The organism is Armatimonadota bacterium, from assembly GCA_031459765.1.
GTDB lineage: Bacteria > Sysuimicrobiota > Sysuimicrobiia > Sysuimicrobiales > Kaftiobacteriaceae > Kaftiobacterium > Kaftiobacterium secundum.
Genome location: JAVKHY010000001.1, coordinates 1 through 115,343, shown reverse-complemented (window position 1 = coordinate 115,343; position 115,343 = coordinate 1). Strand labels below are relative to the sequence as shown.

102 protein-coding genes, 1 tRNA gene and 1 riboswitch (1 of these 104 running past the window's edge) are annotated in these 115,343 nt (G+C 69.5%); of the genes, 65 read left to right on the top strand and 38 right to left on the bottom strand.

Annotation, left to right across the window (positions count from 1 at the left end):
• The 3 genes in view from QN141_00515 to QN141_00505 are tightly spaced (at most 37 nt apart) and all read right to left on the bottom strand, a layout consistent with a single transcriptional unit that may run on beyond the window.
• Positions 1-778 carry the 5' portion of an ABC transporter substrate-binding protein gene (locus QN141_00515; protein ID MDR7556954.1) on the bottom strand. The gene continues 404 nt to the left of window position 1, outside the view, so 778 of the gene's 1,182 nt are visible here — the first part of the coding sequence; it begins with the start codon at positions 776-778; its stop codon lies off the left edge, out of view.
• Between the two features lie 37 nt (positions 779-815).
• Positions 816-1,694 (bottom strand): branched-chain amino acid ABC transporter permease, encoded by an 879-nt coding sequence (locus QN141_00510; GenBank protein MDR7556953.1) that lies wholly within the window; start codon positions 1,692-1,694, stop codon positions 816-818.
• Positions 1,682-2,662 carry a branched-chain amino acid ABC transporter permease gene (locus tag QN141_00505; protein ID MDR7556952.1) on the bottom strand — a complete coding sequence of 327 codons (981 nt, stop codon included), beginning with the start codon at positions 2,660-2,662 and terminating at the stop codon, positions 1,682-1,684. Before QN141_00505 ends, QN141_00510 begins: the two co-directional genes overlap by 13 nt.
• Before the next feature lie 163 nt (positions 2,663-2,825).
• On the opposite strand from QN141_00505, the gene QN141_00500 reads away from it, so the two are divergent.
• From QN141_00500 to QN141_00490, 3 genes are all read left to right on the top strand, one after another.
• Positions 2,826-4,703 (top strand): 2-oxoacid:acceptor oxidoreductase subunit alpha, encoded by a 1,878-nt coding sequence (locus QN141_00500; protein MDR7556951.1) that lies wholly within the window; start codon positions 2,826-2,828, stop codon positions 4,701-4,703.
• A gap of 15 nt (positions 4,704-4,718) precedes the next feature.
• On the top strand, positions 4,719-5,594 hold the full coding sequence (locus QN141_00495; GenBank protein MDR7556950.1) for a thiamine pyrophosphate-dependent enzyme: 876 nt from the start codon (positions 4,719-4,721) through the stop codon (positions 5,592-5,594).
• Between the two features lie 110 nt (positions 5,595-5,704).
• Positions 5,705-7,144: a 4-hydroxyphenylacetate 3-hydroxylase N-terminal domain-containing protein gene (locus QN141_00490; protein MDR7556949.1), complete on the top strand. Its 1,440-nt coding sequence runs from the start codon at positions 5,705-5,707 to the stop codon at positions 7,142-7,144.
• A 53-nt stretch (positions 7,145-7,197) separates the two neighbouring features.
• Here the strand turns inward: QN141_00490 and QN141_00485 are convergent, their stop codons facing one another.
• The 5 genes from QN141_00485 to QN141_00465 form a co-directional block, all read right to left on the bottom strand.
• The gene (locus QN141_00485; GenBank protein ID MDR7556948.1) at positions 7,198-8,889 is read right to left on the bottom strand and encodes a long-chain fatty acid--CoA ligase; all 1,692 of its coding nucleotides are present in this window, start codon (positions 8,887-8,889) and stop codon (positions 7,198-7,200) included.
• Positions 8,890-8,891: 2 nt separating this feature from the next.
• Positions 8,892-10,664, bottom strand: a complete 1,773-nt coding sequence (locus QN141_00480; protein ID MDR7556947.1) for an acyl-CoA dehydrogenase family protein — start codon at positions 10,662-10,664, stop codon at positions 8,892-8,894.
• A gap of 25 nt (positions 10,665-10,689) precedes the next feature.
• On the bottom strand, positions 10,690-11,874 hold the full coding sequence (locus QN141_00475; GenBank protein MDR7556946.1) for an acetyl-CoA C-acyltransferase: 1,185 nt from the start codon (positions 11,872-11,874) through the stop codon (positions 10,690-10,692).
• 218 nt (positions 11,875-12,092) lie between these two features.
• Positions 12,093-14,483: a 3-hydroxyacyl-CoA dehydrogenase/enoyl-CoA hydratase family protein gene (locus tag QN141_00470; GenBank protein ID MDR7556945.1), complete on the bottom strand. Its 2,391-nt coding sequence runs from the start codon at positions 14,481-14,483 to the stop codon at positions 12,093-12,095.
• 123 nt (positions 14,484-14,606) lie between these two features.
• Positions 14,607-16,946: a penicillin acylase family protein gene (locus QN141_00465; GenBank protein ID MDR7556944.1), complete on the bottom strand. Its 2,340-nt coding sequence runs from the start codon at positions 16,944-16,946 to the stop codon at positions 14,607-14,609.
• Between the two features lie 137 nt (positions 16,947-17,083).
• On the opposite strand from QN141_00465, the gene QN141_00460 reads away from it, so the two are divergent.
• From QN141_00460 to QN141_00430, 7 genes are all read left to right on the top strand, one after another.
• On the top strand, positions 17,084-18,067 hold the full coding sequence (locus QN141_00460) for a cation diffusion facilitator family transporter (GenBank protein MDR7556943.1): 984 nt from the start codon (positions 17,084-17,086) through the stop codon (positions 18,065-18,067).
• Between the two features lie 169 nt (positions 18,068-18,236).
• Positions 18,237-19,157, top strand: a complete 921-nt coding sequence (locus QN141_00455) for a multicopper oxidase domain-containing protein (protein MDR7556942.1) — start codon at positions 18,237-18,239, stop codon at positions 19,155-19,157.
• Complete coding sequence (locus QN141_00450; protein MDR7556941.1) at positions 19,144-20,310, top strand: metal transporter; 1,167 nt, start codon at positions 19,144-19,146, stop codon at positions 20,308-20,310. Before QN141_00455 ends, QN141_00450 begins: the two co-directional genes overlap by 14 nt.
• A gap of 2 nt (positions 20,311-20,312) precedes the next feature.
• Positions 20,313-20,993: a metal-dependent transcriptional regulator gene (locus QN141_00445; protein ID MDR7556940.1), complete on the top strand. Its 681-nt coding sequence runs from the start codon at positions 20,313-20,315 to the stop codon at positions 20,991-20,993.
• Positions 20,994-21,337: 344 nt separating this feature from the next.
• Entirely contained in the window at positions 21,338-22,993 is a 1,656-nt protein-coding gene (locus QN141_00440; protein ID MDR7556939.1) for a hypothetical protein, read from the top strand.
• Positions 22,994-22,995: 2 nt separating this feature from the next.
• Positions 22,996-24,162 carry a DUF444 family protein gene (locus tag QN141_00435; GenBank protein ID MDR7556938.1) on the top strand — a complete coding sequence of 389 codons (1,167 nt, stop codon included), beginning with the start codon at positions 22,996-22,998 and terminating at the stop codon, positions 24,160-24,162.
• Positions 24,137-25,291 carry a SpoVR family protein gene (locus tag QN141_00430; GenBank protein ID MDR7556937.1) on the top strand — a complete coding sequence of 385 codons (1,155 nt, stop codon included), beginning with the start codon at positions 24,137-24,139 and terminating at the stop codon, positions 25,289-25,291. Before QN141_00435 ends, QN141_00430 begins: the two co-directional genes overlap by 26 nt.
• A gap of 2 nt (positions 25,292-25,293) precedes the next feature.
• Here the strand turns inward: QN141_00430 and QN141_00425 are convergent, their stop codons facing one another.
• Together QN141_00425 and QN141_00420 are read right to left on the bottom strand one after the other, a co-directional pair.
• Complete coding sequence (locus tag QN141_00425) at positions 25,294-26,034, bottom strand: 3-oxoacyl-ACP reductase family protein (GenBank protein ID MDR7556936.1); 741 nt, start codon at positions 26,032-26,034, stop codon at positions 25,294-25,296.
• Between the two features lie 108 nt (positions 26,035-26,142).
• Positions 26,143-26,625 carry a bifunctional nuclease family protein gene (locus QN141_00420; GenBank protein ID MDR7556935.1) on the bottom strand — a complete coding sequence of 161 codons (483 nt, stop codon included), beginning with the start codon at positions 26,623-26,625 and terminating at the stop codon, positions 26,143-26,145.
• Positions 26,626-26,868: 243 nt separating this feature from the next.
• Here QN141_00420 and QN141_00415 point away from each other — a divergent pair, with 243 nt between their 5' ends.
• From QN141_00415 to QN141_00400, 4 genes are read left to right on the top strand one after another with little or no spacing between them, the layout of a single operon-like run.
• Positions 26,869-27,483 carry a LysM peptidoglycan-binding domain-containing C40 family peptidase gene (locus QN141_00415; protein ID MDR7556934.1) on the top strand — a complete coding sequence of 205 codons (615 nt, stop codon included), beginning with the start codon at positions 26,869-26,871 and terminating at the stop codon, positions 27,481-27,483.
• A 17-nt stretch (positions 27,484-27,500) separates the two neighbouring features.
• Entirely contained in the window at positions 27,501-28,886 is a 1,386-nt protein-coding gene (locus QN141_00410) for a Mur ligase family protein (protein ID MDR7556933.1), read from the top strand.
• 1 nt (position 28,887) lies between these two features.
• Positions 28,888-29,625 (top strand): glutamine amidotransferase, encoded by a 738-nt coding sequence (locus QN141_00405; protein MDR7556932.1) that lies wholly within the window; start codon positions 28,888-28,890, stop codon positions 29,623-29,625.
• The gene (locus tag QN141_00400) at positions 29,622-30,923 is read left to right on the top strand and encodes an MFS transporter (GenBank protein ID MDR7556931.1); all 1,302 of its coding nucleotides are present in this window, start codon (positions 29,622-29,624) and stop codon (positions 30,921-30,923) included. Before QN141_00405 ends, QN141_00400 begins: the two co-directional genes overlap by 4 nt.
• Here the strand turns inward: QN141_00400 and QN141_00395 are convergent.
• The 4 genes from QN141_00395 to QN141_00380 form a co-directional block, all read right to left on the bottom strand.
• The gene (locus tag QN141_00395) at positions 30,850-31,761 is read right to left on the bottom strand and encodes an EamA family transporter (GenBank protein ID MDR7556930.1); all 912 of its coding nucleotides are present in this window, start codon (positions 31,759-31,761) and stop codon (positions 30,850-30,852) included. The two genes, QN141_00400 and QN141_00395, sit on opposite strands and share 74 nt — an antisense overlap.
• Positions 31,758-31,919 (bottom strand): hypothetical protein, encoded by a 162-nt coding sequence (locus QN141_00390; protein MDR7556929.1) that lies wholly within the window; start codon positions 31,917-31,919, stop codon positions 31,758-31,760. Before QN141_00390 ends, QN141_00395 begins: the two co-directional genes overlap by 4 nt.
• A 111-nt stretch (positions 31,920-32,030) precedes the next feature.
• Positions 32,031-32,108 (bottom strand) — tRNA-Glu (locus tag QN141_00385).
• Positions 32,109-32,199: 91 nt separating this feature from the next.
• Complete coding sequence (locus tag QN141_00380) at positions 32,200-32,760, bottom strand: thioredoxin family protein (protein ID MDR7556928.1); 561 nt, start codon at positions 32,758-32,760, stop codon at positions 32,200-32,202.
• 56 nt (positions 32,761-32,816) lie between these two features.
• Here QN141_00380 and QN141_00375 point away from each other — a divergent pair, with 56 nt between their 5' ends.
• The 7 genes from QN141_00375 to QN141_00345 are packed head-to-tail and all read left to right on the top strand — an operon-like array spanning position 32,817 to position 39,345.
• On the top strand, positions 32,817-33,152 hold the full coding sequence (locus QN141_00375; protein MDR7556927.1) for a hypothetical protein: 336 nt from the start codon (positions 32,817-32,819) through the stop codon (positions 33,150-33,152).
• 2 nt (positions 33,153-33,154) lie between these two features.
• Entirely contained in the window at positions 33,155-33,868 is a 714-nt protein-coding gene (locus QN141_00370; GenBank protein MDR7556926.1) for an alpha/beta hydrolase, read from the top strand.
• The gene (gene pxpA / locus QN141_00365) at positions 33,865-34,623 is read left to right on the top strand and encodes a 5-oxoprolinase subunit PxpA (GenBank protein MDR7556925.1); all 759 of its coding nucleotides are present in this window, start codon (positions 33,865-33,867) and stop codon (positions 34,621-34,623) included. Before QN141_00370 ends, pxpA begins: the two co-directional genes overlap by 4 nt.
• Complete coding sequence (locus QN141_00360; protein MDR7556924.1) at positions 34,620-35,438, top strand: terpene cyclase/mutase family protein; 819 nt, start codon at positions 34,620-34,622, stop codon at positions 35,436-35,438. Before pxpA ends, QN141_00360 begins: the two co-directional genes overlap by 4 nt.
• Positions 35,439-35,441: 3 nt before the next feature.
• The gene (locus QN141_00355; protein ID MDR7556923.1) at positions 35,442-37,172 is read left to right on the top strand and encodes an ABC transporter ATP-binding protein; all 1,731 of its coding nucleotides are present in this window, start codon (positions 35,442-35,444) and stop codon (positions 37,170-37,172) included.
• Positions 37,169-38,998 (top strand): ABC transporter ATP-binding protein, encoded by a 1,830-nt coding sequence (locus tag QN141_00350; GenBank protein MDR7556922.1) that lies wholly within the window; start codon positions 37,169-37,171, stop codon positions 38,996-38,998. Before QN141_00355 ends, QN141_00350 begins: the two co-directional genes overlap by 4 nt.
• A 23-nt stretch (positions 38,999-39,021) precedes the next feature.
• Positions 39,022-39,345, top strand: a complete 324-nt coding sequence (locus QN141_00345; GenBank protein ID MDR7556921.1) for a hypothetical protein — start codon at positions 39,022-39,024, stop codon at positions 39,343-39,345.
• A 43-nt stretch (positions 39,346-39,388) separates the two neighbouring features.
• Here the strand turns inward: QN141_00345 and QN141_00340 are convergent, their stop codons facing one another.
• The 12 genes from QN141_00340 to QN141_00285 form a co-directional block, all read right to left on the bottom strand.
• Positions 39,389-39,766, bottom strand: a complete 378-nt coding sequence (locus QN141_00340; GenBank protein MDR7556920.1) for a S1 RNA-binding domain-containing protein — start codon at positions 39,764-39,766, stop codon at positions 39,389-39,391.
• Positions 39,767-39,840: 74 nt separating this feature from the next.
• Positions 39,841-40,275, bottom strand: coding sequence for a septum formation initiator family protein (locus tag QN141_00335; GenBank protein MDR7556919.1), 435 nt, complete (start codon positions 40,273-40,275; stop codon positions 39,841-39,843).
• A gap of 57 nt (positions 40,276-40,332) precedes the next feature.
• Positions 40,333-41,634 (bottom strand): phosphopyruvate hydratase, encoded by a 1,302-nt coding sequence (eno, locus tag QN141_00330; GenBank protein MDR7556918.1) that lies wholly within the window; start codon positions 41,632-41,634, stop codon positions 40,333-40,335.
• Positions 41,627-41,866, bottom strand: coding sequence for a S4 domain-containing protein (locus tag QN141_00325; protein MDR7556917.1), 240 nt, complete (start codon positions 41,864-41,866; stop codon positions 41,627-41,629). Before QN141_00325 ends, eno begins: the two co-directional genes overlap by 8 nt.
• Positions 41,867-41,871: 5 nt before the next feature.
• The gene (locus tag QN141_00320) at positions 41,872-42,825 is read right to left on the bottom strand and encodes a peptidylprolyl isomerase (GenBank protein MDR7556916.1); all 954 of its coding nucleotides are present in this window, start codon (positions 42,823-42,825) and stop codon (positions 41,872-41,874) included.
• Between the two features lie 75 nt (positions 42,826-42,900).
• Positions 42,901-46,194, bottom strand: a complete 3,294-nt coding sequence (gene mfd / locus QN141_00315) for a transcription-repair coupling factor (protein MDR7556915.1) — start codon at positions 46,192-46,194, stop codon at positions 42,901-42,903.
• 96 nt (positions 46,195-46,290) lie between these two features.
• Entirely contained in the window at positions 46,291-47,472 is a 1,182-nt protein-coding gene (locus QN141_00310; GenBank protein ID MDR7556914.1) for an MFS transporter, read from the bottom strand.
• A gap of 93 nt (positions 47,473-47,565) precedes the next feature.
• Positions 47,566-50,223, bottom strand: coding sequence for a glutamate synthase (locus tag QN141_00305; GenBank protein ID MDR7556913.1), 2,658 nt, complete (start codon positions 50,221-50,223; stop codon positions 47,566-47,568).
• A complete protein-coding gene (locus tag QN141_00300; protein MDR7556912.1) occupies positions 50,220-52,700 on the bottom strand; it encodes a glutamate synthase-related protein in 2,481 nt (826 codons plus the stop codon). Before QN141_00300 ends, QN141_00305 begins: the two co-directional genes overlap by 4 nt.
• Positions 52,700-54,460 carry an NAD+ synthase gene (locus QN141_00295; protein MDR7556911.1) on the bottom strand — a complete coding sequence of 587 codons (1,761 nt, stop codon included), beginning with the start codon at positions 54,458-54,460 and terminating at the stop codon, positions 52,700-52,702. The genes QN141_00300 and QN141_00295 overlap by 1 nt, the downstream gene beginning before the upstream one ends.
• A 284-nt stretch (positions 54,461-54,744) precedes the next feature.
• A complete protein-coding gene (locus QN141_00290) occupies positions 54,745-55,323 on the bottom strand; it encodes a response regulator (GenBank protein MDR7556910.1) in 579 nt (192 codons plus the stop codon).
• On the bottom strand, positions 55,320-56,939 hold the full coding sequence (locus tag QN141_00285) for a GAF domain-containing protein (protein MDR7556909.1): 1,620 nt from the start codon (positions 56,937-56,939) through the stop codon (positions 55,320-55,322). The genes QN141_00290 and QN141_00285 overlap by 4 nt, the downstream gene beginning before the upstream one ends.
• Positions 56,940-57,010: 71 nt before the next feature.
• Here QN141_00285 and QN141_00280 point away from each other — a divergent pair, with 71 nt between their 5' ends.
• Positions 57,011-58,201: a class I SAM-dependent methyltransferase gene (locus QN141_00280; protein ID MDR7556908.1), complete on the top strand. Its 1,191-nt coding sequence runs from the start codon at positions 57,011-57,013 to the stop codon at positions 58,199-58,201.
• Positions 58,202-58,277: 76 nt separating this feature from the next.
• Here QN141_00280 and QN141_00275 read toward each other — a convergent pair whose 3' ends face one another.
• Positions 58,278-58,820, bottom strand: a complete 543-nt coding sequence (locus QN141_00275) for a DUF192 domain-containing protein (protein MDR7556907.1) — start codon at positions 58,818-58,820, stop codon at positions 58,278-58,280.
• Positions 58,821-58,918: 98 nt separating this feature from the next.
• Between QN141_00275 and QN141_00270 the strand changes: the two genes are divergently transcribed.
• The 7 genes from QN141_00270 (at position 58,919) to holB (ending at position 66,614) form a co-directional block, all read left to right on the top strand.
• The gene (locus QN141_00270; protein MDR7556906.1) at positions 58,919-60,199 is read left to right on the top strand and encodes an NAD(P)/FAD-dependent oxidoreductase; all 1,281 of its coding nucleotides are present in this window, start codon (positions 58,919-58,921) and stop codon (positions 60,197-60,199) included.
• Between the two features lie 94 nt (positions 60,200-60,293).
• Positions 60,294-61,556, top strand: coding sequence for an endonuclease Q family protein (locus QN141_00265; protein MDR7556905.1), 1,263 nt, complete (start codon positions 60,294-60,296; stop codon positions 61,554-61,556).
• A gap of 31 nt (positions 61,557-61,587) precedes the next feature.
• On the top strand, positions 61,588-62,760 hold the full coding sequence (locus QN141_00260) for a class I SAM-dependent rRNA methyltransferase (protein ID MDR7556904.1): 1,173 nt from the start codon (positions 61,588-61,590) through the stop codon (positions 62,758-62,760).
• 215 nt (positions 62,761-62,975) lie between these two features.
• A complete protein-coding gene (locus QN141_00255; protein ID MDR7556903.1) occupies positions 62,976-64,526 on the top strand; it encodes a R3H domain-containing nucleic acid-binding protein in 1,551 nt (516 codons plus the stop codon).
• Positions 64,523-65,203 (top strand): dTMP kinase, encoded by a 681-nt coding sequence (tmk, locus tag QN141_00250; GenBank protein ID MDR7556902.1) that lies wholly within the window; start codon positions 64,523-64,525, stop codon positions 65,201-65,203. Before QN141_00255 ends, tmk begins: the two co-directional genes overlap by 4 nt.
• On the top strand, positions 65,188-65,517 hold the full coding sequence (locus QN141_00245; protein ID MDR7556901.1) for a cyclic-di-AMP receptor: 330 nt from the start codon (positions 65,188-65,190) through the stop codon (positions 65,515-65,517). Before tmk ends, QN141_00245 begins: the two co-directional genes overlap by 16 nt.
• 50 nt (positions 65,518-65,567) lie before the next feature.
• The gene (gene holB / locus QN141_00240; protein MDR7556900.1) at positions 65,568-66,614 is read left to right on the top strand and encodes a DNA polymerase III subunit delta'; all 1,047 of its coding nucleotides are present in this window, start codon (positions 65,568-65,570) and stop codon (positions 66,612-66,614) included.
• Here holB and QN141_00235 read toward each other — a convergent pair.
• Positions 66,545-67,462: a deoxyribonuclease IV gene (locus QN141_00235; protein MDR7556899.1), complete on the bottom strand. Its 918-nt coding sequence runs from the start codon at positions 67,460-67,462 to the stop codon at positions 66,545-66,547. The genes holB and QN141_00235 overlap by 70 nt on opposite strands.
• A 61-nt stretch (positions 67,463-67,523) precedes the next feature.
• Here QN141_00235 and QN141_00230 point away from each other — a divergent pair, with 61 nt between their 5' ends.
• Both QN141_00230 and QN141_00225 read left to right on the top strand, forming a co-directional pair.
• Positions 67,524-68,699 carry an aminotransferase class I/II-fold pyridoxal phosphate-dependent enzyme gene (locus QN141_00230; GenBank protein MDR7556898.1) on the top strand — a complete coding sequence of 392 codons (1,176 nt, stop codon included), beginning with the start codon at positions 67,524-67,526 and terminating at the stop codon, positions 68,697-68,699.
• 56 nt (positions 68,700-68,755) lie between these two features.
• Positions 68,756-69,145 carry a hypothetical protein gene (locus tag QN141_00225; protein MDR7556897.1) on the top strand — a complete coding sequence of 130 codons (390 nt, stop codon included), beginning with the start codon at positions 68,756-68,758 and terminating at the stop codon, positions 69,143-69,145.
• Between the two features lie 31 nt (positions 69,146-69,176).
• On the opposite strand, the gene QN141_00220 is transcribed toward QN141_00225, so the two are convergent.
• The 4 genes from QN141_00220 to QN141_00205 are packed head-to-tail and all read right to left on the bottom strand — an operon-like array spanning position 69,177 to position 72,380.
• Positions 69,177-69,914, bottom strand: a complete 738-nt coding sequence (locus tag QN141_00220; GenBank protein MDR7556896.1) for an HAD family hydrolase — start codon at positions 69,912-69,914, stop codon at positions 69,177-69,179.
• Entirely contained in the window at positions 69,911-71,143 is a 1,233-nt protein-coding gene (locus QN141_00215) for an MFS transporter (GenBank protein ID MDR7556895.1), read from the bottom strand. The genes QN141_00220 and QN141_00215 overlap by 4 nt, the downstream gene beginning before the upstream one ends.
• Positions 71,140-71,988 carry an MBL fold metallo-hydrolase gene (locus QN141_00210; GenBank protein MDR7556894.1) on the bottom strand — a complete coding sequence of 283 codons (849 nt, stop codon included), beginning with the start codon at positions 71,986-71,988 and terminating at the stop codon, positions 71,140-71,142. Before QN141_00210 ends, QN141_00215 begins: the two co-directional genes overlap by 4 nt.
• The gene (locus tag QN141_00205; GenBank protein ID MDR7556893.1) at positions 71,985-72,380 is read right to left on the bottom strand and encodes a hypothetical protein; all 396 of its coding nucleotides are present in this window, start codon (positions 72,378-72,380) and stop codon (positions 71,985-71,987) included. The genes QN141_00210 and QN141_00205 overlap by 4 nt, the downstream gene beginning before the upstream one ends.
• Positions 72,381-72,561: 181 nt before the next feature.
• Here QN141_00205 and QN141_00200 point away from each other — a divergent pair, with 181 nt between their 5' ends.
• From QN141_00200 to QN141_00180, 5 genes are read left to right on the top strand one after another with little or no spacing between them, the layout of a single operon-like run.
• Positions 72,562-73,512, top strand: coding sequence for a GntR family transcriptional regulator (locus tag QN141_00200; GenBank protein ID MDR7556892.1), 951 nt, complete (start codon positions 72,562-72,564; stop codon positions 73,510-73,512).
• Positions 73,509-74,567 carry a D-alanine--D-alanine ligase gene (locus tag QN141_00195; protein MDR7556891.1) on the top strand — a complete coding sequence of 353 codons (1,059 nt, stop codon included), beginning with the start codon at positions 73,509-73,511 and terminating at the stop codon, positions 74,565-74,567. The genes QN141_00200 and QN141_00195 overlap by 4 nt, the downstream gene beginning before the upstream one ends.
• Positions 74,568-74,575: 8 nt before the next feature.
• Positions 74,576-75,106 (top strand): NUDIX hydrolase, encoded by a 531-nt coding sequence (locus QN141_00190; protein MDR7556890.1) that lies wholly within the window; start codon positions 74,576-74,578, stop codon positions 75,104-75,106.
• A 28-nt stretch (positions 75,107-75,134) separates the two neighbouring features.
• Complete coding sequence (gene dapF, locus QN141_00185; GenBank protein ID MDR7556889.1) at positions 75,135-76,004, top strand: diaminopimelate epimerase; 870 nt, start codon at positions 75,135-75,137, stop codon at positions 76,002-76,004.
• Positions 76,001-77,278 carry an alkaline phosphatase family protein gene (locus tag QN141_00180; protein ID MDR7556888.1) on the top strand — a complete coding sequence of 426 codons (1,278 nt, stop codon included), beginning with the start codon at positions 76,001-76,003 and terminating at the stop codon, positions 77,276-77,278. The genes dapF and QN141_00180 overlap by 4 nt, the downstream gene beginning before the upstream one ends.
• Positions 77,279-77,341: 63 nt before the next feature.
• Here the strand turns inward: QN141_00180 and QN141_00175 are convergent, their stop codons facing one another.
• Positions 77,342-77,524, bottom strand: a complete 183-nt coding sequence (locus QN141_00175) for a DNA alkylation repair protein (GenBank protein ID MDR7556887.1) — start codon at positions 77,522-77,524, stop codon at positions 77,342-77,344.
• A gap of 361 nt (positions 77,525-77,885) precedes the next feature.
• Between QN141_00175 and QN141_00170 the strand changes: the two genes are divergently transcribed.
• On the top strand, positions 77,886-79,376 hold the full coding sequence (locus QN141_00170; protein ID MDR7556886.1) for a 5'-nucleotidase C-terminal domain-containing protein: 1,491 nt from the start codon (positions 77,886-77,888) through the stop codon (positions 79,374-79,376).
• Between the two features lie 41 nt (positions 79,377-79,417).
• Complete coding sequence (locus tag QN141_00165; protein ID MDR7556885.1) at positions 79,418-79,768, top strand: nucleotide pyrophosphohydrolase; 351 nt, start codon at positions 79,418-79,420, stop codon at positions 79,766-79,768.
• On the opposite strand, the gene QN141_00160 is transcribed toward QN141_00165, so the two are convergent.
• A complete protein-coding gene (locus QN141_00160) occupies positions 79,759-80,871 on the bottom strand; it encodes an FAD/NAD(P)-binding oxidoreductase (GenBank protein ID MDR7556884.1) in 1,113 nt (370 codons plus the stop codon). The genes QN141_00165 and QN141_00160 overlap by 10 nt on opposite strands.
• Before the next feature lie 1,120 nt (positions 80,872-81,991).
• Positions 81,992-82,831: a M55 family metallopeptidase gene (locus QN141_00155; protein MDR7556883.1), complete on the bottom strand. Its 840-nt coding sequence runs from the start codon at positions 82,829-82,831 to the stop codon at positions 81,992-81,994.
• Between the two features lie 166 nt (positions 82,832-82,997).
• Here QN141_00155 and QN141_00150 point away from each other — a divergent pair, with 166 nt between their 5' ends.
• The 14 genes from QN141_00150 to QN141_00085 all read left to right on the top strand — a co-directional run bounded on the left by QN141_00150 (position 82,998) and on the right by QN141_00085 (position 101,475).
• Positions 82,998-84,215 carry a DUF1343 domain-containing protein gene (locus QN141_00150; GenBank protein MDR7556882.1) on the top strand — a complete coding sequence of 406 codons (1,218 nt, stop codon included), beginning with the start codon at positions 82,998-83,000 and terminating at the stop codon, positions 84,213-84,215.
• A 148-nt stretch (positions 84,216-84,363) separates the two neighbouring features.
• On the top strand, positions 84,364-85,500 hold the full coding sequence (locus QN141_00145; GenBank protein ID MDR7556881.1) for an NEW3 domain-containing protein: 1,137 nt from the start codon (positions 84,364-84,366) through the stop codon (positions 85,498-85,500).
• A complete protein-coding gene (locus QN141_00140; GenBank protein ID MDR7556880.1) occupies positions 85,497-86,435 on the top strand; it encodes an ABC transporter ATP-binding protein in 939 nt (312 codons plus the stop codon). Before QN141_00145 ends, QN141_00140 begins: the two co-directional genes overlap by 4 nt.
• Entirely contained in the window at positions 86,425-87,378 is a 954-nt protein-coding gene (locus QN141_00135) for an ABC transporter permease (protein ID MDR7556879.1), read from the top strand. Before QN141_00140 ends, QN141_00135 begins: the two co-directional genes overlap by 11 nt.
• A 191-nt stretch (positions 87,379-87,569) precedes the next feature.
• Positions 87,570-88,193 (top strand): cupin domain-containing protein, encoded by a 624-nt coding sequence (locus tag QN141_00130; GenBank protein MDR7556878.1) that lies wholly within the window; start codon positions 87,570-87,572, stop codon positions 88,191-88,193.
• 170 nt (positions 88,194-88,363) lie between these two features.
• A complete protein-coding gene (locus QN141_00125) occupies positions 88,364-91,315 on the top strand; it encodes an AAA family ATPase (protein MDR7556877.1) in 2,952 nt (983 codons plus the stop codon).
• A gap of 197 nt (positions 91,316-91,512) precedes the next feature.
• Positions 91,513-93,033: a DUF3604 domain-containing protein gene (locus tag QN141_00120; protein MDR7556876.1), complete on the top strand. Its 1,521-nt coding sequence runs from the start codon at positions 91,513-91,515 to the stop codon at positions 93,031-93,033.
• A 279-nt stretch (positions 93,034-93,312) separates the two neighbouring features.
• Positions 93,313-95,049: an ABC transporter ATP-binding protein gene (locus QN141_00115; GenBank protein ID MDR7556875.1), complete on the top strand. Its 1,737-nt coding sequence runs from the start codon at positions 93,313-93,315 to the stop codon at positions 95,047-95,049.
• Positions 95,046-96,836, top strand: coding sequence for an ABC transporter ATP-binding protein (locus QN141_00110; GenBank protein ID MDR7556874.1), 1,791 nt, complete (start codon positions 95,046-95,048; stop codon positions 96,834-96,836). Before QN141_00115 ends, QN141_00110 begins: the two co-directional genes overlap by 4 nt.
• Positions 96,837-97,421, top strand: a complete 585-nt coding sequence (locus QN141_00105; protein MDR7556873.1) for an isoprenylcysteine carboxylmethyltransferase family protein — start codon at positions 96,837-96,839, stop codon at positions 97,419-97,421.
• 110 nt (positions 97,422-97,531) lie between these two features.
• The gene (locus QN141_00100) at positions 97,532-99,112 is read left to right on the top strand and encodes an ABC transporter substrate-binding protein (protein ID MDR7556872.1); all 1,581 of its coding nucleotides are present in this window, start codon (positions 97,532-97,534) and stop codon (positions 99,110-99,112) included.
• A gap of 65 nt (positions 99,113-99,177) precedes the next feature.
• Positions 99,178-100,098, top strand: a complete 921-nt coding sequence (locus QN141_00095) for an ABC transporter permease (GenBank protein MDR7556871.1) — start codon at positions 99,178-99,180, stop codon at positions 100,096-100,098.
• Positions 100,095-100,994: an ABC transporter permease gene (locus tag QN141_00090; GenBank protein ID MDR7556870.1), complete on the top strand. Its 900-nt coding sequence runs from the start codon at positions 100,095-100,097 to the stop codon at positions 100,992-100,994. Before QN141_00095 ends, QN141_00090 begins: the two co-directional genes overlap by 4 nt.
• Before the next feature lie 40 nt (positions 100,995-101,034).
• The gene (locus tag QN141_00085; protein ID MDR7556869.1) at positions 101,035-101,475 is read left to right on the top strand and encodes a chromate resistance protein; all 441 of its coding nucleotides are present in this window, start codon (positions 101,035-101,037) and stop codon (positions 101,473-101,475) included.
• A gap of 19 nt (positions 101,476-101,494) precedes the next feature.
• Here QN141_00085 and QN141_00080 read toward each other — a convergent pair whose 3' ends face one another.
• A complete protein-coding gene (locus QN141_00080; protein MDR7556868.1) occupies positions 101,495-101,767 on the bottom strand; it encodes a hypothetical protein in 273 nt (90 codons plus the stop codon).
• 313 nt (positions 101,768-102,080) lie between these two features.
• Here QN141_00080 and QN141_00075 point away from each other — a divergent pair, with 313 nt between their 5' ends.
• The 12 genes from QN141_00075 (at position 102,081) to QN141_00020 (ending at position 112,565) form a co-directional block, all read left to right on the top strand.
• Positions 102,081-102,998: an EamA family transporter gene (locus tag QN141_00075; GenBank protein ID MDR7556867.1), complete on the top strand. Its 918-nt coding sequence runs from the start codon at positions 102,081-102,083 to the stop codon at positions 102,996-102,998.
• Between the two features lie 83 nt (positions 102,999-103,081).
• On the top strand, positions 103,082-104,131 hold the full coding sequence (locus QN141_00070; protein ID MDR7556866.1) for a radical SAM protein: 1,050 nt from the start codon (positions 103,082-103,084) through the stop codon (positions 104,129-104,131).
• Positions 104,044-104,526, top strand: coding sequence for a DinB family protein (locus QN141_00065; GenBank protein MDR7556865.1), 483 nt, complete (start codon positions 104,044-104,046; stop codon positions 104,524-104,526). The genes QN141_00070 and QN141_00065 overlap by 88 nt, the downstream gene beginning before the upstream one ends.
• 38 nt (positions 104,527-104,564) lie before the next feature.
• Complete coding sequence (locus tag QN141_00060) at positions 104,565-105,518, top strand: tellurium resistance protein TerC (protein MDR7556864.1); 954 nt, start codon at positions 104,565-104,567, stop codon at positions 105,516-105,518.
• Between the two features lie 248 nt (positions 105,519-105,766).
• Positions 105,767-106,609, top strand: a complete 843-nt coding sequence (locus QN141_00055) for a sulfurtransferase (GenBank protein MDR7556863.1) — start codon at positions 105,767-105,769, stop codon at positions 106,607-106,609.
• Between the two features lie 48 nt (positions 106,610-106,657).
• On the top strand, positions 106,658-107,632 hold the full coding sequence (locus QN141_00050) for a ferritin-like domain-containing protein (protein ID MDR7556862.1): 975 nt from the start codon (positions 106,658-106,660) through the stop codon (positions 107,630-107,632).
• A 283-nt stretch (positions 107,633-107,915) separates the two neighbouring features.
• The gene (locus QN141_00045; protein ID MDR7556861.1) at positions 107,916-108,356 is read left to right on the top strand and encodes a DUF4395 domain-containing protein; all 441 of its coding nucleotides are present in this window, start codon (positions 107,916-107,918) and stop codon (positions 108,354-108,356) included.
• 3 nt (positions 108,357-108,359) lie between these two features.
• Complete coding sequence (locus QN141_00040; GenBank protein MDR7556860.1) at positions 108,360-108,797, top strand: thioredoxin family protein; 438 nt, start codon at positions 108,360-108,362, stop codon at positions 108,795-108,797.
• 50 nt (positions 108,798-108,847) lie between these two features.
• Positions 108,848-108,912: riboswitch (Fluoride riboswitch) on the top strand.
• Positions 108,913-109,002: 90 nt separating this feature from the next.
• Positions 109,003-110,172, top strand: a complete 1,170-nt coding sequence (locus QN141_00035) for a cation:proton antiporter (GenBank protein ID MDR7556859.1) — start codon at positions 109,003-109,005, stop codon at positions 110,170-110,172.
• The gene (locus QN141_00030) at positions 110,169-110,606 is read left to right on the top strand and encodes a universal stress protein (protein MDR7556858.1); all 438 of its coding nucleotides are present in this window, start codon (positions 110,169-110,171) and stop codon (positions 110,604-110,606) included. Before QN141_00035 ends, QN141_00030 begins: the two co-directional genes overlap by 4 nt.
• A 1-nt stretch (position 110,607) precedes the next feature.
• Positions 110,608-111,813 (top strand): MFS transporter, encoded by a 1,206-nt coding sequence (locus QN141_00025; GenBank protein ID MDR7556857.1) that lies wholly within the window; start codon positions 110,608-110,610, stop codon positions 111,811-111,813.
• Entirely contained in the window at positions 111,810-112,565 is a 756-nt protein-coding gene (locus QN141_00020) for a DUF6062 family protein (GenBank protein MDR7556856.1), read from the top strand. Before QN141_00025 ends, QN141_00020 begins: the two co-directional genes overlap by 4 nt.
• A gap of 27 nt (positions 112,566-112,592) precedes the next feature.
• Here QN141_00020 and QN141_00015 read toward each other — a convergent pair whose 3' ends face one another.
• Both QN141_00015 and QN141_00010 read right to left on the bottom strand, forming a co-directional pair.
• The gene (locus tag QN141_00015; GenBank protein MDR7556855.1) at positions 112,593-113,078 is read right to left on the bottom strand and encodes a hypothetical protein; all 486 of its coding nucleotides are present in this window, start codon (positions 113,076-113,078) and stop codon (positions 112,593-112,595) included.
• Entirely contained in the window at positions 113,071-113,559 is a 489-nt protein-coding gene (locus tag QN141_00010; GenBank protein ID MDR7556854.1) for a hypothetical protein, read from the bottom strand. The genes QN141_00015 and QN141_00010 overlap by 8 nt, the downstream gene beginning before the upstream one ends.
• 420 nt (positions 113,560-113,979) lie before the next feature.
• On the opposite strand from QN141_00010, the gene proS reads away from it, so the two are divergent.
• The coding region (gene proS, locus QN141_00005; protein ID MDR7556853.1) for a proline--tRNA ligase at positions 113,980-115,343 on the top strand (1,364 nt) is incomplete at its 3' end.

Here is a 115,343-nt window from a genome sequence, read left to right as displayed (position 1 = left end):
TGAAGGAGGCGAAGAGCCGTGGCGTGTAACCGATCTTGGCCATCTCGCGGACGATGAGCGCGCCTTGGGTGGGCGTGGCGTAGAGGATCACGGCGTCCGCAGCGGACTGGCGGAGCTTGAGGGCGTGGCCGCTGAGGTCGCGGTCCGTGACCTCGTAGGGCACGGCGACGGCCAGCTTCGTCTTCGTTTCCGCAATCCCCCGCTTGACGCCCAGGAGGCCCTTCTGTCCGTACAGGTCGTTCTGGTAGAAGACGGCGAAGGACTTTGCGCCCTCGTTCTTCGCCGCGTAGGTGGTGAGGATGCGGCCCTCGTCCACGTAGCCCGGGTAGGTGACGAAGAGGTACTTCTTGTTCTTGAAGCCGGCCCACATGTTGGCGTCCGCCGTGGGGGTGATCCACAGCACCTGGTTTTCGATGATGTAGTCGCGCACGGCGAAGGCGTTGGCCGAGCCGATGAGGCTGACGATGGCGAAGACCCGCTCCCGCTCCACCAGTTCGCGCACGTTGGCCACGGCGCGCGGCGGCAGGTAGCCGTCGTCCCGCAGGACCAGACGGATCTTCCGCCCGTGGATGCCGCCCTGATCGTTGATCCACTGCAGGTAGGCGGCCATCCCGCCGCCCACGCCCTGTCCCCAGAAGGCGGCCGGGCCGGACAGCGGCTGGGAACTGCCGATCACGATCTCGGTGTCGGTGACCCCGCGCTCCTGGGTCTGCGCCACGGTGGCCGTCGCCGCCAGCAGGAGCACGGTCGCGAAGACGCCTAGCCTCGCCCCTTTCATCTCCTCACCCCTCCGCCGAAGATGGTATCGAAACTAGTTACACGCGACGCTTGTACTCCCTGCCGAGCAACCCTTCCGGCCGGACGATGAGGACGGCGATGATGATGAGGAAGGCCAGGGTGGTCTTGAACTTGACGGAGACGTAGGCGCCGAAGAGGGTTTCCACGACCCCCAGCAGCAGGCCGCCCAGGGCCGCCCCGGGCATGCTGTCGATCCCGCCCAGGACGGCCGCGGCGAACCCCTTCAGGAAGGGATCGAGCATCATGTAGGGATCGAGGAGCGTCACCGGGGCCAGCAGGATCCCTGCGGCGGCGCCCAGCGCCGAGGCCAGCCCCCAGGTCAGGGTGAAGATCCGGCGGACGGGGATCCCCAGCACCTGGGCGGCCACGGTGTTCTGCGAGACGGCGCGCATGGCCAGGCCGACCCGAGTCCGCTGCACCAGGACGTACATCCCGGCCAGGAGGATGAGGCCCACCGCGACACTGCCGAGGCTCAGCTGGCTCACCACCACCTCGCCCAGGCGATAGACTTTCACGTCCGACAGCGGGAAGGGCATCGTTTTCGTGTCCGTCCCCCAGAGCACGGCAACTCCTCCCTGCAGGAAGAGCGCCAGGCCGAGGGTGATGACGATCTTTCCGAGCAGCGTGGCTTCTCTGGCCGGCCGGAGGATCAGAAAGAAGAACGCCGCGCCCACGACGGCCGTGACAACCAAACTGCCCCCGGCCGCCGCGCCAAAGGGCCAGCGCAGGGCGGTGAGCATGGCGTAGGCGACGAAGGTGCCGAATGTGGCCAGGTCGCCGTGGGCGAAGTTGAGGATGCGCGAGGTGCGGTACAGCAGGACGATCCCCAGGGCCACCAGCGCGTAGAGGCTCCCCACGGCCAGCCCGCCGACGAGGTACTGGGCTAGAAGGGCCATGTCTTGAACCAGAGCTTGATCTTCAGCCAGCGGCCGTACAGCCCCCACGGCTCCACGGCCATGACGAAGACGATGGTCGCCCCGTAGATGAGCGGAAGGTACTGTTTGAACCCGGCCAGCTGCTGGGGGAGGAGGGTCAGGAGGACCGCTCCCAGGATCGAGCCGGGGATCGTACCCAGGCCGCCGACGACGATCATGCTGAAGTAGTAGATGGACTCGAAGAGCGTGAACATCTGCGGCTCGAGGAATCCCAGCAGGTAGGCCAGCATGGCCCCGCCGATCCCGGCGTAGAAGGCGCTCACGGCAAAGGCCAGGGTCTTGTACACGGTGAGGTTGACGCCCATCACCTCCGCGGCGATGTCGCTGTCGCGGATGGCCACGAAGGCGCGCCCGATGTGGGAGCGGACGAGGTTGAAGGCCACCCAGACCAGCAGCGCGGCGAGCGCCGTAAACAGGTAGTAGACCTGGGCATCCGTCAGGCGCAGGCCGGCCACACTCAACTTGGGCAGGAAGAGCCCGCCGCGGCCGCCGGAGAGGGCGTCCCAGTTGGTCAGCACCTGGTTCACGGCGATGCCGAAGCCCAGCGTGGCAATGGTCAGGTAGGGCCCGGTCAGGCGCAGGGCCGGGATGCCCACCAGGAAGCCGAAGAGCGCGGCGACGATCCCCGCCGCGGCGAAGGCCGGCAGCCAGGGGAGGTGGTGGCGGGCGGCCAGGATCCCGGCGGTGTAGGCGCCCAGGGCCACGAACCCGGCATGGCCGAGGGAGATCTGCCCGGTGTAGCCCACGAGCAGGTTGAGGCCGACGGCGATCACGACGTGGGCGGCGATCAGGGCGGCGGTGTAGAGGAAGTACCGTGGGGCCAGGATGGGAACCAGGAGGAGCAGCAGGGCGAAGGCCAGCAACGCCGCCCAGCCCAGGGCGCCGCGGACGAGGTAGAGGTCCTCCTCATAGCGCTGGCGGAGTTCCACGCCGGCCGACTTCTCTCCGGCCGGAGGTCATCCCTGCGGTGCTGCCCGGTGTTGCGGGGAAAGGCCCTGTGGTATGATAGCGGCGGATTGAAACGACCGCTGGCCGGGCCTCTGGGAGTGGACCACCAGGGGCTTGCTTTGTCCTGAGGAGGACGACGGCACCGTGATCGTCAACAATCTGAAGCTTCTGGTCGGTGGGGTGCAGCTTCGCGACGGCGTCGTGACCATGACCGACGTGCTCGGGCGCATCATGACCCGCGCCGGGCTGTACGTGCTGGCCATGGAACGTGGCTATGCCTCGACGATCTACGGCGCGCATCAGTTCGACCCCATGCGGATCACGGAGACGCCGCCCCTGTCCTGGGGGGACCGCGAGGTCGATGTCCTGATCGCCCTGGACTACGACAGCAACCCCGACGCCGCCCCGCAGCCCAACCGCGACACCGTGCTCCGCCACGGCCGGGAACTGCGGGACGGCGGAGTCCTGATCTACGACAGCAGCACGGGCGAGATCGACGCCGGCGAGCTGGAGCGGCGCGGGATCAAGGTCTTCCCGGTCCCCGCCCGCACCGTGGCCCGCGACGAACTGAAGCGGGACGTGGTCAAGAACATTGTCATGGTCGGCGCCCTCTTTCGGGTGCTGGACTTCGACCCGGCGGGGACCTACTTCCGGACGCTGATCGAGGAACGGTTCCTGCGCAAGGGGCAGCAGACCGTGGACATCAACATCAGGGCGGCGCAGCGCGGCCGGGAGCTCGTCGAGTCGATTTTGCAGGCCAAGGGCTGGACCGATGTCGGCTACCGCCTGGAGCCGCGGCCCCTGCGCGAGCCGCTGCTGCTGATCAGCGGAAACGAGGCCCTCAGTATCGGCGCCATCAAGGCCGGCTGCCGCTTCTACGCCGGTTACCCCATCACGCCCGCTTCGGCCATCCTCGAGTTCATGGAAGAGCACCTGCCCAAGTACGGCGGGCGTGCCCTGCAGGGCCAGAACGAACGCGAGTCCATCCGCGCCGCGATCGGGGCGGCCCTGGCCGGGGTGCGCAGCATGGTGGGGACGTCCGGGCCGGGGTTGTCCTTGAAGTCGGAGGAGTTCGGGGTCTCCGGGATGACCGAGACCCCGGTGGTCATTGTGGATACGCAGCGCGCCGGGCCGAGCACGGGGATGCCGACGAAGAGCGAGCAGGGCGACCTGTACCTCTCCGTCTTCGGCGGCCACAGCGAGGTCCCGCGCATCGTGCTGGCGCCGGCCACCCAGGAAGAGTGCTACACGTTGATGATGGAAGCCCACGAACTGGCCGACAAGTACCAGTGTCCGGTCTTCTTCCTCACCGACCTGAACCTCTCCGAGGGCCGCAAGGCCGTCCCGGAGTCCTTCTTCCTGAGCCAGAAGGCACGGATCGATCGCTCCACGCTGGTGACCGAGGAAGACCTGCGCCGCGACGGGGCCTACCGGCGCTTCGCCGTCACCCCCAGCGGCATCTCCCCGCGGCTGCTCCCGGGCACCCCGGGCGCGGTCTTCAAGGCCAGCGGCTCAGAACACGACGAGCGCGGCTTCGTCAGCACCGATCCCCTGGTGCGCAAGGCGCAGGTGGACAAGCGCCTGCGCAAATTGCAGACCTATCTCAAGGAAGACGGCCGGCCGCCGCAGGTGTTCGGGAAGGTCGAAGGCCGTCCGGTGCTGATCGGCTGGGGGAGTACCCGGCCGGTCATCCTGGAGGCGCAGCAGCGTCTCCAGGCCCGCGGCATCGAGGCGGCGGTGGTCCACTTCACGCACCTCTGGCCCTTCCCGACCGAGGCCGCCAAGCCCCTGTTGGAACAGGCCAACACCGTGATCTGCATTGAGCAGAACTTCACCGGTCAGTTCGCCGAGGTCGTCCAGGCGCACTGTCTGGTCCCGGTGCGGCGCATCCTGAAGTACAACGGGGTGCCGCTGTATCCGTCGGAGATCGCCGAAGGCGTGGAGGCGATTCTCCGCCAGGGCGTGAGCACCGTGCGCATCACGGATGGACCGGTGCCGGTGAAGGTGTCGGAAGGCGACTAGCGAGGATCGAGAATCATGGCGGAGACCAAAGCGCAGAAGATCTCGGCGAAGGTCTGGGAGGAGAACGCCGTCCCGCGGCATCGCATCCAGTGGTGCCCCGGGTGCGGGGACTTCGGCGTGCTGGCCGCGCTGAAGATGGCGCTGACCAAACTGGAGATCACCCCCTACGAACTCCTCATCGTCACGGGGATCGGGTGTTCGGGCCAGATCCGCAACTACCTCAACGGCAACGGCTTCCACGGCACGCACGGCGGTCCGCTGGCCTACGCCCTCGGCGCCAAGATGGTCAACCCCGAGTTGAAGGTCATCTCCATGGGCGGCGACGGCGACACCTTTGCCATCGGCGTGGAAAACTTCGTCCACGTCTGCCGGCGCGATCCGGAGATCATGCACGTGGTCATGGATAACGGGGTCTACGGCCTGACCAAGGGGCAGCACTCTCCCACCCACGGCCGCGGCATGGGCCTGGAGGTGTTCTCCGAGGAAGCGCCGCCGCCGTTCTCGCCGCTGCGTCTGGCCCTCACCGCGGGGGCCACCTTCGTCGCCCAGTCCTTCTCCGGGGACCCCAAGCACGCCGCGGAGATCTACGTCCAGGCGCTGCAGCACAAAGGCTTCGCCATGGTCAACGACTTTTCGCCCTGCGTCACCTACAACAAGTTCAACACCTACGACTGGTACCGCGAGCACGTCGAGGAAATTCCGGCCGATCACGACCCCTCCGACCTCAACGCCGCCTGGGACCTGCTGAACGACTTCGACCGGCGGGGTCGGTTGCCGCTCGGCATCATCTACCGGAACCCCCGGAACAAGAAGGCCTTCAGGCGCGCGCCGATCTGGCCCCAGGAGCTGGCCGACGCCGACGTGCGCCCGCTGCTGCGCCTGTTCGCCTGACCGGCCGCACACGGAGCCGGCCGCGCACGCTGTCCTCTGTCCGCGCCGCGGGAGCCCGGCACCGGGGAGCCGAAGTCTGCTCCTACATGCCGGAGGGAGGAGGCGGGGCGATGCTGCGCACCCCTGAAGCCTACCGCGCAGGTCTGCGGGATCACCGGGAAGTCTACTACCGGGGACGGAAGGTGGACGACGTCACGACCCATCCGGCGCTGAGCCGCGGCGCCGCTCACACCGCGCTGGACTATCACCTGGCCGAGGATCCGGCCTACCGCCCGCTCGTCGTGGTTGAAGAGGGAGCGGGCGCTCCCTACAGCCGCTACTTCCATATCCCGCGCACCGCCGAGGATCTCCGCCGGCGCAATGAGCTCATCGAGACTGTGACGCGGGTCGGCAACTCCTTCGTGCCCCTGGTGAAGGAAATCGGCACCGACGCGCTCTTTGCCCTGATGATCGTGGCGGCGCAGGTCGACCGCCGGGCCGGGACCGGCTACCTGCAGCGTGTCCAGGAGTTCTACCGCTACTGCCGGGACCACGATCTGGCCATGGCCGTGGCCCAGACCGATGTCAAGGGCGACCGGAGCCTGCGGCCGCACGAGCAGCGCCAGCCCGACACCTACGTGCACGTCGTAGAGCGCCGCCCCGACGGCATCGTCGTCCGCGGAGCCAAGGCCCACACCACGAACGCCGTCTACGCCGACGAGATCATCGTCCTGCCGACGCGGGCCCTGACGGAGGACGACACCCCCTGGGCGGTGGCCTTCGCCGTGCCGGCCGCCACCCGTGGGGTGAGGATGCTGGCCAGTCCGCGCGGGTTCGCGGCGACCAGCCGGTTCGACCACCCGCTCAGCGCGCGTTACAAGACGGTGGAGTCGCTGACCGTGTTCGAGGACGTCTTCGTCCCGATGGAGCGGGTCTTCTTGCTCGGCGAATGGCAGGCGGCGGGTCTGTTGGCCCGGACCTTCGTCGAGTTCCACCGCTTCACCGCGGTGAGCTACAAACCGCCGCTGCTGGAGCTTTTGATCGGCGTCTCCGCCCTGCTCGCCGACTACAACGGCATCGCCGGGGCCGGACACGTGCGGGACAAACTCGTGTCGCTCGTCATGTACCTGGAGACGGTTCGGGGGCTGACCCGCGCCGCCGCCGCGGAGTGCCAGGTCAAGGAAGGGATCGCCGTGCCCCACGTCGCCTATACGAACGCCGCCAAGCACCACTTCGCCGTGCACTACCACGATGCGGTGCGCGCGGTGCAGGATATCGCCGGCGGGCTGGTCGTCACGGCGCCGGTGGAGGAGGATTGGAACGCGCCGGAGACGCGCGCGGTCATGGAGCGTTACCTGGTGGGGACGGTCGGCGCGGAGGAGCGGCTGCGGGCGATGAACCTGGTCCGCGACCTGACGGCCTCCGACCTGGGCGGCTACCTCGAGGTGCTGGCCATCCACGCCGAGGGGTCGCTGGAGGCCCAGAAGCTGACCATCCTGGGGGACGCGGATCTGGAGCGGTACAAGCGGTTTGCCCGGCAGGTGGCCGGCATCGGGACCCCCTCCGGCTGACCCCCGCGCCCCGCCGGGCGAGCCCGGCGGGGCGCGGCCGGGGTTTTCCGGCGTCACCTGCCCGCTTTGGCGCGTTCCTCCTCCAGGAGCACGCGGCGGAGGATCTTCCCGACCATCGACTTGGGCAGCGCCTCCCGGAACTCCACCACCTTGGGCACCTTAAAGGGCGCCAGAAGCTTCTTGCAGTGCTCGACGATCTCGTCTGCGGTGACCTGGACGCCGGGCTTGCGTACCACGTAGGCCTTCACCACTTCGCCCCGATAGGGCTCGGGAATACCGACCGCGGCCGCCTCCAGGACCGCGGGATGCGCGTACAGTGCCTCTTCCACCTCGCGGGGGAAGACGTTGAGCCCGCCGGTGATGATCATCTCCTTCTTGCGGTCCACGATGTAGAAGAACCCGTCCTCGTCCATCCGGGCCATATCGCCGGTGTACAGCCAGCCCCCGCGCAGGACGAGGGCGGTTTCATCGGGTCGGTTCCAGTACTCCCGCATCACCTGGGGTCCGCTGACGACCAGTTCGCCCACCTCCCCCGGGTCCAGCGTGCGGGTCCCGGTCTCCAGGTCGACGATGCGGGCGTCCGTGTCCGGGAAGGGGATCCCGATGCTGCCGGTCTTCCGCGTCCCCTGGATCGGGTTGGCGTGCGTGACGGGCGACGCCTCGGTCAACCCGTAGCCCTCGACCAGCCGGCCGCCGGTCAGGGCCTCAAAGCGCGACTGGACCTCCAGGGGAAGCGCGGCCGCGCCGGAGATGCAGGCCCGGATGGAGCGCAGGTCGTGGCGGCCGATCTCGGGCGCGTTGATGATGGCCGTGTACAGCGTGGGCACGCCCGGGAAGATCTGGGGGCGGTAGCGGTCGATGGCCTCCAGCGCCAGCTCCAGCTGGAATCGCGGCAGGGGGACCAGACGGGACCCTGTGGCCACGGAGAAGTTCATCGCCGAGGTCATCCCATAGGAGTGGAAGAAGGGGATGATCGCCACGACGGTATCCTGGCCGGGACGCAGCCCCGTGAACCAGGCCCGACACTGCAGGACGTTACACACCAGGTTCCGGTGGGTGAGCACGGCGCCCTTGGGGATGCCGGTCGTCCCGCCGGTATACAGCAGCACCGCCGTCGATCCCGGATCGACGGCGGGGAATCGGGGCGTCGTCTCCGCATCCGACGCGAGCAGGTCGGTCAGGCGGTGGATGTCTTTCGCCCTGGGAACGGGCACCAGCTGCCCCTCGCGCCGCGCCTTGAGCGGATACAGCAGGCGGAGGTGCAGGGGGAAGAAGTCGTTGATCGCGGTGACGACAATCTCGCGCACCCGGGTCCGCTGACGGACGGCGGCAATCCGCGGGTAGAAGAGGTCCAAGGTCACGGAGACCTCCGCCCCGCTGTCGGACAGTTGATGTTCGATCTCCCGCTCCACGTAGAGCGGGTTGAAGGGGACGACCACGGCCCCGGCCCGCAGCGCGCCGTAGTATGCGATCAGGAACTGGGGGCTGTTGGGCAGGTGCAGCGCCACCCGGTCGCCGGGGGCCACTCCCAGCCGCCCCAGGGCCGCGGCGAACCGCCGGGTGAGGCGGTCCAGCGTGCGGTAGGACAGGCGCGCGCCGAAAAAGACCACCGCGCTGTGGTCGGGGAAGCGCGCCGCCGACTCGTCCAGCAGGGCAGGCACCGGGAGGGACGGGTACTGCAGCGTGTGGGGTACGCCCGGTTCGTAGAAGCGCAGCCAGGGCCGGTGCTCGATCAGGGTGGCCATGGTCAGCTCACGTACTGCCCCGCGCTGATCTGACGGTCGGCGATCTGCCGGCGCAGGGTCACGGTGTTCACCGGCGTGTGGCGCAGGAACCGCCGCAGGCCGGCCAGGGCGGTGCGCAGGGTGTCCCCTTCCTCGACCGCGGCCAGGACCGTCTTCGCCCAGGCGTCCACCCGCGGGATCGCATCGTTGATGTAGGTTTGGATCATGGCCATCTTGGTGGCCGCCGCCGCCTCGCCGTCCCGCTGCACCGCCTTCAGGGCGCGCAGCAGCCCGCTCTCCATGGCGAAGGTTTCGATGACCATGTCGGCGATCGCCGCCAGCACTTCCTGTTGCTCCTCGATCGCCTCCAGGTACTTCTGCACCGCCGCCCCGGCGGCGAACAGCGCGGCCTTTTTCACCATGGCCACCAGACGCCGTTCCTCCGCCAGCAGTCCCGTCTCCAAAGACTCGCCCAGGGCCGGGGCCGTGAGTTCCTGGGCCACGGCCATCGCCGCCGGGATCAGCCCCAGCCGGCCGCGCTGCGCCCGGCGCAGCAGCATGCCGGTGGTGAGCAGGCGGTTGATCTCGCTGGTTCCTTCGAAGAGGCGGTTGATGCGGGCGTCGCGATAGGCCCGGGCCGCCGGGTACTCCTCGATGAAGCCGTAGCCGCCGAAGATCTGGACGGTCTCGTCGGTGACGAAGTCCAAGACCTCCGAGGCGAACACCTTGTTGACGGCGCACTCCACGGCGTACTCTTCCAGGGCGCGCATCGCTTCCTGAGGATCGCCGTGGACACCGCCCAGGGCGTTGTTGATCAGCCCCGCGGTGCGGTAGACCATGGACTCGGCGACGTAGGTGCGGATGGCCATCTCCGCGATCTTGGCCTTGATCAGCCCGAAGGAACTCAGCGATCGGCCGAACTGCTGCCGCTCCACGGCGTAGGCCACGGCCTGGGGCAGGATATGGCGGCAGGCCCCGACCAGCGCCGCGGCCAGCTTGAAGCGGCCCATGTTCAGGATGTTCATCGCGATCTTGAAGCCCTGCCCCACCTCGCCCAGGAGGTGGTCGGGGGGTAGGTGCACGTTCTCCAGGAAGAGCGAGGCCGTGGAGGAGCCGCGGATGCCCATCTTGTGCTCCTCCTCGCCGACCGTGAAGCCGGGGGAGCCGCGCTCCACCAGGAAGGCGGTGTGGTGCTCGCCGTCCACCTTGGCGAAGACGGTGAAGATGTCGGCAAACGCGGCGTTGGTGATGAACTGCTTCGTGCCGTTTAGGATCCAGCCGCCGTCCGGCGCCCGGACGGCTCTGGTGCGGATGGACATGGCGTCCGAACCGGCGGTGGGCTCGGTGAGGGCGTAGGCGCCGATCAGCTCGGCGCGGATCATCTTCGGCAGGTAGCGCTGACGCTGCAGGTCGGTGCCAAAGAAGATGATGGGCTCCATGCCGATCCCGGTGTGTGCGCCGTAGCTGACGCCGAAGGAGCCGTAGGAAAGTTCTTCCGCCACGACGGTGGCGGTGATCTTGTCCAGTTCCGAGCCGCCGTAGGCCGCGGGCACCTCGATGCCGAGGATGCCCATCTCGCCCAGGGTGCGGAACAGGCGGCGCGTCAGGTCCCAGTCCTTCTCCTCGAGGCGGTTGAGGTTGGGCACCAGCTCCCGCTCGGCGAACTCCCGGACGCTCTGGCGGACCATCCGCTGCTCTTCGTTCAGATCCTCCGGCGTGAACACCTCGGCCGGAGCCGTCTCCCCGATCAGGAACCCTCCGCCCGCGACGGGGGCGGTGACTGCCTTCGCGTCCATCTCGCGCCTCCTCCGGATGTCAGAGTCAGTGGGGCCGTTCGAAGACGCCCGCGGCGCCCATCCCGCCACCGATGCACATCGTGACCAGGCCGTAGCGGCTGCGGCGGCGGGCCATCTCGTAGAGCAGGGTTGCCGTCAGCTTCGCCCCCGTGCATCCCAGGGGATGGCCGAGGGCGATCGCCCCGCCGTTGACGTTGACCTTTTCCTCGTCGAGACCCAGCTGTCGGATCACGGCGAGGGTCTGCGCGGCGAAGGCCTCGTTCAGCTCGATCAGATCGACGTCGTCCAGTTTCAGACCGGCCAGCCTGAGGGCCTTGGGCACCGCTTCCACCGGGCCGATGCCCATGATCTCCGGCGGCACACCGGCGACGGCGAAGGAGCGGAAGACTCCCAGCGGCTCGAGTCCTAGCCGGCTGGCCCGTTCGTCCGACATGACGACCACCGCCGCCGCCCCGTCGCTGGTCTGCGAGGAGTTGCCGGCCGTGACCGTGCCCTCCCTGGCGAAGACCGGTTTGAGCTTGGCCAGCGCCTCGAGGGAGGTGTCGAAGCGCACGCCTTCGTCGGTCTGGAAGACGATCTCCTGGGCCCTGGGGCGTCCTTCGCCGTCGGACTCCCACCGCTTCACCACCAGGGGCACGATCTCGTCGGCGAACCGCGCGCCGCGGATGGCTTCCGCCGCGCGGAGGTGGCTGCGCAGGGCGTAGGCGTCCTGGTCCTCGCGGCTGATGCCGAACTGCCGCGCCACGTTCTCCGCCGTCAGCCCCATAGAGGTGAACACTTCGGGCCAATGCTCCACCAGGTGCGGGTTCGGGGCGAAGGTGTGGCCGGTCTGCCCCGGCATCAGGCTCATGCTCTCCGTCCCGCCGGCGACGACGACGTCGGCGAAGCCGGCCATGATGTGTTCGGCCGCAATGGCGATGGCCTGCAATCCCGAGGAGCAGAACCGGTTCACGGTCTGCCCGGGCACGGTGTGGGGAAGGCCGGCGCGCAGCGCCGCGATGCGCGCCACATTCAGTCCCTGCTCCGCCTCCGGCAGGGCGCAGCCCAGGATGACGTCGTCCACCTGGGCCGGCTCCAGCCCCCGGACGCGGCGGACCGCCTCGGCGACGGCCGCCGCGGCCATTTCGTCGGGGCGGGTGTCCTTGAGCGTGCCCCGCGGCGCTTTCCCCACGGCCGTTCGCACCGCGGATACGATGACCGCCTGTCGCATGAGGGCACCTCCTGCGGGGTGTGGCTGAGACGAAGGATGGCTGGAACGGGATTCGCCGTGTCGGCCTCCTGGATCCGAGACTTCCTGCCGTTATTCTAACCCCTCCGCTATCGCCCCAGAGCGAAGGCGACGGCCTTGAAGAACAACGTCACGGCGCCGGTGCGATGCCCGCTCATCGTGGTCGCCGCCTCGGCCCGCGCGAGGGCCGGGGAGAGGGTTCAGTTGCGAAGGGGGCGGCCCGTCTGCAGGAAGTGACGGATCCGCTCCTGGGTGCGGGGATGCCCCAGCAGGCCGATGAACGCCTCACGCTCCAGATCGTGCATGTACGCTTCCGACACCTCGGTACCGTAGGGGACGCGGCCCCCACAGACCACGTAGGCCAATCGCCGCCCGACGTGGGCGTCGTGGTCGCTGATCTGGCCGGCGGTGCGCATCAGGTACAGGTAGGTTTCGATGGCCGCCAGGCCGCGTTCCCCGACGACCCTGAAGGTCTGGCGCAGCGGCGGCCGGTATCCCGTGCGAACCAGGGACAGGCACACCTCTTTGGCGTCGTGAAGGAGGTGGTCGCCGTTCATGGTGATCCCGTCACCCTCGCGCAGATAGCCCAGGGCGAAGGCTTCCTCCGCGGAGGTGGAGACCTTGGCCAGGGCGATGGTCTCAAAGGCGAAGCGGACCATCGGGAACAGGTCGGCGTCGACGCCGGCGGGCAGACGGGAGACCGCCCGGCGCACCATCTCCGTGGTGCCGCCCCAGGCGGGAATGAGGCCCATGGCGGTCTCCACCAGGCCCATGTAGGTTTCCGCCGCGGCCTGGACCCGGGCGCAGTGCAGGCAGATCTCACATCCGCCGGCCAGCGCCCGGTTGAAGGGCGCCGCCACCACCGGCTTTTCGAAGTAGCGGATGGCCTCATGCAACCGCTGGCCGATGCGGATCGCAGCGGCGATGTCGTCCCAGTTCCCCTCCTGCGCCTCGAGCAGCATGAGCATCAGGTTGGCGCCGGCGGAGAACTCCTGGCCCTGGTTGCCGATGACCAGACCGTCGAAGTTGCGCCGCACCTCGTCCAGGGCCGTCTGCAACATCCGCAGCGTGTCTTCGCCGATGACGTTGACCTTGGAGTGGAACTCCAGGCAGGCGATGCCGTCGCCGAGATCGATCAGGCTGGCCCCGGGGTTTCTGTGGACGGTGCGCCCGCCGGCCACGAGTGTGGAGAGCGAGAGGACGTGGGCCCGTTCGGGGACCGGTCGATAGGACTGCAGGGCGAGGTCGTAGTACTCCCGGGTCCCGTTCCGTGTGCGGTAGAAGACGCCGTCGCCCTGCGACAGCACCTCCTGGACGAGCGGCGGGAGGTCGCGGCCCTCGTCCCGCAGCCGCGTGGCGATCTCGCCGACGCCGAGCAGGTCCCACGTCTCGAAGGGCCCCAGATCCCAGGCAAAGCCCCAGCGCATCGCCCGGTCCACGTTGACGATGTCGTCGGCGATCTCGGGGACGCGTCGCGCCGCGTAGGCCAGGATGCTGCTGGTAAGCTTCCAGAGGAACTGCCCCGCCTTATCCGGCAGGGAAAGGAGCTGGCGCAGCCGCCTGGCGGGATCCTCGATCATCCGCGCGCTCTCCACGCCGGCCAGCTGAGGCTTCCGGCGGGGCCGGTACTCCATCGTGGTGTAGTCGAGGGCGTAGATCTCGCCGTCCACCCGTCGGTAGAAGCCGCCGCCGCTCTTCTCGCCCAGCCAGCCGCGTCGGGCCATCTCGTGGAACAGCGGCGGCACGAGGAAGATATCGCGCTCCGGGTCGTCGGGCAGGTTGCGGTAGGCGTTCTCCGAGACGTGGATGACGGTGTCCAGCCCGACCAGATCGGTGGTGCGGAAGGTGGCGCTGCGCGGCCGGCCGATCAGCGGGCCGGTGAGTTCGTCCACCTCTTCGACGGTCAGGCCGAGTTCGAGCATGAGCTGCACGGCCTTGCGGAAGCCGTAGGTCCCGATCCGGTTGGCGATGAAGTTGGGGCGGTCGTGGGCGTAGACCACGCCCTTCCCCAGCTGGCGCTCTCCCCACGCCGTGACGGTGGCCGCCAGCGCCGGGTCGGTCTGGGGCAGCGGGATGACCTCGAGCAGTTTCAGGTACCGCGGGGGGTTGAAGAAATGCGTGCCCAGGAAGTGCCGCTGAAAGGCCGCCGAGCGTCCCGCGGCGATCTGGGCCACGGGCAGACCCGAGGTGTTCGTGCTGACCACGGTCCCCTCCCGCCAGTGCCGCTCGACGCGCTCCAGCAGCTGCTGCTTGATTGCCAGATCCTCGACCACCGCTTCGATCACCCAGTCGCAGCCGGCGATGTCCCGGAGGTGGTCTTCGAAGTTGCCCACCGTGACCAGGCTGGCCCGGGCCGGGGTGAAGAACGCGGCGGGGGAACTCCGCAGCGCGCGCTCCTTGCCCGCGGCGGCGAGGCGGTTGCGGACCCCGGGATCGTCCAGGCTCAGCCCGCGTCGGCGCTCCTCCTCCGTCAGCTCTGTGGGGACGATGTCCAGCAGGAGGACGGACACGCCGGCGTTGGCCAGGTGCGCGGCGATCGCCGCGCCCATGACGCCCGAACCGAGAACGGCCGCGCTGCGCAACCGGCGCATGGACGGGTCCCCCTTCTCCGCGGTCGGGTACAACTCCTGGACGCCGCGGGACGTTGCCGATGGCCCCAGCGTAGCGCGGTGCCGGCCCGGAGGGGAATCGGGCCGCGCCGGTATTCCGGTCGATCAGGGAGGACGGAGGGTGAGTCGACCCGCCACTTCGGCCTCGATCCGCGTCCGCGAGAACACCAGGGGATGGTACTGTCCCCGGGCCCACAGGGGGACGAAGTCTTTGTAGTGCCTGTGGAAGGGGAGCCCGCTCTGTCCCGTGGTGTGAATGGCGACGGAGCGGTCGAAGTCGGCGAGGTCGACGATCTGTCGGTACGAGGCGACCACCACCTGCCGGAAGGTCGTGGCGTCGAACCCGCCGTTGTTCACGGTGTAGAGGTCGCCCCCCGTGGGGGGCGCTGTGGCGTTGAAGATCCAGGACAGCGCCCGCACCCGGCCCATGGGATGCTCGAAGCGCATCACGTGCAGGCGCCCCCACGTCCAGGTCGTCCGATCGCTGCCCAGCCGGTGGCGCAGGATGTCGTACGCTTCCTCCAACGCCTGCACCACGACGGCGTCCCGACCCCGCGGCGCCCACCACGGCGAGGCGGGATCGTTGAGCAGGCGGGTCACCGCCAGCATCCAGGCATCCGACCGGTCCAGGTACCGTTTGAAGAGGTCGGGGCCGAGCACATCGGCGAACAGCAGGCGGGGCAGCGTCACCCGCACCGCCTCGTAGATCGCCGCCGCCCGGCTGTCCGGGCTGAGCACGCCGTCCCATCCCCGCAGTTCCGCCAGCATCCAGGCCCCCGGTTCCGTCGTCACACGCACCGTGCCCAGCGCGCGGACCATGGCCTGGCCCGGAAGCGAGAGGAGGTCGTTCTGGATGCGCTGGAAATCCGGCAGGCCGAGCCTGGGTTTCTCCCGCAGCATCGCTTCGATGCGCTGCGCGCGGAATCCGGGATCCCACTCCAATCCCAGGAGATACCGGTACGACGGCGGTACGATCCGGTTGTTGGCCGTGACGAGGTATCCGCGTTCGGGATTGAACCACGACGGCAGCCGGTCGAAGGGGATCTCGCCGACCCACTCGTACTCGCCGGTCCATCCGGGGACGGGCAGCAGGCCGTCGCCCCGGGCCCGGAGGGGGATGCGGCCGGGCAGCTGGTAGCCGATGTTGCCCTCCCGGTCCGCGTAGACGAAGTTCTGCGCGGGGACCGTCCAGTCGCGCAGGGCCTCCCGGAACTCCCGCCAGTTGCGGGCCCGGTTCAGCCTGCCCAGGGAGGAGAGGATCTTCCCCGGCGTCAGCGCCGTCCAGCGCAGGGCCAGAAACGACGGCAATCCTTCCACGACGGCGTTGAGGACGGGACCGTGGCGGGTGATGCGGACGGTCAACACCTCCGGTTCCCGCCGGCCCCGGACCACGATGCGCTCCTCGACCACCGCGGCCCGTTCCCACCGGCCGCGAAACAGGTACCGCGTCGGATCGGCAGGATGGAAGCGCTCGATGTAGAGATCCTGGACGTCCGGCCCCGCGTTGGTGACGCCCCAGGCGATGTGCTCGTTGTGGCCGATGACGACGCCCGGCGTGCCGGGGAAGGTGGCGCCGATGACATTGAACCCGCCGCCCTGCAGGTGCATCTCGTACCAGATGGAGGGCATCCCCGCTTCCAGGTGCGGATCGTTGGCCAGCAGGGGGGCCCCGGTGTCGGTGCGGGCGGAGGAGACGACCCAGTTGTTGCTCCCCACGCCGCGGCGCGACGGGGCGGCCTCAAGCAGGCGCAGGACGGCCGGCGAGCGGAAGTCGGCGAAGTCGGTGCGGGGGACAATGACGGGATGATTCGCAGGGTACGGCGGCATCAGCGCCCGCATGCCGTCGGGACCGAAGCGGGCCGCGAGGTGGGCGCGGAGGATCTCGGACTCCCAGTTCCCCGACAGGACCCAGGCCATCAGCTTTGCGAAGGCCAGCGAATCGACCGGCGTCCAGGGGTCCGGCCGGAAACGCAGCAGCGTGAACTCCACCGGAAGCCGGGAGCCGGCCAGCCTGAGGAAGGCGTTGACGCCGTCGGCGTAGGCCCGGGCGGCGGCCCTGGCCTCCTCGTCCTGGATCGGCCACTCCGCCTCCGCCGCGCGGCGCAGCCCGACGGTGCGGAGGAAGCGGTCGGTGGACAGCGTCGTGGCCCCGAAGATCTCCGAGAGCCGACCGGAGGCGACGCGCCGGTTGAACTCCATCTGCCAGAGCCGGTCCTGCGCGTGCACGAACCCCTGGGCGAAGAACAGGTCGTAGGCATTGCGGGCAACAAGGTGCGGAACACCCCAGCGGTCCCGGAGGACTTCCACCGGCTCCTCCAGGCCGGGGACGGCCAGGAGACCCTCCGTGCGCGGGAAGGCGCGGATGATCAGATAGGTGCCCGCTCCGCCGGCGACGACCACAGCCAGCAGGACAACGGCCAGCAGCCAGGCCAGCAGGCGTCGCATGCTGGGGTGCTCGTTCGCGCCCGCGGGGGGAATTCCTCGCGGCGGTCCGGCAGGGACGGCCGCACCCCCCTCCCGGTGGTAGACTCGTACCGATGCGCGTTCGGGAGGAGCCCGTCACCAACCCAGCGGCCGGGCCCATGGGTGTGCCGCAAGTCAGGGCGGCGCTGGTCTCGGTGAGCGCCGGCGTCGCCATCCTGCTGTTCAAGTTCGGCGCCTACCTGCTGACCGGATCCATGGCCATTCTGTCCGATGCGGCCGAATCCGTCGTCAATGTGGTGGCGGCCAACGTCGCCCTGCTCAGCCTCATCGTGGCCGCCCGGCCGCCCGATGCGGCCCATCAATACGGCCACGGGAAAGCCGAGTATCTCAGCGGGGCCACGGAAGGAGCGATGATCATCCTGGCCGGGGGCTGGGTCCTGGTGACGGCCGTCCTCCGCCTTCTGAGCCCCCTGCCGCTGCGCCACCTCGACTGGGGACTGGCCGTGCTGGCCGCCGCGACGACGGCCAACTACCTGACCGCGCGCTTCCTGCTGAAGGTCTCAAGGGTGGTCGAATCCGCCGCCCTGGAGGCGGACGCCCGACACCTGCTGGCCGACGTGCTGACATCGATCGGCGTCTTCGTCGGGCTCGGCCTCAGCTGGTTCTTCCGGCAGCCGCGGGTCGACGCCGCGGTCGCCGTGGCGGTCTCCCTGCACGTGCTGCGGATGGGCGGTACGGTCTTCCTGCAGGCGGTCGGCGGGTTGATGGACACCAGCCTTCCTCCGGGCGAAGAGGCGGCCGTCCGACGCATCCTGGACGAGCACCGCGGAGAGATCGTCGAATACCACGCCCTGCGCGCCCGGAAAGTGGGCCCGCGGCGCTTCCTGGACCTGCACCTGGTGCTGCACCGCGTCCTCCGCGTGGGGGAAGCCCACGCCCTCTGCGACGACCTCGAGCGCCACGTCGAGGAGGCTTTGCCAGCGACGGACATCACGATCCATGTCGAGCCCTGCGAACGTCCCTGTCCGGTCTGTGACCGGCCGGATCTCAGCCCGCCCGACCCCGGCCGACCTGACCCCGGCCGGCTGGGACCCGACCGACCGCCCCCGACCGCCGAAAGCTCTCGGATCCTCCCCGCCTAAACCCCGTCCTACGGCCTTGACTGCCGCCTAAAGCCTGGAGTAGATTTTAGCCAAGGCTAATTTAGACGGGGCTAAAGTGGCGCTGACCAGACGAGGCTTTCTGCTGAGGGGTACGGCCGGACTGCTGGGTGTCCTTGCCGCCGGCCGGATGGGAAGGTCTCCCGCGGCGGTGGCCGCTCCACCCCACCTGTCGGTCCACGGCGGCAACGCCACGGTGGGCGAGGTGGACCTCAGGCGGCTGGGCTTCGACCCGATGCAGTACCTGACCCGGTTCGACTGGGGCAAGGTCACTACGTTGCCCGACGGCCGCACCCTCCGCGAGTACACCATCGTCGCCTCGGAGCGGGAGATCGAGATCGCCCCCGGGATCTTCTTCCCCGCCTGGGTGTTCAACGGCGCGGTCCCCGGCCCGACCCTCCGGGCCAGGGAGGGGGATCTGATGCGCGTCAAGCTGATCAACGCCAGCCGGCATCCCCACACGCTGCACTTTCACGGGTTCCACAAGGCGGAGATGGACGGGGTGCCGGGCATCGGGAAGGGCGACGTCCTTCCGGGGGAGACCTTCACCTACGAGTTCGAGGCCTCCCCCTTCGGCCTCCATCTGTACCACTGCCATTCCCTGCCCCTCAAGCGCCACATCCACAAGGGCCTCTACGGCACGTTCATCGTCGATCCCAAGCGGGGCCGACCGCCGGCGCGGGAGCTGGTCATGATGATGAACGCCTTCGACACCAACTTTGACGACGAGAACGAGGTCTATGCGGTCAACACCGCAGCCTTCTACTACGCCAGACACCCCATCCCGGTGAAGCGCAACGAACTGGTGCGCATCTACCTGGTCAACGTCACAGAGTTCGACCCCGTCAACTCCATCCATATCCACGGCAACTTCTTCCACGTCTACCGCACCGGCACGCAGCTGCGGCCCACGGAGTTCACGGACACCATCATGCTGTGCCAGGCCGAACGCGCCATCCTCGAGATGCGCTTCCCCTTCGCCGGCCGGTTCATGTTCCACGCCCACCAGACGGAGTTCACCGAGCTCGGCTGGATGGGGATGTTCGAGGTGACCGACGATGGCGTCGTCTAGACGGCAGGCGACCCTGATCTGGGCGGTCCTGCCGCTGATCCTCCTCGCCGTCCTGGTCATCGTGCTGTTGCGGGTCGGGCCGCTGGGAGTGTTCCAGGCCGCTTTCCCGCCCGTCGAAGAACTGACCGTCGCTCGGGTCGCGCTCAGCCCGGGGCAGATGGTGGTCCATGTGACCAACGGCGGGCCGCAGCCGGTCACCATCGCCCAGGTCCTCGTGGACGGGGCGTACTGGCAGTTCACCATCGTCCCCGGAGCCACGGTGCCGCGGCTGGGCAGGGCCACCATCACCCTGGCCTATCCCTGGGTGGAAGGAGAAGCCCACCATCTGAAGCTGCTCACCTCCACCGGCGTGGCGTTCGAGCACACTGTGGAAGTGGCGACGGCCAGTCCGCGCGTGGACCCCCGCTACCTGCTCACCTTCACGCTCCTCGGCGTCTATGTGGGGGTTATCCCGGTCTTCCTCGGCCTGCTGTGGCTGCCCTTCATCCGGGACCTGGACCAGCGGTGGGTGTCCTTCTTCCTGGCGCTGACCGCCGGGTTGCTGCTGTTTCTTGGCGTGGACGCGCTGGAGGATGCGCTCGAGGCCGCGGGCGGCCTCCCGCCGGCCTTCCAGGGGCCGGCCCTCGTCCTGCTGGGGATCCTCGCCGCGGCGCTGTTCCTGGTCTGGGTCAGCCGGCGCCTGGTGCAGGCCGAGGGCGTCCGTCGGCGCTTCGCCCTGGCCCTCCTCGTCGCCCTGGGGATCGGCCTGCACAACCTCGGGGAGGGGCTGGCCATCGGCGCGGCCTACAGTCTGGGCAAGGTGGCGCTGGGCACCTTCCTCGTCATCGGGTTCGCCGTCCACAATACCACCGAAGGGCTGGCCATCGTCGCGCCCATCGCCCGCGACCACGTGACGCTGGGACGGCTGACCGGGCTGGGCGCGCTGGCCGGCCTGCCCACGATCCTGGGGACCTGGGTCGGCGGCCTGAGCTATTCGCCGGTGCTGGCCGTGCTGTTCCTGGCCCTCGGCGCGGGCGCGATCTTCCAGGTCGTCTACGAGATCGTCAGGATGATGGTCGCCGAAGGGCGCCGTCCGGCTTTCGGGTATCAGCTCGCCGGGTTCGGGGCGGGTCTGCTGGTGATGTATCTGACCGGGTTGTTCGTGGCGGCCTGACGATGCTCACCCGTTCCGTCGAGGACTACCTCAAGACGATCTACCGGCTCCAGCGGAAGGAGGCGGGGGTCACCACCAATGCCCTGGCCGCGGAGATGGCGGTCTCCCCCGCGTCCGCCTCCAACATGATCAAGAAGCTGGCCCAGCTCCGCCTGGTCGAGCACGCGCCGTACCGCGGCGTGGTGCTGACGGCGACGGGGGAGAAGGTGGCCCTGGAGGTCATCCGCCATCACCGGCTGCTGGAGCTCTACCTGTCCCAGGCGCTCGGGGTCAGCCTGGAGCGCGTCCACCAGGAAGCGGACCGCCTGGAACATGTCCTCTCCGAGGAGTTGGAAGAGCGGATCGCCGCCTCCCTGGGGGAGCCGACCCACGATCCCCACGGCGATCCCATCCCCGGCCGCGACGGGACGGTGGCCGAGGCGCACTATCCCCTCCTCTCCGACCTGCGGGCGGGGCAGGGCGGCACCATCGTGCGCGTGAGCGACCGCAATCCGGAGGTCCTGCGCGATCTGGCCGGGGCGGGGTTGCTTCCGGGGACCGAAGTGCGCGTGCTGCAGGTCGCCGCCGACGGCGGCCTGCGGGTGCGCACCGAGGGCGCGGAGCAGGACCTCAGTCGGCGTTTGGCCGACGCTGTGCACGTCGCGGCGTCGCCGGCCGCCTTGACCCCGGACCACGCTTCGTAGGCCGCCCGTCCGGCCCCTCTGGTCCTCTCGTACGGTTTGACAGCGGGGAAGGCCCGCCGTATACTCACCAGCAATATCCGGCGGTCTGACGCGCCGCCGTGACAGGTTTGTCATCATCCGGCGCATACTCGGACTCAGTCCCGTCCCCCGGGACGGGCCAGACGGAGCGTATTCCATGCGACCACGCGCCCCAGGCAATCAGGCGCACGCTCGTGTCGTCGCGGAACCCGGCGGAAGCCTGTCGGCCGGGTTTCTGCGTTTCTCGCCCGACTGGCCGGGCGGGAGGGTGGGCATGAGAACCAGCAATCCGGTCGTCGTCGTCTGGAGGGATACCAGGGGCTGAGATGCACACCGTTGCCGACTACCTCCAGGAGTCGCGACACGACCGCCGCCTCCGCCGGACCACGCACCACTACATCTCCGACATGATCGAACACTACGGCCGGGACCGCGTCTTCGAGGGCGTCTACGGCATGGAGAAGCAGCTTGACGACATCGTGGCCTACTTCCGGGCGTACTCGATGTCCATGGAACGGCGGCTGCTCCTCCTGGTCGGTCCGCAGGGCTCGGGCAAGTCCATGACCGTGGACCGGCTGAAGCGCAAGCTGGAGGAATACTCCCACACGGCGAGCGGCGCGCTGTACGCGGTAGAGGGCTGTCCCTTCCACCAGCACCCCTTCGACCTGGTGCCGCCGGAGGTGCGCGAAGACCACGGCATCTTCTGGCACGAGGAGGCCGTGCCCTGTCCGGTGTGTGACCGGATCATCGCCCGCCACGGCACGTGGCGCGCGGTCCCCATCACCCGGATCTACATCTCGGCCCGGGACAAGATCGGCGTGGCCAAGCACACCCCCACCGACCTGCGGCGCGAGGACATCACCAACTTCGTCGGCAACATCAATTTCGCCATGCTCAAGGAGCGGGGGTCCACCTACGATCCCGCGGCCTACGATTTCGAGGGAAAGATCATCTGGGCCAACCGCGGCATCCTGGACTGGACGGAGGTCTTCAAGAGCCGCCGCCAGCTCCTCTCCCTGCTGTTGGAGCTCATCCAGAGCAAGCGCATCGACCTGGCCAGCTTTCCCACCGTGCACGTGGACGAGGTGGTGATCGGGCACAGCAACTACCCGGAGTACACGGTCTTCGTCTCCGAGGACATCATGGAGCCGCTGCGCGGCCGCATCCACAAGATCGACTTCCCCTACAACACCGATCTGGAGGGCGAGAAGAAGATCTACAAGGCCCTGATCAGCCGGGCCAACCGCATCCGCGGAGAAGACAAACACGTCCCGGAGGACGTCTACGAACTCGCCGCGCGCTATGCCCTGAAGACCCGCGAGGAGTCCCAGGGGCTGCGCGGACTGTCCCCGCGGTTCTTCGAGGACGCCTTCTCCTACGCCTACACCCTGGCCGACCGCTGCCTGGACCTGGACACGATCGCCGCGGCCGTGGAACGGACCTTCGAGCACCAGTCCTTCAAGGACCTGAACGTGAAAGAACTGCTCAAGCAGTTCGAGGAGACGAAGGTCGAGTTCATCAACAGGAAGATCGATCTCATCGTCGAGGAGATCGTGCCCGGGCACTTTTACGACTATGCCCAGAACCTCTACCTCAACTATCTGGACGCCGCCGCGCGCAACGTGGCCGGGGAGCCGCTGGCCAACGGGGAGAAGGAACTGGTCGATGAGGTCGAGGGGATTATGGTCCAGAAGCGGCAGATCAGCCGGCAGGGGCGGGTGGCCTTCGAGAACGTCCTGCTGGAGCGCAGGGATGAGTTGCGCCGCATGCGTTATACGGAGAACGAGCACCTCCGTCCGGTGATCAACGAGATCGTCTTCAACAAGATCAAGAACCTCCTCCGGCTCTATGAGAAGAGCGAGGAGCTGGACAGCAAGAGCCAGCAACTGCTGGATGTCCTGTACCGCAGCGCCACCCAGGAGTACGGCTACTGCGACGTCTGCGCCCGGTCGCTGTTCAAGGTCATCGGGAGGAGTTTCTAGCCGTGCCCCCGTCCCGCGCCATGCGCATCCACCGGGGGCGCATCGCCCAGCACAAACACGACACGCTCCTGCGCGAATACCTCAAGCAGCATCTCAACGAGCTCATCCAACAGAAGGAGCTCGTGGTTGACGGGCGGGTGAAGACCCAGATCGCCACGCTGGACCTGCCGACGTTGAAGTTTGGGGAGGAGAGCGCGGTGCTGGCCCGCGGCGGCGGCGCCGGGGCCGGCGGGGGGAGCGGCCAGGCCGGCGGGGAGGAGATGCAGGTTCTGGGCGGGCTGCTGGGCGGGGACCACCACGGCAAGGAGATGAAGGTGGAGCTGGACTTCGACGAGTTCGTCCGCCTGGCCCAGGAGGTGCTGCTGGACGAGATCCACCTGCCTGTCTTTGCCGATGCCGCCACCGGCGGGGAAGCGGAGGCGCTGGATCTTCCGGAACTGTACGATCTCGACCGCATCGGCCTGCGTCCCGACCTGAACCTGGAGGAGACGATGCTGGCCGCTTTGCAGCGCAATCTCCGGGAGCGGGGCGTCGGCGACTACGAGGTCGAGCTGGCCCAGGACGGCTGGTACTTCGTGGAGGATCCCACCGACTACCGGAACCACCGCTCCGTCGAGGTCTACGTCCTGGACATCTCCGGCTCCATGCGCGGGGAGTACCTCTCCCTGGTGCGGAAGACGATTTTCGTGCTGTGGCACTACCTGGAGCGCCGCTACCCCACCAACCTCCGGCGGTACGTCGTCTTCCAGGATGTGGCCGAGGAGAAGACGCGCGACGAGTTTTTCTGCGTCGAGAGCAGCGGCGGGACCCACATCTCCGCCGGGTTTGAGAAGGCCGTGCAGCTCCTCCAGGGCGTCACCGAGCACGACAAATTCCTGTTCCTCTTCACGGACGGCGAGACGTCGTCGGGCGACTTTGATCTGGCCAAGCGCCGGTTCGCCGAGGCCCTGGAGCGGTTCGACCTGGTCTGCTACGGGCACGTCAACCCGGGCGGCCGCGGGGTGGGCGGCTTTTCGGAGTACGTGCAGGAGGCCGCGGGGCGGCGGGGCCGCGTCCTGTTCAGCAACCTGGTGGACGTCGACGCCATCCGCAAGACGGCGGCCGAATTCCTGAGGTTTTTCGCCGAGGAACGTGAGCGGCGGCGTGGAGCCCTATCGCGGCGTCATTGACCGCATCGAGGGGCTGGCCCGGGAGCGCGGCCTCTCCTTCGACCCGGTGGTCTTCCGCCTCACAGACAGCGACGAGCTGGCCGAGGTGGCCAGCATGGGCCTGCCCAACCGGTTCATCCACTGGTACTGGGGCGGGGCCTACAAGGAGCTGACCCTCCAGCAGAACAAGGAGGTCTTCAGCATCCTGGAGCTGGTCCTGAACACGAATCCCAGCTACGCCTTCCTGCGCGGCAGCAACACCTACCTCCAGAACGTCCTGGTCATCGCCCATGTCTTCGGCCACGTGGACTTCTTCAAGAACAACCACTGGTACCGCAAGTCCAACAAGAACATGCTCAACGAGGCCGAGCTCCACGCCCGAACCATCCGGAAGTACGAGGCCACCTACGGCCGGGAGCGTGTTGAGCCGCTGCTGGACGCCGTGCTGACCGTCTCCCGCACCGTGAACGCCTTCGAGCGCAACCCGGCGGCGCGGCGCAGACTCCTCATCTACGCCCTGGAGGAGCGGGCCCCGCTGGAGGAGTGGGAGCGGCACATCCTGGCCATGATCCGCGAGGAGGCGGAATACTTCGACCTGATCCAGCGAACCCACATCATCAACGAAGGCTGGGCCACTTTCGTCGAGGCCGAACTGCTGCGCGAGGTGCTGACCAGCCGGGAGTGGGCCAGCGTGGGTGTCCAGCTGTGTAACCGCCCCGCCCCCTACACCATCGGCTACGCCCTGTTCCAGCGGGTGAAGAACGACCGGGGCTTCGACCGGGCGCTGGAGATACGCACCTATTACGAGGACATCCGGCTGATCGACGAGGTGCTGACAGAGGAGATGGTGCGGGCCCTGGACATCTTCGTCTACGATCCCAAGGAGAAGCAGAAGTCCTACGACCTGCAGCGGGTCAAGGAGATGCTCATCACCCAGAAGCTGTTCAAGGGCGAGCCCTACATCGAGGTGGAGCCGGGACCGCACCAGCGTGAACTGGTCCTGGTCCACCGCGACGAAGAGCGCAAGCTGGACAGCAAGCGCGTGGGGTTGTTCCTGAAGGCCGTCTACCTGCTCTGGCGCAATCCGGTCCGCCTGCGGGCCAACGGCAAACTCTACACCTACGACCGCCGCGGGTTCAGCACCACCTGAGGCTACCACATAGTGAGCCCGCCGTCCACCACGAGGGTCTGCCCGGTGATGTAGGCGGCGCGGGGCGAGGCCAGGAAGACCACGGCTGCGGCGATCTCCTCCGGTTCGGCGAACCGGCCGAGGGGAATCTGTCCGGTGATCCTCTCGCGGTCCTCCACGGTGAGGTGCGCGTTCAGGTCGGTGTCCACGAAGCCGGGGGCGACGGCGTTGACGCGGACCTCGGGGGCCAGGGTGCGGGCCAGCGTCTTCGTGAAGGCGACCAGGCCGCCCTTGCTGGCGGCGTAGGCCGGGGAGGTGCCGCCGATCAGGCCGCGGATGCTGGCCACGTTCACAATGCTCCCCCGGCTGGCCCGCAGCAAGGGGGCGGCGGCCTGCGCGCACAGCATCGCCCCTGTGAGGTTGGTGTCGAGGACCTCCTGCCACTCCTGGAGCGTGAGCCCGTCCAGCGGGCTGCGCCTGAGGATCCCGGCGTTGTTGACCAGAACGTCCAGCCGTCCCCACTCCTCCTGGATCCGACGGACGAGGTCCGCCACCTGTCCCGCGCGCGAGACGTCGGCCTGGATGGCCAGTGCCCGGCGGCCGGCCCTGCGCAGCGCCTGGGCGACGCCTTCCGCCTCGGTCCTGCTCCGGTGGTAGGCGACGGCCACGGCGGCTCCTGCCTGGGCGAAGGCCGCGGCGACGGCCCGGCCGATGCCGCGACTTCCCCCGGTCACCAGGACCACTTTACCGACGAACTCCATCATCGACGGGGCGTCACGCCCGGAACGGCGGGTTCGGGACCGGACCGGCGCGTAGAACCGCGGCGTCCGTGCGGCGGAATCGAGAGGGAGCCGGTCGCGAAGAGCCCTTCGTCAGTGGACGGTGCCCTTGAAGTCCGAGGGCTTCACGGACTCCAGGAACTTGCGAAACTCGTCCATCTCCTGGTCGAGCGGCTTCTTGAGCTGGATGGCCTGGTTGGCCACGCTCTCCGACACGAAGATCGGCGCCTCCGCCCGCAGGGCCAGGGCGATGGCGTCGCTGGGGCGGGAGTCGATCACCAGGGGCGTCCCGTTCTTAGCCAGGTGGATCTCCGCAAAGTAGGTGGCTTCTCTGACCTCGGTGACCACGACCCGGAGTACCGCGACGGAAAGCTGCTGGAGCACGGAGCGAAGGAGATCATGGGTCATCGGCCGCGGAGGCTTCACGCTCTGCAGCTCCATGGCGATCGCTGTGGCCTCGGCCTGGCCGATCCAGATGGGTAAGGCCATCGTTTCGGCCTGGTCCACCAGCAAGACCACCGGGTTCATCTGCTGGTCGAGCGCGACTCCGCGCACCTTCATGTGGATCAAGCTCATTCCCTCCCCCCGGCGGTCATTATACGCCGTCGCATAGGATTGTACCAACTCTATGCCCGTCCTCCTCCACCCCTTACGCCCGTCAGGGGACTCGACCCCGTCAACTTACGCGTCCGGCTTCACGCTCCTGTCACGCCAGGAGCCCGCAGGCCGGGGCGCGAATACCCGTTCGGCACACCGCAGCGCAGTTCGCCTCTGGAGGCCCGCGTGGAAGTGGACCGACGGCAACCGGCACGGGAGGCCTTGATCATTGTTGTCGCCTGGGCCCTGTTCTTCCCCGCCCCGGCCTTTGCCGCGGCAACCCACACCGTGGGAAACGGAGACACGCTGTCGGCGATCGCGGCCCGCTACGGCGTCTCCACCGCGGAACTCATCGCGGCCAACCCTCTGCCCGATTCGGACCGGCTGCGCGCCGGCCGGCGGCCGGTTATCCCCGGGCGCCAGGCCCGGCGTCCGGCTGCCCGGATGGGCCGCCTTCCGTCGCGCGGCGCGGCGTGGACCGCCCTGCTGGCCGCCGCGGCGCGCCGCCACCTGGGTGTGCGCTATCGGTGGGGGGGCAGGTCGCCCGCGGGATTCGACTGCTCGGGGTTCGTCAGTTATGTCCTGCGGAGGGTACGGGTCACCGTGCCGCGCACGACCTGGGCATTGTGGACGCAGGGCACCCCCGTGGCGCGCGACCAGCTGGAAGCGGGGGATCTCGTCTTCTTCACCACGACGCGGCCGGGCCCCAGCCACGTCGGGCTCTACCTGGGCGCCAACCAGTTCGTGCACGCCTCCAGCGGCTTCGGTCGTGTCACCGTGACATCCCTGGAGCACCGGTACTACAGGGCGCGGTACCTGGGGGCCCGCCGGTTCTAAGTGACGGACGGTTCTAAGTGACGGACCTTCGTCTGGCCGCCGCCATCGCTGCCGGAAAAACCACCGCCGCCCTCTCCCGGTTCCTGGGAGCCGGCGGGGGAACCACGATGCCCGGCCGGGTGGCGCGCGGCCTGCTCCCCGACGTCACGTCACGTCTGGCCCGGCGCCTGGCCCGGGGCACGATCGTCGTGACCGGGACCAACGGCAAGACGACGACCTCCCGCCTCATCAGCCACATCCTCGGGCTGGCCGGACTGGTTTCGGTGCACAACCGCGCCGGAGCCAACCTGGCTGCGGGGATCACCGCCGCGCTGGTGCAGCAGGCCGATGTGCTCGGCGCCGTCCGGGCCGATGTGGGCGTCTTTGAGGTGGACGAGGCCACGCTCCCTCTCCTCCGCCCGCACCTGCGCCCTCGGGTCGTGGTGCTGACCAACCTGTTCCGCGACCAGCTGGACCGCTACGGGGAGATCGACATCATCGGCGCGCGCTGGCGCGCCGCCCTGGAGGAGTTGGGGCCGCAGGGGGTGGTCGTCTTCAACGCCGACGACCCCCTGGTGACGGAGGTCGCGGCGGCGCACGCCGGCGTGCGCGTGCCCTACGGGATCGAAGATGTCGGCTGCGGGCTGGATACCCTGGAGCACACGGCCGACTCGCGATACTGCTACCGGTGCGGGGTGCCCTACCGGTACGTCGTGGTCTACTTCGGCCACATGGGCGTCTACCGCTGCCCGCAGTGCGCTCGCGCGCGGCCTGCGCCGGCTGTGGCCGCGGAGGAGGTCCGGATCCGGGGGATCGAGGGGACGGCGTTTCTCCTGCGCACCCCGGAAGGCGAAGCCCGCGTCCAGACCAGGCTTCCCGGCGTGTACAACATCCACAACGTGCTCGCCGCGGCGGCCTGCTGCCGATCCCTGGAGATCCCGCCGGCGACGGTCGCCCGCGGGATTGTCACCTTCGCGCCGGCCTTCGGCCGGGCCGAACGCGTGCAGGTGGGGAAGACCGAGGCGGTGCTGCTCCTGGCGAAGAACCCGGCAGGGTTCAATGAGGTCCTGCGCACCATGCTCCGGGCCGGGGGACGCGTCGCGCTGATCGCAATCAACGATCTCACCGCCGACGGCCGAGACATCTCCTGGTTGTGGGATGTCGATTTCGAGATGCTCGCCGGCCGGGTCGATCGGGTCGTCGTCTCGGGAATCCGCGCCGAGGAGATGGCGCTGCGGCTGAAGTACGCCGGGGTCGATTCCCCCGCGGTGCGTCTGGAGAAGGAGTTGGCCCGCGCGCTGGACACCGCGGCGGATCTCGCCGACGGCCGGACGCTGTACATCCTGCCCACGTACACGGCGATGCTCCAGCTGCGACGGGTGCTCCAGCGGCGGGGTGCGGTGCGGGGGTTCTGGGAGGATTGACATGGAACTGCGCATCTGCCACCTGTACCCCGACCTGTTGAACCTCTACGGCGACCGGGGGAACCTGATGACCCTCGCCGTCCGCGCCCGGCGGCGCGGCCTCGAGGTGCGCATCGATGAGTGTCGGCTGGGGGACCCGCTGCGGCCCGACGTTTACGATCTGTACTTCATCGGCGGCGGCGAGGACCGCCAGCAGCGGCTGGCCGCCGAGGATCTCCAGGGCAAGAAGGCCGCGCTCAGGGAGGCTGCGGCCCGGGAGGCCGTCATCCTCGCCGTCTGCGGCGGGTACCAGTTGCTGGGGCACTACTACCGTCCGTCGGAGGGCGCCGACCTGCCGGGGATCGGCCTGTTGGATCTGACCACGCACCATCCCGGGCCGGGGGCCCCCCGGTTGATCGGGAACATTGTGATTCGGTGTCCCCTGCTCGGCGGAGCGACGCTCGTGGGGTTCGAGAACCATGGCGGGCGCACCAGGCTCGGGCCCGGCGCCCGGCCGCTTGGGGAAGTGCTGTCGGGGTTCGGAAACAACGGCGTCGATGGCACCGAGGGCGCCGTGGTCGGACAGGTCTACGGCACGTACCTGCACGGTCCGCTGCTGCCGAAGAATCCCCGTTTCGCGGATCACCTGATCGCCGCGTCGCTGCGACCCCGCTACGGCGAGGTCCGGCTCCTCCCCCTCGACGATGCCCTCGAGACCCAGGCCCACACCGCCGCGATCGCCCGCGCCGCCCGCCGGTGAGGCCCTCGACCCCCAGCCGTATCAAACGGCCGTCCACCGGGCCCGAAGGGCGCATCGCCCGGTGGCGCGGCCTCCCCCTCCGCGTCGCCTTTGTCATCGGTCTGGCCGAACTGGGGTTCGCCACCATTATCCCGCTGCTGCCGCTGTACCTGACGGAACGCCTGGGGGCGAGTGTCAAGATGGTCGGCATGGTCGTGGCCGCCTTTGCCCTGGTGGAGACCGTTATGAAGACCGCCTGGGGGTCGCTCGCCGATCGGGTGGGGCGCCGGCCGATGATCATCGGAGGCCTGCTGCTCAGCAGCCTGACGCCCTTCGCCATGTCTCTGCTGCGCACCCCCTGGCTGTTTGTGCCGCTGCGCCTCCTCGACGGCGGCGGTTCGTCGGCCCTGTGGCCGGCCGCGGCCGCCGTCATCGCCGATACGACACCGCCCCACCAGCGCGCCGCGGCCATGGGCACCCTGAACATGTTCTTCCTGAGCGGGCTGGCGCTGGGACCCTCCCTGGGCCTGTACGCCGTCGCCCTGTCGGGGACGTACGCGGCCGGGTTCTACCTGGCCGGGGTCGTGCTGTTCGCCGCGGCCCTGATCTCGGGCGTTGCGCTGCGCGGGCTGGGTGCCACCCACCTGATGGCCCCGCCCCGCCCGCCGGCGCGGACGGAGGAGATCGGCTATCACGGCGCCGCTCCCAATCCCCGCCTGGAGGAGGTCGTGGAGAGCGCGCGGCGCTATCCCCTGTTCCTGAGCATGCTGGTCGTGGCCTTCCTGCAGATGTTCGGCGCCGGTCTGCTGGCGCCGATCCTGGTCATCTATGCCAGACGGGTGGTCGGGCTGTCCGAGCACGTCATCGGCACGCTGTTCCTCCTCCTCCTGTTGAGCGTCGCGGCGGCCTCGGTGCCCTCGGGCCGTCTGGCCGACCGGTGGGGGAAGCTGCGCTCGATGGCGTGGGGGATGGCCCTGGCGTCGCTGGGGATGTGGATCCTTCCCGTCTCGCCGGTGCTTTCCGTCCTGGTCGCGGCCGCCTTCGTCCTGGGCGTGGGGTATGCCCTGGCCGCTCCGGCCTGGCATGCCATGGTCAGCGAGATCGCCCCGCCCGGGCGCACCGCCTTCGCCCTGGGCACCTTCCAGACGGCGCAGGGCCTCGGGCTTGTGCTCGGTCCGCTGCTGGGCGGCCTGCTGTGGGACGAGATGGGCTCCAGTGCGCCCTTCGTCGGGGCCGCCGTCCTGCTCAGTCTGGGGACGATCCTGCTCCTGGTCGCGGCGCGGCGGGCGGGCTCGACCGCACCAGCAGGACCGCGCTGAGCACCAGCATCCCCCCCAGGAGCTGCAGGCCCTCCAGCCCTTCGCCGAGCAGCGCGTAGCCGAGAGCAGCCGCGACCACCGGCTCCAATGTCGCCACGAGGCTGGCCCGTCCCGCTTCCAGGGGAACCAGCCCGGCCAGATACAGCCACTGGGCAACCAGCGTCGTCACCAGGGCCAGGTAGACGACGCTGGACCAGGCGGCCGGGGAATGGGTGATCCGCACCGTCCCGGTCCCAACAGCCGCGGCTCCCAGGATCACGGTGCCAAAGCCCAGCGCATAGGTCAGGGTGGTCATCGGCGAATAGCGCCGCAGTGCCGTCTTGCCGAAGATGCTGTACATCGCGTAGGTGAAGCCGGAGGCCAGGCCGGCCAGCACCCCGGGCAGGTTCAGACGCAGGCTCAGCGGATCGTATCCCCGGACCACCAGGATGCAGCCGGCGAAGGCCAGCACCACGGCGGCCAGTTTGGTGCGGGTGAGCGGTTCGTGGAAGAAGAGGGCGGAGAGGAGGATGACGAAGGCCGGGGCCGTGTACAGCAGGATCGCCGCCGTGGCCACGGTGGTGCGGCTGATGGCGTACAGGTAGACGAAGAAGAACGCGGCAATGCTCACCAGCCCGAAGGCGCCGAAGAGGGGCAGGTCCTGCCGGCGGACGCGGAGCAGCCCGGGATCCGTGGCGAGCACGGCGGCGAGGATCGCCACGAAGGCGATGCCCGCGCGCAGGAACGCCGCCTCCAGCGGGAGGACCCCGTTTCGAAAGGCCACGCGCCCCGCCACTCCGAGGCTCCCCCAGAGCACGGCGGCGGCAACGATCCGCAGGTAGCCCTCGCGCTCGCTCACGGCGAGCCGGTCCCTCGCCGCGGCCAAAGAGACCGACCGGTCCCGCGAACCGGAACGCGCACGCCGTCGGGGAAGAAGATCTCCTCAATCGGCCGCCCGAAGGTTTGCGCGATCTTGAACGCCAGCGGGAGGTTCGGGTCGCCCACCCGGTTCTTCACCGGTACTTCCTCCGCGCGACATAGCGCATCTGCCGGTGGAGTTCGTCCGAACGGGCGATGACCCTGCGCTCCACCACGGTAAGCCCGGGGGAGATGCCCGAGGTAGACGCCTGGTAGCCCCAACGGGATTTGAACCCGTGTCTTGGCCTTGAGAGGGCCATGTCCTAGACCAGGCTAGACGATGGGGCCGGGACCGCTCCTATTATAGCGGGACGACGGGGGGGAGCAATCGGCCGACGCTGCCCCCGCTCCGCCTCGCCGTCCGATCACCTCGTTCGCGTCAATCGCCGTGCACCTGCCGCAGGCGGGGCGACAGACGCAGCATCAGCTGCACGCGCTCAATCTCGTTCAGCCACTCCTGCGCCACGGTGGCCAGGTACTCCTCGCCGGGCGGCACGATACCCGCGGGGCAGGCGGGGCCCAGCCCTTCCACGGCCATCTTCCGGTACGTGGCCAGTGTCCGCTCGCCGTAGCGGGCACACTCCGCGAAGTCTTCGCTGAGGAACACGACCATCGGGATGCGCAGGCCACGGTTGATGGACAGCGCCCGGGCCAGCTCCGGGTTCGCTTCACGATCCAGGAAGCGCAGTCCGATCCGGGGCGAGGCCTCCGCGATCCGCTGCAGGATGGCGCCCTCCCGGACGCAATCCCCGCACCAGGTCCCGGCCAGACAGAGCAGATACATCTGCCGGGAGAATCCCGCCACCAGCGCCCGCTGGGCGGGGGTCAGCGTCACGCGGTCGTAGATGGCCTGCCAGCGCCTGCGATGCGTCTCCGTGCCGTGGCGTTCCAGAAAGTCGTGATAGAGAAGTCCCCGATCGAACGCGCTCTTCCAGTCCACAGGATGCCCCCGGGTCCGTTGTTCATCTCTTCACGACTAGCGTACAATGAAAGCCGATGATTCCCGTCGACGACGCCATTCGTAAGTTCGAGCAGGTCATCGCCCGCGTCGATCCGCGCCTGGTTCTCGATCGCGGGAATGTCCGCCCTGTGGCCGAGCCCTATCCCGGCGTGGAGTTCGGACTTCGCCTGGGCACGGCCGCCGCGTTGCTGTTCATGCCGGAGGCCGATCTGGCGGCCGGAGACTGGGAGACCCGTCTGTTCAAGCGCTTCGAGGCGGCGCGCCGCTACCTGGACGGGTTCCCCGGCGCCAGGGCGGGGCGCGACCAGACCGCCCCCGGGGATCGCCGCACGCAGCCGACCCGCCGGACGCACCCCACTCGCCATTCCTGAGCATGTCCCGTCCCGGGCCGCTGCTTCCCATGGTGCTCCTCCACGGCGCCGGCGGCCTGGGACAGCTGTGGCAGAACCAGCTGCTGGCCTTCCCCGAAGCCGTGGCGCCCGACCTGCCCGGGCATCCGACCGGGCCCGGGCTGTCCTCGGTGTCCGATCTGGCCGGGTGGGTGTTGCAGTTCGTGGCCACGACGGTCCCTGCGCCCTGCGTCCTCGGCGGTCACTCGCTGGGCGCGGCGGTCGCCCTCCAGGCGGCCCTGGACGCTCCCGCCCGCCTGCGGGGACTGATCCTCTTGGGCGCGGGCGCCCGTCTGCGCGTGCGGCCCGAGTTCTTCGACCTCCTCCGCCGCGGCTATTCGGAAGCGGTGGAAGAGCTGCTCCGCTGGTGGTTTGCGCCCGCGGCCCCTCCGCGCATTGTCGATCGCGCCCGTCAGGCGTTGCGCGCCGTGGCTCCGGCGGTGGTGTACGACGACTTCTGGGCGGCGGATCACTTCGATGTGATGGCGCGCGTCCGGGAGATCACGGTGCCCACGCTCATCATCTGCGGCGAGGAGGATCGGATGACGCCCGTGAAGTACGCCCGGTATCTGCACGAGCAGATCGCCGGGTCGCGACTGGTGATCGTGCCCGGAGCCGGGCACATGGTCATGCTGGAGCGGCCGCGGGAGACCAACGCCGCCATCGAAGAGTTTCTGGGCACCCTGAGGAGTTCATGAAGATTGACCTGAACGCCGACCTGGGCGAGGGCGCCTCTACCGACACCGCCCTGCTGGCGGTGATCACCTCCGCCAACATCGCCTGCGGCGGACACGCCGGAGACGAGCGGTCGATGCGACGGGCCGTACTGGAGGCCACGGCGCGGGGCGTCGGCATCGGAGCGCACCCCTCCTACCCGGACCGGGAGGGGTTCGGCAGACGCCCCATGGCCATGTCCCACGAGGCGCTGGTGGACACGCTGGTCCGGCAGATCGAGCGGTTGCAGGAGGTCGCCCGGGCGGCCGGGACGGCTCTTGTCCACATCAAGGCCCACGGGGCGCTGTACAATGTGGCGGTGGACGATGCGGCGACGGCGCGCGCCATCGGCGAGGCGATTCGCCGCGTCGATTCGCGGCTGATCGCGGTGGCCCTGGCCGGATCCCCCATGGCCGAGGTCTTCAGGTCCATGGGGCTGCGGACCGCCGAGGAGGCGTTCATCGACCGCGGCTACACCGCCGCCGGCCGGCTGGTGCCGCGCGATCGACCCAACGCGTTGCTCACCGATGCGCGGGCCGCCGCGGCCCGCGCCGTCCGGATGGTGCGGGACGGTGTGGTGGATTCGGTGGAGGGGGCGCCCGTCCGTCTTCGGGCCCAGACCCTGTGCGTCCACGCCGACACCCCCGGGAGTCCGGCGATCGCCGCCGCCGTGCGTCAGGCGCTGGAGGCGGCCGGGATCCGGGTGGCGCCCATGAGGGAATGCATGGTGGAGGGATGAACGGTTACCTGGCCAGAGCCGTCGCCTACATCCAGGAGAACGGGGACGAGCTGGAGCGTGGACGGCTGGCCGGGCTCCTCGGCCGGGAGCGGCCTGAGCCGAAGGCCGTCCGCGCCCTGCTCACCCGGCAGAACGAGGACGGCGGCTTTCCCTACCAGATGGTGCCCGGTCGGCCCTCCGCCGTGACCTCCACCGCCGCCGCCCTGCAGTGGCTGCACGACCTGCGGCTCGCCGGCACGAGCCAGGTGGAGCGCGCGGGAGCCTATCTCCTCACCGTGCAGCGGCCCGACGGGACATGGGAGGAGAGTCCGGCGCTCATCAAGTATGATCCGCCGCCGCTGGCGCGGCCGGGACACGCCGCCGGGCGGACCTACTGCACCGCGCTGGGCGCCTACTGGCTGGCCCGGCTGCTGGGGGTGCGCCACGACAGCGTCCAGCGCGCCGCCCAGGCGCTTCGCGCCTGGCGCGACGGCGGCCGGCCCGAAGACGAACCGCTGCAGGTGGCGGTGCTGGCGGCCGTGGTGATGGCGATGATCGAAGGGCCGGGGAGCGCCGCTGCGGGTCTCGAGGCGCTGGAGCGGGTGAATCCGGAAGCCTGGACCGCCGACCGGCTGGTCGAGCTCCTCGGCGGTCTGCACACGGCCGGATTCGCCGCCGAAGACCCGTTGGTCGCCCCGGCCATCCGCAGGCTGTTGGGGCTCCAGCGGGAGGACGGCGGATGGACCAGCGAGCAGGGCGCCGACCGGGAGGTCGACCTCTCGCTGCGCGCCCTGGGGGTGCTGCTGGCCTACGGCGTGCCGTCGGGGAGCGGATAGTCCATGAGCCCCCGGCTGCGCGCCTACCTGTGGCGTCACCGCCGATCCTACGCCGTCGGTTTCCTGCTGAGCATCGTCGCGGCGTTGCTGGTGATGATCAACCCCGTCCTGGTGCGCCTGGCCATCGACGGCATCGCCCGCGGCGTTCCGATCCGGCAGCTCGCTCTGTACGCCCTGGGGTTGGTCCTCGTGCAGGCCGCCGTGCTGGCCCTGCGCTACGCCTGGCGGATGAGCATCTTCGGGGCCTCCCGGCGGATCGAATACGAGATGCGCAACGACTACTTCGCCCACCTGCAGCGCATGCACCTGGGGTTCTTCCACCGCACCCGCACGGGCGACCTCATGGCCAGGGCGGTGAACGATCTGAGCACGGTACAGCGCTTCCTCGGCCCGGGGCTGATGCACGGCTTCTCCACCGTGGTCACCTTCGCCATCGCCGTGGGCTTCATGCTCACCGTGGACCTGCGGCTGACCCTGGTGATGATGTTCATCCTGCCCCTGGTCAGCCTGACCTTCATCCTCCTGGCCCCGCGCATCCATGCCCGGTTCGAGCTCGTCCAGGACCAGTTCAGCGCCATCTCGGCCAGGGCGCAGGAGAATTTCTCGGGGATCCGGGTGGTCAAAGCCTTTGCCCAGGAGCCCTACGAGATCGAGGCCTTCGCCGCCCTGAACCGCGAGTACATCCGGCGCAACCTGGGCGTGATCAAGACCTCCGGGGCCCTGTGGCCGCTCATCGACCTCTTCCTCGGTCTGGCCGCCGTGGTGCTCCTCTGGCAGGGCGGGGAGGCCGTGATCACCCGCCGCATCACCATCGGGCAGTTCGTGCAGTTCACGGCCTACCTCGGGTTGCTGGCCTGGCCGATGGTCGCCCTGGGCTGGGTGGTGAACCTGATGCAGCGCGGGCTGGCCTCCATGAAGCGCCTGGATGAGATCTTCGCCCAGCGCCCGGCGATCGTCGATCATCCTGACGCGCAGCCGATGCCGTCGCTGCGAGGGGAGATCGAGTTCCAGAACCTGACCTTCGCCTACCACGGGGTCCCCGTGCTCCGGGAGATCAACCTGCGCATCCCCGCCGGGTACACCGTGGCCGTGGTCGGGCCGACGGGCAGCGGGAAGAGCACGCTGGTCAGCCTCATCCCCCGCCTGTTCGACGTCACCGAGGGCCGCCTGCTCATTGACGGCGTGGACGTCCGGCGCATCCGGCTGGACGACCTGCGCCGGCAGATCGGGTTCGTCCCCCAGGACACCTTCCTCTTCTCCGAGACCCTGCGCGAGAACATCGCCTACGGGCTGGACCACTCCGGCGACGGTGTCGTCGAGCGGGCCGCCGAGATCTCGGCGCTGGTGCGCGATGCAGAGGGGTTCCCCCGGGGCTACGACACGGTGGTCGGCGAACGTGGGGTCACCCTTTCCGGAGGGCAGAAGCAGCGGGCGGCCATCGCCCGCGCCGTGGCCCGTGACCCGCGCATCCTGATCCTCGACGATGCCCTGAGCAGCGTCGACACCCACACCGAGGAAGAGATCCTGACCCGGCTGCGGGAGGTGATGGCCACCCGCACGGCCATCCTCATCTCTCACCGCATCTCGACTGTCCGGCATGCCGACCTGATCGTGGTCCTGGACGGGGGGCGGATCGTGGAGCAGGGCCGGCACGACGAACTGCTGGCCCGCGGCGGGCTCTACGCCGATCTCTACCAGCGGCAGCTGCTGGAAGAAGAGCTGGCTGAGGCATGAGCGTCCACTTCCAGGAAGACGAGATCCTGGGGAAAGCCTACGACGCCCGGTTGATGCGGCGTCTGCTGAGGTACCTGCGGCCGTACCGCCGGGTCGTGATCCTGTCCGTGCTGCTCCTGCTGCTCACCGCGGGATTGGACCTGCTCGGCCCCTACTTTGTGAAGGTGGCCATCGACCGGTACATCGCCCGGGGCCAGCTCGCCGGGGTGGGGCGCCTGGCCCTGCTCTACCTCCTGGCGCTGCTGGCCGCCTTCGCCGCCCGCTACGGGCAGCACTACCTCATGCAGATCGTGGGGCAGCAGGTGATGTACGACCTGCGCCTGCAACTCTTCAGCCACCTCCAGCGTCTGCCGGTGGCGTTCTTCACGCGCCAACCCGTGGGGCGGCTGATGACGCGGATCACGAACGACGTGGACACGCTCAACGAGATGGTCACCTCCGGCGTGGTGACGGTGATCGGCGACCTCGTCATGCTCACCGGGATCGTCGTGGCCATGATCTGGCTGGACTGGCGGCTGGCCCTGGTCGCCTTCGCCATCATGCCCGTGCTGGCGCTGGCCACCTTCGCCTTCCAGGCCCGGATGCGCGAGTCGTACCGGGCCGTGCGCATCCGTATCGCGCGCATCAACGCCTACCTCAACGAGAACATCATGGGGATGATGGTGGCCCAGCTCTTCAACCGCGGGCCGAAGAACTTCGCCCGTTTCGACGCGCTGAACCGCGACCATCTGGAGAGTAACCTGCAGGCCACCCGATACATGGCCCTCTTCTTCCCCCTGGCCGGATTCTTCGGTGCGGTGGCCACCGCGCTGCTCCTCTGGTACGGCGGCGGTCAGGTGGTGCAGGGCGTTGTCACCCTCGGCGTGCTCGTGGCCCAGATCCAGTACACCGAGCGCTTCTTCCGGCCGATTCAGGACCTGGCCGAGAAGTACAACATCCTTCAGGCGGCGATGGCCTCCTCCGAGCGCATCTTCCGGCTCCTGGACGAGCCGGTGACGGTCCAGGATCCCCCCGACCCCGTACCCCTGACGCGTGTCCGCGGCGAGGTGGAGTTCCGCGATGTCTGGTTCGCCTACGATGAGGCCCCCGCCGCCGGAGACGGCGCTCCCGACTGGGTCCTCAAGGGCGTCTCCTTCCGCATCCGAGCCGGGGAGAGCGTGGCCGTAGTGGGGCATACCGGGGCGGGCAAGACCTCCATCATCAACCTGATCACCCGGTTCTACGATCCTCAGCGGGGGCAGGTCCTGGTGGACGGGGTGGACGTGCGGCGCTACCGCCAGCAGGATCTGCGCCGTCACGTGGGGCTCGTCCTCCAGGACGTGTTCCTCTTCTCCGGGACCATCGCCTCCAACATCCGGTTGGGGAACACGGAGATCGACGACGACGCGCTTCGCCGGGCCGCCCGATTTGTCAACGCCCATGCGTTCATCGAGCGGTTGCCCCAGGGCTACGCCACGGAGGTGGTGGAACGGGGCGCCACGCTCTCCGCGGGGCAGCGACAGCTCATCGCCTTCGCCCGGGCGCTGGCCCACAACCCGGAGATCCTGCTGGTGCTGGACGAGGCCACGAGCAGCGTGGACACCGACACCGAGGCCCTGATCCAGGACGCGCTGCAGAAGGTGCTGCGGGGGCGGACCTCGATCATCATCGCCCACCGCCTCAGCACCATCCAGAACGTGGACCGCATCCTGGTCATGCACAAGGGGCGGATCGTGGAAGAGGGCACGCACCGCGACCTGCTGGCGCGGGGCGGCATCTACACGAAGTTGTACCAGCTCCAGTATCGGGACCAGGAGCGACGGGCGTCTGCAGGCGAGCGGAGATAGCGGCGATGGGCGGAGGAAGGCCGGTGGAGCAGGTGCGGGCGGCGCTGCTGGAGGCGATGGAGTCCCGCCGCGAACTCGTCGCCTACAGCCGCCTGGAGGCCAGAGAGATGGACCGCCGGGCGCGGGAGGTGGAGCGTGACGCGCTGGCCCGCGTGCGCGCCCTGCTGGGAAAGGCCCCGGCGGACCCGCAGCTCCAGCAGGTCCTGATGCGCCTGGCGCGGATGGACGAACAGCTGGAGGCGTTGCAGGCCCGAACCGACATCCAGGAACGCTCGCGCGCTCTGGAGCGTGACGACATCACCTGGAGGGCCTTCGAGGATATCGCCTGGCTGCTGGGGATCCTCTGACGGAGGCGCTTCCCGGGGCCGGGACCGGCGTCCTGCGGGGGAGTTACTTCCGCCGCTTGCCGCCGCCCCGCTTGGCCTCGGTGTTGCGCTTCAGGTCAAGGAGACGTTCCTCGCTCTCCTTCATGAAGGCCTTCAGCTTGTCTTCGAAGGAGGTCTTGGCGCGGGCGCGGGCGGCGCGCTCTTCGGGGGAGAGCGCCTGCTTGACGGAGAGGTCGAGTTTGCCGCGCTCGTTCAGGCCGAGGACCTTGACCTTGACCTTCTCCTGCTCTTTCAGGTAATCCCGGACGTCCTTGACGTAGACGTCGGCGATTTCCCGGATGTGGACCAGACCGCTTCGACCGTCGGGGAGTTCGACGAACGCGCCGTATGGGGTGATCTTGACCACGGTGCCTTCCACAATCGCGCCGGTCTCCACGACCATAGACGTTCGAGCCCGCCTCCTCTGATCAGGGGATATGCAGGCGCATTATAGGGCCCCCGATTCCGCAGTGTCAATCAGTCGGTGCCCCGTGCCTGCACCCAGCGGGTCAGGGCGTTCCAGAGCCGTTCCACCAGCGGACGGGTGGGCTCCTCCGGCCGGGCCGGCGGCGGGGGAGGGGAGGCCGGGGACGGCACGATGAGGATCGCGATCTCCCCGGGCCGGACCAGTCCCAGCTGTTCGCGGGCGATCTTCTCGATGTAGCCGGGGGTCTGGAGGAGCCGGATCTCTTCGCGCAGGACGGCGTTGTGCTCCTGGAGGGTGCGCTTCAGGGCGGCCAGCCTGGCCGCTTCCCGGTTGAGACGGTAGCCGTGGAGGGCGTTAATCCCGAAGAGGTAGGCGGCGGCCGCGACGACGGCGATGACGGCGCCGACACGGGCGGAGCGGGGGAGGTGCGGAGGGGGAGGAATAAGGTGCGCCCGGTCGCGGGGGCGCTGGATGGCTGGGGACACGGCTGCTCCGTTTGCTTCGACGACGTCAGGTACGATTGACCCCGGGGTCGGGGTTCGCTATCCGGTTCCGCCGATCCTCGCCGCCCGGGGGAAGACCCCGGCGCCGGCGAACACGGCCCGCTCTCCCAGTTCCTCCTCGATCCGCAACAGCTGGTTGTACTTGGCGACGCGCTCGCTGCGGGACGGGGCGCCCGTCTTGATCTGGCCAGCATTGGTCGCCACGGCCAGATCGGCGATGGTGGTGTCCTCCGTCTCGCCGGAGCGATGCGAGATGATCACGCCGTACTGCGCCTCCCGGGCCACGGCCACCGCCTCCAGCGTCTCGGTCAGGGTCCCGATCTGATTCACTTTGATCAGGACGGCGTTGGCCACGCCCCGCTCGATGCCCTGCCGCAGCCGACCCACGTTGGTGACGAAGAGATCATCCCCCACCAGCTGAATCCGGTCGCCCAGCCTGTCGGTGAGCGCTCTCCAGCCCTCCCAATCGTCCTCGGCCATGCCGTCTTCGATCGAGACGATGGGATACGCGGCGCAGAGGCGCTCGTAGTACTCCACCAGCTGGTCGCTCGTCCGCTGGCGACCCTCGCCAGCGAAGCGGTACCGCCCGTCCTCGTGGAGTTCGGTGGCGGCCGGATCCAGGGCCACGGCCACGTCCGCCCCCGGTGTGTAGCCGGCGTCCTCGATGGCGCGGGTGAGGATGTCGAGGGCCTCCTCCGTGGTGCGCAGCTCGGGCGCGAACCCGCCCTCATCGCCTACGGCGGTGGACATCATCCGGGACTTCAGCAGCCCCCGCAGCCGATGGAAGGTTTCGACGCCCATGCGCAGCGCGTCAGCGAAGCGGGGGGCGCGCAGGGGGACCAGCATGAACTCCTGCACATCGAGGGGGTTATCGGCGTGGGCGCCCCCGTTGATCACATTCATCAGCGGCACCGGAAGCACCCGCGCCCCCTCCCCGCCGAGGTACCGGTAGAGCGGCAGGCCTCGGGAGGCGGCGGCGGCGCGGGCGACGGCCAGCGAGACGCCCAGGATCGCGTTGGCCCCCAGATCCCGTTTGTTCGCCGTGCCGTCGAGGTCGAGCAGTCGCCGGTCCAGTGCCGCCTGGTCGGTGGCTTCCCAGCCCACGAGGGCCGGCGCAATCCGCTCGTTGACGTTGGCCACGGCGCGGAGGACGCCCTTGCCCCCGTAGCGGGTGGGATCGCCGTCGCGCAGTTCGAGCGCTTCGTGCGCTCCGGTGGAGGCTCCCGAGGGCACGGCGGCCCGTCCCACCGCGCCGTCCCGGAGTCGGACCTCGACCTCCACCGTCGGATTCCCGCGCGAATCGAGGATCTCCCGCCCGCGTACGGCGACAATTTCAGGCACGCCACTCCTCCACCGTGGTCCGCGACAGGATCTCCGCCAGGGTCTCTGAGACGACCTTGGCCACGACGCGGCGATCCCCCCGGCTGATGGTGATCACGTCCCCGGGGCGGACCGCCGCCGAGGGCCTGGCCACCACCCCGTTCACCCGGATTCGTCCGTGGTCGCACAGCCGGTTGGCGACCGCCCGGCGCTTGATCAACCGGCTAACCTGCAGGAACTTGTCCAGCCGCACGTCCCTCACCTAGTCGTATCGGTTCGGGTGATGGTCGCCGTCTGTTTGACCTGCTGCAACCACCGGGCAAAGTCCGCCTCCTGCTTCCTGGTCAACAGCTGGCGGCGGATCTCGTCGGAGACCTCGGCCAGCGTGCTGGGCTTGCCGGCCTGGCGGGCGATCCCCTGGATCACATGGTAGCCGTACTGGGTCTTGACGATGCCGGAGATCTGGCCGGGCTGCAGGGCGAAGGCGGCCCGCTCGAACTCCGGGACGAGCTGGCCCCGCGCCACGAACCCCAGGTCTCCGCCCTGGTCCTTGCTGCCGGGGTCCCTGGAGAGCTGCCGGGCCAGGTCCGCGAACTTCTCCCCGCGCATCAACCGGGCCAGCACGAGCCGGGCTTCCGCCTCGGTCTCCACGAGGATGTGCCGCACCCGCACCTGTTCCGGGCGGTCGAACTCCCGGCGGTTCTGCTCATAGTACCTGGCGACCTCCGAGCTGTTAACGGTAGCCTGGCTGACCCGGGCCTGCAGATTCTGGACGGTGAGGGTGGTGCGCAGCCGCTTCCGCAGGTCGTCCAGGGTCAGGTTGCGCTGGTCCAGGGCAAACTGAAACTCCGCATCGGAGGGGAAGTTCTTGCGGATCTCCTCAACGGCGGCGGCCACCTGCGCCTCGGTGGCCAGGGCGTGGCGTTTGCGCGCTTCCTGCAGAATCAGGCGCTGCTCGATCATCTGGTCCAGCACAATGCGCGAGATCTCCTCCCGCTGCTTGCGTCCCTCGGCGCTGGTCAGGTCGATCCGGTATTGCTGGGCGACGGCCGCCACCTCGCGGTCCAGTTCGCTGCGGTAGATGACCTCGCCGTTGACCGTGGCCGCGACGCCGGTTCCCTGTTGCATCCCCCGCGTCAGGGCCAGCGCCGCCGCCGTCCCCGCGAGCGCCAGGAGCAGAGCCAGCACCACGGTGCGTAGATTCTTGGCCATGCCCTCATCGTACAGGGTGGGGAAGCGCAGGCGCAACGGTGGAGGATGGGTCCGAGGCGGCGGTGTCTGCGCCAGCTACCGAACCGCCGCCGGTTCGCGCCGGCGCGTCAGGCCCTTGAGGGCGGAGAGGGCCCGGCGGATCCACTCCGCGTCCTCGGCGAAGTTGGTGCCTTCGGTCCGCAGTCGCAGCATCCCGCTGGCCACGGTGAGCCGCCCGCGGAAGGGCGCGGTGAGCCGGGGTTCCTCCTCGGCCGTCGGGGTCCATCCCGCGGCGGGCCGCAGGGTGATGCGGTCCCGCTCGCGCGTGATCGCCACCACGCCGGCCTCCCGGGCCAGGGCGCGCAGCCGGACGATCTCCACGAGGTGCGCCGCGGCGGCCGGCATGGTCCCGTAGCGATCGACGATCTCCTCTGCCACCTCCTCCGCCTCCTCAACGGTGCGCGCGGCGGCCAGCTTGCGATACAGGGCCATGCGCTGACCTTCGTCCGAGACGTAGGTCTCCGGGAGGAAGGCGTCCACGCCCAGGTCGATGGTCGTCTCCGGCGTCTCCTCCACGATCTGTCCGCGCAGCTCCCGCACCGCCTCATCCAGCAGCCGCGCGTACAGCTCGAACCCCACGGCGGCCAGGTGGCCGTGCTGCTCGGGCCCGAGGAGGTTGCCCGCACCGCGGATCTCCAGGTCGCGCATCGCCAGCTTGAGACCCGAGCCGAGCTCGACGAACTCCTGCATCGCCTGCAGGCGCCGGCGCGCCTCCTCCGTGAGCTGGGCCCCGCGGGGGTAGAGGAGGTAACAGTAGGCCTGCCGGTCGGCCCGTCCTACGCGGCCGCGCAACTGGTAGAGCTGCGACAGCCCCATCAGGTGCGCGTCCTCGATCAGGATGGTGTTCACCAGCGGGATATCCAATCCGATCTCCACGATGGTCGTGCAGACCAGCACGTTGTCGCGCCCGCCCAGGAAGTCCATCATGACCTGCTCCAGCCGCTCCTCCGGCATCTGCCCGTGGGCCACGGCCACCCTGGCCTCGGGGACGAGGGCCCGGATGCGGCGGGCCGCGCGCTCGATGGTCTCCACGCGGTTGTGGACGACGTAGACCTGCCCGCCCCGCTCCAGTTCCCGCAGGATCGCCCAGCGCACCAGGTCGTCGTCATAGGGGCGGATCTCGGTGTGGATGGGCAGCCGGGCCTCGGGCGGGGTCTCCATCACGGACATGTCCCGTAGCCCGGCCAGGGACATGTGCAGAGTCCGGGGGATCGGCGTGGCGGTGAGCGTCAGCACGTCCACGGTCGCCCGCAGCTGCTTCAACTTCTCCTTGTGCCGTACGCCGAAGCGTTGCTCTTCGTCGATGATGAGCAGGCCCAGGTCCTTGAAGCGGACGTCCTTTTCCAGGAGCCGGTGGGTGCCGATGACGATGTCCAGGGTTCCCGCGGCCAGTTCCGCCAGTGTCTTCTTCAACTCGGCGCGGGTCCGGAAGCGGCTGACCACATCGACCCTGACGGGGTAGGCGGCGAGGCGCTTCAGGAAGACGTTGTAGTGCTGCTGGGCCAGGACCGTGGTGGGGACCAGGACCGCGACCTGCTTGCCGTCCATCACCGCCTTGAAGGCGGCGCGGAGGGCCACTTCGGTCTTGCCGTACCCCACGTCCCCGGCGATGAGGCGGTCCATGGGCCGGGGCTGCTCCATGTCGCGCTTCACGTCCTGGATGGCCAGCCACTGATCCGGCGTCTCCTCGAACTCGAAGGTCGCCTCCAGCTCGTGCTGCCAGGGCGTGTCCGGAGCGAACGCGTGTCCGGCCGTGCTCTCCCGCAGCGCGTAGAGCGCCAGCAGTTCCCGGGCCATCTCCCGGGCGGCCTCGCGCACTTTGCGTTTCTCGCGTTCCCACTCCGCGCCCGAGAGCCGGTGGACCTTCGGCCGCTGGCCTTCCACCCCGATGTAGCGCTGCACCAGGTTGATCTGGTCGGTGGGCACGAAGAGCCGGTCGCCCTGCGCGTACTCCAGCTCCAGGTAGTCCCGCTCGGCGCCGTTCAGGAGCAGCCGCCGCATGCCGCGGTAGATCCCGATGCCGTGATGGATGTGGACGACGTAGTCGCCGGGGGCGAGGTCCGTCCAGGAGTACAGGCGGACACCCTCGCGGAACCGCTGGCGCCGCCGTCGCCGGCGCCAGCCCACCATCTCGCTGTCCGTCACCACGACGAGCCCCGCGGTCTCGATCTGGAATCCGTGGCTCAGCGGGGCCTCCACGGCGACTACCTGCCCCGGTTCCGGCGCCGCCTCCAGCGCCGCGGCCGCCGTCACCGCCAGCCCGTGGTCCCGGAGGATCTCGCTGATCCGCCGGCTCTGCGCCGTGGCGATGACGACACGGCGCCCGGCGACCACCCACTCCTCCATCGATCGGGCCAGGAGCTTCATCTGGCCGCCGAAGGCCTCGACGCCGGGGAAGCGGAGCGGGATCTCGACTTCAAGACGGTCGGCGCCATGTACCGCCGACAGCGCCACCGCACGCAGCCCTTCCGGCGGCGGCTCGTCCCAGGTGAAAAAGGCCGGTGGGTCCGCCGCCTGAGGACCCTCGAGCAGCGAGCGGGCCTGGCGCTGCAGGTCTACGGGTTCGTCGTACACCACCAGGGCGCCCGGGGTCAGGTACGTCAGGAGCGACGCGTCTCCCCCCGCCTCGGCAACCGGGGGGAGGAGGGCCTGCCCCAGCATCTGCGTGCTGCGCTGGGATTCGATCTCGAAGGCGCGGACGGACTCGATCTCATCCCCACACCACTCGACCCGCACCGGCGCCTCCGCCTGCGGCGGGAAGACGTCGAGGATGCCCCCGCGCACGGCAAACTCCCCGCGGGCACCGACCAGATCGACGCGGCGGTATCCGGCCGAAGCGAGGAAGGCGGTCAGACGCATCAGGTCCAGGCGCTGCCCGGGCGCGACGCGCTCCGAGGTCTTGAGGAGGTCATCGGGACCCGGGATCCGACGCAGCAACGCGGCCACCGGGGCGATGATCCACAGGGCCGGCCGCTCCAGGAGGCGCATCAGCACCGCCAGGCGCTCACCGGCGGCCTCGGCGGGCGGCCGGCCGTCGTCTGCAGTGAAGATCTCCCATTGGGGATACACGATGAGCCGTTCCTCGAGTTCAGGCAGGAACGCCAGCAGGTCGTCATGCAGCCGGTCCGCCGCTTCCCGGGAGGGCGTCACGATGAGCACCGTGCCGTCGGCGATCAGATCGAGATCGCCGGCCAGGGCGGCCAGGACCAGGGCCTTTTCCGATCCCGTGGGGCCCACCAGCCACGGCCGGGTTCCGGAGCGGACGGCGTCCAGCGCCTGCTTGTAGGACGGCTCCTCCCGCAGGGGCGGGAGCAGCCCGCGGAGACTCATCGCAAAACCTCATTGTATCGAGCGCAGAGCGCGAACCACAAGACGAACACTGCATCCGGGCGAGAACGGGATGGGCGAGAACGGGAGAAGCGTCGGTCAGAGTCTGGCCACCACGAGGACGCCGAGCAGCGCGACGATCCCCAGCGAGAGGAAGGCCCACCCCCACGTCCCGTTGGTCGCGTCGAGGATGGCGCCGAACAGGGGCGGGGAGACCGCCGTGACCAGAAAGCCCAGGCTCGATTGGATCGCCATCGTCGCGCCGAGGGCCCGGGGATCGGCGGACTCCGCCACGGCGGTGGACAGCGTGGACGACTCCGCCGTGACCAGCAGGCCGTAGAAGACCGCCAGACCGAGCACGAATCGCAGGCCCAGCGACGGCGTCCAGCCGATGGTCGCGGAGAGGAGGGCCGAGGCGGTGAGGAAGATCACGATGGTCCGGCGCCGGCCCAGCGAGTCGGACAGCCAGCCTCCGAAGGCGTTGCTCGCCCCGCTAGCCAGCAGGACCAGGGAGGAAAACGCGGCGCCGCGCGCCGTCGCCGAGGTGAGCGGAAGCCCGCGTTCCACCCAGAGCGAGGTCAAGAAGGCCGGCAGCCAGGCGCGCATCCCGAACAGCTCCCAGTTGTGCGCGGCGTAGGCGGTGATGAAACGCAGGGCGCGGACGTTGCGCAGCACCCGTCCCACCTCGATCCGGCGTCGCGCCGGGAGCGGCGAGACGTCCTGCACCACGGGCCAGGCCAGGGCTGCGGCCGCAAGGGGACCCACGGCGGTGAGGGTGAACGCGGTCCGCCATCCCAGGGGCAGCAGGGCGCCGGTCAGCAGCAGCGAGAGGCTCGTCCCGAGGCTGAAGGCGCCGATGTACACCCCCATGGCCCCGCCGCGCGTCGCCGCGGGGAAGGTCTCCACGACCAGGCGCATCCCCGGCATGTACGTCCCGGCGAGGCCCATCCCGCCCAGGGTGCGCAGGAGGAGGGCGGAGGGGAAGTCGCGGGCGAAGCCCGCGAACAGCAGGCCGAAGACGCCGTTCCAGACCGCTGAGGCCAGGTAGATGCGGCGGACGCCGATCACATCCGTCAGGGTGCTCAGGACCAGCACCGCACCGGTGTACCCGATCTGCTGGCCGGCGAAGATCGCCCCGGCCTGCGCGGCGGAGAGACCCCACTCCCGCCGCAGCACCGGCAGCGCGCCGGAGTAGCTGCCGAAGGTGAGCATGGTGGCCACCTCGGCCGCGGCCAGGAGGATCAGCCAACGCCACGAGGACCCGGCGAAAGCACGGGACACGGATCACTACAATTCCGTGGAGCGCGGGGGCTCCCTTCGCGGATCCGGAAACCGGATGACGGCCGGCGGTCAGGAGCCGGGGACGGTGCCGGGCTACCCTTTGAGCACGCCCAGCTCGACAGGTTCGACCTTGCGGTAGACGTCTTCGGGGCTGCGGACGTGGCCGTCCACGGTGAGGAGTCGCTCCACGGGGATGGCGAAGAGCCGCTCGTTCTCTTCCAGGTAGGGCCGGATCAGATTCCAGTCGGCCGCGGTCAGATCGGCAAAGCGGCCGCCGTTCAGCTGGTCTTCATCCAGGCGGCGATAGGGATCGCGGGCGTAGATCGCGCCGCCGCTGGCCAGAGAGAAGAGGTTGCCGCCGGGGTAGGGCGTGTCGAGATCGACGATGCGTCCGTCGTGGTCGAAGGTCACGCCGTTGAGGATGCAGAACCCGCCGCCCTCCAGCGGATCGCCGGCCATGAAGGATTCGGCCAGGTAGTCCAGCGCGGTGCCGTTGATCACCACCCGCGGCCGGCCCACGGCGTTGATCAGCGGCCGCCCGGCGGCGCTGCCCAGCACGTAGATCTCGCCGCCCTTCGCCCCGTACAGGAACGTCTGGCCCACGCTGCCGTGGATGACGAGCTTCCCGGCCTTGAGGATCTGCCCGACCTGATCCTGGGCGTCGCCGTGTACGGTGAGCGTCATCCCGTCCAGGCCCGAGCCGAGGTAGTCGCCCGAGGACCCGTAGATCTCCAGCCGCACGTCCCCCGTCCGCGGGCCGAAGCCGCTGCCGATGAACCGCTGGCCGTGGACGTCGAAGACGATCAGGGTTCGCCAGCCGAGCGCGTAGGCCCGGACCAGGGCCCGGGAGAGACCCTGTTCGCCTTCCATGGGAAACCCGCGGGCGTCGATGACCAGCGTCTGGTCCGGCCGCTGCGGCGCGCTGAGCATCGCCCAGTCGCTCCGGCCGATGCGGACCATGGGCGCCGCGCCGTTGATCGGGGGCACGTCGCGCAGCAGGCCGTAGACGGCGGCGTGGAGCACGGCCAGCAGCGAGGCGCGCTTCTTTGCTCCCGTCGGCCAGCGCCCGTCCAGCAGCCGGGTCAGCCCTTCCAGCGCGACGGCGCGCACTGACCCGCCGCCGCGCGCCTCTGCCCGGACCGCGGAGAGCCAGCGTTCGATCGTCTCGTAGTCCGCGCTGCGGAAGAGCCGGACCCCCTGGGCGTAGACGGCCTCAGGCGTCGTCAGATGCACGGGAGGCGAAGTGCGCACCGCGGCGGCGGCCCGGCCCGCTCCGGAGCCGGCCGGCGGGGACGCGACCGACGCCACCCGGAGGAGCGGCAGGCGGTGCCGCTGCCCCGGCGGCGTGCGCACCACAGCGCCGAATTTGTTGCTGCAGGTCAGCGTCCCCTCGGGCCGGACCGTGAACAGGAAGGCCCCGCCGTCGGTGTAGGATCCCCCGCGGGCGTTCCAGTAGCGGTCGGCGAGGGGGCAGATCCGGGCATCCTCGTGGGAGAGGCTGGCCAGCGTGGCGTCGATGGCCTGCTTCTCGGAGGCGATGATGCCGACGGAGACCTCTCCTTCCTGCAGGGCGAACACCTGGGGCCGCAGCATCGAGGTGTCGGTGATTCCCAGCAGCTGCCAGCCCCCCACCCGCCCCTGCTCGATCAGGGAGCGGCCGATGATGAAGAACCACGGCCCGTCGGGCGAGCCGTGGATGTGGCTGGCCTGGATGGCGCGGTACACCGTGCGCTTCTCCTCCGGCAGCAGGAGAAAGTCGCGCTCCGTGGTCGGGGCCATGGCCTCGATGAGATACTCGGTGGGATAGCCGTAGGTGCGGCTCCACAGATCGAACAACAGGACGGCGACTTCGGTATCGGTCAGGAACAGCGGGAACAGATTCCGCTGGGCGAGATACTCGCATACCGCGTGGTAGTTGGCGAAGTCCCCGTTGTGGACCAGCGCCACGTCCAGCGCGGCGAAGGGGTGCGCGCCGCCCGGATGCCAGACACGGCCCTTGGTCGGGTAGCGCTGGTGGCCGATCCAGATCCGGGCCCGCACGTCCTCCATCCGGTAGTAGTGCAGGGCGTCCTCGGCGTACCCGACGATCTTGAGCACCAGCATGTCGCGGCCGTAGGAGAGGACGAAGGCGTGCCGCCCGGAGGCGCCGGGCCCCGAGGGAGGGCCCGGGGGCGGTCCGCCGGCGTAGAATCGCGTGTTCAGACGAAACGCCCACTGACTGACGTATTCGTCCTCCGCGGCCTGGACGGACACGGCGTCGAGGCGATGCGTTTCGATGAACTGCGCCAGCACATCTTCGCGCACCCGTGCGAAGTAGCGCCACACGTCCGGCGGCCGCACGGTCAGTCCGGGAACGTCGCGGTGGTCGTCGACGGTGGGAATCCGGTACCCGGCGTGCAGGTCGAAGACGGGATCGATGAACGCGGCCTCGATGTCGCGGCGCAACTCCGGGGTGAGGTAGGCGATCTGGACGAGGTAGTCCGTGGCCAGGCGGTCCGCGTCCACCCCCATCTGCTCCGGGAGGAGGCCGGCCGCGGCCAGCCCGCCGCCTTTGCCGTTGCCGCGGTTGTGCATCTGACGGCAGGGAGCCAGAATGTGCCGGCCCAGGACGGGGACGGTGGCGGCCAGGCCGACGACGCCGCACCCGCCCTCGGCTTCGACCTTTCGCCGGGAGAACGGGACCGGGGCGGGCAGCCCCTCCCGCGAGCGGATGAGCTGGGTGACCGCCTCGGCATTCGGTCGCGCGCTCATGCCGCTTTGGGGTCCGATTCCAGGTAGACGAGGAGAGAGGTGCGGCCGCGCAGCTCGCGGATCGAGCGCAGGCCGAGGTCGGCGAGCAGGGCGCGCAACTGCGCCGCCCAGGCCCGGTAGAGATTGACGATGCGCCCGGCGGCCCAGACCGGGTCGATGAGCCGGGACAGTTCCGGGTCGGTGGTCGTGATCCCGAAGGGACAGCCTCTGCCCTTTTCGCAGTCCGCCAGCCGCGTGCAGCCGATCGCCACCAGGTCGGCCATCCCCACGACCGCCCCATCCGCACCCAGGGCGATGGCCTTGGCGACGTCGTAGGCGGTGCGGATCCCTCCGGAGGCCATCAACACAATCTCGTCGCGGATGCCCTCCTCCAGCAGGAACCGGTGCACCTTGGGGACGGCGTACTCGATGGGCATGGCGATGTTCTTCTTGGCGATCTCCGGGGCGGCGCCGGTCCCGCCGTAGCCGCCGTCGAGGTGGACGATATGCGCCCCCGCATAGTAGATGCCCACCGCCACCATGTCCACATCCGTCGGCGTGCTCACTTTGACCGCGACCAGCGCGTTCGGGTTAACGGCGCGGATCCAGTCCACGTGCTTCTTGTGATCCTCCACCGAGTAGACACTGTGGAAGGGGAACGGGGAGAACAGCGACGTCCAGGCCACGGCCTCGCGCATTGTGGCCACGACTTCCGTGGTCTTGCCTCCCAGGAGATGGCCGCCCAGCCCGGGCTTGGCGCCCTGCGCGTACTTGAACTCCACGAAGCGGGCCCGCTGGATCGTCTCCTCGCGCACCCCGAAGAGCCCCGTGGCGACCTGGGTGATGACGTGATCGGCGTACGGGATCAGTTCGTCCGGATAGCCGCCCTCCCCGGTGCTGGTGAAGGTGCCCACCGTCTTCGCCGCCATGGCCCGGGCCAGCATCGTCTGCAGGCTCACCGAACCGAAGGACATCCCGCCGCCGTACCAGGGCACGGGGATGGTGATCGCCGGTCCGTACCCGCGCCGGTTGAGCTCCAGGCTCAGGTCGACCTCCTCGGGGTCCACGGCCGCCGGCGGCGTGTAGCCGGCGTCCTCCGAGACGAACCGCAGCACGTCGAACCCCCCGCCGGATCGGCCGACCCGCGCCTCCCCCCGCGCCGGGGGAGCTCCCGTCGCGGCCTGCGTCCAGGTCGCCTGGAGCAGCTCCTGGGTCCAGCGCAGATCGCCCATCTCGGGAATCTCGGTCAGCGGTTTCTCGGCGGGCGCCGGTCGGGTCACGGGGAACAGCGCGCGGAACTGCGCCTCTTCCTCGGGCTGGAAGATGGCCCGGCCGGTTTCCCCGCGCAGCCGGCGGACCTCGCGCATGCCCATGGCGCCCAGGCACTCCAGCAGCTGGTCCCGCCAGGCGTTGAAGAGATTCATCAGGCGCTGCGCCCCCCACGCCGCGTCGAACTCGCCGCGCTCCGCGCCGCAGTAGGCGCGGTCGGCCCACAGGGCGCAGCCGAAGGCCACGGGGAGGACGAAGTCCACGGCCACGAGGTCCGCGCCGCAGACGATGGCTTTTGGCACGTGCTCCGCGGCGGCGATGCCCCCGCTGGCGAGGAGCGTGACCTCGTCGCGGAGGCCCCGGGCCACGAGATGGCGGTGGACCGCCCGCAGGGCCTCGGCGATGAATCCCCGGGACGACTGGCCGGATTCGTCGGCGAAGAGGTGAATGACCTCGGCGCCGGCGCGCACGAGATTCTCGACCCTTCCGGGGTCCGCCGCATCCATCGGGAGGCGCTGCCCGACGACCACGTCGGGGCGCGCGCCTTTCACCCTGGCGACGGCGTCCTGCGCATCGTCCCCTTCGATCTCGATGTACCGCGCCTGGGCCCACAGCCGTCTGTGGACCGTCACCTCGCCGGGAGCCAGGCGCGGCGCCAGCCACGCCGCGTACGGGACCAGGTCGTCGGCCCACATCTCAGGGGTGATCACGGCGAGCGTGCGCAGCGCGGAGGCCGCCCGGGCGATGCCGAGGATCTGGCTGCGGCCGGCGAGGGGGAACGGAAACGGGTTGAAGATGACGGGCAGGGGGAGTTCGACCAACGGGGGAGCGGAGGCTTCGCCGGGCGTCGCCCCGGCGAAGCGCAGAGACGGCAGCTTGCGGCCCAGATCGACGCCCGTGCTGATGTACTCCCGGCCGTGGATGCCGTCCCGCGTGGGGCGGACGATCTCGGACATGTCCAGCCACAACGCGTCGAACCCCGGCCCGGCGAAGGGGCCGCCGTACCCGGCGCCCGAGATCGGGATCTTCCCGCGCTCGGCCATGTACCACGTCTGAGTGATGATCTCCGGGGTCCAGTAGGGATCGCCCCGCCCGGGGGTGGAGAAGGGCGGCTTGCCGTACTTCACATACTCGTCGTTCTCCCCCAGACGGAAGCGCGCCGGAGGCGGAAACGGCGGGGGGGCCGGGGCGGTGGCGATGTGGTAGCGGGAGGCGGGGGCGGAGCCCATCAGGAGGGGTCGACCGGCGCAGGGCGCGGCAGCGAATGGCGGAACCGGTTGGTGATGGGCAGGCGCCGGTCCTTGCCCAGGGCCTTGGGCGTGATCTTGATGCCCGGCGGGGCCTGGCGGCGCTTGTACTCGTTCCGGTCGACCATCGTCACCACGCGCGCCACCACCTCGGCCGGATAGCCCTGGGCCGCGATCTCTTCCGGCGGCACATCCTCCTCGATGTAGAGCCGGAGGATCGGATCGAGGATCTCATAGGGCGGCAGGGTGTCGGTGTCTTTCTGGCCGGCGCGGAGTTCGGCGGTCGGCGGCCGGGTGATCACGCCCTCCGGGATGATCGGCTGCCGCAGGTTCCGCCAGCGGGCCAGCTCGTAGACCAGCGTCTTGGGCACATCCTTGATCACGGCGAAGCCGCCGGCCATGTCGCCGTACAGCGTCGCGTAGCCCACGCTCATCTCGCTTTTGTTGCCCGTGGCCAGCACCAGCCAGCCGAATTTGTTGGACAGGGCCATGAGCAGCGTCCCGCGGATGCGGGCCTGGATGTTCTCCTCCGTCGCATCCGCCGCGCGACCGGCAAAGGTGGCGCTCAGGCTGTCCAGGAAGGCCTGGTAGATGGGATCGATCGCCAGATCGAGGCGCTCCACGCCGAGGTTCTGGGCCACCGCGGCGGCAAACCGGCGGCTGTCCTCGGAGCTGAAGCGTGAGGGGAGCCAGGCGGTGTGGACGTGCTCCGCGCCCAGCGCGTCCACGGCGATCGTGGCCACGAGGGCGGAGTCGATGCCGCCGGAGAGGCCGACGACGGCGTCGGTGAAGCCGTTTTTCCGCATATAGTCCCGTGTACCCAGGACCAGCGCCCGGTACACCTCTTCGGTCGGGTCCAGGGCCGGCGGGATCTGCGGCTCCACGGGCGGCCGGGGCGTCGGCGGCGCGCCGGAGGGGGACGGCGCGTCCGAGACGTAAACGGTGGGCGTGGCGATCGGTCCGCCTTCCTCCTCCGGGGGCGGCCCCGGGGCCACGCGACGCTGGCGCCTCACGGCCTCCGGGTCCACGTCACAGACCACCAGGTCCTCTTCGAACTGCCGGCCTCGGGCCAGCAACCTCCCGGTGTGGTCGACGATCATCCCCATCCCGTCGAAGACCAGCTCGTCCTGCCCGCCGACCAGGTTGTTGTAGCAGAGCACGACGCCGTACTCGCGGGCCCGGGTGCGCAGCATCTCCTCCCGCTGCTGCCACTTGTGCCGGTGGTAGGGGGAGCCGTTGATGTTGAGGATGACCAGCGCCCCGGCGGCGGCTTCGGCCTGGCAGGGCCCGCCCGGGAGCCAGATGTCCTCGCAGATGGTGATCCCCACGGGCACGCCGCGGATGAGGAAGACCGGCGCACTCCGTCCGGGGTGGAAGTAGCGCTTCTCGTCGAACACGCCGTAGTTGGGAAGGCGGTGCTTGCGGTACACACCGACCTGCCGGCCGTCGGAGAGGACCGCGGCGGCGTTGTACAGGGGGCCGTCCCGGTCCACGAATCCCACCACGGCCGTGATGTGCCGGGTGGCCCCGGCCACCTCGGCCAGGGCGGCAAGGTTGGCGCGGACGAAATCCGGCTTGAGGAGCAGGTCCTCCGGCGGATAGCCGGGGACGGACAGCTCGGGGAAACAGACGACGTCGACGCCCAGGTCCCGGGCGCGGTCGATCGTCTCACAGATCCGGCGGGTGTTGCCCTCGAGGTCCCCGACAGTGGTGTTGAGCTGGGCCATGCCGATGCGGAGCATCAGCGTCTGAGCCCATTATAGGGCAAGAGGCGGGCGGGGTCGGAGGGACGGACCGCAGGAAGGGCGCGGGGGGAAACACAGCGCCAGCGGAGCAGGACTGCTGAGTTAGGCCGGGTTGCCGATCTGCGGGCGACGCCGGAGGCGTCGGGTGCAGATGCGGTACCTCACTCCCACCTCGAACACTCGCTGTCCGCTGGCGAGCATCGTTGTATCACGCGGCCGGACCCGGGGTCAATGCGGAACTGTCGTTTCCCTGTTGTGGATAACGGGGACAACGCTTCCCGCTAGCCACCGTGGCCGCGGATGATGGCCTCGGCGACCTCGCGCATCGTCTTCCGACCGTCGCGGGCGGCGCGCTGGATGCGCAGGAAGGCTTGCGCTTCATCCAGTCCCTCACGGCGCATCAGAATGCCCTTGGCCCGCTCGACGAGCTTTCGCGTGCGCAGGGTCTCCTCCAGATCGCCGATCTCCCGGCGCAGGGCCGTGATCTCCTTGAAGCGGCCCATGGCCATCTCCACCGCCGGAGCCAGGTCGCTCTCGCGCACCGGCTTGACCAGGTAGGCCAGCACTCCGGCCTCGCGCGCCCGATCGATGAAGTCGCGGTCGGCGTAGGCGGTGAGGATGATCACCGGCACGGCGCGCTCCCGGAGGAGCACCCCGGCCGCCTGCAGCCCGTCCAGGCCCGGCATCTTGATGTCCAGGAAGACCAGGTCGGGACGCAGTTTCCCCACCAGGTCCAGGAGACGGCGGCCGTCGGCGGCCTCACCGACCACCTGGTATCCCTGATCCTCCAGCATCGCCCGCAGACCGAGGCGGATGACCGCCTCGTCGTCGGCGATGACGATGCGCAGGGGCGGCCTCATGCCCGTCCGGTCTCCAGGCGCGGGATGGCGATCACCACCCGTGTCCCCGGTCCGGGGCTGAAGGCGATCGTCCCGCCCAGGTCCTCGGTGACCAGGGCCTGGACGATTTTCAACCCCAGCTCGCCGCCCCCGCCGGGTTCGAATCCCGGCGGGAGCCCCCGCCCGTCATCCTCCACCTCGACGGTGAGCCCGCCGTCGCGCCGCGCCAGACGGATCTCCACCCGTCCCTCCGGGCGACCGGGGAAGGCGTGCTCGATGGCATTCTGGAGCAGTTCGTTGACGACCAGGGCCAGGGAGGTCGCCTGGTGGGAGTTGAGGTAGATGTCGTCTCCGCGGACGGCACCGCTCAGCCGCAGGGTCGGTGCGGCCATGGTCTGGACGACGTTGTGCATGACCCGTTCCAGCAGCTGCCGCAGGTTGACCAGCCGGAATCCTTCCACCGAGAGGATCTCGTGCACCGCGGCAATGCTCAGGATCCGGTTGATCGTTTCCTGGAGCACCTCCCGGCCGGAGACCTGACGGCCGTCCCGCAGCTGCAGTCGCAGGAGCATGGCCACGGTCTGCAGGTTGTTCTTGACCCGGTGGTGCATCTCGCGGATGACCGCGGAGCGCACGACCAGGTTGGCGTTTTCGATGGCCAGCGCGGTCTGGTTGGCCAGGGTGGTGAAGAGTTTGATCTCCGCGTCGGTGAAGTGGTGGGGCCGGTCCTTGTAGCAGTTGAAGACGCCGATCACGCGGTCGCGAACGACCAGGGGCACCGAGAGCAGGGCGCGCAGGCCCTCCCGGGCCGCCATCTCCTTGAGCAGGTAGCGCGGATCGGCCTGCACGTCGGCCACCGCGATGGGCGTGCCCTCCCGGGCCACGGTGCCGGTAATGCCGTCACCCACTTTCAGGGTGGGCCGGTTCAGATAGCCGGCGCCGGCGCTCTGCACCGCGGCCAGGACGAGGTCCTTCGTCTCCTCGTCGATCAGCATCAGGGAGCAGGTCTTCGCCTCCATGGTCCGGGACGCCATCTCGACGATCAGGCGCAGGATCTCTTCGAGATAGAGCGGAGACGTCAGGGTCTCGCTGACCTCGGCCAGCGTACTCAACTCGCGGATCTGGCGGCGCATGTTGTCGTAGAGCGTGGCCTTCTCGATGGCGCCCGCGGCCAGATCCGCGATCACCCCCAGCAACTCCATCTCTTCCGGCGTGTACTCGTGGCGCTGGGCGGTCTGCACGTTGACGGCCCCGATGACTTTGCCGGCCGTGATCAGCGGGACCGCGGCCAGGGACCGGAAGTGGTACTCGTGAGTCTCGGGCAGGTAGACGAACCGGGGATCGCTTGCCGCGTCGGAACTGGCGACCGGCTGAGCCTGCCGGGCTGCCCAGCCGGTGAGCCCCTCCCCGAAGCGCAGGCGCGCCCGTCCCACCGCTTCGGGGGCCAGCCCGGTCGTGGCCTTGAGGATGAGGTACTCGCCCGCCGGGTCCAGGAGGTAGATCGAGCACGAGTCCATCCCCATCACCTCCGCGGTGGTGCGCGTGATGAGGTGCAGCGTGCTGTCCAGGTCCACCGCCTGGCCGATGGCGCGGCTGATGGCGCGCAGCGCCGTGATCTCGGCGGACTTGCCGGCCATATCGCACTCATCATAGCGCGAGGACCCCAGGGCTGGGTACGATAGGTTCACCGATCATGGAAGCCGGTGGTATGGATAGCCTGCACCTCCGTCAGGGCCTGGCGGACTGGTTGCGGCGCCGGGCGGCCGTCCGCTCGGCGCCCGTGGAGGCCGCGTTCCGGCGGGTCCCCCGGCATCTCTTCCTGCCCCAGGTGGCGTTGGCCGACGCCTACCGCGACGACGTTGTGGTCACGCGCCGCGACGCGACGGGATTGCCGAGCAGCAGCAGCAGTCAGCCGAGCATCATGGCTATCATGCTGGAGCAACTGGCGCCGCAGCGCGGCCACCGCGTCCTCGAGGTGGGCACCGGGACGGGGTACAATGCGGCGCTGATTCGCGAGCTGGTGGGGCCGGAAGGGCGTGTGGTGACCGTCGAGATCCAGGCCGATGTGGCGCAGGAGGCCTCCCTGCACTTGGCCGCCGCAGGCTATCCCGATGTGACGGTGGTGGCCGCCGACGGCGGGGTCGGCTACTCCCCCGAGGCTCCCTATGACCGCATCATCGTGACCGCGAGCTGCGCGGACATCCCCCCTGCCTGGCGCCAGCAACTGGTCCCGGGCGGACGGCTGGTCGTGCCCCTCCGGGTGCGTACCCAGTGCCTGAGCGTCGCCTTCAGCCGGGAGGGCGATGTGTTGCGCAGCCAGAGCGTCCAGAGCTGCGGGTTCATGTACCTCCGCGGGGCGTACGCAGGCGACGACCCGGTCGTGGACCTGGGGGAAGGGCTCTTCCTGAGCGGCCCCGCCGCCCGAAAGGTCCCCCCTGATCTCCTGGAGGCCCTGCTGTCCGCTCCGCCCCGGCGCGTCGGCGGGCTGATCGTGCCCGTGAACACCTTTGGTCTGGGCGGTGGGCTCGGAGTCTATCTCGCCCTCCAGGAGCCGGGCATGGTGGACATCTTCACGGCCGCTCCGGAGCGCTGGGGGTTCCACAGCGTCAGCGGCCTGCTGGACATCTCCGCGCGGAGCCTGTGTCTGATCCGGCCCGACGGCGTCGTCGTGTACGGGTCGGATGCGGCGGCCGGACGGCTCCGTTCCAGAGTCCTGGAGTGGGTGGCCCGGGGTCGGCCGCCGCTCGACCATCTGCATCTCGAGGTATGGCCGGCGGACGACAGACCCCCGGAGGCTGTGACGGAGGGCCGGACGCCGGAGGGCCGGGGGCCGAACGGCCGGGAGCGATGGGTGCTCCGGTACCGCTGGTCCGATGTCGTCTGCTGGTTCGACGATTGAGGGCGCGGGTTCGAAATTGGGCTCGAGCCGTGGAGAGCGCGAGCCGCGCGAAGGCACCGGGCGCCCGGAGGACCGTCTACGGTTGCGGCCGGTAGGTGACGCTGGCCCCGGCCGTGATGTTGTGGCGGACGAAGAACCCCCGGTTGACCTCCAGGGCGTAGCGATACGCTTTCTTGGGCGAGTAGAAGGCGACAGGGGTTGCCGGATCCCGTTCGACCTCCATGTCGAGGATCTCGACAATCCGCCAGGTCTCATCGATGAAGGCGATGGACAGCGGGATCAGGGTGTTCTTCATCCAGAAACTCCCCCGCGTGGTCTCCTCGAAGATGAAGAGCATCCCCGCGTCCGCATCCAGCCGGGTCCGGCACATCAGCCCCTGGGCCCGCGCCGCGGGGGTCTCGGCCACCTCCACCCGGAGCCGGACGACGCGGGACCCCCGAGTGATGGTGAGCACGCCCTTCGTAAAGGCGGCCTGACTCGCCAGCGGGCATTCCCGTGATGAGGCCGGGGTCCCGCCGGCCGCCGGCAGGATCGGCGCCGGCGGGACGGACGCCCGGGGCACCGCGGGGGCGGAGAGCATGAGGCCGAAGACGATGAGAGCCGACAGTCGGATGTTCACTCGGTGCGCGTGTGCGGTCCCTTCCGATTCTCTCGCTGATTCGTGGATTCGTCCCCTTTCCAGGAAGGCCTCCCCGCCGGCACGAAGGATCCCGTGTCATGGTTCGCGCTGATTACGACCTCATCGTGGCCGGAGCCGGTCCCGCCGGAGGGATGGCCGCCCTCACGGCGGCGAAGGCCGGGCTCCGCGTCGCCCTGGTGGAGGAGCATCCCCAGGTCGGCTGGCCCGCCCACTGCTCCGGCAAGATCCAGCTCCATGCCTTCCGGGAGTTTGCCCTGCCCCAGCACCTCATCATGAACACATTGCGGGCCGGGGCCTTCTACGCTCCCGACGGCTCGGTGGCGCGGCTGCGGAGATCCGAGCCCGACTCCTATGTTGTGGACCGCACCCTTTTCGACCGCTGGCTGGCGGACGAGGCCCAGCGCCACGGCGCGGACCTGATCCTGGGCACCCGGCTCCTGGCGGTCGAGCGGCGGGATGGCGTGATGCGGGTGCGCGGCCGGCGAGACGGACGCACCATCACCCTGACCGCGCCGCTCGTCGTCGACGCCGAAGGCGCGCGGCCGGCGCTACCCGCCTCACTCGGGCTTCGGCTGCCGCGGGCGCACGTGCTCGGGCTGCAGTACCAGATGGACCGCGTGGATCTCGAGGAGGAAGACTGTCCCGAGATCTACCTCGGCCGGGCCTACGCGCCGGGATTCTTTGCCTGGATCATGCCCATCGGCGGCCGCCGGGCCCGGGCGGGGCTCTGCGTGGATCCCCGGCAGGCCTCCCACGGCCCCGGCTACTATCTGGAGCGGCTGATCCGGGAGCATCCTGTGGCCTCCCGCCGGCTGCGCGGCGCCGTGGTCGAGCGCAAACTGGCCGGTCCAATCCCGGTGCTGGGCGCGCGCCGGCCGTCGGTGATCGACCGGATGCTCATCGCCGGCGACGCCGCCGGGCAGGTGAAGGCCACGAGCGGCGGCGGAATTTATTTCTCCCTGATTGCCGGCCGGCTGGCTGCATTGGCCGCGCACCGCTTCCTCGGAGGCGACGGGGGCGCGCTGGCCTGGTACGAAGCCCAGTGGCGTCGGCGGTTCGGCCGCGAGCTGCACGCCACGGCGTTCGCCCGGGTCACCATCAACCACATGACCGACGGCGAACTCAACGCCCTGATCGCCTCAATCGGCGACGACGAGCGGTTCCGCCGCATGGTGGAGCAGCGAGGGGACACGGCCTACCAATCCCGCCTCATCGCCCCCGCCCTGGCCGCCACCCTGCGCTGGTCCCTCGTTCGCCCGGTCAGCGCGGTGCTGGTAAAGGCTGTGCGCTATGGTCTCCAGGCCCTGTGGGATGGCGGCGCACGGCTTTCGGCGGGAACGAACGGCCACCTCGAGTAACGCATCGCCTCCAAGATTCAGACCGCCGGAGGAGAACAGGTCCGGAGAAGGGAAGCCTTAGGAAAGTTACAGCCCAGGGCGGAACCCTTCAGGCATGCGGATCATCGCCGACCTCCACCTCCACTCGAAGTACAGCCGGGCCACGAGCCGGGAGATGGATGTGGAGAACATGGCCCGCTGGTGCAAGGTCAAGGGCATCGGCGTCGTCGGCACCGGCGACTTCACCCACCCGATCTGGCTCCGCGAACTGAAGGCCCGGCTCAAACCCAACGATCGGGGGCTGTACACTTACGGCGGCGTGCACTTCATGCTCACCGTCGAGGTGAGCAACATCTACCCCCAGGACGGCCGCCTGCGCAAGATCCACAACATCCTCTTCGCGCCGTCCTTCGAGGTCGCCGAACGGATCAACGCCGTCCTCGGCCGCTTCGGCTCGCTGCTGGCCGACGGCCGGCCGACGCTCACGCTGCCCAGCGACAAGCTCGTCGAGTACGTGATGGAAATCTCTCCGGATTGCATGGTCGTCCCGGCCCATGCCTGGACGCCGTGGTTCAGCCTGTTCGGGAGCAACTCCGGCTTCGATAGCCTGGAGGAGTGTTTCGGCGCCCAGAGCCGGCACATCGTGGCGGTGGAGACGGGCCTGAGCTCGGACCCGCCGATGAACTGGCGGCTCCGCCAGCTGGACCGGACGCTCCTGCTGAGCAACTCCGACGCCCACTCGCCGGCCAAGCTCGGCCGCGAGGCCAACGTCTTTGAGGCCGAACCCGACTACTACGAACTGATGCGCATCCTGCGGGAGAGAGACACCAGCAGGTTCCTGTATACCATCGAGTTCTTCCCCCAGGAAGGCAAGTACCACTACGACGGCCACCGCAACTGCAACGCCCGCCTGGCGCCCAAGGAGGCCAAGGCGCGGGGGAACCGCTGCCCGGTGTGCGGCCGGCCCCTCACGGTGGGGGTGATGCACCGTGTGGAAGACCTTGCCGACCGCGAGGAGGGGTTCGTGCCGCCCGGCGCCGTGCCCTACCGGAACCTCATTCCCCTCGAGGAAATCATCGCCGAGGCGATGGGCGCGCAGGTGGGGACGGGCGCGGTGCGGGAGGAGTACTTCAAACTCTGCGCCCGGCTGGGCGGCGAGTTCGCCGTCCTGCTGGACGTGCCGGTCGAGGAACTGGCCCGGCACACCACGGCCCGGATCGCAGAAGGCGTGCGGCGTGTGCGCGAGGGGCGGGTGGAGATCAAACCGGGGTACGACGGCACCTACGGCGAGATCCGCATCTTCGGCGAGACGGAGGCTCCCTCCGGGACGGAACCCACGGGACGGGAACAGCAGCCGGCCCAGACGTCCCTGTTCTAGGGCCGCACTCCCGATCTGACTGGCTGACCTGGTGACGACCGTCTTCCTCAAGCCCGGCCGGGAGGCCCGGGTGGCCTCCGGGCATCTCTGGGTCTTCGCCGGTGAGATTCTGCGGATCGACGGGACCGCTCCCGACGGCGCGATCGTCGACGTCCGCTCCGCCCGCGGTCGATGGATCGGCCGGGGATTTCTGAACCGCCGCTCCCAGCTCACCGTGCGCCTGCTGAGTCACCGCCCCGAGCCTATCGATGAGGCCTTCTTCCGCCGACGGATCCGCGAGGCCTGGGAGTATCGTCGGCGGATGGTGCCCTCCGCCGACGCCTGCCGCGTCGTCTACGGCGAGGGGGATCTCCTGCCCGGGTTGATTGTCGATCGGTACGCCGACGTGCTGGTCCTGCAGACGCTGTCCCTGGGGATGGACCTGCGCCGGGAGATGCTGCTGGCCGTCCTCGGCGATCTCCTCCGGCCGGCCGCGGTGTACGAGCGCAACGATCCCTCGGTGCGCACCCTGGAGGGACTGCCGCTGCGCACCGGGTGGCTCATGGGCCAGCGCGATCCGCTGGTCGAGATCCGGGAGGGCCGGGCGCGCTTTCTCGTCGATGTGGCCGGCGGACAGAAGACCGGGTTCTACCTCGACCAGCGCGACAACCGGCTGGTTGCCGCCGCCTTGGCCAGGGACCGGGAGGTGCTGGATGTGTTCTGCTACACGGGCGGCTTTGCCGTCCAGGCGGCGCTGGGCGGCGCCCGGTCTGTGACGGCCGTCGATTCGTCCGCGGAGTCGCTGGCCCTGGCCCGCAGGAACGCGGAGATGAACCAGGTGGCCGAGCGGTGTGTCTTCGTCGAGGCCAACGCCTTCGACGACCTGCGGCGGCGCAGTGAGGGCGGTGAGCGATTCGACGTCGTGATCCTCGATCCGCCGCCCTTCGCCCGCGCCAGGGAGGCTGTGGACAAGGCCGCGGCGGCCTACAAGGAGATCAACCTGCGCGCCCTCAAGCTGCTCCGCCCCGGGGGCCTGTTGATCACCTGCTCCTGCTCCGCCCACATCAGCGAGACCCTGCTCCAGCAGGTGGTGGCCGGCGCCGCCGTGGACGCCAAGCGCGAGGTTCGCCTCGTGGAAAGCCGCGGTCACCCCCGCGACCACCCGGTCCATCCCGCCATGCCGGAGACGCGGTACCTGACCTGTCTGATCCTCGAGGTGCGGTAGGAGCGGACGGGTTCCGGCGGAGGGTGGTCCGGACGAAGGGGCCGGAGGGTAAATTCCCCTGTGGGTGGTATATGCTAGACTAAAATACGAGGAACGTGGCCGACCCACGTCGCAGCGTGAACGAAGTACGACCGACACCGGGAGGGGAGCCGCTGGGTTCCCCTCCTTTTGTCTGCCTTTGATCCGCCGCCGACACCCCTGGAGGGATCGCCGAAGTGGTGCCCCGACAAATCCAGATCACCGATAACCTGGACCTGCTCCTGGAGGTCATCCCGCCCCCCCTGCGCGAGGCGCTGGAGCAGCGGCCCGACCTGGAAACGCTGCTGGAGATCGTCCTCGACCTCGGCCGGCTGCCGGAGGCGCGCTTCCCTACCGGCGTCGTCCACCTCAGCGAGGAGTACGTCAGCGCGGAGCAGATTCGCTACGTGACGAGCCGGGTGGGCGCCTTCGGCAAGGACAACCGCGCCGGGATCGAGCGAACCCTGCACCGCATCTCCGCGATCCGCAACCGCCAGGGCGAGATCATCGGCCTGACCTGCCGGGTGGGGCGGGCCGTCTTCGGCACGGTGGATATCGTCCGCGACGTGATCGAGAGCGGGAAGAGCATTCTCCTTCTGGGCCGGCCCGGCGTGGGCAAGACCACGCTGCTGCGCGAGGCGGCGCGGGTCCTGGCCGATGAGCTGGGCAAGCGCGTCGTGGTCGTGGACACCAGCAACGAGATCGCCGGAGACGGCGACATTCCCCACCCGGGCATCGGGGGAGCGCGCCGCATGCAGGTACCGCACCCCGAACTGCAGCACGCCGTGATGATCGAGGCTGTGGAGAACCACATGCCCGAGGTCATCGTCATCGACGAGATCGGGACTGAGGCCGAGGCGCTGGCCGCGCGGACCATCGCCGAGCGCGGGGTGCAACTCATCGCCACCGCCCACGGCAACACCCTGGACAATCTGTTGCAGAACCCCACCCTCTCCGACCTGGTGGGCGGGATCCAGGCCGTGACGCTCTCCGACGAGGAGGCGCGCCGCCGCGGGACCCAGAAGACGGTGCTGGAGCGCAAGGCGCCCCCCACCTTCGACGTCATCATCGAGATCATTGAAAAGCACCGCCTGGCCGTGCACCACGACGTGGCCACGGTGGTGGACCGCTTCCTGCGCGGCGTCGTCCCGCGTCCCGAGGTGCGCGTGCGGACCGAAGAGGGCGAGGTGGAGATTGAGGCACCGCGTCCCCAGGCGGCATCCTGGGCGCCCCAGGGCCGCCTGAGCCCGCCGCCCGCCGAGGACCTCACCCGCCCGGGCCGCCGGCCGATCCGGATCTACCCCTACGCCGTGAGCCGGAACCGCCTGGAGCGGGCCATCCGTGAGCTGCGGGTCCCGGCCTACATCACCGACACCCTGCAGGACGCAGACGTGGTGCTCACCCTGAAGTCCCAGGAGCGCCGCCAGCCCAAGAAGCTGCGCGAGGCGGTGGATCGGGGCAAGGGGCTGCACGTCCTGAAGAGCAACACGGTCACCCAGATCCAGGCCTTCCTGCGCAGCCTCTTCGACATCGAGGGCGAGCCGGCGGAGGAGGACGAGCAGGAGGTGGCCCTGCGCGAGGTGGAGGAGGCGATCGCCGAGGTCATCCGGTCCACCCAGCCGGTGGAGCTGTCGCCCCAGAACTCCTACGTCCGACGGCTGCAGCACCAGCTGGTGCAGCGCTACGGGCTGGCCTCGGAGAGCCGGGGGGAGGAACCCTTCCGCCGGGTCGTCATCTTCCCCCGATGACCCCACCGTCCCGGGGGCTGTTCATCACCCTCGAAGGTCCGGAAGGGGCCGGCAAGACCACGCAGGCCCGGTTGCTGGCCGATCACCTCCGTCGGTCCTATGACGTCCTCTACACTCGGGAGCCCGGCGGCTCGCCCCTCGGCGAGCGGATCCGCGCCCTGCTCCTGGACGAACGGCACCGGGAGATGACCCCCGAGACCGAGATGCTGCTCTTCGCGGCCTCGCGGGCGCAGTTTGTGGCCCAGACGCTCGAACCGGCCCTGCGCGCCGGGCGCCTGGTGCTCTGCGAGCGCTATGTCGATGCCTCCCTGGCCTACCAGGGGTATGGCCGGGGCCTCGGTGTGGAGGTCGTCCGCGCGGTCAACGAGGTGGCCACGCGCGGGGTCAGGCCGGATCTCACAGTGCTGCTCGACATCGACCCCGCCGTCGGGCTGATCCGCGCGCGCCAGGCCGGGGGCAAGGAGGGCCGGATCGGCCGCGGCGACCGGCTGGAACAGGAAGACCTGGCGTTCTTCACGCGGGTCAGGGAAGGATTCCTCGCCATCGCGTCCAAAGAACGCGACCGGATACGCCTCGTCGACGGTAACCGCCCGCCGCAGGTGGTGCACGAGGAGATCGTGCGGCTGGTCGAGGCGTTCCTCGGCGCGAGGGGGTGGCGGGCATCAAGCTCGTCCTAGCCATCGTCCAGGAGAAGGATGCCGGGCGGCTGATCGATGCCCTGACCGAACAGGGGATCAACGCGACGATGCTGGCCAGCACGGGTGGCTTCCTGCGCGAAGGGAATTCGACGATTCTCGTCGGGGTCGACGACAGCCAGGTGGACGCTGTCCTGCGCACCATCGAGCGGTCCTGCCGCCGCCGGGAACAGTTCGTCAGCCCGATGCCGCCGGCCGTGGAGCCGGTGGATTCCTATGTGACCTACCCGGTGCGGGTGGAGGTCGGCGGGGCGATCGTCTTCGTCATGAGCGTCGACCGTATGGAGCGCTTCTGATCCCGCGGGAGCCACGTCCCCTCCCTCCGGTGGACGGGCGGTAACCGGCGATGCCCTTTCGGGACCTCATCGATCAAAGTCACGCCGTGATGGTGCTGCGCACCGCGGTCCGCACCGGACGCGTGACCCACGCCTACCTCTTCGTCGGCCCGGCCGGGGTCGGCCGCACTGCTGCGGCCAGGGCCTTCGCCCAACTGCTGAACTGCGAACGGCCCCACGCCCAGATCGGCGACGCCTGCGGAGACTGCCGGGCCTGCCGGCTGATCGGCGCCGACCAGCATCCCGACGTGCGCCTCATCGACGCCGAACGCGGCCTGCTCCTCGACGCCGATCCGGAGGAGCAGAAGAAGAAGGTCATCGGCATCGCCCAGGTTCGGGCCCTCCGTCGCGAGGTGGCCTTTCCGCCCCTGGAGGGCCGCTGCAAAGTCTACATCTTCGTCGGCGCCGACCGCATGCAGGTGGATGCGGCCAACAGCCTGCTGAAGATCCTGGAGGAGCCGCCCCCGCAGGTCGTGATCATCCTTATCGCGGAAACCACGGTGCCGATGCTTCCCACCGTCGTCTCCCGCTGCCAGCTCGTCCGCTTCTCGCTCATTCCCAGCGCGGAGATCGAACAGGCGCTCATCTCCCGCCACGGGGTCGATCCCGGCCGCGCCCGCTTCATGGCCGCGCTGGCCGGCGGCCAGCTGGGTCGGGCGATCACCTGGGCCGCCTCGCCGGAGGCGCTGGCCTGGCGGGAGCAGGCGCTCGATCTGCTGGAGCGGTTGGAGACGGCCGACCCGCTGGAACGGATGGACGCCGCCGAAGCGATGGCCGCGGAGAAGGGTCGCCTGGCCGATCTGCTGGACGTGGCCATGTTCTGGTTCCGCGACCTCCTTGTCTGGCAGGAGACCAGGGACGAGGCGCTCCTGATCAACCTCGACCGCAAGGGGAAGATCGCCGAGCTGGCGGCACGGATTCCGCCCGCGGTGCTCTCGGCGCGCATCACGGCCGTGCAGGAGGCGCGGGACGCGCTGGCGCGCAACGTTCATCCGCGGCTGCTGCTGGAACACCTGTTCCTGCGTCTCACCCCTCCGGCCGCGCCGACGCGGCGCTGAGCCGCCCCTTCCCTGCGCAGACGTTTCAGCAGGTCGAGATTCCGGCGATCGGGGCCCTCCTCTTCGAAGTGCGGGGTCTCGATGAACGCCCCGAGCCGCCGCAGCCGCGGATGGTTCACCAGGGCCCGAAACCCGGCCAGGCCGATACGGCCCTTCCCGATATCCTCATGGCGGTCGAGCCTCGAGCCCAGCGCCCCCCGGGAGTCGTTGAGGTGCAGGGCGTGCAGGTGGCGCAGCCCCACGATCCGGTCGAAGGCCCGCAGCGTCGCCTCCACGCCGTCCGCGGTGCGCAAATCGTAGCCTGCGGCGAAGAGGTGGCAGGTGTCCAGGCAAATCCCCAGGCGCGGATCGTGGTCCATGCGGTCGAGGATTTCGGCGAGCTCCTCGAAGGTGCCGCCGATCTGTCCGCCGGCGCCGACGCTGTGCTCCATGAGGATCATGGCGCGATCCGTGGCCTCCAGCGCCGCCGTGAGGGCGGCGACGACGCGGGCCGAGGCCCGGGCCCACGGTTGCCCGCCGCGACTGCCCAGGTGGGTGACGGCCCCCAGCCCCTGCAGGCGGTCCATGGTGCGCAGGGCATACACCAGAGCCGCCGTGGACTTCCGGTGTACCGCGCTGTCCGCGGCGCCGAGATTGATCAGGTAGGCGGTATGCGCGACCAGCGGGTCGATCCCGGCCCGGGCCCGCTTCTCGATGAACAGGTCCAGATCGGCGTCCGCATAGACGACCTCCCGCCACTGCCGCGGGCTGCCGACGAAGATCTGCAGGCACTCGCAACCGATGGCCCGGGCGCGGTCCACGGCCAGGTGGATGCGTCCGCGGATGCTGACGTGGGCGCCGAGCTTCACGATAGGGTGGATTCGCGCTGCCGCAGAAGATTCCCCAAACGCGCATCCCGGGGAGATACCGATGACATCACGCTGGGGATTCACGACCACAGCCGTTCACGGCGGGGCGATGGCGGACAAGCACAAATCGGTCGTCCCGCCCCTCTACCAGACGGCCACCTTTTACTACGACACGGCCGAGGAAGGGATCCGTCTCGGCCAGGAAATTCCTCCGGGCTACGTCTACACCAGGTGGGCGAACCCGACGACACGGGTGTTCGAAGAGAAAGTGGCGCTGCTCGAAGGGGCGGAGGAGGCCCTGGCGACGGCTTCAGGCATGGCGGCCATCTCCACCGCCGTCCTCACGGCGGTCGGGCGGGGAGACCATGCCGTGGCGCCGCAGGCGATCTACCAGGCCACCTACCAGTTGTTCGCCGACCTCCTGCCGTCCTATGGGATCGAGACCACGCTGATCCCCGATACGGCGGTGGCGTCCTATGAGCGCGCCCTGCGACCGAATACCAGGCTGCTGTTCATCGAGACCCCCAGCAATCCCCTCCTGGGGATCACCGACATCGCCGGCGTCGCCCAGCTGGCGCGTCACCACGGCGCTCTGACGATCGCCGACAACACCTTTGCCACGCCGTACAACCAGAACCCGATCGCGCTGGGGGTGGATGTGGTGGTGCACAGCGCGACCAAGTACCTGGGCGGCCACCACGATCTGACCGCTGGCGTGCTGGCCGGCCGCGCCGCCTTCATCGCGCGGGCCAAACGCATCCTGCGCATCTTCGGGGCGACGATCGATCCCTTCGGGGCCTGGCTGGCCTCGCGCGGCCTGCTCACGCTGGGGTTGCGGGTGGAGAGACAGAATGCATCCGCCCAGCGTTTGGCCGAGTTCCTTGCCGAGCACCGGAAGGTGCAACGCGTGCACTACCCCGGGCTGGTTTCCCACCCGGGACACGCCCTGGCCCGACGACAGATGCGCGGCTTCTCCGGCATGCTGAGTTTCGAGGTGCGGGGCGGGTACGGGCCGGGCGTGCGCGTCCTGGAAGCGTTGCGGGTGGCCAAACGCGCCACCAGCCTGGGCGGCACCACCACGCTGGTTTCCCATCCCGCCTCGCTCAGCAGCGTGCACATGCCCCGCGAGGTCCGCGAGGCGGCCGGGATCACCGACGGCCTGATCCGGGTCAGCGTCGGGATCGAGGATCCGGAGGACCTCCTCGAGGACTTCCAGCAGGCGCTGGCCGCGGCCTGATCGGCCGGGGGCCGGTCCGGGGGGGAGATCATGGGTCTGGACCTGCGGCGACGCCGGTGAGCGCCGTCCACGTGCACGACCCGGAGTTCGTGCGCTCCCGCGTCCCCGGGTATCTGGAGCGCAGCCTGCAGCTCGCCCTGGCCGGCGTGCCCGCGCCCTTCTTCACGTACCGGGAAGGCGCCTTCGTCGTCGTCATCGCCCAGCGGCGGGAGTGGGAGCGGCTGGCCCCGCGTTTCCCGGCCGCGACCGCGACGGCAGGATACCGACTGGTGGCGGTGACGCCGCCGGGACCCGATGCGGCGTTTCCGGCCCGCCTCAGGCAGGCGCTGGCCGACAGTGGTCTTGAGGCGCAGCTGCTGCCGTCCTTCCACAACGACTACGTGCTGGTGAGGGATGCGGATCTCGACCGCTGCGTCGCCGTGATCACCGCTCTCTGCGGCGGATGACGGTGAGCTTCCGGGCGCGGCGACCAGGTGGTCACGGCTCTTCCCTCCAGCGGTCGATGATCGCTTCCACCTGGCGGAGATCCGCGGCGACGGCGTCGGGGCGGACGTCGGCGACGGCGGCGGGGTCCGGCGGGGCGGACGGCCGGCCATCGGGTTCCGGGGTGACCAGGATGGACCGCATGCCGACCGCCTGCGCGCCGGCGATGTCCGCCTCAAGCGAGTCGCCCACCATGACCACCTGTGACGCTTCCAGGTTCCAGTGCCGCAGAACGATGCGGAAGAGCCGGGGATCGGGCTTACGCCACCCCACCGCGGCCGAGACCACGATCGGGTCCAGGTAGGGCTCGAACAGCAGCCGGCGACAGCACGCGACGATCAGATAGTGAGACGAGGCGTTGGAGATGAGTCCGAGCGCGAGCCCCGCTCCCGCCAGTCGGGCCAGCAAGGCCGTCGCCCCGGGCCGGGGGCGCATCCCTTCCAGCTCCGGCCCGAAGAACGCCCGCTCGGCGTCCGCCACGAACGCCGCATCCGCCGGCAGGCCGTACCGCTCCAGCACGGCCTGGAGCGCCTCGTGCGCCGTGACTTCCTCGGTCCCGCGGCGGGCCGCCCACCGCGCCCTCCGTTCTTCCATCACGGCGGGGGCGAACTCGTCCGGGACGGTGTACCCGCGCGCGCGCAGCCAGCGCGTCAGGGCCTGCGCGTTGGCGGCCTCGAACTCTGCGGAGTAGACGAGCGTCCCGCCGAGATCGAAGATGACCCCGCGGATCATCGCCGCGGCGCGCGTTCCTCGGGCGGGCGGAGATGACGGAACTGCACGTAGAGGATGATATCATAGGCGCTCTTCAACGCGCCGCCGACGACGAAGGGCAGCCCGAGCGCCGCCCCCTGCATCGCGTACCCGGAGACGATGGGGGTCACGGCCTGCGCCGCGTTGCGGACGACGTGGGTCACCGCTGCGGCGCGGTTCCGTTCCTCGGGATCAACCACCGCCATGACGTAACTTTGCCGCGTCGGGACGTCCATCTGGGAGAGGGCGTGACGGGCCAGCAGCAGGATCACGGCAGAGGACAGCGTCGGCGCCGCGGGGATGAGCATCAACAAGACGTTGCTCGGCAGGTGTGTGAAGACCATGGTGTTGATCAGCCCGAATCGGTCCGCGAGCCGCGCCGCGATGAGGAAGGAGACCGCCTGGAGCAGGCCGACACCGAGGAAGATGGGACCGAGCACCTCAGGGCCCGCGCCCCAGCGCAGATGGAACCAGAAGGCGATCAGACTCTGCACGACGAAGCCGCCGGCCAGCGAGTCGAGGCCGAAGAGCGCGGCCAGGCGCAGGACGTGGGCCCGGGAACGACCCAGACCGCCCCGCGCCGGCATCCCCCGGGCGGACGCGGCAGCGCCGCTGCCGGAGGCCACCTCAACGGCCGCCGAGAGCCGCGCGAAGAGCAGGAATCCGACCAGCCCGATCGCGGCGTAGAGCACGAACATGACCCGCAGCGCCGCCGTGGAGCTCCATCCCAGCCAAGCCTGGAGCAGGGCGGGAGTTCCGGCGAAGAGCGCACCGAGGGCGCCGCTGAGTGCTCCCACCGTGTTGTACCAGCCGAAGGCGGCGTTGCGCCGCTCCGGCCGCGCCGCCTGGGTCAGGGTGGCCTGCTCCAGGGACAGAAACGGGCCGACCTCGCCGGAGGTGACGCCGATCGTGCCGGTGAGCGAGGCCAGGATCAGCAGCGGATAGCGTGCGGTTGCGGCGAAGGCAGCCCCGGAGGCCGCCATGAGCAGCGCGCTCGCCATCAGCATCGGGCGACGTCCCCAGCGGTCGGCGGCGGCGGAGAGGCCGAGGGTGAGGACGGCGGAGCCGGCGAGGGTCGTGGTCAGGAGGGCGCCGACCTGCCAGGGCGCAACACCGATCTGCTCCAGGTAGACCCCGAGCAGCACACTGAGATACCCGTAGGCGAAGGTGCGGATTCCCCGGGCCGCCAGGATCAGCCCGACGTCGGTCACGCGCGCGAGGGCACCTGGAAAATCATCCCTTCCTGGCCCGGGATGAACTCGAAGGGCAGCGGCCCGGCCCGGCGCGCCTCCCCGGCGAGGGCGTCCAGCAGGTCGTCGCTGTGGCCGGGGTCGTGGTGGAACGTCACCAGACGTCGTACCCGGGCGAGGGAGGCGAAGGCCACCGTGTGACGGAGGGCGCTGTGTCCCCAGCCCACCTTCCTGGCGTACTCCGCGTCGGTAAACTGCGCGTCGTGGATGAGCAGGTCGGCGTCTCTGGCCAGGTCGTAGCCCGACGTCCACTCCGGGGCGAGCGGGAAGCGCCTGGCGCCGAGGGCCGGCTCGTGATCGGGGATGTAGACCAGGGCGGCTCCGTCCTCGGTGAGGCGGTAGCCCACCGTCGGGCCGGGGTGACAGACCAGCGCGCAGTGGACGCGCAACGATTCCAGCGGGAAGTCCCGCATGGGGACATCGTGCAGGAACAGGCGGCAGGGCAGATCGCGCAGACGCACCGGGAACAGCGGCGGGGAGAGGTACTTGAGGAGACGCGTGCGCAGGTCGTGCGTGGTGGACGGCGGTCCCCAGAGGTGCACCTCGACGTCGGGGCGGTACAGGGGCTCGAAGAACCCCAACCCCTGGAGGTGATCCATGTGCAGGTGCGTGAGGAGGATGTGGATGCGCCGGTCGTCCGGGTCCACCGCCGCGCTCAACCGGCGGATTCCGGTTCCGGCGTCCAGCACGATGAGGGTGCCGTCCTCGCCCCGCACCTCGACGCAGGAGGTGTTTCCTCCGTAGCGCACCGTCTCGGGGCCGGCGCTGGGCAGCGAGCCCCGGGTGCCCCACAGGGTCACCATCATCGGGGGTTCACATCCCAGAGGATGGCCGCGGCCCCCAGGAGGCGGTGGCCCTGTCCGCTGAGGGGGAAGGTGATGATGTCGAGTTTGCGGCGCACCCCGTCCAGACCCGTGATCCACAAGGTGGCGCGGGAAGGCAATCCTGTGCGCAGGGTGGCCACCAGCGGCAGCGTGTCCGGAGGCAGAGGCCGACCGGCTTCGTCCGTGGGCTTGAAGATCGTGGACCACTCCGCCATGGGCATCTCGCCGGCCTCATCATAGGTCACGCCGAGCAGGCCCTCGGCCGGCTCGTTGTAGAAGAGCAGCGTTCCCTCGGGGTTGACGACGAAGATGGGCACGCTGAGGTAGCTGGCCAGCTGTCGCATCAGGATGACCTCGATCTCTTTCTGCGCCATCGGCCTCCCCCGGATCCGCCCGACCCGGAGAGTATTCGCCGGAGGTGGCCCGTCCCTTTCCCGCACTCCCCGCCGGGGAGGTTGACTGGATCCTGCGGGGGCGGGCATAATTGTCATAGTGTGTCCTACTAAGACCAGGACAATCACCCCCCTCGCCGTCCGTGTCCGCCGGGACGGCCCGTTGCCCATCGCCCGCCAGATTGCCGGTCAGCTGCAGGCGCTCATCCGGGCCGGGCACCTCGCGCCCGGGGATCGCCTGCCGCCGGTGCGCGTCCTGGCCGGCTTTCTCCGGGTCAACCGCAACACCGTGGCCAAGGTGTACGCCGCGCTGGAACGGGAGGGATGGGTGGTGACGGCCCCGGGACGGGGCACGTACGTGCCCCCGACCCCTCCCTCCGACGGCGCCGCCGAGCTCGTGCCGCTGGCCGATCGTCTCCTGGCGGAGGCCGCCGCGCGGGGCCTCTCCGAGACGGCGGTGGCCGACCTCGTGGCTTCGCGTGCCGCCGCCCGGTGGGAGCAGGCCGGACCCCGGGTGGGGTTCGTGGAGTGCAATCCGTCGGACCTGGCGTATTTCTCGCGGCAGTTGAGCGCCAGGCTGGGCTATCCGCTGGAGGCGGTCCTCCTGTCCGACCTCCGCGGCGCCGCGGAGCGTCTTGACATCGTGGCCACGACCCTGTTTCACGTCGAGGAGGTCCAGGCCGCCCTGCCCCGCCACGAGGTCGTCGGGCTGATGGCGGCGCCGGACTTCCACACGCTGGACGAGGTCGGCCACCTGCCCCCCGGCAGCCGGATCGCGCTGGTCTGCGCCACCCAGGAAGGAGTGCAGAGCAAGGCCCGCTCGATCCGCGCCGTGGGGATTTCCCGCGCCCGCATCCTGACGGCGACGCTTCAGCACGCCGCCCGGCTGCGCCAGGTGCTTCGGGCGGCCGACGTCGTCCTGGCCTCGCCCAAGGTGCTCGAGCGCATCGCCGCGCAGATTCCCTCCCGGGCGCGGGTGATCCCCTTCGCCAGCGTGCTGGGCGAGGGCGCCGTGGCGCTGCTGGCGGAACGGATCCGGGCCTGGCGCGGGCGCCCGCCGCAGCGGACCGCCGGGGCGCGACGAGACGACGCCCGCCGGGGATCCCGATCGTGAGGAAGTTGCGGGTTGCGGTGCTGATGGGAGGGCCCTCGCCCGAGCGCGACGTCTCGATCGCGACGGGCGTCCAGGTCGTCGCGGCGCTCGATCCGCAGCGGTACCGCGTCCTCCCTGTGGAGATCACCAGGGAGGGGAGGTGGTTGCCGCGGTCTGACCTGCTGACGCTTCCCGCCGGCGGTGCCGGGGAGGGTTTGCGCCTGCGGCGCACGGACGATGAAGACCGTGGGGCGGCCGGCCCCTGCGGCCGGTTCGTCGAGCGGGACCAGGTGGATGTCGCCTTCATCGCCATGCACGGGCCCTACGGCGAAGACGGCACGATGCAGGGGCTACTGGAACTCCTGGGCATCCCCTACACGGGTTCCGGCGTCCTGGCCAGCGCGCTGGCCATGGACAAACTGCGCAGCCGGCAGATCTTCGAGTGGCACCGCATCCCGGTTCCCGGCTATCTCAGCGTCACGGCCGATCTCTGGCGGGACCGCAGGCATGTCCACCACCAGGTGGAGCGGCTGCTCGGCTATCCCTGCGTGGTCAAGCCGAACGCGGTGGGCAGCAGCATCGGCGTCTCGCTGGTCCGCGGGGACGGCGCGCTGGACGCGGCGATGGAGGCGGCGCTGGCCCACGGCCCCCTCGCGCTCGTCGAGGAGTATGTCGCCGGGGTGGAGCTGACCTGCGGGATCCTCGACGATCCCGAGACCCGCACCCCCGTGCCCCTCCCGCTCATCGAGGTCCTCCCCCACGCCGAGTTCTACACCTATGAGGCGAAGTACAGCAGCGGCGGCAGCGACCACCTCATCCCCGCCCGGGTCAGCGAGGACGTGGCCCAGCGGGCCCAGGCCCTGGCCGTGCGGGCTTACCAGGCGCTGGGCTGCGAAGGGATGGGCCGTGTGGACATGATCGCGCGGGACCACGACATCGTCGTGCTCGAGGTCAACACCATCCCCGGCATGACGGCGACCAGCCTGCTGCCCGATGCGGCGAAGGCCGCCGGGATCTCCTTCCCGGAGCTGCTGGACCGGATCATCCGCTCCGCCCTGCGCCGGGCGGGACGGTGAGCGGCCCCGTGCGGCGCGCGGTCGAGCTGGGCGCGAACACCTTCGCCTTTCCTCGCGGCGCGGCCCGGCCCGACGAGGTCTGCATTGTCTTCCGTCGGCCGGGGGGCGACGTCCTCGTCATGCGCAAGACGTTCTACCCGTCAGGCGTGTACCGGCTGCCCACCGGGGGTATCCGGCCGGGCGAAGCGGTGCTGCACGCCCTGCACCGGGAGGCGTGGGAAGAGACCGGCTGGACGGTGGCGCCGGCGCAGACCGTTCCGATCGCCGTGGTGACCTACCGCGGCGGCCCCGCTCTGGCCTGCCGGTCGTTCGTCTTCCTGATCGAGGGGGTGGACGGCGCGCCCCGACCGCAGGATCCGCACGAGCAGGTGGCCGACTTCCGCTGGGTGCCCTCGGGGACGCTGGTCGCGCTGGCCGGCGCGCTCGAGGCGCTGGGGCCGGAGCAGGCCCCCGACCTTGAGAGCACCTGGCGGGATTGGGGGCGGTTCCGGGCGGTCGTCCACCGCCTCGTGGAAGAGCTGCTGCGCAAGAACTCCTGACCTCCGCGCCGAATCCTTCCAGCGGCTCATGCGGCGCAACGGCTTCGTGAAATCCCACGCCCTGGGGAACGACTACATCGTCGTCGAGCCGGACGCCCTGTCGTTCCCGCTGACCCCCGCGGCGATCCGCCTGCTCTGCGACCGTCATCGCGGAGTGGGCTCCGACGGCATCCTCGCCCGCGTGCCCTCGTCCGTCGCCGACTTCGGGGTGCGCATCTTCAACCCGGACGGCAGCGAGGCGGAGAAGAGCGGCAACGGCCTGCGCATCTTCGCGCGCTACCTGCACGATCACGGGTTGACCGCCGGTCCGGCGTTCACGGTGGAGACGGCCGGCGGCCTCGTCCACGTCACGCTGCACCAGGTCGGCGGGCGCGTGGAGCGGATCACCGTGGACATGGGCGCCGCGACCTTCCGCAGCGAGCGCATCCCCGTGGCCGGCCCGCCGCGCGAGGTCGTGGATGAACCCCTGGAGGTCGACGGCCAGCGCCTGCAGATCACCGCGGTGTCGGTGGGCAACCCGCACTGCGTGGTGTTCGTCCCCGACCTGGCCGCCGTCGCCCTGCACCGGCTCGGCCCGCGCCTGGAGACGCACCCGCTCTTCCCCGCCCGCACGAATGTCCAGTTTGCGCAGGTCCACTCGCGCCGGCGGATCGCGGCCGTGATCTGGGAGCGCGGCGCCGGCGAGACGATGGCCTCGGGCAGCAGCGCCTGCGCCGTGGCCTGCGCCGCGGTGCGCAAAGGACTGGCCGACCGCGAGGTGGCGATCGTCATGCCGGGCGGCGAGCTGGCGATCACGGTGGGCGAGGACTGGACGGTGCGGATGTCGGGTCCGGCGGTGGAGGTCTACACCGGCGTGCTCAGCCCGGCTTTCCTCGAGGCGGTGGAGGCGGCGCGATGAGGAAGATCCTCTACGTCATCCTGGACGGCCTGGGCGATCGTCCGTCCCCGGCGCTGGGCGGGCAGACCCCCCTGGAGGCGGCGCCGACGCCCCACCTCGACCGCCTGGCCGCCGAAGGGCGGCAGGGCACGGTGATCACCGTCGGCAAGGGCGTGGCGCCCGAATCCGATGTGGCGGTGATGGCCATCCTCGGCTACGACCCGCTGCGCTACCACGCCGGCCGGGGGCCGCTGGAAGCCCTCGGCAGCGGCCTACCCTTCAAGGACGGGGACCTCGCTCTGCGCGGGAACTTCGCCACGCTGGGCGAGGGCTGGACGATCGTGGATCGCCGGGTCGGCCGCAACCTGACCTCGGAGGAAGCGCGGGCCCTGGCCGAGGCCGTGAACAGCGAGCTCAGACTGCGGCAGGGACCGGCGGACGTCACCGTACGGGCCACGATCGGGCACCGCTGCGCCGTCGTCTTCTACCCGCGCGAGGGGCGGCTCTCCGCCAAAATCTCCAACACCGACCCGGCCTACGCGCGGATGGAAGGCCTGGGCGTGGCCGTGGTCAACCCCGGCCGCGAGGTGATGGAGTGCACGCCCCTCGACGACTCCCCCGAGGCCTGGATCTCCGCCGAGCTCGTCAACGAGTTCACCCGGAAGAGTCGGGAGATCATGGACGGTCACCCGGTGAACCAACGCCGGCGCGCCGAGGGCAAGCCGCCCGGCAACGTCATTCTGGTGCGCGACGCGGGCGATCATCTGCCCCGGGTCCCTTCCATCAAGGACCGCTTCGGGGTCGAGATCGGCTGTTTCGTGGAGATGCCGGTCGAGCGCGGGATCGCCCGGCTGCTGGGGATGAGTATCATCGAAGTCCCGCCGAGCGCCAGGGATCGGGAGAGCGCCTACCGCACCTGGGCGCACCGCGCCGCGGAGGAGATCCGCCGCCACGGCGGCCTCTATCTGCACCTCAAAGGGCCCGATGAACCCGGCCACGACGGCGACTGCGCGGCCAAGCGCGACGTGATTGCGCTCATCGACCGGGCGTTCTTCGGCGAGCTGCTCCCCCGGATCGACCGCCGGGAGGTCATCCTGGCGGTCACGGCGGACCACGCCACCCCCTGCGCCCTGCGGGGTCACTCCGCCGACCCGGTTCCGCTGCTGATCGCCGGCCCCGGCGTGCAGCCCGACGCCACCACGGCTTTCGGCGAGCGGGAGGCGGCGAAAGGGGATCTCGGTCTGCTCTTCGGGGTGGACATCATGCCCCTGCTGGCGACCCTGGCCCGGGACTGATCATCCCTTACATCTCCCGGGTCCGTGACGGCCTGCTCAGGCGGGCCTGAACCCTGTCGCTGGTCAGTTCGCGCAGCGCGTCGGCGGCGATCCAGCGGCCGCCCTGGAGTCCCTCTTCCCGATCTCCTTCGCCACGGCGATCGCCCGCCGGTTCAGCGCACGATTTCGCTTGCCGATGTTGCGCAGCGCCCAGTTCACGGCCTTCCGCACGTAGTTCCGCTCGTCGGTCGCCGCGGCTGTGATCATCGGGAAGAACCGCTCGAGCTCCGCGCCGGTCAGCCGCCGGTCCCCCAGGCCAGCTCGGCGATCAAAGAGAACGCCGTACGCTTGACGAACTCCTCGTCGCGCTTCGACCACTGGCGGATCTTCTTCAGCACGAAGGGCGTGCGTGCGATGAGCGCACAGACCTGATCGACGAGATCCGGGTCTTGGGTGTGATCCCGAACCGGGCCATTCCGGCGACGTTGGTGGGGTTGCCCATGCGGGTAAGGCGGGCCAGGACTTCGGTGGATGTCATCGCCGCGTCTGCGATGCGCCTTCCGCCAGGGGGTCGTCGGGTGATTCTTGAACTCCTCCCCTGTTCCCTTGGGGATTTTCGGAGGTGTCCATGAAGCGCCTGCGGCTTTCCGCTCTCATCGCCATGCTGCTCTTGCTGCTCGGGCCGGCGCCGTCCGCCGTTCCTCAGCCGTCGACGCTGGTCGTCCTGCACTTCAACGACGACTACCAGTTGAGCGCCGTGGAGAACGGCAAGCTGGGCGGTCTGGACCGCCTGGCCGGAGCCGTGCGGCGGTTCCGGGCCAGCGAGCGGTGCACGCTGCTGCTCTTTGCCGGCGACCTGATCTCACCCTCGGTGGAGTCGTCGGTGTTCAAAGGGGCGCAGCTCATCGACGGGTTGAACCTCCTCGGCGTGGACGCAGCCACTCTAGGCAACCACGAGTTCGACTACGGACCGGCCGAGCTGCAAAGGCGGATTGGCGAATCGAAGTTCCCGTGGGTGATCTCGAACGTCTTCGTGGCCGGCGCGCGGCCCTTTCCCGGCACGCGGCTGTATCTCATCCGCAACGTCTGCGGCGTCAACGTCGGCATCTTCGGCCTGCTCACGCCTGAGACCGAGACCTCGTCGTCGCCGGGGGCAACCTGGTTCGGAGATCCGATTGCCTCCGCCCGCGCCGTTGTGTCCGTGATACGGCGGGCCGGCGCGGAGCGCATCATCGCCCTGACCCACCTGCGGGTCGAGGACGATGAGCGCCTGCTCGCCGCCGTCCCGGAGGTCGATCTCGTCATCGGCGGGCACGAGCACGATCCGTTGACGCGTACCGTGGGCGGACGCCTGATCGCCAAAGCCGGCTCGGATGCGAAGTGGCTCGGGGTGACGCGCGTGCCCCTGCGGGGCGCGCCGCGGGCCGCCCACGAGCTGGTCACCATCGACGAGAAGACCCCGGCCGATCCGGCGATGGCCGCGCTTCTCAGGCGTTACGCGGATCAGCTGGCCAGGGACCTGGAGGTCGTGATCGGCGAGACGACCACACCCCTGGATGCCCGCAACCAGACGGTGCGCCAGCAGGAGTCGGCGCTTGGAAACTACATCGCGGACGTGATGCGCGCCGCAGTGGCCGCCGACGTGGCGATCACGAACGGCGGCGGGATCCGCACGAACGCGCTCTTCCCGCCGGGACCGATCCGCCGGCGCGACGTCTTCGCCTGGTTGCCCTTCGGCAACGTCATCGTGAAGGTGGCGGTGCGTGGGACGGCGATCCGATCCGCCCTGGAGAACGGGGTCAGCCAGTGGCAGCAGGTCGGCGGGCGCTTCCCCCAGGTGTCCGGTCTGACGTACAGCTTCAACCCCGACCGCACCGTCGGCTCGCGCCTCCTGGAGATCCGCGTCGGCGGACGCCCGCTGGACGACGCGGCCACCTACACGGTGGCGACGAACGACTTCATGCTGCGCGGCGGCGACGGCTACGCGATGCTGGCCTCGGGCGAGGTCCTGGTCGGCCCATCGGGCGGCCCGCTGATGGTGACCGCCGTCATCGAGGCCATCCAGCGCGCCCGGACCATCAGCCCGCGGCCGGAGGGCCGCATCACCATCAGCCGCTGAGCGTGGCAGGAAACCGCCGCGCCTGCGGCAATCACCCGGGTATGGATAGAACGACGACGGTCGGTGGCCTGAAAGACCTGGTCCGACGGTTCGTCCGGCAGCGCGCGTGGGAGCAATTTCATACCCCGAAGAACCTGGCCATGGGGATCGCGGTGGAGGCGGCCGAGCTCATGGAGGTCTTCCAGTGGGTTGACGGCGCGTCCAGCGGCGACCTCCTGCGCCGTCCGCAGGTGCGGCGGGCGGCGCAGGAGGAGCTGGCCGACGTGGTGATCTACTGCCTGGCGTTCGCCAACCGCGCGGGGCTTGACATCGCCGGCGCGGTCCGATTCAAACTGTCCCAGAACCGCCGAAAGTATCCCGTCCGGACCTCCCGCGGCAAGGCTCAGCCGTAAGCCGCGCGCAGGATGCCGTACTCCCAGGCCTTCCGATGGCTGACGTGCTCAGGGCGGGCTCCCAGCACGCGCGTCCGTTCCGGGATGGGCCGCCCATCCTTCGTCCAGGCCACCTCCACGAACATCGCCTCCTTGCTGGACACAAAGGGCCAGCACTGGTTCAAGACGGGATCAGGTTCGCCCCGATCCACGCCGAGGGTGCGCGCGATGTGGTAGGCGGCGTTCCGTCCCCCGAGGAATCCCACGTACGCGGTCTTCGGGTACGGCGTCCTGGTAACGTCTCCCACGGCATAGATGTTTTGGTGCCGCCGCGACCGGAACGTGGTCGGATCGGCATCGATGAATGGGTAGTCGAGTCCTGATTCTTCGATGAAGAGCGGAGCCTTGGCCGGAGGAATGACGGAGGCCAGCGTGTACTGCTGTCGCTCGCCCCTGTCCGAGACAAGCGTCCTGCGGCCCGGATCAAATTCCACCACCTTGAAGCTCGGCCGGTAGGCGATCCGCCGCTCCGAGAACACCCCCCGCCACAGGTCGGCCATTGTCGGGGGCTGCGGTCGATCGTTGGCATCGAGGACGACGATCTCCGCCCGCACCCCTTTTCTCTTCCAGAACTCGTCGATGAGACTGACGACCTCGTAGGGACCCGGCGGACACTTGGAGGGGGGCGGCGGGACGCTGAGGACAAACGTCCCGCCCTCGAAGCTCTGGACCGCCCGGGCCAGGGCCAGCGCTCCGGGCCAGGTCCAGGCGTGGGCGTTCATGCCGGCGTTCTCCAGCAGGCCTGCGATCTCGTTGTCGGCCGGGACCATCCCTGTGGCGACGACCAGGATGGTGTAGTCCACGATCCCCTGCGGGGTCACGACGCGGTTCTCCGCGGGCCGGATCGCGGTGACCGCGGACCGGATGATGCGGACGCCTGCCCGGACGAGGCCCTCGAAGCCCACCGTCATCCGCGCTCGTTCCTCGAGCCCGACGACGTAGTCGACATGGGAAGGTCCGGAGACGTACGTGGGGTTCCGCTCCAGCACCACGACCTCGATGTCCGGAGCCAGCCGGCGGAGGGTGCGCGCGCACATCGCTCCACTGATGCCTCCTCCGACGATGACGACGCGTCGATTCGCACCGGGCAGCAGCGGCCCGGGCGCGGCGGAGGTGACGAGCGCCCCGCATCAGTCCCCGGTAGGGGCCCAGCCACCCGACCGACATCCCGGCGAGAGCCGCTCCCCCCATGACCTTCAGCGCCTGCCTGCGGGTCAGATCCATCGGTTGCCTCCTCCTTTCGAAGCGGAACGCCGAATCACCGCAGATCGCGCGATCATCCCCTGCCGCCGCCAGGGCCCGATCACTGGCAGGTGGTGATGGAGTTGAGCACCTCCGGGGTGGCGACGATCTCGTAGGCGAGGACGAGCAGACCTCCGGTCGAAGCGGCGGCAAGATAGCGGTCGTCATATCATTGACCCGCAGCTCAAGGACGCGACCGTCCATGGGCGAGCGCAGGCATGATCCCAGGACACACCGGCCGGCGAGCGGAGCGCGACCGGTGCGGACAGAGACATAATCCTGGGTCTTCAGGAGCGCAGCGATGCCGTTCCCGCCGCGGATTTCCAGCCGGATTATGGTGCCGGGTACCAGCTGGTACAGCGGCATCCGGTGGGGGTCGCGTCCCACCACGACGACGCCGCGGTTTCGGACGAGATTCTGTCCGCCGCGCAGGCGGGCCATGGCCTGAGCGATTGTTCCCGGCTCATAGCGAACGGTGATGGCTCCCGGGGTCAGGGACCGGACCCTGATGTGGAAGTCCGCCCCCGTCTCGCTGGCCAGGGGATAGGCGAGCTCCTTGACATTCGGAAAGAGCTTAGCCGTCCGGGGGACTCCGCCGGTCTGAAACAGCTTCAAGAGATCGGGCTCACCGGCATCCTCGAAGATGACAACCTCAACGGCCCCTGACGTCCGGACATGGAGTACCGTGCGCGCCCCGGGCGGAACGCTCTGCTTGTGGACGACCGGAAGGGCGACCGGCGCGGTCCAAGCCGCCACCGCGGAGGCAGGTACAGGCTGGAGAGCGAGGACGACAACGATCCCCAGGTTGAGAGCCAGCCGCGGAGTGCCCGGCATGGCCGCCCTTCTCCCGAGGAATCCAGACCTAAGTGATCCTATTTCTTCGCTACTACTTTCGCGTCGGCCGTCCGATCCCTGCCGGTCCCCCTCCCGTCCGGGGCGCTGCTAGAGGAGTCCTTCCGACACCGCGAGGGCGATGATCAGGGTCCCCCACAGCAGCTTGAAGGCCGCGACATAATCCGCCTGGGTGATGGCGATGGTGCGCGGCCCGCGGCGTTCGACCCCGGGGAACAGCGTGGCCAGGTGCGCCGGGGACGTGCGCTTGAAGTCCACCTCGAAGGTGACGGGAAGTTTCACCCGGTAGGGTTTGACGCGGCCGCCGCGCACCGCTTCCACCGCCTGGCGGGCGCGTTCCCGGATGAGTTCCTGGGCCTTCGTCGGGGTCAGGCTCAGGCCGACGAACCGGTCGAGGGCTTCCTTCACCGGAGCGGTGACCACCCCCGGCAGGCGTCGCTCGGCGTCGGCGCAGACCTGGTCGTCGCCGGTGACGAGTGCGACGGGAACATTGAACGCCCCGGCCAGGCCGGCGTTCACCGCGGCCTCGTCCACCGGCTCGCCGTGCATGCGGATCTCGTAGACGAACCGTCCGAGGTAGGTGTGGTTCATGATGCCGTCGCCGCCGCCCTCGCGCTGGTGGTAGCCGACGAAAAATGCGGCGTCGAAGCCCCGGTCGATCCCTTCCAGCTGCCCGAAGAGCTTGTTGCTGCCGCTGATCAGCCGGGCCCCCGGGTGCAGCTCCTCGATCATGATGTTGGTCATGGGGCCGTGGCCGTCGCTGACGACCACGTCCGTCGCGCCCGCGGCCCGGGCGCCCTCAACAGCGGCGTTGGCCTCCTGGGTCATCAGCCGCCGGAACCGGTCGTAGTCCTTCTCCCCGGCCTGGACGTGCTTGCCCGCCGCCGCGCCGGTGATCCCTTCCATATCGACCGAGATGTACACCCGCACCGTGTGATCGCCTCCTTCCGAAGCGGGATTCACCGGACGGGACGGCGACCCTGCGAGGAAGAGGCCTGAGCCTGGGCGAACGAGGGCATAATCCCGAGGCCGGAGCCTGCGGCGCGGGGGGACGAACGCGACCGTCTCGATTTCCTCGGAGTGAGGCCAGACCATCGTGCGGTTCATTGCTGCAGTATGCATCGGCCTGATCATTCTGGCCGGGCGGCTCTCGCCGGCCATCCTGGCCCAGCCTCCCGCCGTCCGGGTAGGAGCCGACGTGGTGCTGACCGACGGCGGCGTGCTGGCCGGCCGGCGGATCGGACTCGTCACCCACAGTGCCGGGACCACCGGCGACGGCCGGCTCACCATGGACGCTCTGGCCGCCAGGGACGAGGTGGAGATCGGCGCGCTGTTCGCCCCCGAGCACGGGATCGACGGCAGTTACGGCGCCGGCGTGCGGGTGCCCACCGTCAGCCGGGGCCGGACGCCAGTCTACAGCCTGTACGGCGGCGTGTTTCAGCCTACGCGCCAGATGCTGGCCCGCGTCGACACGCTGGTGGTGGACCTGCAGGACGCCGGCGTGCGGCCGTTCACCTATGCGTCGACGATGGCTCTGGTCATGCGCGCGGCGGCCGAAACGGGGAAGCCGGTCGTCATCCTGGACCGTCCCAACCCCCTCGGCGGACTGACCGTGGACGGCCCGGTCCTCGACCCGCGGTACGCCTCGTTCATCGGTCTGTATCCCATCCCCTACGTGCACGGCATGACGCTCGGCGAACTGGCCGCCCTCTACAACTCCGCCTTCGGCATCAACGCGCGCCTCACCGTGGTCCCGATGCGGGGCTGGGAGCGGCGGATGATCTGGGCGGACACGGGGCTGCCCTGGGCCGCGCCCTCCCCGGGGCTGGTCGACCCCGATATCGCTCCCTACTATGCGGCCACCGGGCCCTTTGACGGGACCAACGTGTGGAACGGGGTGGCCACGGAATCGCGGTTCCGCGTCGCCCTCGCGCCGTGGATCGACGCCCCGCGCCTGGCGGAGCGGCTGAACCGGTACCAGCTGCCGGGCGTGCACTTTACCCCGTCCGCCATTCCCTATCCGCTGAACGGCAAAGTGTACCAGGGTGTCCGGCTGCACATCACCGACCCGAGGATCTTCCGGCCCTCCACGACCTCGGTCTACATCCTGGCCGAGATCCGCCGGATGCACGGGGACCGGTTCCGGTTCCGCCTGTCCCGCCGCGCGCCGCCCCTCTTCGATCTGGTCTGGGGGACCGGCCAGGTGCGGTCGGCCCTTCAGCGCGGCGAGCCGGCGGAGGCGATCGTGCGGGCCTGGCAGCCCGGGTTGGCGCGCTTCCTGCGCCTGCGCCGGGAGCACCTGCTGTACGAGTAGCGCTCCGTTCGCTACAATTTTCCCTAGGCACGAAGGCGTCCATCCCAGGGACGTCGCACTCTCCACCGGGCGGCTGCCCCTCCCCCGGTGCGCATAACGGCGGGGTTTCCACCTTTTGAGGAGGGCGAAGATGCGGCATCTGTCGCGAATGGCGGTCTTGGCCGCGGTGATCGTCGTGGCTGCGTTTCCCTCGATGGTCGCCGCGGGCTTTCGAGGGCTGGGCTTTTCGACGCCGTTTCCGTCGCAGACCGTCCGGGCCGGCGAGACCCAGACGCTGGTCCTGACCGTGAAGAACTTCGGCCTGCCCCCGCAGGTGGTGGCGTTGCGGGTGGCCGAGGCTCCCCGGGGATGGCAGCTGACCTTCCTGGGTTCCGGGCGGCCGGTGCGATCCGTCTACGTCGCGCCCGACCAGGAGGCGACGGTGACGTTGCGGCTCGAGCCTCCGAAGGGTCTCCGTCCGGGGACCTACCACTTCCGGCTGGTGGCTCAGGGGCAGGACGGGCAGGCCGCGCTGCCGCTCACACTCACGCTGGGCGCCGTCACCCCGCGTCGTCTGTCGCTGGAGCCTGAACTCCCCGTGCTCCGGGGGGCGCCGACCGCCAGTTTCCGCTACCGGCTGACCCTGCGCAACGAGAGCGACCAGGATGCGCTGGTGAACATCGACGCGCAGGCTCCCCGGGGGTTCCAGGTCAACTTCTCGCTGTTCGGCCAGCAGGTGGCCAGCGTGCCCCTGAAGGCCGGCGAGAGCCGGGACCTCGACGCCGAGGTCTCCCTGCCGCCGCGGGTGGCCGCGGGCACCTACCCCATCACGGTGCGGGCCAGCACCGGGGATGCGCGGACGTCCACCCAGCTCACCCTGGAGATCACCGGGCGGCCGGAGCTCACCGTCACCGCGCCGGAGGGCCGGCTCTCCGGCCGGGCCAACGCCGGGCGGGACAGCCCGCTCAAGGTGATCGTGAAGAACAACGGCAGCGCGCCGGCGCGCAATGTGACGCTCTCGTCCTTCCCGCCGTCGGGCTGGGAGGTGACCTTCTCGCCGGAGCGCGTCGACGAGATCGCCCCCAACGGCGAGGCCGAGTTCACGGCGACGATCCGGCCCTCGCCCAAGGCGCTGACCGGCGACTACATGGTGACGATGACGGCTTCCTCCGGAGACGTCTCGAGCTCCGCGGACTTCCGGATCACGGTGACGACCTCCACCCTGTGGGGGCTGGTCGGCGTGCTGGTGGTGGCGGCGGGGCTGGGGGTCGTGACCTTTGCCGTGAACCGGTACGGGCGGCGATGAGCGAACCGGTCATCGAGGCGGAGGGTCTGACCAAGCGCTACGGATCGGTGGTCGCGGTCGATCGCCTGACGCTGGTGCTCCGGCGGGGCGAAGTCTTCGGAATGCTCGGGCCCAACGGCTCCGGGAAGACCACAACGATCCTGATGCTGCTCGGCCTCACCGATCCCGACGAGGGTACCGTCCGGGTGCTGGGCGAGGATCCGTCGCGGCACCCGCTGGCGGTAAAGCGGCGCGTCGGCTATCTGCCCGACTCCGTGGGGTTCTACGACGACCTCACGGCGCGGGAGAACCTCGCCTACACGGCGCGGCTCAACGGCTTCCCCCGCCGGGAAGCGGAGCGGCGCATCGAGGAGGCCCTGGCCCAGGCCGGGCTGACCGAGGTGGCGGACCGCCGCGTCGGGGCCTTCTCCCGCGGGATGCGCCAGCGGCTGGGACTGGCCGATGTGCTGATCAAGCGTCCGGAGATCACCATCCTGGACGAGCCCACCGCCGGCCTCGACCCCGAAGCCGCCATGGAGTTCCTGGCGTTGATCCGCACCCTCAAGATGCAGGGGATGACGGTCCTGCTCTCCTCGCACCTGCTGCACCAGGTGCAGGCGGTCTGCGACCGGGTGGGCCTGTTCTCCCGGGGGCGCATGGTGCTGGAGGGCGCCTTCGAAACCCTGGCCGACCGCGTGCTCGGCGGGGCCTACCGCATCATCGTCGAAACCCGCACGGACGCCCTGGCCCCGGTGCTCGCCTCGGTGCCGGGGGTGCAGGGCGTCCGGATGGACCGGCCGGGCGTGTACCACCTGGATGCGCGGGTGGACTGCCGGGCGGAGGTGGCGCGAACGCTCGTGCAGCGCGGCGCGCCGCTGCTGGGTCTGGCCCTGGCGCGGCCCACCCTGGACGAGATCTACGCCCGGTACTTCCAGGAGGCGCGACATGACGCGTGAGGGCTCGCCCTGGACGGGCCTGTGGGCGGTGACGCTCAAAGAACTGGCCGATCACCTCAGCAGCATCCGCATGCAGCTGCTGGAGGGGCTGATCTTCCTCACCGCGCTGGGCTCGGCCTATGCGGCGGCGCAGGAGCTGCGCGCCACCGTGGCGGAGGATCCGTTCCTCTATCTCAAACTCTTCACGACGGCGCGGGAGCCGCTGCCGTCGTTCATCGCCTTCCTGAGTTTCCTCATCCCGCTGGTGGCGATCGCGCTGGGCTTCGACGCCATCAACGGCGAGCACAACCGGCGGACGCTGAGCCGGATCCTCTCCCAGCCCATCTACCGGGACGCGGTGTTACTGGGGAAGTTCCTCGCGGCGCTGGGCACCATCGCCCTGAACCTGCTGGCGCTGTGGCTGCTGGTCACCGGACTGGGCCTGCTGCGCCTGGGCGTGGTCCCCAGCGGCGAGGAGGTGGCCCGGGGACTGCTGTTCCTGCTGGCCACGCTGGGCTACGCCGGGATCTGGCTGGCGCTGGCGATGATGTTCTCCGTGATCTTCCGCCAGCCCGCCACCTCCGCGCTCGCCTCCATCGCCGTCTGGCTGTTCGTCGCCGTCTTCTGGGACATCATCGTCGGCCTGGTGGCGGGGGTGGTGCGGCCCGTCGAGGGCGGCACCCCCTTCGCCGAACTGGCGCACACGCGCCTGCGCCTGGGCCTGTCCCGGCTGTCGCCGAACACGCTGTACGCGGAGGTCCTCCTGGTCCTGCTGAACCCCGAAGTCCGCTCGCTGGGCCCGGTCTTCCTCGCCCAGCTGGAAGGGGCGGTGCTGGGCACGCCGCTGCCGCTGGGGCAGAGCCTGCTGCTGGCCTGGCCGCAATTCACGGGCTTGCTCGCCGCCACGCTGGTCCTGTTCGCCGGCGGCTACGTGCTCTTCCAGCGGCAGGAGGTGCGGGCGTAAGGGGACGCGGCGCGCTTCATGCGGCTGCGTCAGCAGTCCCTTCTTTGACGAATAGGTGAGACGGTCCTCGCCATTCTCAGCGCGACCTTCTTTCTCGTCATCGCCCCAGGGAATTAGTCGTTCGTCCGCCCATCTGGTCGGTTCGGCTCATTCTTAGGTACATCGCTTGTGGAAGATACGGGGTTCCACCGATGACCGTCCACACGCCGGGGGCTAAGATCGCCTTCACCGGGCAGGCGCCGGGTGCGCCAATCTCGCTCGGCAAAGGGACGGGAGAAGAGATGTTTCGAAAACTGACCATCCTGGCCATGGTTCTGGCAATGGCGCTCCCGGTGATGGCGATGCCTGATCCGGGACCGGGAGGATCATCGGGAACGAGTGTCGTGATCTCGGCGGTCGCCACGGCCCAAGAGGCCATGTCGGCCTTCACGCCCGCACAGTTGAAGTGGCAGGCAGCTCCGCCCTCGCTGCCCCCTGGCGCCCAGATCGTTGTTCTCGAAGGCAACCCGGCGCAGGCGGTCCCCATCACTATGCGCCTCAAGTTCCCGGCCGGTTACGTGATCGCGCCCCACTACCATCCGGCGCTGGAGCATGTCACGGTGCTGTCGGGGCGCTTCTTCATCGCCATGGGCGAGACGCTGGACAAGTCCAAGGGCACAGCCCTCGGCCCCGGGAGCTTCTTCGTGATGCCGGTGGGGATGCGGCACTACGCCTGGACGACGGCGGAGACCATCATCCAGCTCCATAGCGTCGGGCCCTGGGGAATCACTTATGTCAACCCGGCGGACGACCCGCGGGGAAGCGGAAGCCGGTAGGAGTGTCGAGTATGACCCGGCCAAGATCGAGTGGATGCCACAAGGTCCCCGCCGGTCACGCCGCGGATAAGATACGTGCCAGCCACGATGCCCCCTCCCGACCCAGGGGGTATCGTGGCTCCAAGGTGTACAATCTGGGCACGAACCACCCCTGGAAAGGGTAGGCGGAGATGGGCATCCAGGCCATCGGGCACTTACGGATTCCGTGTCCGCGATTCGTCGGGCGTGAAGCGGAGCTTCTCTGGCTGCAGGAACGTCTGGAAGAAGCCCGCCGCAGCCATGGCGCCTTCGTCTTTCTTGCCGGAGAGGCCGGCATCGGCAAGACTCGCCTCGTTGGCGAACTGGCCATCCGCGCGCGGGAACGCGAGGTCTCCGTTCTCGAGGGCAAGTGCTCCGTCTTCGACGCCCCCCTCCCGTACGCACCCTTGAGGGAAGCCCTCCGCGGTATCGTCCGCGTCCGAGGTCTGGAAGAGACCGCCAGGATACTCGGTCCTCATATCTCCGAGATCATGAAACTGGTCCCGGAGCTCGCCCACGTCATCCCGGCCCCGCAGCCGAGCCCTCGCCTCACTCCCGCCGAAGAACGAAGTCGCCTCTTTGAGAGTCTTTACCTTGCGCTGCGCCAGATGGCCACCGACGTTCCGGTCATCCTTGCGCTCGAGGACGTGCACTGGGCTGATCCGGCGACCCTGAGTTTCCTCCACGTCCTGGCGCGGCGTTTGGCGCGTGATCGATGGCTCGTCCTCGCCACCTATCGCCCGGAGGAACTGGACCGGGCAACAGACATGCGACGACTGCGTCAGGAGCTGTTACGCGAACGGCTGGCCGAGGAGTTGCCCCTCGCCCCTCTCGACCCGGCCGAAACGGGGACGATGGTAGAGGCCGTCCTTGGTCCCCTGGCCCCCTCACCGGGCGGGTTCGCGGAATGGGTGCACACCTTCGCTGACGGCAACCCCTTCTTTATTGAAGAGATCCTTCGCGTCGTGGTTGAGAGTGGGGGCGCGCATCTGCTCCGGCTAGACGTCCAGGCTTTGGGCACCCTCCCCGTGCCGTCTACCGTGCGAGAGACGATTCTGGCCCAAGTCGGCCAGCTCGAGGGACCCTCTCGGGCCGTCCTTGCTGCGGCGGCCGTCCTGGGACGCACTTTCGACCTGGATGCGCTGCAACATGTGACATCCGTTGCAGGCGAAGCATTCACGCGGGCTTTCATGCCGCTCCTGACGCTGCATCTGCTGAAGGCAGACCAGACTCCTCTCCGGTACGGATTCCGTCACCACCTCATCCGGGAGGTGATGCTCGAGGCCCTTGCGCCGGACGAGCGACGTCGGCTGCACCAACGTGCCGGCGAGTTTCATGAGAGGGCAGCGGCGCCGTCGTCGCTGCTCGCCAACTATTTCCGGGCGGCGGGCGATACAGCTCGGATGGTCCGCTACGCGCTGGCCGCAGCGAAGGAAGCTGACGGCGTGTGCGCGTACGAAGACGCGGCACGTTACTACGCGGTTGTCCTCGCCGCTCTGCCGGAAGGTGAGACCGAAAACCGCATTGCCGCGGCCGAGGGATGGGGCGATGCGCTGTTTCATGCCGGAACGTTTGAGAACGCCGTCACCGCATACACACGGATGGGTCACATGGCGGAATCCGCGACGATGCCCCGGGAGATGATCAGGGCGTGGCGGAAGCTCGGTCGGACGCAGAACGAGCTGGAGCTGGGGTCGGGACTGCCGTCATGGGAGAAGGCACTCGCTGTCCTCACGGGAGTCGACTATCCTGCCGAGGAGGCGATGATCCGCGAGCAGGCCTCGAAAGTCGCCTTCCTCACCGGGCAGTTCGACCGGGGGATCGCAGAAGCGGAGGCGGCCCTCGCCGCGGCCGTCCGCGCGGGAGACAAAGGCGCCCAGAGCCGAGCCTGCAAGAGTCTGGCTCTGAACCTCCAGGCCGCTGGCCGCATGGACGGCGTCGGCGAATACCTGAAGCGTGCTCGCGATCTTGCCGTGGAAGCGGGCGACCTCGAGGCCGAGTTGAAAGCGCTCAACGACGTGGGTAACTTCGCCATGGATGAGGGGAGGTTCGATGAGGCGCGCGCCGCACTGGAACGAGGTGCGGCACTGGTGGAGAAGGTCGGAGCCTTGCCGACGCTGCTCCTCCCGATTGGCTCGCTGGCCGAACTTGCCATCTACGAGGGACGGTGGGATGAGGCGGAAAGCCTGCTCCGAAAGACGACGGGCATTCTCGCCGAACGCCACAATCAGGTGTGGCCCTACGCGGCGGATGCGGCATCGCTCGCACTGGTACGTTTTCTCCGGGGACACGCTGAGGACGCCGCCGCGCTGCTCGACGACGCCCAGCGATCTGCCGAGGCCGGATCAGACTCCTGGTCGCTTACCCTCATCGATGGCGTGCGTGCGCGTATGGCCCTCAGGGATGGCGAGCCGGACCGGGCGAGGGTGATCCTCGCCGCGGCTCTTGAGCGTGGCGGTGTTCCTGCCTGGGAGCTGGCGAAGTCCCATCTCCTGCTGGCTGAGGCCTGGGTTGCGTCAGGACGGAGCGACGAGGCTGCGGCTGAGCTGGAACTGGTGCTCGCCCAGCGCCCCGCCGCCTTTCTGTTCCCAAGGATCCAGCTCGTGCGTGGCCGCATCGCCGCGGCTGGCGGCGACCTGAGCAGCGCCGCAGCGGTCTATCGCGCGGCGCTGAGTACACCTGAGGGCGCGCGCCAGCCCTATGAGGCAGCGCTGCTCCGCCTGGATCTGGGGCTCTGTCTCCTTCGACGCGGAGATCGGGGGGATCGCCGTGAGGCCCGGTCGCTCCTCCTCGCCGCGGCGGCCGGGTTCGAGGCGTTGGGAGCAGGACCGGACGCCATCCTGGCGCGGCAGGCGGTGCAGCGGATCAGCGGCCGCAAGCCGTCTGGGACAACTCTCACCGAGCGCGAGCGCGAAGTCCTGACTCTCCTGGCCGAGGGGTTGAGCAACGCGTCCATCGCCGCGCGTCTGTACATCTCGGAACGCACCGTCGAAGTCCACGTGAGCCACATCCTGGGGAAACTCGGCATCCAGACTCGCACGCAAGCCGCGGCGTGGGCGGCCAAGCACCTCACCCTCCCGCCTCAGGAGCCTGTTTCTCCGTAATGCCGGCGGCACGGCCGGCGGGTCCCGCGCGAGGGCAGCGGTGACACCTGTCTGGCGCTGGATCTGCGGCTCCCAATAGCTCATCCTCAGCGAAGTCCGGTTGACGCGAACGGAACTTCCGTGGAGATGATCCTCGCCGCCTACCGCGCCGCGGCCAGCGGGCGCAGTGAACCCGTCATCTTCGGGAGGGCGCCGACGTGACCCTACCGGGCTACGCGGGGTTGACGGCGTACTTCGGGGATCTCCACAGCCACTGCGACGTCGGATACGGCCGCGGTACGCCCGAGGACGCCTACGCCAACGCCCGGCTGCAGCTGGATTTCGCCAGCGTCACGGCCCACGCCGCGTGGCCGGACATGCCCGTGTCCGAGACGCGCCTGGCCGACACGGTGGACTATCACAGGCGCGGCTTCCAGCGGGCCGCGGCGCGATGGCCCCACCTGCGCGAGGTGACCAACGCGGCCAATGTCGAGGGACGCTTCGTTACGTTCCTCAGCTACGAATGGCACTCTCTGCGGTACGGCGACCACAATGTCTACTACCGGGACGGCGACGGGGAGATCGTCGAGGCGGCCGACCTGGAGGAGGTGCGGGCTGCGCTGCGGCGCCTGGCGGCCTCGGGCCGGGCGGCTCTCATCATTCCGCATCATATCGGGTATCGGGCCGGCTACCGGGGGATCGACTGGGCGGCCTTTACGCCGGAATTCTCGCCCGTGGTGGAAATCGTCTCCATGCATGGTGTCGCCGAAGGAGACCACGCACCCTATCCCTATCTCCACACCATGGGCCCGCGCGACGGCCAGGGTACCATGCAGCACGGCCTGCGGTTGGGAAAGGTGTTCGGCGTCATCGGCTCCACCGACCATCACGCCGCCTATCCGGGCAGCCACGGCTGGGGTCGGGCCGCGGTCTGGGCCGCGGAACTGACGCGCCACGCCGTCTGGGACGCCCTGACGCGGCGCCGGACATATGCGCTGACCGGCGACCGCATCGTGCTGGCCTTCGCCGTCAACGGACACCCGATGGGGACGGTCCTGCGGTTCGCGCGCCGGCGGCACATCCAGGTGTCCGTGGAAGCCGGTGACGCGATCGACTACGTGGACGTCGTGCACAACGGCAGACTGCTTCATCGCTGGACCCCTACCCCGGACCGCGGAGCGTCCGGTCCCTGGAAGGTGACGCTGGAACTAGGGTGGGGCGATCGGGCCGTCCCCGTCCGGTGGCATGTGGAGCTCGCCGTCGAAGGCGGCCGCCTGCTGGACGTCGAGCCGCGGCTGCGCGGGGACGACATCGTCTCTCCCAGGGAAGAGGGCGGCGACCGGGGCCCGGTCCTGAGTGCGTGGGAACGCCGAGGGAACCAGATCCTGCTCGAGACCACGACCTGGGGCAACCCCAATCCAGTGACGCCGGGCATCCAGGCCGTCAGTCTCAGCGTCGACGGTGACGAGTCCACCAGGATTGCCGGTCGGATCAACGGACGGGAGGTTGTGGTCCCGCTCGCCGCGCTCCGCGAGGCTGCCATCGTCCACTATCTCGGCGGGTTCCACACGCCGGCCTGTCGGTTCGGCCGCGCGGTGGGCCGCGGGATGTTCTCGGGATCCTTTGCGCTGGAGCACGAGGGGGAGGGCGATCGGGACTGGTACTACGCCCGGGTGCGCCAGACGAACCATCAGTGGGCGTGGAGCACGCCCATCTGGGTGGAGGCCCCGGTCCCCTGACTGGGGTGGGACGCGCTTCCGCCGTTGACGGGCGACGCCCCTTCTGGTACACATACTGTTACGCTCTGTCTGCTGTTACACTTTGCCACAGACGGGAGGTGCGCCCATGATCAGGATTCGCCAAGATGGCGCGCGAACCCGACCGGGTGCGCCTCGTGACCTGTAAGTAACCGCCACCGCTGTCGTGGCGGCCACGGGGACGAGCCGGTTCCCGTGGCCGTTTGCATTTCCGCGCTGCGATCTTCCGGTCGAACGCGAGCCGAAGGTCCGGGAGCTTCTATGGCCGTCTCATACGCTCAACATCGCCGGTTTCTGCTGAGCTACCTGCAGCCGCAGAGGATGCGGGTCGCCCTGCTCGCGGCGCTGCTGTTCGGCAGCATTGCGCTGCAGCTGCTCATGCCGCAGATCCTGGCCCGCTTTATCGACCTGGCCCGCGGCGGCGCGTCGCCGGAGGTCCTGGCGCGTCTGGCCGGCGTGTTCCTGGGCGTGGCGCTCACCGGACACCTCATCTCCGCCCTGTCGGTCTACGCCAGCGAGAACGTCGGCTGGACGGCGACCAACAAGGTGCGGGAGGATTTGGCCCTGCACTGCCTGCGGCTCGACCTGCCGTTCCACAACGCGAAAACGCCGGGCGAGATGATCGAGCGCGTGGACGGCGACGTGACGCAGCTCTCGGGTTTCTTCTCGCAATTCGTGATCAAGGTCCTGGGCAACGCCGTGCTGCTCGCGGGCATCCTGGTGCTGCTCTACCGCGCGGACTGGCGCGTCGGGCTCGTCTACACCGCCTTTACCGTGACGACGTTGCTCCTGCTGCGCAGGCTGATGGAGGCGGCGATTCCATACTTCAAGGAGTCCCGTCAGGCCGGGGCCATTCTGCTCGGCTTCCTCGAGGAGCGCCTCTCCGGCACAGAGGATATCCGGGCCAGCGGCGCCGTACCCTACGTGCTCCGCCGGCTGTCCGAGGCCCTGCGCAACCAGCTCGAGAAATCCCGTCGGGCGTGGCTGCGGGGGACGGTGATGTGGGCGACGACCGCGGTGCTGCTGGCCGTGGGCAACGCCCTGGCCTTCGGGATGGGGGCGTGGTTGCTCCGCCGGGGGCTGATCACGGTGGGGACCGTGTACCTGTTCTTCCATTACACGGAGATGCTGCGGCGGCCGCTGGAGCAGATCACGCGGCAGATGCAGGAGCTGCAGCGGGCCAGCGCCAGCATCTCCCGCGTGGGCGATCTGCTCGGGCTGCGGAGCGCGACGCAAGACGGGGCGCTCCGGCTGCCCGGCGGGGCCCTGACGGTGGAAGCGGATCAGGTCTCCTTCGGCTACGTCGAGGACGAGCTTGTCCTGCGGGATGTCAGCTTTCGTCTGGAGCCGGGACGGGTGCTCGGCCTGCTCGGCCGGACGGGGAGCGGCAAGACCACGATCGGCAGGCTGTTCGTGCGCTTCTATGATCCGACGTCGGGGGCGGTGCGGTTGGGCGGAATCGACGTCCGCGACGTGCCGCTCGATGATCTGCGCAACCGGGTGGGCCTGGTCACGCAGGACGTGCAGCTGTTCCACGCCTCGGTGCGCGACAACCTGACCTTCTTCAATCCGCGTATCTCGGAAGCCCAGATCATCGCCGTGCTGCGCGAACTCGGCCTGCAGGAATGGATGGAAACCCTTCCGCAGGGTCTGGATACCCCGATCGGCCCCCGGTCGCTGTCCGCCGGCGAGGCGCAGCTGCTGGCTTTCGCCCGCGTGTTCTTCAAGGACCCGGGCCTGGTGATCCTGGACGAGGCTTCCTCGCGGCTCGACCCGGCCACCGAGCAGCTGGTGGAGCGGGCGGTCGCCGCGCTGCTCCGCGGCCGCACCGCGGTCGTCATCGCCCACCGCCTGGGCACGGTGCAGCGGGCGGACGAGATCCTCATTCTCGAAGACGGCGCGGTCCTCGAGCACGGACCGCGGGCGCAGCTGGCAGCCGATCCGGCCTCACGGTTCGCCTCGCTGCTGCGCACCGGGCTGGAAGAGATGCTGGCATGAGCACGTGGCGCGTGCTCTGGCGATTGCTGACGTATCAGCCGTGGGCCTACGCCTGGAACATGGTGCTGTGGACCGCCTTCTGGCTGACGCCGCTCCTGATGGGGCTGGTCACCCGCGCCGTCTTCAACGCGATCACCGGCGGGGAGACCGCGGGATGGGGACTGTGGAGCCTGCTCGCCCTGCTGGTCGGCGTGGCCCTGGGACGCGTGGCGATCAACATCCTCGGCGTCGACGCCTGGGCCACGTTCTTCTTCCACCGGGCCGGGCTGCTGCGGCGCAACCTCCTGGAGAGCATTCTCAGCCGGCCCGGGGCGAAGGCGCTGCCCGACTCGCCGGGCGAGGCGATGAGCCGCTTCCGCGACGACGTCGATGAGCTGCTGAAGCTGATCGAGATGACGGTGGACGGCGTGGGGATCGTCCTTTCCGGATTCGTCGGCGCGGCGATCATGTTCCGGATCGAGCCCTTCATCACGACCGTGGTGCTGCTGCCGCTCGTGGCCATCGTCGCCGTCGTGGCCCTTCTGCGCCAGCGCATCCTCCGCTACCGGCGGGCGGCGCGGGAGGCGGCGGGGCGGGTCACCGACCTGATCGGCGAGATGTTCGGGGCGGTGCAGGCGGTCAAGGTGGCCGTGGCCGAGGCGCACGTCATCGACCGCTTCCGCGTGCTGAACGAGGAGCGCCGCCGCGTCTCGCTCAAAGACAGCCTGCTGACCGAGCTGCTGGGCGCCGTGTTCTGGAGCTCGATCAACCTGGGCACCGGCCTCATCCTGCTCCTGGCCGGCCGGTCCATCCGCACCGGTGCGTTCACGGTCGGTGACTTCGCCCTCTTTGTCTTCTACCTGGGGCTGGTCACCGAGGGCATGACCCTCATCGGCAACTTCTCGGCGCGGTACCGGCAGGCCGGCGTCTCCGTGCAGCGCCTGGTCGAGCTGCTGCAGGGCGAAGCGCCGTCGCGCCTCGTCGAGCACAAACCCCTTCACCTGACGGGCGCGCTCCCGGAGGCCCCGGTCCCCGAGCGGATCGACGAGGATCGACTGGAGCGCCTGGAGGTGCAAGGGTTGACCTATCTCGATCCGGCGACGGGGCGGGGGATCCAGGACGTCAGCTTCACCCTGCGCCGCGGGTCCTTCACGGTGGTCACCGGGCGCATCGGTTCCGGGAAGAGCACGCTGGTGCGCGTGCTCATCGGCCTGCTGCCCAAAGACGCCGGCGAGATCCACTGGAACGGCAGACGCGTGGAGCGTCCCGCCGAGTTCTTCGTGATGCCGCAGGCGGCGTACATTCCCCAGGTGCCGCGCCTCTTCAGCGAGGCCCTCCGGGACAACGTGCTCTTCGGACTCCCCGCGGCCCGCGCGGATCTGCCGGGGGCGGTGTGGTCCGCGGTCATGGAGCGCGACGTCGAGATGCTGGAGAAGGGCCTGGAGACGGTGGTCGGCCCGCGCGGGGTGAAGCTCTCCGGCGGCCAGATCCAGCGCACCGCGGCGGCGCGCATGTTCGTGCGCAAGCCGGAGCTGTTGGTGATCGACGACCTCAGCAGCGCCGTGGACGTGGAGACCGAGCGCACGCTGTGGGAGCGCCTCTTCGCCCTCGAGGACGTCACCTGCCTGGTGGTCAGCCACCGCCGCGTGGCGCTTCGCCGCGCCGACCAGATCGTCGTGCTGAAGGACGGACGCGTCGAGGCGGAAGGGGCGCTCGAGGATCTGCTCCGGCGCTCCCCCGAGATGCGGCGCTTGTGGAAGGGCGAGGCGCGGGAGGATTCGGCGTCGGCGCAGGCAACTGCTAGGTAGATGATCCCCGCCATTGCCGTGCTCTTCGCCCTTGGCTTCTACGCCGTGACGGTGGGGGCCGTCCGCCGGACCCGGCGGTTGATCGGCGGCGGGCCGATCGTGTTCGCGCCGTCCGGGGGATTGGAGATGAAGATCGCCGCCGCCCTGATGTTGGTCTTCCCCGCCGCGCTGGTGGCCTCCACCTTGCTACCCGGGGTGCGCTGGTTCCGTCCGGTGATCCAGTCGCCCGCGCTCCCCGCGCTGGCCGCCGTCCTCTTCGCCGGCGGGCTCCTCCTGCAGCGGGCGGCGATCTGGACGCTGGGTCCGGCCTTTCGCATCGGGATCGATCCCGACGCCCCGGGGCCGCTGGTCCGGGAGGGGCCGTACCGCTACCTGCGCCACCCCATCTACGCCTCATTCATCGCCTACTACGTCGCGGCGTGGCTGCTCCAGCCGAACCTGCTCTTCGGCGTGGTCACGCCGCTGGCCGTCCTGCGCATCCACTACCAGGCCACCCTGGAAGAACGCCTGTTGCTGGCCCGCCACGGCGCCGCCTACGCCGCCTACGCCCGGACCACGAGCCGGTTCATTCCCTTCGTCTGGTGACGCGTCGTTCCGCAGAGCGGATGAGGCGGTGGAGGAGCGCCGCGGGAAGACGAAGAATTGACGGCCCATCTCGGAGCTGTTCGCGTCGAGGTGGTCTCATGACACGATCGATGGCATGTCGGTGGGGAACTGTTCTCGTCGCCGTGGTGCTGCTGGCCGGCCTGACGGCGCCGGCGGCGCGGGCGCAGCGCCGGGGCGGTACGCTGACCATCGCCCGGCCGGTGGATGCCGTCTCGCTGGACCCGCACTTCGAGACCACGGCGCCCGGGGCCTGGATCTACCAGATGATCCTCGAACCCCTGGTGGCGCTGGGTCCGGATATGAAGATCAAACCCGTCCTGGCCACGGGCTATCGGGTCATCGACGCCAGCCGCATCCGGTTCACTTTGCGCCGGGGCGTCCGCTTCCACGACGGGACACCCTTCAACGCGCAGGCCGTCAAGTTCACCTTCGATCGGGCCTTCGACCCCAAGGCGCCGGCCCGCTGGGCCAGCCTGGCCGGTCCCATCAAGGGCGCGGAGGTCGTGGACGAGTTCACCGTGGACATCACCACCAGGGAGCCCTACGCCCCGCTGCTCTACAGCGTGGCGATGCTCTACGCCGGCATCGTCAGCCCCGCCGCCGTGCAGAAAATGGGCCAGGAGTTCAGCCGGGCCCCGGTCGGCACCGGTCCCTTCAAGTTCCAGGAGTGGCGCACCAACGACCGCATTACGGTGGTGCGCAACGACGACTACTGGGGTCCGAAGCCCTATCTCGACCGCATCGTCTTCCGCGTCATCCCCGAGGAGTCGGCGCGCATGATCGCCCTGCGCACCGGCGAGGTGGATATGGTGCTGGTCCCCGCCCCTTCGCAGCTCGCGGCCTTCCGGCGCGACAGCAACTTTGTCGTGGCCGAAGCCCAGGGGCAGCGCGTCGTCTTCATCGGCATGAACCTGACCCGCTCGCCGCTCACCGACGTGCGGGTGCGGCGCGCGCTGCTCATGGGGACCAACCGCAAGGCGATCCTGGACAACGTGCTGGAGGGCGCGGCCGCTCCGGCGGACGGCATCCTGGCCCCGGGGGTCTTCGGCTACGCGCCCATGGAGCTGGACCGGCGGTATCCCTACGACCCGGCGAAGGCGCGGGCGCTGCTCCAGGAGGCGGGGTTCCGGCCCGGGCCCGACGGCGTCATGGTGCGCGACGGCATGCCGCTCGTGCTCAGCCTGATCAGCGCGCGGGGACGCTACCTGAAAGACGCCGAGATCTCCGAGGCCTGGCAGGCGCAGATGCGCCAGATCGGCGTGCGGGTGGAGCTGAACTTTCTGGAGTGGGGTACCGTCTTCACCCACGTCCGCGCCCCCCAGCTGGACTACCACCTCTTCACCTTGGGCTGGGTGACGACCACCGCCGACGCCGACTACAGCCTGCTGCCCATGTTCCGGTCCAACATGGCCCCGCCGACGGGGTGGAACACCTGGCGGTACGTGAACCGGGAGTTCGACCGGCTGGTGGACCAGGCGCGCGTCAGCGTCAAGGCCGAGGAGCGCGAGGCGCTGTACCGGCGGGCGCAGGAGATGATCGCCCGCGACATCATGTTCATCCCCTTCTACACCACCAAGGAGATCGCGGTGCTGCGGTCCTACGTGAAGAACTTCGTGCCGCACCCGATCGAATACAACCAGGGGTTCGCCTACATCTGGCTGGACAAGTAGCCCGGCCGATCGCCGGTGGCCGGGGGTGTCGCGCCTCCCCCGGCCACCCCGGTCGCTGATCCGCGATGAGCCGCTTCGTCCTGCAGCGCCTGCTGGCCCTCGTTCCCGTGCTCCTGGGCGTGCCGCTGTTCATCATGCTTACCGTGGACCTCATCCCGGGGGATCCCGCCGCGCTGATGCTGGGGGAGGGAGCTACGGCGGAGATGGTGGCCAGGCTGCGCGCCTCGCTCGACCTGGACAAACCGCTGGCCGTGCGCTACGTCCGCTACGTCGTGCGCCTGGCCCAGGGGGACCTGGGCCGCTCCTTCCGGGAAGGGCGCCGCGTGAACGACGAGCTGGCGGAGGTGTGGACCGCCACCGCCGAGCTCGGGATCGCCGCCCTGGTCCTCGCCGTCGCCGCGGGCGTCCCCCTCGGGGTGCTGTCCGCGCGCCGGCCCAACTCCTGGCTCGACAACCTGGTCCGGGTGACGACGCTCTTCGGCCTCTCCATGCCTATCTTCTGGATCGGGCTGCTGCTGATCGTGGTGTTCAGCCTGTGGCTGGGCTGGCTGCCGGCCGGGGGACGGGGCACGCCCGCCCACCTCGTGATGCCGGCGTTCACGCTGGCCCTGCCCACCGTCGCCATGCTGGCCCGCATGACGCGCTCGGCGATGCTGGAGGTGCTGCGCGAAGACTACATCCGCACCGCGCGGGCCAAGGGCGTGCCCGGGCCCCGGGTGCTGGCGCGGCACGCCCTGCGCAACGCGCTCATTCCGGTGGTCACCGTTCTGGGGCTGCAGACCGGCCAGCTGCTGGGCGGGGCCATCCTCACCGAGACGGTCTTCGCCTGGCCCGGCATCGGCCGGATGATCGTGCGCGCCATCTTCGCCCGCGACTACATCCTGCTCCAGGGCGGCGTGATCGTGCTGGCCGTGACCTATCTGGCGGTCAACCTGCTGGTCGATCTCTCCTACGCCTACTTCGACCCGCGGATCACCTACGGATGAGTGCGGCCTTCTCCGCCGAAGAGCGCGCCGCCGTCCCGCGCAGCGGTCCGGCACCGCGGACCGGCGCGCAGCTGTTCTGGCGCCGCCTGCGCCGCAACCGATTGGCCCTGGCCGGTCTGGCCATCGTCGCCCTGCTGGTTCTGGTCGCCGTGCTCGCGCCCTGGCTCGCCCCGCGCGACCCCTCCGCCCAGACGCTGGAGGACAAACGCCTGCCGCCCTCGCGCGCCTACCTGCTGGGCACGGACGAGTTCGGGCGGGACATCCTCAGCCGGCTCATCTTCGGCAGCCGCGTGGCGCTGCTCGCCGGCGGCATTGCGGTCCTCATCGCTTTGATCCTGGGGACGGCGATCGGCACCACCGCCGCCTACTACGGGGGGAGCGTCGATCAGCTCTCGATGCGGGTGATGGACGTCCTGCTGGCCTTTCCCTACCTGCTCCTGGCCATCGTCATCATCAGCGCCCTCGGCCCGGGGTTGATGAACACCATCCTGGCCGTGGGCATCTGGGCCACGCCGGGGTTCGCCCGTGTCATCCGCGGCGCCGTCCTGTCGATCAAAGCGCAGGAGTACGTCGTGGCCGCGCGGGTGATCGGGGCCGGCCCGGGCCGGATCGTCGCCCGCCACATCCTGCCCAACTGCATCTCCGTCGCCGTCGTCTACTCGGCCCTGTACATGGCCAATGCCATCCTGCTGGAGGCGGCGCTGTCGTTCCTGGGGCTGGGGGTGCAGCCGCCGGCACCGTCGTGGGGGCTCATGGTCAGCACCGGCCGGGACTACCTCCTCATCGCGCCCCACATCGCCACCTTCCCGGGCCTGGCCATTGCCCTGACCGTGCTGGGGTTCAACCTCCTGGGGGACGGCCTGCGCGACGCCCTCGACCCGCGGGCCCAGATCTAGTCCGAAGGAGAGCGACGGTTTCAAACCGCGGAGGAGTGTCATGAAATGGGTAACCCGCAGGAACGCGAAGGTGGACCGCATCGCCTGCCCGTGGCTCATCCGGCGGTTCATCGATCCCGCCGCCGAGTTCCTCTACGTCGCGCCGGACGAAGTCGAGCAGGCGGCGGCCCATGAAGGGGCCACTGTGTTCGACGTGGCGGGCGCCGAACTGGGCCACGTCGAAGGCCGCTGCAGCTTCGAGTCGATCCTGCGCAAGTACGACCTGCGCGATCCGGGCCTGTTGCTGCTGGGGCGCATCGTGCACGGCGCCGACATCCCCCAGGACATCGCCCTCGAGCCGGAAGCCGCGGGGTTGCGCGCCGTGGCCCACGGGTTCGCGACGCTCTACGGCGACCGGGACCACGAGAAGCTCGAGGCGCAGATGCCGGTCTACGACGCCCTCTACGCCTGGTGCCGGGAGCGCGTGAACGCCCGGGCGTGATCCGGCCGGGCGCGCCGACCTAGCGGCTCACCTCGTCGTCCGCGGGAGGCGGCGGGGGCGGGTTCTGCATGGCGCGGAACTCCGTCCGGACATAGCCCGCAAGTCGCCGCCCCAGGTCATCGACGACGTCCTGAACCAGTCGAGGATCGATGTCTTCCGCGGGAGTGTAGACGATGACCGGAACATTACGGCGGACGCAGGGGAGGTTCAACCGGCGTCTTGCCCGGAGAAGGCCCTGCCACCGGATCGTCTCACCGGTCACCACCGCGGCATCGACGAACAACCAGGCCATCTGCCAGGCGGAGCAACTGACCTGGGGTGGTCCGCGGATCGACGTACACGCGGACCGACGCCGGGCCGAGGCCGTGCCGGACCACGGTCAGGCGCAGGATGGCATCGGCGTTCGCCGTCGGCTCGACGAGGGTGAGGCGCGGCAGCACTCTAGCTCTTTCGCTTGCGGCCTTCCCCGGGGGAGGGTGTCCAAGACGCGGTGCTACCCTGGGATACGCTGATCACCGGTGAATCGTTCGCCCGGACGCGGGCCAGACCAGAACGGCAAAGGCCATGGGAGCCCGACGTCGAACTGCGCTGATATGACACCCCGCGTGCCTGATCGGCTGACCCTGCTGGTCTTCGCGGTCATCGTCCTGATCGGTGGGACGAACTTCGTGGCCGTGCGCTTCAGCAACCGCGAGCTCCCGCCGTTCTGGGGTGCGAGCTTGCGCTTTGCTGCGGCGGCGCTGCTCCTGCTCGGGCTCGCCCTCGTGCAGCGGGTTCCCCTGCCGCGCGGGCGCGCGTTGCTGGGCGCAGTCATCTATGGCCTGCTGGGATTTGGAGCCGGCTATGCGTTCGCCTACTGGGGCTTGCGCCACGTACCGGCCGGTCTGGCCGCCGTGGTGCTGGCGTCCGCGCCGCTCCTGACGTTTCTTCTGGCCGTCCTCCACCGCCAGGAACCATTCCGCTGGCCGACACTGGCCGGCGGGGTCATCGCACTGGCCGGCATCGCCGTCGTCTTCCGGGGGTCGGTCAGCTCGGAAGTTCCCTACGGTTCGATGCTGGCCATGGTCGCCGCCGCCGTCTGCGTGGCCGAGTCCACGGTCCTCGTCAAGCAGTTCCCCAAGACGCATCCCGTGAGCACCAATGTCGTGGCACTGGCCGCCGGCGTCGTCGTGCTCGCCGCCCTCTCGCTCCTGCTGCGCGAGCCCTGGGCGATTCCCGCGCGGACGGGCACCTGGATCGCGCTTGCCTACCTGGTCCTCCTCGGCTCGAGCACCGCGTTCGTCCTCTTCCTGTTCGTCCTCAAGCGATGGACGGCATCCGCCGCGAACTACCAGTTCGTCCTGTTTCCGATCGTGGCCATCGTCGTTGCCGCCATCCTCGAGGGCGCGCGGGTGTCGGCTTCTCTCCTGGTCGGCGGAGGGCTCGTGCTGGCCAGCGTGTATGCCGCGGTCATCAGCCAGCCCCTCCCCGTGGAGACTCGGCCGAAGCTGGGTCCCGAACCCTGCCTGACCTGCGCCGAGTAGGAAATCCGCGTCCGCCGGCGCGGCAGCCACCCTATTGATGCGAACAAGTGTTCGATATTACACTTTTCCGTATGACGTCCTCTGTGGCGCTCCAGCCACGGCTCTTCAAGACCACCGGGGTCCGCGTCAATCCCCGGGTCGTGTGGGTCGAGGTGGAGGCGAAGTCCGTCCTCAACCGGGTCAGGGGGATGCCGTTCCAATGGTCCATCAATCCGTACCGGGGATGCGAGCACCAGTGTTCGTTCTGCTACGCTCGTCGCACGCATTGGTTCCTCGACCAGGACGGGGTCAACAACTGGGGCAATCGCATCTTCGTGAAGATCAACGCGCCGGAGATCCTGCGGCGCGAACTGGCGCATCCATCGTGGGCGCATGAGGAGTTGGAAGTCGGGACCGCGACCGACCCCTATCAGCCGGCCGAGGGGGCCTACAAGATCACCCGGCGGATCCTCGAGGCCCTGCGGGACTATCGCACCCCCGTGGGGCTGATCACCCGATCGTCGATGATCGTCCGCGACCTGGACGTGCTGCGGGAGCTGGCCCGGGGGCCGGGCGTGCGGGTGTGCTTCAGCGTAGCCACCATGGACGAGCGCGTGGCCAGGGAGATCGAACCCGGGGCGCCCGCGCCCGTCAAGCGGCTGGAAGCGCTGCGGACGCTGTCGCGGGCGGGCATCCCCACGGTGATCATGCTGGCCCCCGTCCTCCCCGGCATCACCGACGACGTGCGGACGCTGACCGAGGTGGTGACCGCGGCCAGGGAGTACGGGGCGGCGTCGCTGGCCACGGTGACCCTGCACCTGGGCGAGATCACGCGCGATGCGTTCTTCGAGTTCCTGACGCATCGGTATCCCCAACTGGTCCCGGAGTATCGGCGACTCTACCGGGGCAAGTACGCGCCTCCGGTTTATCGGAGGCAGGTGCAGCGTGTTGTGGCCGCGATCCAGGCCCGGGTCGGCCTGCGGTCGCGCGAGATCCCGGCGGCGGGTCCCGCGACCGTCACCGAGCAGCCGCCTAAGCAGCTCGAACTCTTCGGAAGGAGAACCGCATGGAGATTACCCGCTGGATCGTCGAGCACTGCGACCAGACCTACCGTCGGGGGAACTGGGCCGGCAACGGCGTCCTGCCCTCTCTAGAGGGGGTGACCGCGGAAGAAGCATCCTGGCGACCCAACCCGGAGCAGCACACCATCGCCGAGATCGTCCGACACATGGCCTACTGGAAGGATGCCGTGACCGCGCGGCTGGCCGGCCGGCCCTGGACGTACAGCGAGGAGATGGACTGGCGCCCCGTGGCGCCCACGGCGCAGGGGTGGGAGGAGGCCAGGAAGGAACTCGAGGACGCCCACGGCCGGCTGCTGGAGGAGTTGAGCGCGCTGCGCGAGGAGCGCCTGCCCGAAATTCTTGGCAAGGCCTGGTGGCTGGAGGGAGGGCAGGCCCGCGTCATCGACTTTGCCATCGGGATCGCGCACCACGATCAGTATCACGCGGCGCAGATCTACGTCCTGCGGCGCCAGTACAAACACCGGTGAGCGTTGCGGCCGTCCGGGGGGTTCGATAGACTGAGGGAGTGATTGACCTCGGCGTCGTCCTGATCGTCCTCCAGCTCATCTACCTGGAGGGCATCCTCTCCATCGACAACGCCGCAGTCCTGGGCGCCATGGTCTCCCGGCTGCCCAGGGAAGACCCCATCCCCTGGCCCCGACTCCTGAGATTCCTTCAGCAGCCCGTGCACCGGCTGCTGGGCGGGCAGCGCCTGGCCGCGCTCAAAGTAGGGCTGTTGGGCGCCTACCTGGGCCGGGGGACGATGCTGTTCGTCGCCACCTGGGTGGTGCGGAACCGCTGGCTGCTCCTGCTCGGGGGGTTGTACCTCATCAAGCTGGCCGCGGACCACTTGGGAGATTTCGGCCCCGGGACGGCCGAAGAAGATGCCCGAAACGCCGTCGGCGAGCCCCTCCGGCGGGGGGAGCGGTCCTTCTGGAGTGTCGTCGTCGCCGTCGAGCTGGCCGACCTCGCCTTCAGTCTGGACAATGTCGTCGCCGCCGTGGCCCTCTCGCGCGAACTGTGGGTCGTTTTCACCGGGGTGGCGCTGGGCATTCTCACCATGCGCTTCGCCGCCGGGATCTTCGTGTGGCTGATTCAGCGCTACCCGGTGCTCGAGGCGGCGGCCTACCTGCTGGTGCTGAACATCGGGCTCGAACTGCTGTTGGAAGATCTCTGGCACATCCGCCTCGACGATGCGCAGAAATTCGCCGTGTCGGCGGGAACCCTGGTCCTCAGCGTGCTCTACGGCCGGTCGGCAACGCTCCAGAAGGTCGGCCGGCACCTTACCTGGCTCAGGCGCGTGCTGGGGCTGGTCAGCCTGATCTTCCTGTGGGCACTGAAGCCCGTCGCCTGGCTGTTCAGCGGTTTCGCGGGAGCCACCCGTGTCCTGGCCCTCCTCTTCACCACCCGCATCCGCCTGGCCCGGAACGCCCACCGCGTGGCGCGCGATCTCTCCCCCCCCGGGTCCCAGTCGAAATAGGGCATTGACACGACGGCGGAATCCGCCTAATCTTGACCCGAGTTATCAGGAATGTCATGGTATCCCGCTTCGCGCTTGGCCATCGTGCGCATTACCTCCCGCGGCAGTGCATCTGTCCCCGGCGGAGGTAGCTCCGCGCCTTCGCCGCTCTGAGAGCTGATCCCGCAGTCTCCTCCGAAGGCGCCGGCTCTGCCTCCGCAGCCGCTCAAACCCGAAGGCGTTTCCCTCATCATCAGGGAGGTGGAACCATGGCCGGCTATGCGTATCCCGACGTGCTCGTGGAGACCGACTGGGTCGATGCGCATCACGCGGACCCCGCGGTGCGGATCATTGAGGCCGATGAGGACCCGCGACTTTATGACGAGGGCCACATTCCCCGCGCCCTCCGTCTGCACTGGAAGGAGGATCTCCAGGATCCGGTGGTGAGGGACTGGGTGGACCGGGAGCGCTTCGCCCGTCTCCTGGGCGACCGCGGCGTCAGTCATGATCACACCGTCATCCTCTACGGCGACCGCAACAACTGGTTCGCCACGTACGTCTTCTGGCTGTTCAAGTACTACGGCCACCGCGACGTCCGCGTCCTCAACGGCGGCCGCGACCGCTGGCTGCGGGACGGCCGGGCGCTGACCGCGGAGGTCCCGCGCTTCTCGCCGACGGAGTACCGTGCCGGCGGCCCGGATCTCTCCATCCGCACGTTCCGGGACGACCTGCTGCGCAGCCTGGGCCATCCCGGTGTGGCCCTGGTGGACGTGCGCTCCCCGGCGGAGTTCTCCGGCGACCTCCTGGCGCCTCCGGCCTATCCCCAGGAGGGCGCGCAGCGCGGGGGGCACATCCCCGGCGCCCGCAACATCCCCTGGGGGGAGAACGTCCGGGAGGATGGACGGTTCAAGGCTCCCGAGGAGCTGCGGGCCCTCTACGAGGCTCACGGGATCCGCCCGGAGCAGGAGGTCGTCGCCTACTGCCGGATCGGGGAGCGGTCTTCGCTGACCTGGTTCACCCTGAAGTACCTCCTCGGCTACGAGCGGGTGAAGAACTACGACGGCTCGTGGACGGAGTGGGGTAGCCTGGTCGGCGCGCCGATCGAGCGGTGATCACCGCGTTGCGATTGACACGCCGGCGCTCCGGTGCGGAGGAGACCGATGTCTGAGACGATCCGGGGCCCTGAGCTGCGGTTGGGGACGATCCTCGGCGCCCCGCCGGAGCGCACGACCCCTCAGGGCCTGGCGCCGCGGGGGCTGTATCCGCCGGGCGAAGGCGTGGCCCACGACTTCCAGGTGCTGGATCGGAGCCTGGTGTGGGCGGAAGGCGTCGAGGAACTCTACGAGCAGGCCAGGGCACGGCAGTGGGATGCCGGCCGCGACATTCCCTGGGCCCGGGGGCGCGGTGTTCCGGAGCCGGTGGAGCGGGCGCTGTGCGCGGTGCTCACCTGGATGGTGCAGCAGGAGTTCGCGGCCTGGTATGTCCCGGCGAAGTTCGTCCCCCGCATCCATCCGGCGTACCTGGAGCCGGTGCTGTTCCTCTCCACCCAGGTGGCGGACGAAGCCCGCCACGTCGAGGTGTTCACCAAGCGTCTGTTTTTGAACGGCATGGGCTTCGTCGGCGCCTATCCGAACACCGAGGCGTCCTTGAGGGGTCTGCTGGCCCAGGACGAGTTCGACAAGGCCTCCTTCCTGCTGCACGTGCTGGGGGAGGGGACGTTCCTCGATCTGTTCGCCTTCCTCCGCCGGATCGCCCCCGAGGAGGCCAGCCGCACCATCTTCACCCGCTCCCACGAGGATGAGGCCCGCCACGTCGCCTACGGCACCGGACGGGTGCGGATCCAGCTCCGGCAGGATCCGCGGGCCATCGACCGGTTCGTCGGCGCGCTGGAGGAGCGCCTCAGTTTTGCGCGCGACATCTCGGGCATCCCGCCGGAGATCCAGGAATCCCTCGCCGTGCTGGCCGGCGGGGGCGAGGCCGGCGCGTCGTTCCTGCGGGGTGTGAGCCTGGTGCGGGAGTTCCAGCGGGACCTCGCCGAGAATTGCCTGCGTCGCCTGGAGGCCAGCGGCGTCTCCCCCGCGGCGGCCGCGCACATCTCGGAGCTGCACCGGCGGGCCTCGGGCAACGGGATGTGAAGGCAGAGCCCCGGGCCTGAAACCTTGACAGGGGTGCGGCCCGCCCCTAATCTTGACGGCAGGAGTCGGAAAAGGGATCGTCGATGACGTTCCGATTCGTCTGCGCAGGGTTGCCGGTCCAGTACGCGCCCCGGCAGTGCATCTGTCCGCGGCGGAGGCAGCGTGTGCCTTCGCCGGCTCGCTCGTAGTCGCTCTCAGGCACACCCCGTCTCCGCTTCCACCCACCGTCGCCGACGGTAGTTGTGGCATCTCGTGTATTCAGGTGCGTCCGGAGGAGGGAGCGATGGTGACGAAGGTCGATCACAACGCGATCAAATTCAATCAGGTGAGCATCGCGGTCGTTTCGGCCGCCGCTTTCCTGGCCGATCTTCCCTGGCTGGCCGGGCTGCTGGCCTTGGTTCTGGCGGTGGCGACCGCCCGGCCGTCCTGGGGGCTGTTCCGGGGGATCTACCAGCGCCTCGTTCTGCCGCTGGGCTGGCTGCGTCCGAACCTGGTGGACGATGAGCCGGCGCCGCACCGATTTGCGCAGGGGGTCGGCGCCGCGTTTCTGGCCGCCGGATGGATCGCGCTGACCGCGCGAGCGGCGGTGGCGGGCTGGACTCTGGTACTGCTCGTCGCGGTACTGGCCATGGTGAATGTGGTCTTCAACTTCTGCGCCGGGTGCTTCGTCTACTATCAGCTCCGCCGCGCCGGCCTCATCCGCCGAGCCGCGGCGCAGCAGTAGCGCGTGGCCGACCGGTTGCTGGTCCTGATGCTGGTGGCCGCGGGCGCGGCGATCGTCTGGCTGATCCTGCGCTGGCGGTCGGCCCGCTACCGCCGGACCGGGGCGGCTGACCTGGTGCCGCCCGGGCGCGCCCGGCCGCTGGTGCTGGCGTTTTCGACGCCCGACTGCGTCCCGTGCCGCACCCAGCAGAAACCGGCCCTCCACGAACTGCTGCGGCGCTATCCCGGACGCGTCGAGGTCCGCGCGGTAGACGCGGCCGACCAGCCTGATCTGGCCGACCGATTCGGGATCATGACGGTCCCGAGCACAGTCGTCATCGATCCCCGCGGGCGAATCGTCGCGATCAACCACGGCATGACCCGCTGGGAGAAGCTCGCCGCTCAGTTGAATCTCAACGGCGCGCGCGCTCCCGTTCGGATCCAGTCTCAGGAGACGTCATGAGCGCGCCGCGCGCAGGTTCCGATTGACAGCGAGAGGGTCACGGATATAATCAGTCCGGAGGCGATGAGGCTCGCCTGAACCGCCGGACGTCCCGGCTGATAGCCTCTACCCGGTTCGGGTAGGGGCTGTTTTCGTGTACGCGGCCCCGGCTCGACGGAGCGCACGGGGCCGCTGCGCGTTCCAGCGGCCGAGGGGAGACCGGTGCATGGGCGATGCGCAGATCGCGGTCGGGATGGGGCTGCTCGTCTTCCTGGCGGCGATCCTCTCCGTGGAACTGGGCGTCTCCGTGGCCCTCATCGAGATCGTCCTCGGGGTCCTCGGTGGCAACTTTCTCGGCCTGCACACGACGCCCTGGATCGACTACCTGGCGGGATTCGGCAGCATCGTCCTGACCTTTCTGGCCGGCGCGGAAGTTGATGTGGACCTGATGCGGGAGAAGTTGGGCGCGAGCCTGGCCCTCGGCGGTCTCTCCTTCCTGCTGCCCTTTGCCGGCGCCTGGGCCTTCGCCCTGTGGGGCCTGCGCTGGGGGCCGGACGCGGCGAAGATCGCCGGCGTGGCGCTGTCCACGACCTCGCTCGCCGTTGTCTACGCCGTACTCGTGGAGACGGGGCTCACCGCCACACCGCTCGGCAAGCTCATCATGGCCAGCACCTTCGTCACCGACTTCGGCACCGCCGCGGCGCTGAGCATCCTCTTTATCCGTCCCACGTGGTGGATCGCGGCGTTCCTGGCCGTCTCCGCGGCCGTCGTCGTGGCCATGCCCCGGCTGCACCCCTGGTTCTTCCGGCGCTACGGGAACCGGGTGATCGAGCCGGAGATCAAGGGTGCCTTTGCCGCCCTGCTCGTCCTGATGTACTTCGGCCGTCTTGCCGACAGCCACGCCGTGCTGCCCGCCTTCGTCCTCGGTCTGGCCGTCTCCCGGGTCTTCGCCCTGCACCGCGCGGAGCAGCAGCGGTTCCGGGTCGTCGCCTTCGCCCTGCTCACGCCGTTCTTCTTCATCAAGGCCGGGATGAATGTAGCCCTGCCCGCCGTCTACACGAACCTGGGGGTGCTGGCGGCGCTGCTCGGGGTGAAGCTGGTGACCAAGGTCGCCGGGGTGCTCCCTCTGGCCCGCCGCCATGCGCCCGAAGGGCCGATCTACGCCACGCTGCTGATGAGTACCGGGCTCACCTTCGGGACGATCTCGTCGCTGCACGGCCTGCAGGCCGGGATCATCGACCGCACCCAGTTCTCCCTGCTGGTCACCGCGGTCATCCTGAGCGCCGTACTGCCCACGGTCATCGCCCAGCGGTGGTTCGATCCCCGCCGGCAGGGGGCGGTCGCTGGGCCCCGGAAGAGCCTCTGGCAGCCGGTCGCCGGGGAGGAGGCGGAATGACCATCGGCCGGATTCTCATCGCCCACGACGGTTCCGCGCAGGCCAGGCGCGCCGTGGAGGTGGGCGTGGACCTGGCCGCCCGCTACGGCGCCACGGTAACCGTGCTCACGGCGCTCCACGTCCCGGCCTTCCCCGCCACGATGGGCGAGGTGCAGGAGGCCACGCAGGAGCAACGTCGGGTGGTCGAGCGCTTCCAGAGAGAGGCCGTGGAATACGCGCGCCTGCACGGCATCGACCCGCGTCTGGAGATCGTCGTCGGCCATCCGGCGGAAGCGATCGTGGAGTACGCCCGCGCCCACGGCATGGATCTGATCGTGATGGGGCACCGCGGGATGTCCAACCTGCAGCGGTTCTTCGTCGGCAGCGTGGCCGACCGGGTCGTGGATCATGCTCCGTGCATGGTGCTGGTGGTCGGCCCCGGAGTACAATCCTAGCATGGCCACGGTCGTCCGGGAGGTGGGCGGAAGCCCCGAATCCCGCAGGGCGGCGGTGCGCTTCGTGGTCCTGCTCGGCGTCGTCAGCCTCCTCGCCGACATGACCTACGAAGGGGCGCGCAGCGTCGTCGGTCCGTACCTGGGCCTGCTGGGTGCGAGCGCCGCCGCGGTGGGCGTCGCCGCCGGGGCCGGGGAACTCCTCGGCTACGCGCTGCGCCTGGGCGCGGGCTACCTGGCCGACCGCACCCGCCGCTACTGGACCATCACCTTCGCCGGCTACCTGATCAACCTCGGCGCAGTGCCGCTGCTGGCGCTGGCCGGGTCCTGGCCGGCCGCGGCTGCGCTCGTCGTTCTGGAGCGCATCGGGAAGGGGGTGCGCACCCCCGCGCGCGACGCCATGCTCTCCCATGCCGCGCACCGGACGGGTCGGGGGTGGGGCTTCGGTCTGCACGAAGCGCTGGATCAGGTCGGGGCCGTGCTGGGACCGCTGGCGGTGGCGGGCGTCCTGGTCTCCCGGGCTTCCTACCGTGCGGGGTTCGCGGTGCTCTCCATCCCCGCCGCGCTGGCGCTCGCCGCGCTGGCGGCGGCGCGACGGAACCATCCGAACCCGCGCGACCTCGAGCCGACGGCGACGAGCCTGGAGGCGGCGGTTCTGCCGCGCGCCTTCTGGATCTACCTCGCCGGAGCGGCCCTGGTCGGGGCCGGGTACGCCGACTTCTCGCTCCTCGCCTTCCACTGGGGCCGCCGGGCCGTCGTCCCGCCCGCGACCATCCCCCTGCTGTACGCGCTGGCGATGGGCGTGGACGCCCTGGCCGCGCTGGGCTTCGGTCGGATCTTCGACCGCCTCGGCATCCGCATCCTCGCCGCGGGGGTGGGGCTGTCGCTGTTCTTCGCGCCGCTGGCCTTCCTGGGCGGCGCGAAGGGCGCGCTGCTCGGCGTCACGCTGTGGGGTATCGGCATGGGGGCGCAGGAGTCCATCATGCGGGCCGCGGTGGCCGGGATGGTGGGACCGGACCGCCGCGGATCCGCCTACGGGATCTTCAATGCGGGCTACGGACTGTGCTGGTTTCTGGGGAGCGCGGCGATGGGAGTCCTCTACGCGGTCTCCATCCCGCTGCTCGTGGCCTTCTCGGTCGCCGCCCAGGCCGTGGCCATTCCCCTGATCGTCTGGTCGCACCGCCAGATCCGCCCCGCCTCCGCGCCGTGACGCGACCGCCGGAGCGCGCCGACACGGATCTCGTCTTCGCCAGGGTGGAAGAGGCGCTGGCGGCGGGGGGGTGTCCGATCTGCCGGATCGGAGACGAGAGCGCCGCCCGGTTCCTGTGGGGATACCTCTACGAGCGGGTGAACGATCCCGCCAGCCGCCGCGAATTGATCGACTCGCGCGGTTTCTGCGCCCGCCATGCCTGGGCCCTCGTCCCGCTCCGCGACACCATGGGCGTCGCCATCCTCTACCGCCATCTCCTTCAGGACCTCGCCGCCGGCATCCGGCGAGCGGCGGCGAGCCGACCGCGCCGGGCACGGTCGTCGCTGCGCCTGCGCGCCGCGCTCCGTCCGAGCGGCGAGTGTCCGGCCTGCCTGCACGTGCGGACGATGGAGGACGGCGCCCTGCACGCCTTGCTGCCGCGGATTGCCCGCGCGGAGGTGTGGGAACGCCTGTGCGGCCCTTCCGCCCTCTGCCTGCCCCACTTTCTCCGCGCCGTCTCGCTTGCCGACGAGCGGACGGCGGCGCGACTGATCGACGCCGAGCTCGCGGCCCTGGACGACCTCGGGCGGCATCTGGACGAACTCATCCGTAAGCACGACTACCGCTTCAGCGCCGAGCCCATCGCTCCGGAGGAAGCGGCCTCCTGGATGCGGGCCATCGAGCTGCTGGTTGGTGCGGAGGGAAGGACTGCGTCTTCTTTCCGGAGGGCGAAGACGAATCCTCGGTCGGACCGCCCAGGAGAGTCGTCGTAACTGGCGGCGTCGAGGGGCGGCGCTCCGCTACTGTCGCGCATGGCGGCGGTAGAAGTCGATGAAGCTGCGCCGCGGCGGCAGATGCTCATCCTCCTCGGGCGGCAGCTCGATCCCGAGACGGATCGCCTCGGCCAGCAGCCGCTCCAGGCGCGCCTGCAGTTCCTGTTCTGCCTGCCGCAGCCGCGGCAGGGTCCGCGCAAATTGCTCCAGCGACTTTTCGTATCCCGTGACGTTCATCCGGAGCGTCTTGATGCCGTCATCCGCCATAAAGGCCCGGTGGCGGAGCACGGAGAGTTCGCCCCGCGCGGCGCCCAATTCGTCGCGGGATTGGTCGGGCGACAGCCGCGGGCCGCGCGCGGCGGCCGCGGCGTAGGCCAGGAGAATCTTGACCCCCTCCTCCTCCGTCCAGCCGCGATCGCGAATCATCGCTTCGAACTCGCCTCGGAGGTCGCCGTGAAGATACAGTCTGACGGCGGCCAACGGAGGAAAGACCGGGCGAGCGGCGTCAGCCATTGCGTTTCCTCCACCACCCGGTGAGCGGGCCGCGTTCCGGAGACCGCGCTCCGTCGCGGTTCGAAGAGGGGGCGGCAGCGGCGAGCAGCGCCTCCACCTGGGCGATCCGACGGTGGAGCCGGGCGATGGACTGCCGGAGGCGGTCGGCCTCGGCCCGTTGCTCCGCATGCCGCCGCCCCAGTTCCCGCACCCGTTCCCGGAGTTCGTACATCTCCATCTCACTCAGGATGGTGCGGGAGCGCATGGAGACCAGCAGGGCCGTGGTCTCTCTGCGCTTGAGTTCGGTCCGCTCCGCTTCCGCCCGGGGTCCATCCCGGGATTCCAGGTGCTGCCAGGCGGCCTCGTCGCGACGAAAGAGGGTCAGGGCTTGGCCGAGGAGACGGGCCAGCCCCTCCTGCGACATCCCCTCGGGCAGCAGGGCGGCAATCTCACGGAGGTCGTCCGCGAGAAACTGCACATCTATCCGGCGCGCTCCGGCCATCCAGGGTCCACCCTCCTGCGCACATAAAAAACCCCTACCGGTTGACACCAGTAGGAGCTATCAGCCCGAAACCGGGCGGCTCCGCGAGCTCCATCGCTATACGGTTGGTACCACCACCCTACTGCGCTGTTCCCCGGCTGTCAACGCGCATCAGCCCGGGCGAGTCCGGACGAGCACGGGGTCTGCATTGCGACGCGGCGGGGGCGTATGCTAGAATTCCGGCGTACACGGGCTGTGACGGGGTTCCCACCCCCGAGCCTGCGTCCGAAAGGGCGCCGGTTCCGCCCCGATATCGGCGGACGAGCGCCGGTCGACAGGCCGGAATGAGGGTGGTACCACGGGAGAACCCCGTCCCTTTGCGGACGGGGTTGTTTGTTTGGCGGGCGGAATCAGGCGACGGCGAGAGGAGGAACCGTTGTGGTGCAGGAGCGCGAGAGCGTTCAGGCCCTGCTTAGGAAATCCGAGAACTTCAGCGAGTGGTACACGCAGGTCGCCCTGCGGGCGGAACTGGCGGACTACACGCCGGTGCGCGGGTCGATGGCCATCCGGCCCTACGGCTACGCCATCTGGGAGGGCATCCAGACCTGGCTGGACCGCCGCTTCAAGGAGACGGGTCACGTCACGGCCTACTTCCCGTTGCTCATCCCGGAGAGCCTGCTGAAGAAGGAGGCGGAGCACGTCCAGGGTTTCGCCCCGCAGGTGGCCTGGGTGACCCACGGCGGTGAGGAGGAGCTGAGCGAGCGTCTGGCGGTGCGGCCGACTTCCGAGGCGATCATCCTGCCCATGTACGCCAAGTGGATCCAGTCCTACCGCGACCTGCCCATCCTGCTCCTGCAGTGGAACAGCGTCGTCCGCTGGGAGAAGGCCACGCGGCTGTTCCTGCGCACGGCGGAGTTCCTCTGGCACGAGGGGCACACCGCGCACCGGACGAGCGAAGAGGCCGACGCCGAGTGCCGGTTGATCCTCGGCATCTACCGCGAACTCCTCGAAGAGGTGCTGGCCATCCCGGTCCTGGTGGGGGTGAAGCCGCCCAGCGAGCGCTTCGCCGGCGCGGACAACACCTACACGCTGGAAGCCTTGATGCCGGACGGCCAGGCCATCCAGGCCGGCACCTCCCACTTCCTGGGCCAGAACTTCGCCAAGGCGTTCAACGTGAAATTCCTGGACCGCGACAACCAGGAGAAGTACATCTGGTCCACCTCCTGGGCCGTGACGACGCGCCTGATCGGCTCGTTGATCATGGCTCACGGCGACGACAAAGGGTTGGTCCTGCCCCCGCGGATCGCGCCGTTCCAGGTGGTCATCGTGCCGATCCTCGGCCGCGACGACGCCCGGGTGATCCCGGCGGCGAAGGCGCTGGCCGCCCGGCTGAGCGCCCGCTTCCGGGTCAAACTGGACGACCGCGACGCCTATACCGCGGGGTGGAAATTCAACGAATGGGAGCTGCGGGGGGTGCCGGTCCGTCTGGAGATCGGTCCGCGCGACGTGGCGAACCATCAGGTCGTGCTGAGCCGGCGCACGGGAGGGGCCAAAGAGCCCCTGCCGCTGGACGGGCTGGAAGAGAGGATCGGGCGGATTCTGGACGAGATCCAGGCCGAACTCTTTACCCGCGGGAAGGCCTACCGCGATACGCACACCACGCAGGCGGCGACGCTGGACGAGCTGGCGGAGGCCATCGACCGGATCAAGGGGTTCGTCAAGGTCGGCTGGTGCGGGTTGCAGTCCTGCGAGGACGCGATCCGCGAACGCACGGGGGCCTCGCCGCGCCTCATCCCGCTCGACGA

What these genes read in the sequence shown, in the direction of transcription:
- QN141_00510 (MDR7556953.1), bottom strand. Translation starts at nt 1,694, where the DNA reads ATGGCCCTTCTAGCCCAGTACCTCGTCGGCGGGCTGGCCGTGGGGAGC.
- QN141_00495 (MDR7556950.1), top strand. Translation starts at nt 4,719, where the DNA reads ATGGCGGAGACCAAAGCGCAGAAGATCTCGGCGAAGGTCTGGGAGGAG.
- QN141_00490 (MDR7556949.1), top strand. Translation starts at nt 5,705, where the DNA reads ATGCTGCGCACCCCTGAAGCCTACCGCGCAGGTCTGCGGGATCACCGG.
- QN141_00485 (MDR7556948.1), bottom strand. Translation starts at nt 8,889, where the DNA reads ATGGCCACCCTGATCGAGCACCGGCCCTGGCTGCGCTTCTACGAACCG.
- QN141_00480 (MDR7556947.1), bottom strand. Translation starts at nt 10,664, where the DNA reads ATGGACGCGAAGGCAGTCACCGCCCCCGTCGCGGGCGGAGGGTTCCTG.
- QN141_00475 (MDR7556946.1), bottom strand. Translation starts at nt 11,874, where the DNA reads ATGCGACAGGCGGTCATCGTATCCGCGGTGCGAACGGCCGTGGGGAAA.
- QN141_00470 (MDR7556945.1), bottom strand. Translation starts at nt 14,483, where the DNA reads ATGCGCCGGTTGCGCAGCGCGGCCGTTCTCGGTTCGGGCGTCATGGGC.
- QN141_00465 (MDR7556944.1), bottom strand. Translation starts at nt 16,946, where the DNA reads ATGCGACGCCTGCTGGCCTGGCTGCTGGCCGTTGTCCTGCTGGCTGTG.
- QN141_00460 (MDR7556943.1), top strand. Translation starts at nt 17,084, where the DNA reads ATGGGTGTGCCGCAAGTCAGGGCGGCGCTGGTCTCGGTGAGCGCCGGC.
- QN141_00450 (MDR7556941.1), top strand. Translation starts at nt 19,144, where the DNA reads ATGGCGTCGTCTAGACGGCAGGCGACCCTGATCTGGGCGGTCCTGCCG.
- QN141_00445 (MDR7556940.1), top strand. Translation starts at nt 20,313, where the DNA reads ATGCTCACCCGTTCCGTCGAGGACTACCTCAAGACGATCTACCGGCTC.
- QN141_00440 (MDR7556939.1), top strand. Translation starts at nt 21,338, where the DNA reads ATGCACACCGTTGCCGACTACCTCCAGGAGTCGCGACACGACCGCCGC.
- QN141_00425 (MDR7556936.1), bottom strand. Translation starts at nt 26,034, where the DNA reads ATGATGGAGTTCGTCGGTAAAGTGGTCCTGGTGACCGGGGGAAGTCGC.
- QN141_00420 (MDR7556935.1), bottom strand. Translation starts at nt 26,625, where the DNA reads ATGAGCTTGATCCACATGAAGGTGCGCGGAGTCGCGCTCGACCAGCAG.
- QN141_00405 (MDR7556932.1), top strand. Translation starts at nt 28,888, where the DNA reads ATGGAACTGCGCATCTGCCACCTGTACCCCGACCTGTTGAACCTCTAC.
- QN141_00375 (MDR7556927.1), top strand. Translation starts at nt 32,817, where the DNA reads ATGATTCCCGTCGACGACGCCATTCGTAAGTTCGAGCAGGTCATCGCC.
- QN141_00370 (MDR7556926.1), top strand. Translation starts at nt 33,155, where the DNA reads ATGTCCCGTCCCGGGCCGCTGCTTCCCATGGTGCTCCTCCACGGCGCC.
- pxpA (MDR7556925.1), top strand. Translation starts at nt 33,865, where the DNA reads ATGAAGATTGACCTGAACGCCGACCTGGGCGAGGGCGCCTCTACCGAC.
- QN141_00360 (MDR7556924.1), top strand. Translation starts at nt 34,620, where the DNA reads ATGAACGGTTACCTGGCCAGAGCCGTCGCCTACATCCAGGAGAACGGG.
- QN141_00355 (MDR7556923.1), top strand. Translation starts at nt 35,442, where the DNA reads ATGAGCCCCCGGCTGCGCGCCTACCTGTGGCGTCACCGCCGATCCTAC.
- QN141_00350 (MDR7556922.1), top strand. Translation starts at nt 37,169, where the DNA reads ATGAGCGTCCACTTCCAGGAAGACGAGATCCTGGGGAAAGCCTACGAC.
- QN141_00340 (MDR7556920.1), bottom strand. Translation starts at nt 39,766, where the DNA reads ATGGTCGTGGAGACCGGCGCGATTGTGGAAGGCACCGTGGTCAAGATC.
- QN141_00320 (MDR7556916.1), bottom strand. Translation starts at nt 42,825, where the DNA reads ATGGCCAAGAATCTACGCACCGTGGTGCTGGCTCTGCTCCTGGCGCTC.
- mfd (MDR7556915.1), bottom strand. Translation starts at nt 46,194, where the DNA reads ATGAGTCTCCGCGGGCTGCTCCCGCCCCTGCGGGAGGAGCCGTCCTAC.
- QN141_00305 (MDR7556913.1), bottom strand. Translation starts at nt 50,223, where the DNA reads ATGAGCGCGCGACCGAATGCCGAGGCGGTCACCCAGCTCATCCGCTCG.
- QN141_00300 (MDR7556912.1), bottom strand. Translation starts at nt 52,700, where the DNA reads ATGGGCTCCGCCCCCGCCTCCCGCTACCACATCGCCACCGCCCCGGCC.
- QN141_00295 (MDR7556911.1), bottom strand. Translation starts at nt 54,460, where the DNA reads ATGCTCCGCATCGGCATGGCCCAGCTCAACACCACTGTCGGGGACCTC.
- QN141_00290 (MDR7556910.1), bottom strand. Translation starts at nt 55,323, where the DNA reads ATGAGGCCGCCCCTGCGCATCGTCATCGCCGACGACGAGGCGGTCATC.
- QN141_00285 (MDR7556909.1), bottom strand. Translation starts at nt 56,939, where the DNA reads ATGGCCGGCAAGTCCGCCGAGATCACGGCGCTGCGCGCCATCAGCCGC.
- QN141_00280 (MDR7556908.1), top strand. Translation starts at nt 57,011, where the DNA reads ATGGATAGCCTGCACCTCCGTCAGGGCCTGGCGGACTGGTTGCGGCGC.
- QN141_00270 (MDR7556906.1), top strand. Translation starts at nt 58,919, where the DNA reads ATGGTTCGCGCTGATTACGACCTCATCGTGGCCGGAGCCGGTCCCGCC.
- QN141_00265 (MDR7556905.1), top strand. Translation starts at nt 60,294, where the DNA reads ATGCGGATCATCGCCGACCTCCACCTCCACTCGAAGTACAGCCGGGCC.
- tmk (MDR7556902.1), top strand. Translation starts at nt 64,523, where the DNA reads ATGACCCCACCGTCCCGGGGGCTGTTCATCACCCTCGAAGGTCCGGAA.
- holB (MDR7556900.1), top strand. Translation starts at nt 65,568, where the DNA reads ATGCCCTTTCGGGACCTCATCGATCAAAGTCACGCCGTGATGGTGCTG.
- QN141_00230 (MDR7556898.1), top strand. Translation starts at nt 67,524, where the DNA reads ATGACATCACGCTGGGGATTCACGACCACAGCCGTTCACGGCGGGGCG.
- QN141_00220 (MDR7556896.1), bottom strand. Translation starts at nt 69,914, where the DNA reads ATGATCCGCGGGGTCATCTTCGATCTCGGCGGGACGCTCGTCTACTCC.
- QN141_00210 (MDR7556894.1), bottom strand. Translation starts at nt 71,988, where the DNA reads ATGATGGTGACCCTGTGGGGCACCCGGGGCTCGCTGCCCAGCGCCGGC.
- QN141_00205 (MDR7556893.1), bottom strand. Translation starts at nt 72,380, where the DNA reads ATGGCGCAGAAAGAGATCGAGGTCATCCTGATGCGACAGCTGGCCAGC.
- dapF (MDR7556889.1), top strand. Translation starts at nt 75,135, where the DNA reads ATGCGGCGCAACGGCTTCGTGAAATCCCACGCCCTGGGGAACGACTAC.
- QN141_00180 (MDR7556888.1), top strand. Translation starts at nt 76,001, where the DNA reads ATGAGGAAGATCCTCTACGTCATCCTGGACGGCCTGGGCGATCGTCCG.
- QN141_00175 (MDR7556887.1), bottom strand. Translation starts at nt 77,524, where the DNA reads ATGATCACAGCCGCGGCGACCGACGAGCGGAACTACGTGCGGAAGGCC.
- QN141_00170 (MDR7556886.1), top strand. Translation starts at nt 77,886, where the DNA reads ATGAAGCGCCTGCGGCTTTCCGCTCTCATCGCCATGCTGCTCTTGCTG.
- QN141_00165 (MDR7556885.1), top strand. Translation starts at nt 79,418, where the DNA reads ATGGATAGAACGACGACGGTCGGTGGCCTGAAAGACCTGGTCCGACGG.
- QN141_00145 (MDR7556881.1), top strand. Translation starts at nt 84,364, where the DNA reads ATGGCGGTCTTGGCCGCGGTGATCGTCGTGGCTGCGTTTCCCTCGATG.
- QN141_00140 (MDR7556880.1), top strand. Translation starts at nt 85,497, where the DNA reads ATGAGCGAACCGGTCATCGAGGCGGAGGGTCTGACCAAGCGCTACGGA.
- QN141_00135 (MDR7556879.1), top strand. Translation starts at nt 86,425, where the DNA reads ATGACGCGTGAGGGCTCGCCCTGGACGGGCCTGTGGGCGGTGACGCTC.
- QN141_00130 (MDR7556878.1), top strand. Translation starts at nt 87,570, where the DNA reads ATGACCGTCCACACGCCGGGGGCTAAGATCGCCTTCACCGGGCAGGCG.
- QN141_00125 (MDR7556877.1), top strand. Translation starts at nt 88,364, where the DNA reads ATGGGCATCCAGGCCATCGGGCACTTACGGATTCCGTGTCCGCGATTC.
- QN141_00115 (MDR7556875.1), top strand. Translation starts at nt 93,313, where the DNA reads ATGGCCGTCTCATACGCTCAACATCGCCGGTTTCTGCTGAGCTACCTG.
- QN141_00110 (MDR7556874.1), top strand. Translation starts at nt 95,046, where the DNA reads ATGAGCACGTGGCGCGTGCTCTGGCGATTGCTGACGTATCAGCCGTGG.
- QN141_00105 (MDR7556873.1), top strand. Translation starts at nt 96,837, where the DNA reads ATGATCCCCGCCATTGCCGTGCTCTTCGCCCTTGGCTTCTACGCCGTG.
- QN141_00100 (MDR7556872.1), top strand. Translation starts at nt 97,532, where the DNA reads ATGGCATGTCGGTGGGGAACTGTTCTCGTCGCCGTGGTGCTGCTGGCC.
- QN141_00095 (MDR7556871.1), top strand. Translation starts at nt 99,178, where the DNA reads ATGAGCCGCTTCGTCCTGCAGCGCCTGCTGGCCCTCGTTCCCGTGCTC.
- QN141_00090 (MDR7556870.1), top strand. Translation starts at nt 100,095, where the DNA reads ATGAGTGCGGCCTTCTCCGCCGAAGAGCGCGCCGCCGTCCCGCGCAGC.
- QN141_00085 (MDR7556869.1), top strand. Translation starts at nt 101,035, where the DNA reads ATGAAATGGGTAACCCGCAGGAACGCGAAGGTGGACCGCATCGCCTGC.
- QN141_00080 (MDR7556868.1), bottom strand. Translation starts at nt 101,767, where the DNA reads ATGGCCTGGTTGTTCGTCGATGCCGCGGTGGTGACCGGTGAGACGATC.
- QN141_00065 (MDR7556865.1), top strand. Translation starts at nt 104,044, where the DNA reads ATGGAGATTACCCGCTGGATCGTCGAGCACTGCGACCAGACCTACCGT.
- QN141_00055 (MDR7556863.1), top strand. Translation starts at nt 105,767, where the DNA reads ATGGCCGGCTATGCGTATCCCGACGTGCTCGTGGAGACCGACTGGGTC.
- QN141_00050 (MDR7556862.1), top strand. Translation starts at nt 106,658, where the DNA reads ATGTCTGAGACGATCCGGGGCCCTGAGCTGCGGTTGGGGACGATCCTC.
- QN141_00045 (MDR7556861.1), top strand. Translation starts at nt 107,916, where the DNA reads ATGGTGACGAAGGTCGATCACAACGCGATCAAATTCAATCAGGTGAGC.
- QN141_00035 (MDR7556859.1), top strand. Translation starts at nt 109,003, where the DNA reads ATGGGCGATGCGCAGATCGCGGTCGGGATGGGGCTGCTCGTCTTCCTG.
- QN141_00030 (MDR7556858.1), top strand. Translation starts at nt 110,169, where the DNA reads ATGACCATCGGCCGGATTCTCATCGCCCACGACGGTTCCGCGCAGGCC.
- QN141_00025 (MDR7556857.1), top strand. Translation starts at nt 110,608, where the DNA reads ATGGCCACGGTCGTCCGGGAGGTGGGCGGAAGCCCCGAATCCCGCAGG.
- QN141_00015 (MDR7556855.1), bottom strand. Translation starts at nt 113,078, where the DNA reads ATGGCTGACGCCGCTCGCCCGGTCTTTCCTCCGTTGGCCGCCGTCAGA.
- QN141_00010 (MDR7556854.1), bottom strand. Translation starts at nt 113,559, where the DNA reads ATGGCCGGAGCGCGCCGGATAGATGTGCAGTTTCTCGCGGACGACCTC.